General features: G+C 40.5%; 87 protein-coding genes, 1 other RNA gene, 3 pseudogenes and 1 riboswitch (1 of these 92 running past the window's edge). Of the genes and pseudogenes, 22 read left to right on the forward strand and 69 right to left on the reverse strand.

What is annotated here, in order from left to right; translation table 11 throughout:
* Window positions 1-894, forward strand: a pseudogene (locus KUA57_RS09690) (adhesive domain-containing protein); the annotation flags it as partial.
* 56 nt (window positions 895-950) lie between these two features.
* Here the strand turns inward: KUA57_RS09690 and KUA57_RS09750 are convergent.
* The 3 genes and pseudogenes from KUA57_RS09750 to KUA57_RS04210 all read right to left on the reverse strand — a co-directional run.
* Window positions 951-1157, reverse strand: a pseudogene (locus KUA57_RS09750) (MiiA motif-containing surface protein); the annotation flags it as partial.
* A gap of 99 nt (window positions 1158-1256) precedes the next feature.
* Complete coding sequence (locus KUA57_RS04205; RefSeq protein WP_218493689.1) at window positions 1257-4931, reverse strand: accessory Sec-dependent serine-rich glycoprotein adhesin; 3675 nt, start codon at window positions 4929-4931, stop codon at window positions 1257-1259.
* A gap of 707 nt (window positions 4932-5638) precedes the next feature.
* The gene (locus KUA57_RS04210; protein ID WP_001025437.1) at window positions 5639-7183 is read right to left on the reverse strand and encodes a peptide chain release factor 3; all 1545 of its coding nucleotides are present in this window, start codon (window positions 7181-7183) and stop codon (window positions 5639-5641) included.
* 212 nt (window positions 7184-7395) lie between these two features.
* Between KUA57_RS04210 and gatC the strand changes: the two genes are divergently transcribed.
* The 8 genes and pseudogenes from gatC (at window position 7396) to nusB (ending at window position 12978) form a co-directional block, all read left to right on the forward strand.
* On the forward strand, window positions 7396-7698 hold the full coding sequence (gatC, locus tag KUA57_RS04215; protein ID WP_000705419.1) for an Asp-tRNA(Asn)/Glu-tRNA(Gln) amidotransferase subunit GatC: 303 nt from the start codon (window positions 7396-7398) through the stop codon (window positions 7696-7698).
* Entirely contained in the window at window positions 7698-9164 is a 1467-nt protein-coding gene (gene gatA, locus KUA57_RS04220) for an Asp-tRNA(Asn)/Glu-tRNA(Gln) amidotransferase subunit GatA (protein ID WP_218493690.1), read from the forward strand. Before gatC ends, gatA begins: the two co-directional genes overlap by 1 nt.
* Entirely contained in the window at window positions 9164-10606 is a 1443-nt protein-coding gene (gene gatB / locus KUA57_RS04225; protein WP_218493691.1) for an Asp-tRNA(Asn)/Glu-tRNA(Gln) amidotransferase subunit GatB, read from the forward strand. The genes gatA and gatB overlap by 1 nt, the downstream gene beginning before the upstream one ends.
* Window positions 10607-10660: 54 nt before the next feature.
* A complete protein-coding gene (locus tag KUA57_RS04230; protein ID WP_218493692.1) occupies window positions 10661-11056 on the forward strand; it encodes a hypothetical protein in 396 nt (131 codons plus the stop codon).
* A gap of 108 nt (window positions 11057-11164) precedes the next feature.
* Window positions 11165-11458: pseudogene (locus KUA57_RS04235) on the forward strand (hypothetical protein); the annotation flags it as partial.
* A gap of 130 nt (window positions 11459-11588) precedes the next feature.
* Complete coding sequence (gene efp / locus KUA57_RS04240; protein ID WP_218493693.1) at window positions 11589-12149, forward strand: elongation factor P; 561 nt, start codon at window positions 11589-11591, stop codon at window positions 12147-12149.
* Window positions 12150-12170: 21 nt separating this feature from the next.
* Window positions 12171-12560 (forward strand): Asp23/Gls24 family envelope stress response protein, encoded by a 390-nt coding sequence (locus KUA57_RS04245; RefSeq protein WP_218493694.1) that lies wholly within the window; start codon window positions 12171-12173, stop codon window positions 12558-12560.
* Window positions 12553-12978, forward strand: coding sequence for a transcription antitermination factor NusB (gene nusB / locus KUA57_RS04250; RefSeq protein WP_049546925.1), 426 nt, complete (start codon window positions 12553-12555; stop codon window positions 12976-12978). The genes KUA57_RS04245 and nusB overlap by 8 nt, the downstream gene beginning before the upstream one ends.
* Before the next feature lie 265 nt (window positions 12979-13243).
* Here the strand turns inward: nusB and KUA57_RS04255 are convergent, their stop codons facing one another.
* The 13 genes from KUA57_RS04255 to KUA57_RS04315 all read right to left on the reverse strand — a co-directional run bounded on the left by KUA57_RS04255 (window position 13244) and on the right by KUA57_RS04315 (window position 23804).
* Window positions 13244-14011 carry an acetyl-CoA carboxylase carboxyl transferase subunit alpha gene (locus KUA57_RS04255; protein ID WP_218493695.1) on the reverse strand — a complete coding sequence of 256 codons (768 nt, stop codon included), beginning with the start codon at window positions 14009-14011 and terminating at the stop codon, window positions 13244-13246.
* A complete protein-coding gene (gene accD, locus KUA57_RS04260) occupies window positions 14008-14874 on the reverse strand; it encodes an acetyl-CoA carboxylase, carboxyltransferase subunit beta (protein ID WP_218493696.1) in 867 nt (288 codons plus the stop codon). The genes KUA57_RS04255 and accD overlap by 4 nt, the downstream gene beginning before the upstream one ends.
* A 36-nt stretch (window positions 14875-14910) precedes the next feature.
* A complete protein-coding gene (accC, locus tag KUA57_RS04265; protein ID WP_218493697.1) occupies window positions 14911-16278 on the reverse strand; it encodes an acetyl-CoA carboxylase biotin carboxylase subunit in 1368 nt (455 codons plus the stop codon).
* 11 nt (window positions 16279-16289) lie between these two features.
* Window positions 16290-16712, reverse strand: coding sequence for a 3-hydroxyacyl-ACP dehydratase FabZ (gene fabZ / locus KUA57_RS04270; protein WP_000565515.1), 423 nt, complete (start codon window positions 16710-16712; stop codon window positions 16290-16292).
* Window positions 16709-17194 (reverse strand): acetyl-CoA carboxylase biotin carboxyl carrier protein, encoded by a 486-nt coding sequence (accB, locus tag KUA57_RS04275; protein ID WP_218493698.1) that lies wholly within the window; start codon window positions 17192-17194, stop codon window positions 16709-16711. Before accB ends, fabZ begins: the two co-directional genes overlap by 4 nt.
* Before the next feature lie 2 nt (window positions 17195-17196).
* On the reverse strand, window positions 17197-18432 hold the full coding sequence (gene fabF / locus KUA57_RS04280; protein ID WP_218493699.1) for a beta-ketoacyl-ACP synthase II: 1236 nt from the start codon (window positions 18430-18432) through the stop codon (window positions 17197-17199).
* 21 nt (window positions 18433-18453) lie between these two features.
* A complete protein-coding gene (fabG, locus tag KUA57_RS04285; protein ID WP_049502053.1) occupies window positions 18454-19185 on the reverse strand; it encodes a 3-oxoacyl-[acyl-carrier-protein] reductase in 732 nt (243 codons plus the stop codon).
* A gap of 40 nt (window positions 19186-19225) precedes the next feature.
* The gene (gene fabD / locus KUA57_RS04290; protein WP_218493700.1) at window positions 19226-20149 is read right to left on the reverse strand and encodes an ACP S-malonyltransferase; all 924 of its coding nucleotides are present in this window, start codon (window positions 20147-20149) and stop codon (window positions 19226-19228) included.
* On the reverse strand, window positions 20142-21116 hold the full coding sequence (gene fabK / locus KUA57_RS04295; protein WP_049500269.1) for an enoyl-[acyl-carrier-protein] reductase FabK: 975 nt from the start codon (window positions 21114-21116) through the stop codon (window positions 20142-20144). Before fabK ends, fabD begins: the two co-directional genes overlap by 8 nt.
* A gap of 116 nt (window positions 21117-21232) precedes the next feature.
* A complete protein-coding gene (locus KUA57_RS04300; RefSeq protein WP_000257838.1) occupies window positions 21233-21457 on the reverse strand; it encodes an acyl carrier protein in 225 nt (74 codons plus the stop codon).
* 59 nt (window positions 21458-21516) lie between these two features.
* Entirely contained in the window at window positions 21517-22491 is a 975-nt protein-coding gene (locus KUA57_RS04305; RefSeq protein WP_125446943.1) for a beta-ketoacyl-ACP synthase III, read from the reverse strand.
* Window positions 22491-22925 carry a fatty acid biosynthesis transcriptional regulator FabT gene (gene fabT / locus KUA57_RS04310; protein ID WP_000386355.1) on the reverse strand — a complete coding sequence of 145 codons (435 nt, stop codon included), beginning with the start codon at window positions 22923-22925 and terminating at the stop codon, window positions 22491-22493. Before fabT ends, KUA57_RS04305 begins: the two co-directional genes overlap by 1 nt.
* A gap of 93 nt (window positions 22926-23018) precedes the next feature.
* Complete coding sequence (locus KUA57_RS04315) at window positions 23019-23804, reverse strand: enoyl-CoA hydratase (protein WP_125446941.1); 786 nt, start codon at window positions 23802-23804, stop codon at window positions 23019-23021.
* Between the two features lie 209 nt (window positions 23805-24013).
* On the opposite strand from KUA57_RS04315, the gene KUA57_RS04320 reads away from it, so the two are divergent.
* The 3 genes from KUA57_RS04320 to serS all read left to right on the forward strand — a co-directional run bounded on the left by KUA57_RS04320 (window position 24014) and on the right by serS (window position 27240).
* On the forward strand, window positions 24014-25378 hold the full coding sequence (locus KUA57_RS04320; protein ID WP_061864359.1) for an aspartate kinase: 1365 nt from the start codon (window positions 24014-24016) through the stop codon (window positions 25376-25378).
* Window positions 25379-25380: 2 nt separating this feature from the next.
* Window positions 25381-25752 carry a DUF956 family protein gene (locus tag KUA57_RS04325; protein WP_125430688.1) on the forward strand — a complete coding sequence of 124 codons (372 nt, stop codon included), beginning with the start codon at window positions 25381-25383 and terminating at the stop codon, window positions 25750-25752.
* A gap of 213 nt (window positions 25753-25965) precedes the next feature.
* Complete coding sequence (gene serS, locus KUA57_RS04330) at window positions 25966-27240, forward strand: serine--tRNA ligase (protein ID WP_125430685.1); 1275 nt, start codon at window positions 25966-25968, stop codon at window positions 27238-27240.
* A gap of 24 nt (window positions 27241-27264) precedes the next feature.
* Here serS and KUA57_RS04335 read toward each other — a convergent pair whose 3' ends face one another.
* The 6 genes from KUA57_RS04335 to zapA form a co-directional block, all read right to left on the reverse strand.
* Window positions 27265-28164 carry a TDT family transporter gene (locus KUA57_RS04335; protein WP_125415617.1) on the reverse strand — a complete coding sequence of 300 codons (900 nt, stop codon included), beginning with the start codon at window positions 28162-28164 and terminating at the stop codon, window positions 27265-27267.
* A 110-nt stretch (window positions 28165-28274) separates the two neighbouring features.
* Window positions 28275-28823: a carboxymuconolactone decarboxylase family protein gene (locus KUA57_RS04340; protein WP_000206774.1), complete on the reverse strand. Its 549-nt coding sequence runs from the start codon at window positions 28821-28823 to the stop codon at window positions 28275-28277.
* 131 nt (window positions 28824-28954) lie between these two features.
* On the reverse strand, window positions 28955-30277 hold the full coding sequence (locus KUA57_RS04345) for an alanine/glycine:cation symporter family protein (protein WP_218493701.1): 1323 nt from the start codon (window positions 30275-30277) through the stop codon (window positions 28955-28957).
* 90 nt (window positions 30278-30367) lie between these two features.
* A riboswitch (glycine riboswitch) is annotated at window positions 30368-30456 on the reverse strand.
* Window positions 30457-30620: 164 nt separating this feature from the next.
* Window positions 30621-32957 carry an endonuclease MutS2 gene (locus tag KUA57_RS04350; protein WP_218493702.1) on the reverse strand — a complete coding sequence of 779 codons (2337 nt, stop codon included), beginning with the start codon at window positions 32955-32957 and terminating at the stop codon, window positions 30621-30623.
* Between the two features lie 217 nt (window positions 32958-33174).
* Complete coding sequence (locus KUA57_RS04355; protein WP_125415613.1) at window positions 33175-33723, reverse strand: CvpA family protein; 549 nt, start codon at window positions 33721-33723, stop codon at window positions 33175-33177.
* Window positions 33720-34022, reverse strand: coding sequence for a cell division protein ZapA (gene zapA / locus KUA57_RS04360; protein ID WP_000002019.1), 303 nt, complete (start codon window positions 34020-34022; stop codon window positions 33720-33722). Before zapA ends, KUA57_RS04355 begins: the two co-directional genes overlap by 4 nt.
* Before the next feature lie 86 nt (window positions 34023-34108).
* Between zapA and rnhC the strand changes: the two genes are divergently transcribed.
* The 3 genes from rnhC (at window position 34109) to recD2 (ending at window position 38102) form a co-directional block, all read left to right on the forward strand.
* Window positions 34109-34990 carry a ribonuclease HIII gene (gene rnhC, locus KUA57_RS04365; RefSeq protein WP_125415611.1) on the forward strand — a complete coding sequence of 294 codons (882 nt, stop codon included), beginning with the start codon at window positions 34109-34111 and terminating at the stop codon, window positions 34988-34990.
* A gap of 3 nt (window positions 34991-34993) precedes the next feature.
* Window positions 34994-35608 carry a signal peptidase I gene (gene lepB / locus KUA57_RS04370; protein WP_001083986.1) on the forward strand — a complete coding sequence of 205 codons (615 nt, stop codon included), beginning with the start codon at window positions 34994-34996 and terminating at the stop codon, window positions 35606-35608.
* Window positions 35609-35735: 127 nt separating this feature from the next.
* Window positions 35736-38102 (forward strand): SF1B family DNA helicase RecD2, encoded by a 2367-nt coding sequence (recD2, locus tag KUA57_RS04375; RefSeq protein WP_218493703.1) that lies wholly within the window; start codon window positions 35736-35738, stop codon window positions 38100-38102.
* Window positions 38103-38254: 152 nt separating this feature from the next.
* Here recD2 and tig read toward each other — a convergent pair whose 3' ends face one another.
* From tig to KUA57_RS04460, 17 genes are all read right to left on the reverse strand, one after another.
* The gene (gene tig / locus KUA57_RS04380; RefSeq protein WP_218493704.1) at window positions 38255-39538 is read right to left on the reverse strand and encodes a trigger factor; all 1284 of its coding nucleotides are present in this window, start codon (window positions 39536-39538) and stop codon (window positions 38255-38257) included.
* 92 nt (window positions 39539-39630) lie between these two features.
* The gene (locus KUA57_RS04385; RefSeq protein WP_061864751.1) at window positions 39631-40287 is read right to left on the reverse strand and encodes a DNA alkylation repair protein; all 657 of its coding nucleotides are present in this window, start codon (window positions 40285-40287) and stop codon (window positions 39631-39633) included.
* Window positions 40288-40920 carry a response regulator transcription factor gene (locus KUA57_RS04390; RefSeq protein WP_004263249.1) on the reverse strand — a complete coding sequence of 211 codons (633 nt, stop codon included), beginning with the start codon at window positions 40918-40920 and terminating at the stop codon, window positions 40288-40290.
* Window positions 40921-40944: 24 nt separating this feature from the next.
* Complete coding sequence (locus tag KUA57_RS04395) at window positions 40945-41928, reverse strand: envelope stress sensor histidine kinase LiaS (RefSeq protein WP_061864750.1); 984 nt, start codon at window positions 41926-41928, stop codon at window positions 40945-40947.
* A complete protein-coding gene (gene liaF / locus KUA57_RS04400; protein WP_125446929.1) occupies window positions 41925-42623 on the reverse strand; it encodes a cell wall-active antibiotics response protein LiaF in 699 nt (232 codons plus the stop codon). The genes KUA57_RS04395 and liaF overlap by 4 nt, the downstream gene beginning before the upstream one ends.
* Before the next feature lie 76 nt (window positions 42624-42699).
* Window positions 42700-43710, reverse strand: coding sequence for a type 2 isopentenyl-diphosphate Delta-isomerase (gene fni, locus KUA57_RS04405; protein WP_061864748.1), 1011 nt, complete (start codon window positions 43708-43710; stop codon window positions 42700-42702).
* Window positions 43694-44701: a phosphomevalonate kinase gene (locus tag KUA57_RS04410; protein ID WP_061864747.1), complete on the reverse strand. Its 1008-nt coding sequence runs from the start codon at window positions 44699-44701 to the stop codon at window positions 43694-43696. The genes fni and KUA57_RS04410 overlap by 17 nt, the downstream gene beginning before the upstream one ends.
* Window positions 44688-45641 (reverse strand): diphosphomevalonate decarboxylase, encoded by a 954-nt coding sequence (mvaD, locus tag KUA57_RS04415; protein ID WP_125446927.1) that lies wholly within the window; start codon window positions 45639-45641, stop codon window positions 44688-44690. Before mvaD ends, KUA57_RS04410 begins: the two co-directional genes overlap by 14 nt.
* Window positions 45623-46501 carry a mevalonate kinase gene (gene mvk / locus KUA57_RS04420; RefSeq protein ID WP_061864746.1) on the reverse strand — a complete coding sequence of 293 codons (879 nt, stop codon included), beginning with the start codon at window positions 46499-46501 and terminating at the stop codon, window positions 45623-45625. Before mvk ends, mvaD begins: the two co-directional genes overlap by 19 nt.
* A 122-nt stretch (window positions 46502-46623) precedes the next feature.
* On the reverse strand, window positions 46624-47628 hold the full coding sequence (gene cbpJ, locus KUA57_RS04425) for a choline-binding protein CbpJ (RefSeq protein ID WP_125446925.1): 1005 nt from the start codon (window positions 47626-47628) through the stop codon (window positions 46624-46626).
* Window positions 47629-47728: 100 nt separating this feature from the next.
* The gene (locus KUA57_RS04430; RefSeq protein WP_049488068.1) at window positions 47729-48418 is read right to left on the reverse strand and encodes a response regulator transcription factor; all 690 of its coding nucleotides are present in this window, start codon (window positions 48416-48418) and stop codon (window positions 47729-47731) included.
* 11 nt (window positions 48419-48429) lie between these two features.
* The gene (gndA, locus tag KUA57_RS04435) at window positions 48430-49854 is read right to left on the reverse strand and encodes an NADP-dependent phosphogluconate dehydrogenase (protein WP_070482370.1); all 1425 of its coding nucleotides are present in this window, start codon (window positions 49852-49854) and stop codon (window positions 48430-48432) included.
* 75 nt (window positions 49855-49929) lie between these two features.
* Entirely contained in the window at window positions 49930-51318 is a 1389-nt protein-coding gene (gene mapZ, locus KUA57_RS04440) for a cell division site-positioning protein MapZ (RefSeq protein ID WP_125446923.1), read from the reverse strand.
* A gap of 12 nt (window positions 51319-51330) precedes the next feature.
* Window positions 51331-52488: a THUMP domain-containing class I SAM-dependent RNA methyltransferase gene (locus tag KUA57_RS04445; RefSeq protein WP_218493705.1), complete on the reverse strand. Its 1158-nt coding sequence runs from the start codon at window positions 52486-52488 to the stop codon at window positions 51331-51333.
* Window positions 52489-52572: 84 nt separating this feature from the next.
* Window positions 52573-52954, reverse strand: an RNA gene (gene rnpB, locus KUA57_RS04450) — RNase P RNA component class B.
* Between the two features lie 20 nt (window positions 52955-52974).
* Window positions 52975-53304, reverse strand: coding sequence for a cell division regulator GpsB (gene gpsB / locus KUA57_RS04455; protein WP_064276670.1), 330 nt, complete (start codon window positions 53302-53304; stop codon window positions 52975-52977).
* A gap of 72 nt (window positions 53305-53376) precedes the next feature.
* A complete protein-coding gene (locus tag KUA57_RS04460) occupies window positions 53377-53904 on the reverse strand; it encodes an SLOG family protein (protein ID WP_218493706.1) in 528 nt (175 codons plus the stop codon).
* 66 nt (window positions 53905-53970) lie between these two features.
* Between KUA57_RS04460 and recU the strand changes: the two genes are divergently transcribed.
* Both recU and pbp1a read left to right on the forward strand, forming a co-directional pair.
* Window positions 53971-54567, forward strand: coding sequence for a Holliday junction resolvase RecU (recU, locus tag KUA57_RS04465; RefSeq protein WP_218493707.1), 597 nt, complete (start codon window positions 53971-53973; stop codon window positions 54565-54567).
* Window positions 54564-56747, forward strand: a complete 2184-nt coding sequence (gene pbp1a, locus KUA57_RS04470; RefSeq protein ID WP_218493708.1) for a penicillin-binding protein PBP1A — start codon at window positions 54564-54566, stop codon at window positions 56745-56747. The genes recU and pbp1a overlap by 4 nt, the downstream gene beginning before the upstream one ends.
* Before the next feature lie 166 nt (window positions 56748-56913).
* On the opposite strand, the gene KUA57_RS04475 is transcribed toward pbp1a, so the two are convergent.
* From KUA57_RS04475 to KUA57_RS04570, 20 genes are all read right to left on the reverse strand, one after another.
* Window positions 56914-65250, reverse strand: a complete 8337-nt coding sequence (locus KUA57_RS04475) for an SIALI-17 repeat-containing surface protein (RefSeq protein ID WP_218493709.1) — start codon at window positions 65248-65250, stop codon at window positions 56914-56916.
* Between the two features lie 142 nt (window positions 65251-65392).
* A complete protein-coding gene (locus KUA57_RS04480) occupies window positions 65393-72100 on the reverse strand; it encodes a SpGH101 family endo-alpha-N-acetylgalactosaminidase (protein ID WP_218493710.1) in 6708 nt (2235 codons plus the stop codon).
* Between the two features lie 296 nt (window positions 72101-72396).
* Window positions 72397-74379 (reverse strand): peptide ABC transporter substrate-binding protein, encoded by a 1983-nt coding sequence (locus KUA57_RS04485; RefSeq protein ID WP_218493711.1) that lies wholly within the window; start codon window positions 74377-74379, stop codon window positions 72397-72399.
* 198 nt (window positions 74380-74577) lie between these two features.
* Complete coding sequence (locus KUA57_RS04490; protein ID WP_218493712.1) at window positions 74578-75630, reverse strand: glycosyltransferase; 1053 nt, start codon at window positions 75628-75630, stop codon at window positions 74578-74580.
* Window positions 75631-75654: 24 nt separating this feature from the next.
* Window positions 75655-76752, reverse strand: coding sequence for a UDP-galactopyranose mutase (glf, locus tag KUA57_RS04495; RefSeq protein WP_218493713.1), 1098 nt, complete (start codon window positions 76750-76752; stop codon window positions 75655-75657).
* 13 nt (window positions 76753-76765) lie between these two features.
* Window positions 76766-77764, reverse strand: coding sequence for an acyltransferase (locus KUA57_RS04500; protein WP_049552126.1), 999 nt, complete (start codon window positions 77762-77764; stop codon window positions 76766-76768).
* A 1-nt stretch (window position 77765) separates the two neighbouring features.
* A complete protein-coding gene (locus KUA57_RS04505; protein ID WP_218493714.1) occupies window positions 77766-79181 on the reverse strand; it encodes a flippase in 1416 nt (471 codons plus the stop codon).
* 151 nt (window positions 79182-79332) lie between these two features.
* Window positions 79333-80478 (reverse strand): hypothetical protein, encoded by a 1146-nt coding sequence (locus KUA57_RS04510; protein ID WP_049552124.1) that lies wholly within the window; start codon window positions 80476-80478, stop codon window positions 79333-79335.
* A gap of 23 nt (window positions 80479-80501) precedes the next feature.
* On the reverse strand, window positions 80502-81467 hold the full coding sequence (locus KUA57_RS04515) for a glycosyltransferase family 2 protein (RefSeq protein ID WP_218493715.1): 966 nt from the start codon (window positions 81465-81467) through the stop codon (window positions 80502-80504).
* Complete coding sequence (wecB, locus tag KUA57_RS04520; protein ID WP_218493716.1) at window positions 81467-82561, reverse strand: non-hydrolyzing UDP-N-acetylglucosamine 2-epimerase; 1095 nt, start codon at window positions 82559-82561, stop codon at window positions 81467-81469. Before wecB ends, KUA57_RS04515 begins: the two co-directional genes overlap by 1 nt.
* On the reverse strand, window positions 82558-83643 hold the full coding sequence (locus KUA57_RS04525; RefSeq protein ID WP_218493717.1) for a glycosyltransferase family 4 protein: 1086 nt from the start codon (window positions 83641-83643) through the stop codon (window positions 82558-82560). The genes wecB and KUA57_RS04525 overlap by 4 nt, the downstream gene beginning before the upstream one ends.
* Window positions 83618-84340 carry a WecB/TagA/CpsF family glycosyltransferase gene (locus tag KUA57_RS04530; RefSeq protein WP_029690200.1) on the reverse strand — a complete coding sequence of 241 codons (723 nt, stop codon included), beginning with the start codon at window positions 84338-84340 and terminating at the stop codon, window positions 83618-83620. Before KUA57_RS04530 ends, KUA57_RS04525 begins: the two co-directional genes overlap by 26 nt.
* Window positions 84341-84359: 19 nt before the next feature.
* On the reverse strand, window positions 84360-85145 hold the full coding sequence (locus tag KUA57_RS04535; RefSeq protein WP_218493737.1) for a LicD family protein: 786 nt from the start codon (window positions 85143-85145) through the stop codon (window positions 84360-84362).
* Between the two features lie 4 nt (window positions 85146-85149).
* Window positions 85150-86517 carry a sugar transferase gene (locus KUA57_RS04540; protein WP_094753628.1) on the reverse strand — a complete coding sequence of 456 codons (1368 nt, stop codon included), beginning with the start codon at window positions 86515-86517 and terminating at the stop codon, window positions 85150-85152.
* A gap of 34 nt (window positions 86518-86551) precedes the next feature.
* Window positions 86552-87235: a tyrosine-protein kinase gene (locus KUA57_RS04545; RefSeq protein WP_020901549.1), complete on the reverse strand. Its 684-nt coding sequence runs from the start codon at window positions 87233-87235 to the stop codon at window positions 86552-86554.
* 9 nt (window positions 87236-87244) lie between these two features.
* On the reverse strand, window positions 87245-87937 hold the full coding sequence (cpsC, locus tag KUA57_RS04550) for a capsular polysaccharide biosynthesis protein CpsC (RefSeq protein WP_125411070.1): 693 nt from the start codon (window positions 87935-87937) through the stop codon (window positions 87245-87247).
* A gap of 8 nt (window positions 87938-87945) precedes the next feature.
* Window positions 87946-88677 carry a capsular polysaccharide biosynthesis protein Cps4B gene (cps4B, locus tag KUA57_RS04555; RefSeq protein ID WP_124787555.1) on the reverse strand — a complete coding sequence of 244 codons (732 nt, stop codon included), beginning with the start codon at window positions 88675-88677 and terminating at the stop codon, window positions 87946-87948.
* 1 nt (window position 88678) lies between these two features.
* Window positions 88679-90124, reverse strand: a complete 1446-nt coding sequence (gene cpsA, locus KUA57_RS04560) for an LCP family glycopolymer transferase CpsA (protein ID WP_218493718.1) — start codon at window positions 90122-90124, stop codon at window positions 88679-88681.
* Between the two features lie 239 nt (window positions 90125-90363).
* Window positions 90364-92322 (reverse strand): peptide ABC transporter substrate-binding protein, encoded by a 1959-nt coding sequence (locus KUA57_RS04565; RefSeq protein ID WP_218493719.1) that lies wholly within the window; start codon window positions 92320-92322, stop codon window positions 90364-90366.
* A gap of 195 nt (window positions 92323-92517) precedes the next feature.
* On the reverse strand, window positions 92518-94125 hold the full coding sequence (locus tag KUA57_RS04570; protein ID WP_218493720.1) for a glycoside hydrolase family 13 protein: 1608 nt from the start codon (window positions 94123-94125) through the stop codon (window positions 92518-92520).
* Between the two features lie 152 nt (window positions 94126-94277).
* Between KUA57_RS04570 and KUA57_RS04575 the strand changes: the two genes are divergently transcribed.
* Window positions 94278-95762, forward strand: coding sequence for a DUF1846 domain-containing protein (locus KUA57_RS04575; RefSeq protein ID WP_218493721.1), 1485 nt, complete (start codon window positions 94278-94280; stop codon window positions 95760-95762).
* Window positions 95763-95856: 94 nt separating this feature from the next.
* A complete protein-coding gene (locus KUA57_RS04580) occupies window positions 95857-96339 on the forward strand; it encodes an S-ribosylhomocysteine lyase (RefSeq protein WP_000032547.1) in 483 nt (160 codons plus the stop codon).
* 167 nt (window positions 96340-96506) lie between these two features.
* On the opposite strand, the gene KUA57_RS04585 is transcribed toward KUA57_RS04580, so the two are convergent.
* Entirely contained in the window at window positions 96507-98612 is a 2106-nt protein-coding gene (locus tag KUA57_RS04585; protein ID WP_218493722.1) for an ATP-dependent Clp protease ATP-binding subunit, read from the reverse strand.
* Between the two features lie 356 nt (window positions 98613-98968).
* The gene (pflB, locus tag KUA57_RS04590) at window positions 98969-101293 is read right to left on the reverse strand and encodes a formate C-acetyltransferase (protein WP_000260631.1); all 2325 of its coding nucleotides are present in this window, start codon (window positions 101291-101293) and stop codon (window positions 98969-98971) included.
* A gap of 238 nt (window positions 101294-101531) precedes the next feature.
* Here pflB and dinB point away from each other — a divergent pair, with 238 nt between their 5' ends.
* Window positions 101532-102593 (forward strand): DNA polymerase IV, encoded by a 1062-nt coding sequence (dinB, locus tag KUA57_RS04595; RefSeq protein ID WP_218493723.1) that lies wholly within the window; start codon window positions 101532-101534, stop codon window positions 102591-102593.
* A 32-nt stretch (window positions 102594-102625) separates the two neighbouring features.
* Here the strand turns inward: dinB and KUA57_RS04600 are convergent, their stop codons facing one another.
* Window positions 102626-103471 (reverse strand): undecaprenyl-diphosphate phosphatase, encoded by an 846-nt coding sequence (locus KUA57_RS04600; protein WP_218493724.1) that lies wholly within the window; start codon window positions 103469-103471, stop codon window positions 102626-102628.
* 60 nt (window positions 103472-103531) lie between these two features.
* The gene (locus KUA57_RS04605) at window positions 103532-105421 is read right to left on the reverse strand and encodes a DUF2207 domain-containing protein (RefSeq protein ID WP_218493725.1); all 1890 of its coding nucleotides are present in this window, start codon (window positions 105419-105421) and stop codon (window positions 103532-103534) included.
* Window positions 105422-105559: 138 nt separating this feature from the next.
* Here KUA57_RS04605 and KUA57_RS04610 point away from each other — a divergent pair, with 138 nt between their 5' ends.
* Window positions 105560-107125 (forward strand): ABC transporter substrate-binding protein/permease, encoded by a 1566-nt coding sequence (locus KUA57_RS04610; RefSeq protein ID WP_218493726.1) that lies wholly within the window; start codon window positions 105560-105562, stop codon window positions 107123-107125.
* Window positions 107125-107865 (forward strand): amino acid ABC transporter ATP-binding protein, encoded by a 741-nt coding sequence (locus KUA57_RS04615; protein WP_000189477.1) that lies wholly within the window; start codon window positions 107125-107127, stop codon window positions 107863-107865. Before KUA57_RS04610 ends, KUA57_RS04615 begins: the two co-directional genes overlap by 1 nt.
* Window positions 107866-107955: 90 nt before the next feature.
* Here KUA57_RS04615 and KUA57_RS04620 read toward each other — a convergent pair whose 3' ends face one another.
* The 6 genes from KUA57_RS04620 to fusA all read right to left on the reverse strand — a co-directional run.
* Window positions 107956-108171, reverse strand: a complete 216-nt coding sequence (locus tag KUA57_RS04620; RefSeq protein ID WP_001130035.1) for a capsule biosynthesis transcriptional regulator — start codon at window positions 108169-108171, stop codon at window positions 107956-107958.
* Between the two features lie 844 nt (window positions 108172-109015).
* Window positions 109016-110266: a threonine ammonia-lyase IlvA gene (gene ilvA / locus KUA57_RS04625; protein WP_004256769.1), complete on the reverse strand. Its 1251-nt coding sequence runs from the start codon at window positions 110264-110266 to the stop codon at window positions 109016-109018.
* 116 nt (window positions 110267-110382) lie between these two features.
* Window positions 110383-111405 (reverse strand): ketol-acid reductoisomerase, encoded by a 1023-nt coding sequence (gene ilvC / locus KUA57_RS04630; RefSeq protein ID WP_049487445.1) that lies wholly within the window; start codon window positions 111403-111405, stop codon window positions 110383-110385.
* Window positions 111406-111470: 65 nt separating this feature from the next.
* Window positions 111471-111947, reverse strand: coding sequence for an acetolactate synthase small subunit (gene ilvN, locus KUA57_RS04635; RefSeq protein ID WP_001253803.1), 477 nt, complete (start codon window positions 111945-111947; stop codon window positions 111471-111473).
* Window positions 111940-113640 (reverse strand): acetolactate synthase large subunit, encoded by a 1701-nt coding sequence (locus KUA57_RS04640; protein ID WP_218493727.1) that lies wholly within the window; start codon window positions 113638-113640, stop codon window positions 111940-111942. Before KUA57_RS04640 ends, ilvN begins: the two co-directional genes overlap by 8 nt.
* A 320-nt stretch (window positions 113641-113960) precedes the next feature.
* Window positions 113961-115343, reverse strand: partial view of an elongation factor G gene (fusA, locus tag KUA57_RS04645; protein ID WP_000090348.1) — the 3' portion only. The gene runs 699 nt beyond the window's last position; 1383 of the gene's 2082 nt are visible here — the last part of the coding sequence; its start codon lies beyond the right edge, outside the window; the stop codon is at window positions 113961-113963.

The following is a 115343-nucleotide window of genomic DNA, read 5'->3' on the forward strand; positions in this document are numbered from 1 at the left end:
GATGCTGAGGCGCTTGCTACTGCACTAGTAGATGCTGAAGCTGAAGCCACCGCACTGGTTGATGCTGAGGCTGAAGCCACTGCGCTAGTCGATGCTGAAGCACTTGCTACCGCACTTGTCGATGCTGAGGCGCTTGCTACTGCACTAGTAGATGCTGAAGCTGAAGCCACCGCACTGGTTGATGCTGAGGCTGAAGCTACTGCGCTAGTCGATGCTGAAGCTGATGCGACTGCACTTGTTGACGCTGAGGCTGAGGCTACTGCGCTAGTTGACGCTGAAGCACTTGCCACCGCACTTGTTGACGCTGAAGCACTTGCCACCGCACTTGTTGACGCTGAAGCTGAGGCGACTGCACTTGTTGATGCTGAAGCTGATGCGACTGCACTCGTTGAGGCTGAAGCTGAAGCTACTGCACTTGTTGACGCTGAAGCTGATGCTACTGCGCTAGTTGACGCTGAAGCACTTGCCACCGCACTTGTTGACGCTGAAGCTGAAGCCACCGCGCTGGTTGACGCTGAAGCTGATGCTACTGCACTAGTAGATGCTGAAGCTGAAGCCACCGCACTGGTTGACGCTGAAGCTGAAGCGACTGCGCTTGTTGATGCTGAGGCGCTTGCTACTGCACTTGTTGATGCTGAAGCTGAGGCTACCGCGCTAGTCGATGCTGAGGCTGAAGCTACCGCACTGGTTGACGCTGAGGCGCTTGCTACTGCACTTGTTGATGCTGAAGCACTTGCTACTGCACTTGTTGACGCTGAGGCACTTGCTACCGCACTTGTTGACGCTGAAGCTGAAGCTACTGCGCTCGTTGACGCTGAGGCTGAAGCTACTGCACTAGTTGACGCTGAAGCACTTGCTACTGCGCTCGTTGATGCCGAGGCTGAGGCACTTTGACTTGCACTTGTCGACGCGGACACTGATGCACGGTAATCTGAATCAGATATATCTGGCGTTACCGTATTCACCGTTCCATCTTTATAAGTGATAGTCACCGTTCCGTTTTCTGCAATAGAATAACTTCTAATACGGTTTGCAATCTCTGGATTTGCTGTTTTCACAGCAGCCAAGATTTTATCTTTCTCACGCTGGTTCAGAGCGTTTGGATGTTCAACTTGGAAGACTACTGACGGCTTCTTACCAGGGAATCTTTCATTCAATTTACCTTGCGCAACAACTGCTGCTGGAGTACGTGCTTCATTATTAGACAGGTCTACAGCTTTTACGCCAAGTGTCCATTTATTCCCGTCTGCATATTCCTAATTAGGATTATAAGTCGCTGTATACTCTAAAGTAGCAGGAGCATTCGTTGGTTTATTCTTAAATCCTGGCGCGCTATCATTCGAAGAATAGTTGCCTGAGAATATTCTATCTTTATCAGAAACACCATCATAAAGTTTCAAGTCTCTAAGTTTGCCACTATTATCTGAACCTTTCAAGACAACTTTAACTTCATCTCCTGCAAAAATCTCGTATCCACTCGTACCAGGACGGACATTATTTTTCGGAGAAAGTTTTTCCCACTTACCATTATTCTTGACATAGATTTCAAATTCAGGATTTGGAACTACATTTTCGTTAGTAATTGTCTTAGTAGTTGTGACAGAAGTAAGGGTCTCTGTTCCTCCAGGAGTCGTTACAACTTTCTCTTGTTTAACCGTTACATTTCCTGTAGGTAAGAGTCCATTATTGGCATCCGTAACGCGTTTCAAATCAGACGGTTCAAATGTCAGACTTGTTCCTGTTGCTTGTTTTTTAACTGTTTGACCTGCAATCGTTAAAGTGACTGTTGCTCCTGGTGTTACGTTATTTACCACAATCGAACGATTTGGCAAACCACCTTTTTCATTCACTGAATCAGCTGCAATTTCAGGGGCTTGTGGATTTACTTTCACAGTAACAGGGACATTCTGTTTAACTCTGACCCCTGTTGAATCTGCAGGTAGTTCTACTTCTACTTCCTTAGTAAAGACTCCTACCTCAGTGAGTGACGGCGCACCATCAACCCACTTGTAATTAGTATTTGTCGTGTTAAAATCTGGGCTTCCAGATACTTTTGTAACGGCTTCTTTAGGATTTGCTACAGCTTTTTTATAAGCTGGATCATCTGTCTTATTTTGAGTAAAGATATAAGAACGATTTGATTCAAACTTATAGACATCATGGACAACATCAACTGTATGACTTAATTTATTAGAGTCATTTTCCCCCATACGACCTACAGGATAGGTAAAGGTCACTTGGTAGGTATGTCTCCCTGTCTCATTTGTATTGATAGGCGAGCTAGAAACTACTTGACCATCTTTACTCCAAGCTTGGCTTGCACCACTTGGATATCCGACAGTTCCCTCTCTATCAACATAATTATGCCAAACTGTTCCCTTATGAGGAGCTGTTCCTTGAATATCATTTACTGGATCTTTAGATTTAATTGTCGCCAGAACTTCATAATCTACAGTAACATCTTCGCTTCCACCATTTGGATATTCGATATGGGCAACTGCTTGTTTAGAACCTGTCTCTGATGTATTAATTCCTGCCCCTTGTTTCCAAGTAATTCTTGTTCCAGTAGGAAATTCTTTACCATTAGCACGCTGGATAAAGTTACTTGCATTCGCTAAGTCATCAGCTTGCTCACCTATGTAAGTATAGACTTTAGGGACTTTGGCAATTGGATTGTATTTTTCTAAGGAAGCATTGATAGTACTTGTGCTACCATCACGATAAGTCACTGTGATCGTACCATTTGTTGAAACTTCAATCTTAGCTTTCGTTCCTGGGAAGGTTAAAACGGTACCATTTGCGTCCGAAGTTACGTTTGCTTTTGATGCATCTTTAGTAAGGTCTTGATTAGTTAATAAATCTCGTTTATTGGCTGCATTATTAATAAAGTTATTATAAACTTCTGCAATTTCTTGCGGTGTTAAATGCTCCAAATCCTTAACTAAGACAGTATTCCCACTCTGAACATCATGGCGTTCGTTGAAACCTTTGATGGTGTAGGTAAGAGTTGTCTCAGATGATTTATTTCCCCAATCAGCTGCACCAATACGATAGCTATAGGTTTTTCCTACTACAGCGGACGCCTCTCCGTTACCTACAGTACCAGAAATACCTGTTCCAATATTTTTAATTTCCTCATTTTGATTTAACCATGGGCTTCCAGTACTAGGCACATAAGGATTATATCTCGGATTGGGTCGATTTATTTCTTGACCCATCAATTGTCCGCCATAAGTGACTCCAGGAATGGCATCCTGCTTGATAATTCCGTATTGGCGGATACTAGCTCCATTTTTTAAAATAGGAAGATTATGAACGAAATAATCATCATTATAAACATCGAAATGAGTTCCATTATTATTCTGGATAATTGGACCTGATTTATTTACAGAAGGTGCAGGTGTCGGTTTTGATGCAGTATACCCTGTTGGAACACTTGCCGATTGAACTCTAGAAGCATTCCCTTGAGTATTTTGCCCGATAGGTGCTGAGCTGACCTGCACCTGCATATCTGCAGCCGCAGTCGGCACATTGTTATCGTATTTAACTTTGACTACAATCGTACCACTTAAGTTTCCATGTTGTCCATGTCTGTAATTATAAACAATTTCAGAACCCTGAGTAAAGGTTGGAGTCATCTGATTGTCATTAAATGTTGCACTTTGGACATGACCTCCTTGGCCGACATTTACCCTAACACCTACATTTCTCAAAGGACTATTAGCCTGAACATTCATAGTGTACGTCGCGATACCAGTAGCCTTATCAAAAGTAACGTCAGGACTACTTACCGTCATACGACTGTCAGTCTGAGGAGAAGCCCAACTTGCTCTTAGAGAAGCATCGCGTAACATTGGTTGCCCATTTCGTGCATCGCGCGTACCTGATTGCGCTCTTAAAACAGCATTAACAATAGAATTACGAGCCAAGGTAGCTTTTTGCACCACCGCTGTCCAGTCACTCGTTGGATTTGCCAAAGCTTTTTCAATGGCTGTCACTGCTGCATTTACCTTAGTAATTGCAGAATCAGTGTTTGGTAAACCAGCAGCCTTCGCTAAGTATTCACCCATTTCAGCTGAAAGCTTGGTTAACTTCTTACGATTTTCTTCATTTTTCTTTACAGAAGCTTCTACAGATGACAAGGTTGCAGCTGTCGCACCAACTAAACTTGTTGTATCTGAATTCGTTTTAACAGCATTTGACTCAATAGCAGTAGGCTTCAAAATTGATGAATCAATCTTGTCAACCTTTGATTCATTTTGAGTCGATGCTTTCTTATCATCTTGAATTTCAGATACAGTTTTTTCTGAAGAAGCTCCTACAGATGTTGACACGCTACTTGTTTGGCTAGTAGATTGATTCAAACTAGTTGACATACTTGCAGAATCTGAAGTGCTAGTGCTAGCTGAAGATGATGTGCTAGCTGAGGCACTAACTGACGTACTAGCGGAAGCACTTGCTGAAGTGCTGGCTGAGGTACTAGCTGAGGTGCTAGTAGAAGCTGATTCTGAAATCGAAGCGCTTTCACTTATAGAAGTAGACAAGCTAGCAGAATTTTCCGAGTTACTTAGAGATGTCGTACCCAAAACTACTGTATCATTTGTAACTAAAAGATCTGGATTTTCCAGTGTTTTTTCCACTGCTACTGTTTCATTTGCAAATACTTTTGTTTGAGTAGCAACACTACCACCTAAAACTGCTCCTGTGGCGGCAAGTCCCTTGATAATATCCAGACCTGTAATAGAAGGATTCACTTTATCCTCTACTACTTCTGTCATGACTTGAGTCGTATCTACACCACCCCGCAAGACCTTGAATAAACCAAAAAGAGAGGTTGAAGCTCTCAACCAATGTTTTCCTGATTTGATTAACTTATACCGCGTCACTCGATCGGTTTCTCTATACTCACCTTTTTGACGTCTAAAAAACATGTTTTACCCTTTCCCTACATACCAAAAGTGGACAATCCACCCTATTTTAATCATACCTTTAAAGTATACTTTAAATGCAAACGCTTGTCAAGAAATTTGATATATTTTTATATAATATTACCATTCAAATATTTTGAAATATCGAACCATTTATAAGTTTTCTAACAACATCTAATACCTTTGTATAAAAAGCCTCAAATAACTTTTTAAAATATATATAGCTAAATTTATTTTAGTTGTAAAAAGTATATAACGTTCGGATTTTCAACATATTATATAAACAAAATATAAAAACTTGACTATTCATGTTTCATTGATAAATCCATAATGTAATGCAAAAATACTATCTAGGTAGGTCTTGTGACAATAGATTTTCATAAAAAATCGCTTCGAATCAACTCGATTCTCCTCTGTAACTCCTATCAAAAATGCCCACAATTAGGTTATAATCATGGGCATTCTATTGATGTTTTTTCTAGTTAGCTAGGCCATTATCTCCCCGTCACGACAGAAAAGCCCACGAATCGATACCATTCGTGGATTTTTCCTAGTAAAGCATTTAGGTAAAACGATTGTTACACTACGACACGGAGTTTGGCAAATCGATTTCATTTGCCAAACGTAGTTAGTAAGGCAGTTAGCTAGTTCGCCAAATAGCGACTAGCGTCCAACAATTAGGAACTTTAGTTCCAATTGTTGGTACTGAGTTACATCTTCTCTTCCAACTCTACATCTGGATACTTGTCCGCAAACCAGCGGAGGGCAAAGTCATTTTCAAAGAGGAAGACTGGTTGGTCAAAACGGTCTTTAGCCAAGATATTTCGGCTTGATGACATCCGTTCATCCAAGTCCTCAGGCTTGATCCAACGAACGGTCTTTTTACCCATTGGGCTCATGACTACTTCCGCATTGTACTCGCCTTCCATGCGGTGTTTAAAGACTTCAAACTGGAGTTGACCTACAGCGCCTAGCATATACTCGCCTGTTTGGTAATTCTTATAAAGCTGAATAGCTCCTTCTTGCACCAATTGCTCGATTCCCTTGTGGAAAGATTTTTGCTTCATGACATTCTTGGCAGAAACTTTCATGAAAATTTCAGGAGTGAAGGTTGGCAGTGGTTCAAACTCAAACTTGTTTTTTCCAACTGTCAAGGTATCCCCAACTTGATAAGTACCTGTATCGTAAACCCCGATGATATCTCCTGCCACGGCATTAGTCACATTCTCACGACTTTCCGCCATAAACTGGGTAACATTAGACAGTTTGGCACCCTTACCAGTACGAGGCAAGTTGACACTCATGCCACGCTCAAATTCCCCTGATACGATACGGACAAAGGCAATGCGGTCACGGTGGCGAGGGTCCATGTTGGCTTGGATTTTAAAGACAAATCCTGAGAAATCCTTGTCGTAAGGATCCACAATTTCGCCATCTGTTTTCTTGTGTCCATGTGGTTCTGGAGCAAACTTAAGGAAGGTTTCAAGGAAGGTCTGCACACCAAAATTAGTAAGAGCTGAACCGAAGAAGACAGGCGTCAATTCTCCAGCAAGGATTGCTTCCTCCGAAAACTCATTCCCAGCTTCATTTAAAAGTTCAATGTCGTCTTTGACTTGCTCATAGAAAGGATTGCTACCAAAAAGCTTGTCTCCATCCTCTAGACTGGCAAAACGCTCATCCCCTTTATAGAGCTCCAAGCGTTGGTTATAGAGGTCATACAAACCCTCAAAGGCTTTCCCCATCCCGATTGGCCAGTTCATCGGGTAGCTCGCAATACCCAAGACTTCTTCTAATTCTTGCAAGAGGTCCAGTGGCTCACGACCGTCACGGTCCAGCTTATTCATAAAGGTAAAGACTGGAATGCCACGGTGTTTCACAACCTCAAACAATTTCTTGGTTTGGGCCTCGATACCCTTGGCAGAGTCCACGACCATAACCGCAGCATCCACCGCCATCAAGGTACGATAGGTATCTTCTGAGAAGTCCTCGTGTCCTGGTGTGTCTAGGATATTCACGCGCTTGCCATCGTAGTCAAATTGCATAACAGATGAAGTAACCGAAATCCCACGCTGTTTCTCGATATCCATCCAGTCAGACTTGGCAAAAGTCCCTGTTTTCTTTCCTTTTACCGTACCAGCCTCACGAATCTCACCTCCAAAGTAAAGCAATTGCTCAGTAATGGTTGTTTTCCCCGCGTCTGGGTGAGAGATGATGGCAAAGGTACGACGTTTCTTAATTTCTTCTTGAATATTCATAAGTTCTCTTTCTTTGATTCTCTATTTTTCTTGTTTCGATATCTAAGAATGATTTCTACATTGGATTTTACCATTCCTTTCAACACTCCATTATATCGGATTTTAGCATTTTTTTCAATTTCTATTTCTTTTCACTTCCCCCTCCCTTATTTATAGGAAAATATGGTAAAATAGAACAGACTAAAAATCATCATTTCACGAAAGGATGCAAGATGAAAATTACGCAAGAAGAGGTAACACACGTTGCCAATCTTTCAAAATTAAGATTCTCTGAAGAAGAAACTGCTGCCTTTGCGACTACCTTGTCTAAGATTGTTGACATGGTTGAGTTGCTGGGCGAAGTTGACACAACTGGTGTCGCACCTACTACAACCATGGCTGACCGCAAGACCGTACTCCGCCCTGATGTGGCCGAAGAAGGAACAGACCGTGATCGCTTGTTTAAAAACGTACCTGAAAAAGACAACTACTATATCAAGGTACCAGCTATCCTAGACGATGGAGGAGATGCCTAATGACTTTTAATAACAAAACTATTGAAGACTTGCACAATCTCCTTGTTTCTAAGGAAATTTCTGCAACTGAATTGACCCAAGCAACACTTGAAGATATCCAATCGCGCGAGACAGCTATCAACGCTTTTGTTACCATCGCTGAAGAGCAAGCCCTTGCGCAAGCTAAGGCTATTGATGAAACTGGAATTGACGCTGATAATGTCCTTTCAGGAATTCCGCTTGCTGTTAAGGATAATATCTCTACAGACGGTATCCTCACAACTGCTGCCTCAAAAATGCTCTACAACTACGAGCCAATCTTTGATGCGACAGCTGTTTCCAATGCAAAAGCTAAAGGCATGATTGTCGTAGGGAAAACCAACATGGACGAATTTGCTATGGGTGGTTCAGGGGAAACTTCACACTACGGAGCAACTAAAAATGCTTGGGACCAAAACAAGGTTCCTGGTGGTTCATCAAGTGGTTCTGCCGCAGCTGTAGCTTCTGGTCAAGTCCGCTTGTCACTTGGTTCTGATACTGGTGGTTCTATCCGCCAACCTGCTGCCTTCAACGGAATCGTTGGTCTCAAACCAACCTACGGAACAGTTTCTCGTTTCGGTCTCATTGCCTTCGGTAGCTCATTAGATCAAATCGGACCTTTTGCACCAACTGTTAAGGAAAACGCCCTCTTGCTCAACGCTATTGCTAGCGAAGATGCTAAAGATTCCACTTCTGCTCCTGTCCGCATTGCCGACTTTACCTCAAAAATCGGTCAAGACATCAAGGGCATGAAAATTGCTTTGCCTAAAGAATATCTTGGCGAAGGAATTGACCCAGAGGTTAAAGAAAACATTCTGAATGCGGCTAAGCACTTTGAAAAACTGGGTGCCATCGTCGAAGAAGTCAGCCTTCCTCACTCTAAATACGGTGTTGCTGTATACTACATCATCGCTTCATCAGAAGCTTCATCAAACTTGCAACGCTTTGACGGTATCCGTTACGGCTACCGCGCAGAAGATGCAACCAACCTTGATGAAATCTATGTAAACAGCCGTAGCCAAGGTTTTGGTGAAGAAGTGAAACGTCGTATCATGCTAGGTACTTTCAGCCTTTCATCAGGTTATTACGATGCTTACTACAAGAAAGCTGGTCAGGTCCGTACCCTCATCATTCAAGATTTCGAAAAAGTCTTCGCGGATTACGACTTGATTTTGGGTCCAACTGCTCCAAGTGTTGCCTATGACTTGGATTCTCTCAACCACGACCCAGTTGCCATGTACTTGGCTGACCTTTTGACCATCCCAGTCAACTTGGCTGGTCTCCCAGGAATTTCGATTCCTGCTGGATTCTCTCAAGGTCTACCTGTCGGTCTACAATTGATTGGTCCTAAATACTCTGAGGAAACCATTTACCAAGCTGCTGCTGCTTTTGAAGCAACAACAGACTACCACAAACAACAACCCGTGATTTTTGGAGGTGATAACTAATGAACTTTGAAACAGTCATTGGACTTGAAGTCCACGTAGAGCTCAACACCAATTCAAAAATCTTCTCACCTACTTCTGCCCACTTTGGAAATGACCAAAACGCCAACACTAACGTGATTGACTGGTCTTTCCCAGGAGTTCTGCCAGTTCTCAATAAAGGTGTTGTTGATGCTGGTATCAAGGCTGCTCTTGCCCTCAATATGGACATCCACAAAAAGATGCACTTTGACCGCAAAAACTACTTCTACCCTGATAATCCAAAAGCCTACCAAATTTCTCAGTTTGATGAGCCAATTGGTTACAATGGATGGATTGAAGTTGAGCTAGAAGACGGTATGACCAAGAAAATCGGTATCGAACGCGCTCACTTGGAAGAAGATGCAGGTAAAAATACCCATGGTACAGATGGCTACTCTTATGTTGACCTCAACCGTCAAGGGGTGCCATTGATTGAGATTGTATCCGAAGCAGACATGCGTTCGCCCGAAGAAGCCTACGCTTACCTAACTGCTCTCAAGGAAGTTATCCAGTACGCTGGTATTTCTGACGTTAAGATGGAAGAAGGTTCCATGCGTGTGGATGCCAACATCTCTCTTCGTCCTTATGGTCAAGAGAAATTCGGTACCAAGACTGAGTTGAAGAACTTGAATTCCTTCTCAAATGTCCGCAAGGGGCTTGAATATGAAGTCCAACGTCAAGCTGAAATCCTTCGCTCAGGTGGTCAAATCCGCCAAGAGACACGCCGTTACGATGAAGCCAACAAAGCAACCATTCTCATGCGTGTCAAGGAAGGTGCTGCAGACTACCGCTACTTCCCAGAACCAGACCTACCTCTCTTTGAAATCTCAGACGAGTGGATTGAGGAAATGCGTACAGAGTTGCCAGAGTTTCCAAAAGAACGCCGTGCACGCTATGTGGCCGACCTTGGCTTGTCAGACTATGATGCTAGTCAATTGACTGCAAATAAAGTCACTTCTGATTTCTTTGAAAAAGCTGTTGCCCTCGGTGGCGATGCTAAACAAGTCTCTAACTGGCTCCAAGGAGAAGTTGCTCAATTCTTGAACGCTGAAGGTAAGACACTGGAACAAATCGAATTGACACCAGAAAACTTGGTTGAAATGATTGCCATCATCGAAGACGGTACTATTTCATCTAAGATTGCCAAGAAAGTCTTTGTCCACCTGGCTAAAAATGGCGGTGGCGCGCGTGAATACGTGGAAAAAGCAGGTATGGTTCAAATCTCAGATCCAGCTGTCTTGATTCCAATTATCCACCAAGTCTTTGCCGATAACGAAGCTGCAGTTGCCGACTTCAAGTCAGGCAAACGTAACGCAGACAAGGCCTTCACAGGATTCCTTATGAAAGCAACCAAAGGCCAAGCCAACCCACAAGTCGCTCTTAAGCTGCTTGCCCAGGAATTGGCTAAGTTGAAAGAAGATTAATAGCAGACTTTTTATATACCTTTTTCTACTTTAGTACTTTAGAAAGAAGAAAAAATGAACAAATTTTTACGATTGCTATTTATTTTAGTCATCATCGCTATGTTAGGTGCTTCTATACTACAAATTTTCTTTCCATCATACATGGGAAGTCACTCCGGGTACGGAATCTCTGCTGGTTGGCAACGAGAAATTGGAATATGGAACCTAGCTGTATTAATTCTTATTCTCGGTGTCAATATTAAGTACGATTGGTTTTATCTACGAATCGTGCTTCTCGCTCTCATCTTTGGTGGGATTGGAATAGGAACAAATCACTTAGTCAATTTTATGGAGTACCATTCTCCTGTAAATGCTATCGGTGCTTTTGAAAATTACTTGCTAGCGACGGGGTGGATTGTAGGGTGGCTCATTGAACACCATTCCATAAAGAAGATAACTGCTAGTAAATAACGACAAGTATATCTTAGATGATTTTTAAAGGTTATAATATAGTTTAATAATCATTCAAATTAAGAGATCTACCTTTTCAATAGCCTCAATCCCATATCCTTCTTGAAGAGCTCAGCTACGACCAAGAAAGTCTTTGTCCACCTAGCTAAAAATGGCGGTGGCGCGCGTGAATACGTGGAGAAAGCAGGTATGGTTCAAATCTCAGATCCAGCTGTCTTGATTCCAATTATCCACCAAGTATTTGCGGATAACGAAGCTGCCGTTGCCGACTTCAAGTCAGGCAAACGTAACGCGGACAAGGCCTTTACAGGATTCCTTATGAAAGCAACCAAAGGACAAGCTAACCCACAAGTTGCCCTTAAACTGCTTGCACAGGAATTAGCGAAATTGAAAGAAAATTAATATGTAAAAGAAACCAGCCATGAGGTTGGTTTTTTCTCCCCTACCAAATCTCATTAACTATTTTGGCTTTATTTCCAGAAGATTTTATGGTAAAATGAAGAGTAATAATATTTATTAAAGAGGTAAAAACATGATTGAAGCAAGCAAATTGAAAGCTGGTATGACATTTGAAACTGCAGACGGAAAATTGATCCGCGTTTTGGAAGCTAGCCACCACAAACCAGGTAAAGGGAACACGATCATGCGTATGAAATTGCGTGATGTCCGTACTGGTTCTACTTTTGACACAAGCTACCGTCCAGAAGAAAAATTCGAACAAGCTATTATCGAAACTGTTCCAGCTCAATACTTGTACAAAATGGATGAAACTACCTACTTCATGAACACTGAAACTTACGACCAATACGAAATTCCAGTCGTAAACGTTGAAAATGAATTGCTTTACATCCTTGAAAACTCTGATGTGAAAATCCAATTCTACGGAACTGAAGTAATCGGTGTAACTGTACCAACTACTGTTGAATTGACAGTTGCTGAAACACAACCATCTATCAAAGGTGCTACTGTCACAGGTTCTGGTAAACCAGCAACTATGGAAACTGGACTTGTTGTCAACGTTCCTGACTTCATCGAAGCTGGACAAAAATTGATCATCAACACTGCAGAAGGAACTTACGTTTCTCGTGCCTAATCTCTAGAAAGAGGTCATTCTATGGGAATTGAAGAACAATTTGGCGAAATCGTTATCGCTCCACGTGTACTTGAAAAAATCATTGCCATCGCAACTGCTAAAGTTGATGGTGTCCACTCATTTTCAAATAAATCCGTATCTGATACCCTATCAAAACTCTCTCTTGGTCGTGGCGTCTACTTAAAAGAAAGCAACGAAGAACTAACTGCTGACATCTATCTCTATCTTGAGTACGGTGTGAAGGTACCAAAAGTGGCTCTTGCTATTCAAAAAGCAGTCAAAGATGCTGTCCGTGATATGGCTGATGTGGAACTTGTTGCTGTTAACATCCATGTTGCAGGAATCGTTCCAGACAAAACACCAAAACCTGAGTTGAAAGATCTATTTAACGAGGACTTCCTCAATGACTAGTCCATTATTAGAATCTAGACGTGAACTTCGAAAATGCGCTTTTCAAGCTCTCATGAGCCTTGAATTCGGCACAGATATGGAAACAGCTTGTCACTTTGCCTACACGCATGACCGTGAAGATGCAGATGTGCAAATCCCTGCCTTTCTTCTAAACTTGGTTTCTGGCGTTCAAGCTCAAAAAGACGAATTGGATAAACAAATCAACCAGCACCTCAAGTCAGGCTGGACAGTTGAACGATTGACCTTGATCGAAAAAAACTTACTACGCTTGGGAATCTTTGAAATCACATCATTTGATACACCTCAGCTGGTAGCAGTCAATGAAGCCATTGAACTTGCTAAGAATTTTTCAGATCAAAAATCAGCCCGCTTTATCAACGGACTGCTTAGTCAATTTGTAACTGAAGAAAATGAATAATCAAATAGGTGTTTGGTCTTCCAAGCACCTTTTAACTTTCCCCTCTGCACAGAGTAATACTCTTCGAAAATCTCTTCAAACCGCGTCAACGTCGACTTGCCGTATATGTGTTACTGACTTCGTCAGTTCTATCCACAACCTCAAAACGGTGTTTTGAGCAACCTGCGGCTAGTTTCCTAGTTTGCTCTTTGATTTTCATTGAGTATAAGAAGCACATAAAAACTAGAACTGGCAATCAGTTCTAGTTTTTGCGTATTCTGAAGTATTAGTATTTTCTAAACCGTTGATAGCGCTCTTCCAACAACTCTTCTAATGGTTTTTGTGAAAGCATGGCTAGTTCGGCTTGGAGTTCTTTTTTGACACTCTTAATCAGTTCTTTACTAGAAAGTCCTGCTTCAGAAATCACTTTGTCCACCACGTCCATTTCTAGCAGTTCATGTGAGGTGATTTTCATCAACTCTGCTGCTTCCATGGCACGAGTTCCGTCCTTCCATAAAATGGAAGCAAAGCCTTCTGGGCTGAGAATGGCATAGATAGAATTTTCCAGCATCCAGACACGGTCTGCAACTGCTAGAGCCAGAGCCCCACCTGAACCACCTTCACCGATAATAATAGCAATAATCGGAACTTTCAGGTCACTCATTTCCATGAGATTGCGAGCAATAGCTTCCCCTTGACCGCGTTCTTCCGCGCCGACACCAGGATAGGCACCTGCTGTATTGATAAAGGTCACAACTGGACGGCCAAATTTTTCAGCCTGTTTCATCAAACGTAGGGCCTTGCGGTAGCCTTCTGGATGCGGTTGACCAAAATTCCGCTTGAGGTTATCTTGTAAACTCTTGCCTTTTTGGATACCAACCACTGTTACAGCTTGGTCTCCAAGCCAGCCGATACCACCAACAACTGCACCATCATCACGAAAAGAACGGTCACCGTGTAATTGGATAAAGTCATCAAAAATGCCTGTCGCAAAGTCCAAACTTGTCAAGCGACTCTGCTCACGCGCTTCTCTGACTATTTTTGCAATATTCATCTAGGACTCCCTCCGTGCAATCTGACTAGGCTAGCAATCGTATCTGGCAAGTCTCTTCTTTTGACAATAGCATCCACAAAGCCATGTTCCAATAGGAATTCTGCCTTTTGGAAATCCTCAGGCAAGCTTTCACGAACCGTATTTTCAATGACACGACGCCCAGCAAAACCGACCAAACTCTGTGGTTCAGCCAGAATAATATCGCCTTCCATAGCGAAAGAAGCTGTCACACCACCTGTCGTTGGATCTGTCAAAGTGGTCAGATAAAAGAGACCTGCATTTGAATGGCGTTTAACTGCTGCAGAAATCTTGGCCATCTGCATGAGACTCATGATTCCTTCCTGCATACGGGCTCCACCAGACGCTGTGAAGAGAACAACTGGCAACTGTTCAACAGTCGCATACTCAAACAAGCGAGTGATTTTCTCCCCTACAACCGTCCCCATAGAAGCCATGATAAAATTGGAATCCATAATCCCAAGAGCCACAGTCTGACCTTTAATAAGAGCAGTTCCTGTCACAACGGCTTCGTCCAGACCTGTTTTTTCACGCATGGTTGCTAGTTTCTTTTGATAACCAGGGAAATGCAAGGGATCCTTGCTCTCAATCCCTGTAAACAATTCCTTGAAGGTTCCCATATCAATCGTCAAAGCCAAGCGTTCTTGGGCAGAAATACGAAAGGTATAGCTACAATGTGGACAGATACGTTCACTTCCCAGATCCTTCTGATAGATGGTATGCTTACAGCCTGGACACTGGGAAAATAATTCATCTGGAACCTCTGGCTTGGCTTGAGGTTTTTCCCTAACCGAACGATTGGGATTAATTCGAATATACTTATCTTTTTTACTAAATAGAGCCATTGATTCCCCTTTTCGGTTTAAACTCTTGAAGTCATTTTATTCTTTTTCTTGATACTTGGGTAAGAAGGTTTCCATCAAGAAGGAAGTATCATAATCCCCAGCAATGACATTGCGATCTGAAATGAGGTCAAGCTGGAAATCTGCATTGGTCTGCACCCCTTCAATCTCTAATTCATAGAGGGCACGTTGCATTTTCATCAAGGCATCAAAACGGTTTTCACCGTGTACGATGATTTTGGCAATCATACTATCATAATAAGGCGGAATGGTATAACCTGGATAAACTGCTGAATCCACGCGCAAGCCAACTCCACCACTTGGCAGATGGAGATTAGTAATCTTACCTGGACTTGGAGCAAAGTTGAAGGCTGGATTTTCTGCATTGATACGACACTCGATAGCATGCCCGCGTAGGACAATATCTTCTTGCTTAACAGACAGAGGCTGACCTGCCGCAATGCGAATTTGTTCCTTAACGATATCCACACCTGATACAAACTCTGTTACTGGATGCTCTACCTGAACACGTGTATTCATTTCCATAAAGTAGAAATTGCCACTTGCTTCATCAAGAAGAAATTCAATGGTCCCTGCATTTTCATAACCAACAGACTCTGCTGCTCGAACAGCAGCAGAACCAATTTCATTGCGTAGCGTTTTGCCAATTGCAATCGAAGGACTTTCTTCCAAAACCTTTTGATTATTCCGTTGAAGAGAACAATCCCGTTCCCCCAAGTGAATCACATGTCCATGCTCATCTCCTAGGATTTGAACCTCGATGTGACGAGCTGGATAGATGACCCGTTCTATGTACATGGCACCATTGCCATAATTGGCCTTGGCTTCACTTGAAGCAGTATCAAAGGCGGAAACGAGGTCTTCTGGTTTTTCAACCTTACGAATCCCTTTACCACCTCCACCTGCTGAAGCCTTGAGCATAACAGGGTAGCCAATTTTTTCAGCAACAATCAAGGCTTCCTCAGAGTTATGCACTTCTCCATCCGAACCTGGAATGACAGGCACACCTGCTTTGATCATCTGAGCGCGCGCATTGATCTTATCCCCCATCATATCCATGACATGACCAGATGGACCGATAAACTTGATCCCCACCTCTTCGCACATAGTTGCAAATTTGGAATTTTCACTGAGAAATCCAAAACCGGGGTGAATGGCTTCTGCCTCAGTCAAGACTGCAGCTGATAGAACCGCATTTATATTGAGATAAGACTCTGTAGGCTTACCAGGACCGATACAAACCGCTTCATCTGCCAAAAGCGTATGAAGGGCTTCCTTATCAGCAGTTGAATAAACCGCCACCGTTGCAATCCCCAATTCACGCGCCGCACGGATAATACGAACCGCAATTTCACCACGATTGGCAATTAAAATTTTTCGAAACATGGAGAACCTCCTTAGTTCCCAATTGCAAAGGTAAGAGTACCACTGGCCGCAAGCTTGCCATCCACTTCAGCTTTTGCTTCAACCACAGCAATGGTACCACGGCGTTTTACAAACGTTGCCGTCATAACTAATTGGTCGCCTGGTACAACTTGCTTCTTGAACTTAACCTTGTCCATACCAGCGTAAAAGACTAGTTTACCTTTATTTTCAGGTTTTGATAACTCCAAGACACCAGCTGTTTGCGCCAAGGCTTCCATAATCAGAACACCTGGCATGACAGGGTATTGAGGAAAATGACCGTTGAAGAAGGGCTCATTGATGGTCACATTTTTGATGGCAACAATGGTATCCTCGCTCACTTCCAAGACACGATCCACTAGTAACATAGGATAACGATGGGGAAGGGCTTCTTTGATTCCTTGAATATCGATCATTTGATACGTACCAATCCTTTACCAAACTCAACCATTTCTTCGTTAGAAACGAGAATTTCCGTTACCACACCATCCTTAGGAGCTGGGATTTCATTCATGACTTTCATGGCTTCGATAATTACCAATGTTTGACCTTTTTTAACACTATCACCCACTGTTACAAAGGCAGGTTTATCAGGACCAGCAGCCAAGTAAGCCACCCCAACAAGTGGGCTCTCTACAACATCTCCCTCAGCAGCCACACTTGTTTCAGCTGGAGCTGGAAACTCTTCTGCTACAGTTTCTGTTGAAGCAGATGAAGTAGCTACTGGACTTACTGTTGCTAGAACGGGCCCTGGAGCGACTTGAGCTGCAACTTCAGACACCAGTCTAGCTTCATTCTTGCTAAACTGTAACTCATCCGTCCCATTCTTATAAGAAAATTCTCTCAAACTTGATTGGTCAAATTGGGCCATCAAGTCTTTAATATCGTTTAAATTCATACTTATTTATTCTCCCAACGTTTGAAAGCAAGAACTGCATTATGGCCACCAAAACCAAAAGTATTTGAAATAGCGTATGGAATTTCTTGCTCCAAGCCTTGTCCATAAACGACATTGGCTTCGATATAGTCTGATATTTCACTTGTCCCAGCTGTCATTGGAACAAAGTTATGACGCATGGCTTCGATTGTGACGATAGCTTCTACTGCACCTGCAGCACCCAGCAAATGTCCTGTGAAAGACTTGGTTGATGATACAGGTACTTCCTTACCAAGAACAGCCACGATCGCACCACTTTCTCCTTTTTCATTAGCAGGAGTTGACGTTCCGTGAGCATTGACATAGGCTACTTGCTCTGGAGAAATCTCTGCTTCTTCCAAGGCTAGTTTGATGGCCTTGATAGCTCCTTGCCCCTCTGGATGAGGAGAAGTCATATGGTAGGCATCACAGGTATTTCCGTAACCAACCACCTCAGCAAGAATAGTAGCACCACGTTTTTCGGCGTGCTCAAGGCTTTCAAGAACCAACATCCCTGAACCTTCTCCCATAACAAAACCGTTACGGTCCTTATCAAATGGAATAGAAGCGCGAGCTGGATCCTCTGTAGTAGAGAGAGCTGTCAGGGCTTGGAAACCAGCGATAGCAAAAGGTGTGATAGAGGCTTCTGAACCACCTACCAACATAACGTCTTGGAAACCAAATTTAATTGAGCGGAAGGCATCCCCAATCGCGTCATTTGATGAAGCACAGGCAGTATTGATGGATTTACAAACACCGTTTGCTCCAAAACGCATAGCAACATTTCCTGAAGCCATATTTGGCAAGGCTTTTGGAAGAGTCAATGGTTTCACACGTTTTGGCCCTTTTTCATTTAGGCGAAGCACTTGATCTTCAATTTCCTTGATTCCACCAATACCAGAGGCCACGATAACACCAAAACGATCTTTATCAAGGGCCTCTACATCAAGACCTGCATGATTGACAGCTTCTTGAGCCGCATACAAGGCATATAAAGAATAGTTATCAAAACGATTGGTATCTTTCTTAACAAAGTATTTATCAAAAGGAAAATCTTGGATTTCTGCTGCATTATGCACATCAAAGTCACTATGATCAAATTTTGTAATTGGACCAATTCCGATTTTTCCAGTTGTCAAACTATTCCAAAATTCTTCTGGTGTATTTCCGATTGGAGATGTTACTCCATAACCTGTTACTACTACGCGATTTAGTTTCATCTTTTTTACCTCTAGCTTCTGCTACATACTTAAGCCACCATCAATGGCAACCACTTGACCAGTTAGATAATCTTGGCCTGCTAAAAATACTGTTAAATCTGCAACCTGCTCTGCCTGCCCAAATTCTTTCATAGGAATTTGTGCCAGCATGGCATCTTTTACCTTGTCTGATAGAACAGCTGTCATATCGGACTCAATCATTCCAGGTGCAATAGCATTAACCCTGATATTGCGATTGGCCACTTCACGAGCCACAGACTTGGTAAAACCAATCAAACCAGCCTTAGAAGCTGCATAGTTAGCTTGACCGATATTTCCCATCAAGCCAACAACACTAGACATATTAATGATAGCACCTTCTCTGGCTTTTATCATCGGTTTCAAGACTGATTGTGTCATGTTAAAAGCACCAGTCAAGTTAACCTTGAGCACTTTTTCAAAATCTGCTTCTGTCATCTTGAGCATAAGGGTATCTTGGGTAATCCCTGCATTGTTGATCAAAACATCTACTGAACCCAGCTCTGCAATAGCTTGATCAACCATACGTTTAGCGTCTGTAAAATCTGATACATCTCCTGAAATGGGAACCACCTTGACACCATAGTTTGAAAACTCAGCGAGCAATTCTTCTGAGATTGCCCCACGACTGTTTAAGGCAATGTTGGCTCCTGCCTGAGCAAACTTGTGGGCTATGGCAAGACCAATCCCACGACTCGAACCTGTAATAAAGATATTTTTATTTTTTAGTTGCATTCTTTTCTCCTGTTTCCTCTTGTATTTATGGGAGAAGGGATTACTTGTTTTCTAGCAAAGTTTCCAAACTAGCCCGATCTTCAACATTAGCTAGTTTAGCCGTTTTATCAATTTTTTTGACAAAGCCTGACAAGACTTTCCCTGGTCCAATCTCGATAAAGTTGGTTACTCCTGCTTCTTGCATAACTGCAATACTTTCATAGAAACGAACTGGTTCCTTGACCTGACGCGTCAAGAGTTGAGCAATGTCTTCTTTTTGCATAACTGCAGCTTCTGTATTGCCAACTAGGGGACAAGTAAAATCTGAAAAACTTACCTGAGCCAGAGTTTCAGCTAGTTTCTGGCTAGCAAGCTCAAGGAGAGCAGTATGAAAGGGACCTGACACCTTGAGAGGAATCAAGCGTTTGGCACCTGCTTCCTGCAAGAGTTCGACAGCTCGGTCAACTGCAACCACTTCTCCACCAATCACGATTTGTGCAGGTGTATTATAGTTGGCTGGGGTAACTACTCCAAGTTCAGAAGCTTTTCGACAGACTTCTTCAATGACCTCTACTGGCGTATTGAGAACTGCTACCATCTTGCCAGAACCAGCAGGGGCCGCTTCTTCCATATAGGATCCACGCTTAGCTACCAAGGCAATCGCATCTTCAAAATCCAAGGCACCGCTGGCCACCAAGGCAGAGTATTCTCCAAGAGACAAACCAGAAACCATATCAGGCTGATAGCCCTTTTCTTGCAATAAACGATAAATAGCAACTGAAGTTGCTAAAATAGCTGGTTGCGTATAGCGAGTCTGATTAAGTTTTTCTTCTTCCCTATCAATGAGATAACGCAAATCATAACCGAGTACCTGACTCGCTTGATCAATCGTTTCTTTGACAATAGGGTAGTGATCATAGAGATCACGGCCCATACCTAGATACTGGGCACCTTGACCAGCAAATAAAAAGGCTGTTTTAGTCATTTCTTACAACTCCTGCCCAACGAGAGGCTTCTTCTTGAATTTTCTTAGCTGCCCCGTAATACAAATCTTTTAGGATTTCTTCAACGGTTTCTTCTTTGGAAACAAGGCCTGCAATTTGACCTGCCATGACAGAGCCTCCATCCACATCTCCGTGAACAACCGCTTTGGCTAGAGCACCTGCTCCCATTTGTTCAAAAATTTCCAAATCTGGATTTTCTTGTTTAAAGGCATCTTTTTCAGCTTGTTCAAAATCACGAGTCAACTGATTTTTAATCGCACGAACAGCATGTCCAAAGTGTTGAGCTGAAATCGTAGTATCAATATCTCTAGCTTTTAAAATTTTCGCCTTATAATTTGGATGGGCATTAGACTCTTTTGCAACGACAAAGCGAGTTCCAACCTGAATAGCTTCTGCACCTAGCATAAAACCAGCAGCAGCACCTTCACCATCCGCAATCCCTCCTGCAGCAATAACAGGAATAGATACAGCAGCAGCAACCTGGCGCACCAAGGTCATGGTTGTTAATTTACCGATATGCCCCCCAGCTTCCATTCCTTCTGCAATAACGGCATCCGCACCGATTTTTTCCATGCGTTTCGCTAGGGCAACACTTGGCACAACAGGAATAACCGTAATACCAGCTTCATGGAAACGTTCCATGTATTTGCTTGGATTTCCTGCGCCTGTTGTAACTACCTTAACCCCTTCCTCGATAACGAGGTCTACAATATCTTCCACAAAGGGAGACAAGAGCATGATGTTGACACCAAAGGGTTTATCAGTCAATGATTTGATTTTATCAATATTTGCCTTGACAACTTCTTTAGGGGCATTCCCCCCACCGATAATCCCTAGTCCTCCAGCCTTGGAAACAGCTCCTGCCAAATCTCCATCAGCAACCCAGGCCATTCCTCCTTGGAAAATAGGATAATCAATGTTCAATAATTCTGTAATACGCGTTTTCATAGTGCCTCCATCGTTTCTTGCTTACGTAATAGTTCGATACCGTCATAATTTGAAAATCAAACTATTGCCTAAACAAGAGGGAGCGGGTTTCCCTACTCCTTCTATTTATATTCTGTTTATTTTGTTTGCTCTTCAACGTAGGCAACCAAGTCACCAACTGTTTTCAAGTCATCTTCTGCTTCGATTTGGATATCAAAAGCATCTTCGATTTCTGAGATTACTTGGAACAAGTCCAATGAATCTGCGTCCAAATCATCAAAAGTGGATTCAAGTGTTACTTCTGATGCGTCTTTTCCAAGTTCTTCAACGATAATTTCTTGTACTTTTTCAAATACTGCCATGATAGGACTCCTTTAAAATAAATAGTTTTTTTATAACAATGTGTTCACCACATGATTACCTAAATTGTAAGAATGAGCGTGCCCCATGTCAAGCCTCCACCGAAGCCTGATAGTAGAACAGTCTGGCTACCATCTAAACGGATGAGACCTTGTTCTACACACTCTGAAAGTAAAATCGGGATACTGGCTGCACTGGTATTGCCATATTCCATCATATTGGCTGGAAGTTTATCTCGGTCGACACCAATTTTTTTAGCCATCTTATCCAAAATACGGTCATTAGCCTGATGAAGTAGCAGATAATCCAAGTCTGTCGCCTCTATAGGAGATTCATCAATAGTCTGCTTGATAGACTTGGCTACGTCCCGAATAGCAAAATCAAAGACTGCACGCCCATCCATCTTCAAAAATGAATCTGCACTTTCTTGATCTGAAAACGGAGAATGCAAGCCTGAATGTCCATAAGTTAGACACTCGCTACGACTCCCATCACTATTGAGACTCTCTGCCAAGAAATGCTCTTGCTCGCTAGCTTCTAACAAGACACCACCAGCACCATCTCCAAATAAAACAGCTGTTGATCGGTCTGACCAATCGACTGCTTTTGAGAGGGTCTCACTACCAATCACCAAGCCTTTTTGAAAGCGACCAGAAGCGATAAACTTTTCAGCAGTTGAAAGAGCAAATACAAATCCACTGCAAGCTGCTGTTAGGTCAAAAGCAAAGGCCTTATTAGCACCAATATTAGCTTGAACACGAGCAGCTGTAGAGGGCATCATCGAATCTGGAGTAATGGTAGCTAGGATGATAAAATCCAACTCCCCTCCTGTGATTCCAGCTTTTTCCATCAGTTTCTTGGCAACTTCTGTAGCCAAATCACTAGTAGATTCTGTTCTTGAAATATGCCTTTGTCGTATTCCCGTCCGACTTGAAATCCACTCATCATTGGTATCCATAATCTGAGCCAAATCATGATTTGTAACCACTTGCTCTGGCACATAATGAGCAACCTGGCTTATTTTTGCAAAAGCCATTATCTCAAATCCTCCAAAAATTGATAAAGATTAGTCAAACCTTTGCTCATAACCTCAATTTCTTGCTTACTCATACCATCAATGATTTTTTCAACCATGGCCTTGTGGAAGCGTTTATGTAGCCTATGAACCAAGCGACCTTTCTTTGTCAAATGCAGATGTACCACACGTCGATCATGTTCTGAACGAATGCGTTCAATGTAACCCTTGCGTTCGAGATTATTCAAACTAGTCGTAACTGTCCCAAGAGTCACCATCAACTCTTTTGACACTTGACTTGGTGTCACATCTGGAACTTTTCCAATCACATCAATCGTATGCATTTCTTTGATGGAGATATCCTTGAAACGACTACCCCTCAAGCTAACTTCCTCAATAACGAGGACATTGTTAAATATAGACGTTAAATATTCATTAATTCGTTGGTAGTCCAATCTTTCCTTCCCTCCTTTTCAAAAAAACTTTTAGAATCAAAACATTTGACAAAAGAATTATATCAAAGTTCAAAGAATGGTGCAAGTATTTTTTTATTTTCCTGTAAATTTAGGTCGTCTTCTTTCCGAATGAGCCCGAACTCCCTCTTTGAAATCCTCTGTTTTCGCTAGTGATTCCTGTAGGTTCAGTTCTAAAGTAGCATAATCTTGCCAATCTTTAAATTGGCTTTCCCAAACCAACTTCTTGATGGCAGCATAGGAATTACTTGAGCCACGTCTTAATTTTTTAAGAAGCTGTTCTCTCGTCTTTTCAAGTTTATCAGCTTCAGAAACGCGGTAAACCAGGCCCCACTCTAGAGCTTTTTCTGCGGTCAAAGCCTCACCTGTCATAGCTAATTGAGCAGCACGTGTCACACCAATACTGCGACTCAAGAGATGAATTCCTCCTGCATCTGGAGCCAAGCCAACTCCAACAAAGGCTTGGATAAATTTAGCCTTATCCGTAGCAATGCAGAAATCTGCCGCAACAGCCATATTTGCTGCGGCGCCTGCAACAGCGCCACCAACTTCCATCAAGACAGGTTTAGAAATTTGCTTGATTTTATAAGAAATAGTATTGACCAATTCTGCGATTTTCGTCAATGATGGAATATCATCCTCATCCACTGCCCGCTTCATCTCTACTAAATCTCCCCCAACTGAAAAAACTTTGCCATTCGCATTGATCAAGACAAAATGCACAGCCGGATCCTCTTCTGCCAAAATCAGAGCTTCTAAAATCTCCTCACACATGGGGATATGAAAACCATTCGCGACCTCAGGACGATTCAAGGTAAGGATTGCCAAGTCCTCTTCAAGCTGATAAATAATGTGTTCCATCAGGACTCCTTTTTATTTTATAAGCGATTTAAATTATTTTATTTTCAAAGTATATCTTTTTTAGGAATAGAAAGCAAGAAAAAATCGACTGAAAGTGTCTCAGCCGATTAGAAAGGCTCGCTTTATACCAGAACGCATTTTATTTTCTTCATTGAAAAAAGCCTTTCTTTCTGCTATAATCGTATAAAATACTTACTTTAGGAGTTCTTATGAAGGTTGTTAAATTTGGAGGTAGCTCTCTTGCCTCAGCTAGTCAATTAGAAAAAGTTTTAAACATCGTCAAAAGCGATTCAGAGCGTCGTTTTGTAGTCGTTTCTGCGCCTGGTAAACGCAATGCAGAGGATACTAAGGTTACGGATGCCTTAATTAAATACTATCGCGATTATGTCGCTGGTAACGATATTAGTAAGAGTCAGAATTGGATTATCGACCGCTATGCTGCTATGGTGAGTGAATTAGGACTGAAACCAGCCGTTCTAGAAAAAATTTCTAAAAGTATTCGCGCCTTAGCCACTCTTCCTATTGATGAAAATGAATTTCTCTACGATACTTTCCTAGCAGCAGGTGAAAATAACAATGCTAAATTGATTGCTGCCTACTTTAATCAAAACGGGATCGATGCACGCTATGTGCACCCTAGAGAAGCTGGTATTGTGGTTACAAGTGAACCTGGTCACGCTCGCATCATTCCATCAAGTTATGACAAGATTGAAGAATTGACAAACGCCAATGAAGTCCTTGTCATTCCTGGTTTCTTTGGAGTTACCAAAGAAAATCAAATCTGTACCTTCTCACGTGGAGGATCAGACATTACAGGTTCTATCATTGCTGCCGGTGTTAAGGCAGACCTCTATGAAAACTTTACAGACGTTGATGGTATCTTTGCAGCCCACCCTGGTATTATTCACCAACCACACTCAATCCCTGAGTTGACCTATCGTGAAATGCGTGAGTTAGCCTATGCAGGATTCTCAGTTCTTCATGACGAAGCCCTTCTACCTGCCTACCGTGGAAAAATTCCTCTGGTTATCAAGAATACCAACAATCCTGATCATCCAGGTACTCGTATCGTTCTAAAACACAGTAGTGATGAATTTCCAGTTGTGGGAATTGCTGGTGACTCAGGCTTTGTCAGCATCAACATGTCTAAATACCTCATGAACCGTGAGGTTGGATTTGGACGCAAGGTTCTTCAAATCCTTGAAGATCTTAACATCGGTTGGGAACATATGCCAACAGGTATCGACGATCTTTCAATCATCCTCCGTTCTCGCGAACTAACTCCTATCAAGGAAGAAGAAATCCTTCGTCAGTTGGTTCAAAAGGCTGAAGTAGACCATGCAGAAATCGAGCACGACCTTTCAATCATTATGATTGTTGGAGAAAAGATGAAGAGCCATATCGGTGTCACTGCTACTGCGACACGTGCTCTATCTGAAAATAAGATCAACATCCAGATGATGTCTCAAGGTTCTAGTGAAGTATCTATTATGTTTGTTGTCCATAAGGACCAAGAGAAAGCAGCTATTAAAGCCCTCTACAATGCCTTTTTCGGTGAAAACAAGGAAGATTAATCATGGCCCAATCTCTTAACAAAACAGTGCTTCTCAATACGACAGGAACTTCCTATCTCTCTATAGCTGGGAAAGTTGGGAAATTCCTTGTCGGAGATCAGGCTCTGGAATTTTACCCAGATGTCAATGTTGAACAATTTATCCAGATTCCTTGGAAACATATCAACCAGATTGGAGCTAATGTCTCTGGTCGCAAAATTAGTCGCCACTTCGAAGTCTTTACAGACAGAGGAAAATTCCTCTTTGCTTCAAAAGACTCAGGTGCCATTCTCAAAATTGCTCGTGAAAAACTGGGCAACGAAAAGGTCGTCAAGCTTCCGACTCTGATTCAGACCATTGGTCAAAAATTTAAAAATCTATTTGCAAAAAAGTAGAAACTTTAGTATAATCATAGCAACGGATAAGTAGGTTATCTTCTTCTTTCAGAAAGTCTGCGGATGCTGCGAGCAGATAGGAGGGATAAGTGAAATTCTACCGTTAGTAACAATTACATACACAATCAAGTGCACACCTGTGAAGTTGGATGGAACCGTGGCCCTGCCACTCCAACGCTTTGTCAGGTGTGCTTTTTTCATAAAGGAGTTCTTATGTTAGATATCAAACGCATTCGTATAGACTTTGATGCTGTCGCAGAAAAATTGGCTACACGTGGTGTAGATGCTGCTGTCTTGAACGAGATGAAAGAAATCGATGCTAAACGTCGTGACATCTTGGTCAAGGTTGAAACTTTAAAAGCAGAACGCAACACAGTTTCAGCTGAGATTGCCCAAGCTAAGCGCAACAAGGAAAATGCAGATGACAAGATTGCTGCTATGCAAACCCTATCTGCTGAAGTCAAAGCTTTGGATGCTGAATTGGCAGAAATCGATGCTAAATTAACAGAATTTACCACTACTCTTCCAAACATCCCAGCTGACAGCGTTCCTGTTGGGGCTGACGAAGATGACAATGTGGAAGTTCGCCGTTGGGGTACTCCACGCGAGTTCGATTTCGAGCCAAAAGCTCACTGGGATCTTGGTGAAGACCTTGGTATCCTTGACTGGGAACGCGGTGGTAAGGTAACAGGTGCTCGTTTCCTCTTCTATAAAGGACTCGGTGCTCGTTTGGAACGTGCCATCTACAACTTTATGTTGGATGAACATGGCAAAGAAGGCTATACTGAAGTCATCACGCCTTACATGGTTAACCATGATTCTATGTTTGGAACTGGTCAATATCCAAAATTCAAGGAAGATACTTTTGAACTCAGCGACAGCAATTATGTCCTTATTCCTACAGCAGAAGTTCCTCTGACAAACTACTACCGTGATGAAATCCTTGACGGTAAAGACCTACCAATCTACTTTACTGCTATGAGTCCTTCATTCCGTTCTGAGGCTGGTTCAGCTGGTCGTGATACTCGTGGCTTGATTCGTTTGCACCAATTCCACAAAGTTGAAATGGTTAAATTTGCCAAACCAGAAGAATCTTACGAAGAATTGGAAAAAATGACAGCCAATGCTGAAAATATCCTTCAAAAACTTAACCTTCCATACCGTGTCGTTGCTCTCTCTACAGGAGATATGGGCTTCTCAGCTGCGAAAACTTACGACTTGGAAGTTTGGATTCCAGCCCAAAATACCTACCGTGAAATCTCAAGCTGTTCAAACACAGAAGATTTCCAAGCCCGTCGTGCCCAAATCCGTTACCGTGATGAAGCAGATGGCAAGGTGAAATTGCTCCATACCTTGAACGGTTCTGGACTTGCAGTTGGACGTACAGTGGCTGCTATTCTTGAAAACTACCAAAATGAAGATGGTTCTGTGACCATCCCAGAAGCACTTCGTCCATACATGGGTGGAGCTGAAGTTATCAAACCATAAAAAATAAGGTTTAGCTATTTCTAGCTAGACCTTTTTTCGTAACCAAATTAGATAAGCACCTAATACAAAGAATAAAATAGTTAGGCATATAATAGTTTCAGCCAATACCAAATAATCCAAAAATGGAAGTTTCAAGATTCCCTGAGCCATCTTGAGAGAGGTAGCTGTGATAATGGTTGGGAAGGTGAGAGCTGAGAAGGCTGGTTGAAAGCCTTGTTTTAAAATATTGGGCAGACGAGTCAAAACAAAGAAAAAGAAGGATTGAGAAGCCAAAATCATGACGATTAAGACCCAAGTTGGTAGGCTGGCTCCTCCAACTCGGACTAGAGAAGCCAAGAGTAGAGAGAAGGGAGCACAGTAGATCCCTTCTTGCCCAAGCAAGGCTAGTGGGAGCGGATGTTTCTTTAAATCGCTATAAATAAGCGGGTAGAGATAGAAGGTTAGGAGAAAACCAAAACTCAAGGTCGCATAGGCAATTTCTATGATGCCTACCAGAGGATAAGTCAATGCTGCCACTGCTATCCCCACATAGAGAACCGTCCAGCTTGGAGTCGCATGAACCCTCCGCCCCGGATAGGCAAATTTGATAGTGAAGCCAGCAATCAGAGCCACATCCAAGAGAAATGAAAACCACCAGAGCCCTTGCGCTACCAAAGGAAGATGAGGGAAGACTCTAAAGACATAAGTAGATAAAATCATCCCAGCCATAGGAAAAGTGGCCATCCCTGACAAAAGAGGAGGCTTGGTCAATTCTTGCTTGGTTTCTTTCCAATTAAAGAGATGCAAAAGCAGAAAGTAAATCCACAAAATCAAACCTGTCAGACTAAAAAGATGGGACAGAACCGGCAACGTATCTAAAACGAGATTTCCAGCTCCTGCCAAACCTAGCAAACAACCAGAAAATACCAAAGGGAGTTTTTTCATCCTAACCTCCAATAATCATATTAGTTTCAGTATAGCATAAAAGCGCTTAAATGAGGGAATAAAAAACGAAGTCCGTTAATTTCAGACTTCATTTTTTACTCAGATATGAATTAAGCATAAGGTTGCAATTCTGGGTTAATTGGTGTATTGGCTAGGTTGTTAGCATAGTTACAGAGGCTTGCTAGGCTGACACCAAGAACCACATCCAAGGCATTTTGTTGAGTGTATCCAGCTTCTAAAAACTCAGCTAAGGCTTCATCTCCTACACGACCCTTGGTATTGATAACTGCCAAAGTAAACTTAGCTAGGGTGTCCAATTTAGGATCTGTTTCGATTGGAGTACGATTGCGAAGAGCTTGAAGCAGGTCATCATTCATCTGGATTTGTTTGATGGAAAAGGCTGTGTGACCTGCGACGCAGAAAGCACAACCATTAGTCACGGCTGCCGTGATTTGCACCACTTCGCGCTCAACAGGTGTCAAGCTGTTACGACGGTTGATAGCTCCGACAGTTCGGTATGCTTCAAGGGCGGTAGGCGCATTTGCCAAGAGACCGATTAGGTTGGGAATATAGCCATTGTTATCTTTTTGCACCGTTTCAAGAACTTCTTTCACTTCTGCTGGTGCTGATTCTACTGTATGGATTGTAAATGTTGTCATCATAAAACCTCTTTTCATTTTGTTGAAACCTAGTCTATCACAGATTCTATACCATGTATAATATATATTTTAAATTGCACCGATAAAAATTCTTTATGAATGCAAAAAATCACACGCAATGTGTGATTTCATTATTTATTAAAATACTTTTTAGTCTCAGCAATGACGACTGGTGATAAAACTAAGAGGGCAATCAAGTTTGGCAGAGCCATTAAGGCATTCACGATATCTGCGATAATCCAAACCATATCCAACTCGATAAATCCTCCCAACAAGACCATAAGCACAAAGACCACACGGTAGAGCCAGATAAAACGAACACCAAAGAGAAATTCAAAACAACGTTCTCCGTAGTAGTTCCAGCCTAAAATCGTCGTAAAGGCAAAGAGTACAAGGAAGATGGTCAAGAGGGAAGGCCCAAAATGTGAAAAGACTGTTGAGAAGGCTGACTGAGTCAATGCCACTCCATTCAAATCACCACTCCAAACACCAGTTACCAAGATGGTCAAACCTGTCAAAGTACAGATAATGAGTGTATCAATAAAGGTTCCTGTCATGGAAATCAAACCTTGCTCTACTGGTTCGTTTGTCTTAGCTGCAGCTGCTGCAATTGGAGCAGAACCCAGACCAGATTCGTTTGAGAACACACCACGCGCCACACCATTTTGAATAGCCATCCGAATGCTAGCACCGGCAAATCCACCTACCGCAGCAACAGGACTAAAAGCTGATGTCAAGATTAAAGCGATTGTGGCAGGAATTTTTCCAATATTAAAGAAAATAACTGTAAGAGTTCCCAAAATATAGATGATGGCCATAAAAGGAACAACAGTAGTTGAAACCTTTGAAATAGACTTGAGTCCACCAAAGACTGCAATTGCTACAAAGACAGACAAAACAAGAGCTGTGATGACTGGCGAAATAGTCGTTGTATTCTGGATAGATTCTGTAATCGAGTTGACTTGGGTGAAGGTTCCGATTCCTAACAAAGCTACTAAAACACCTGCGATAGCAAAAAAGATGGCAAGTGGTCTCCACTTTTCTCCCATACCCAAAAGTATATAGTGCATGGGACCTCCTGCAACAGCACCGTTATCGTCTTTAGTCCTGTATTTAATAGCTAATAAACCTTCCGCATACTTGGTAGCCATCCCAAAGAAAGCCGCCATCCACATCCAAAAGAGAGCTCCTGGTCCACCGACCTTGATAGCTGTCGCCACCCCGATAATATTTCCCGTACCAACTGTCGCTGCTAGGGCTGTACACAAGGCCGCAAAGCTGGATACATCTCCATGCCCCTTATCCTTGGTAAAAATAAGCTGGAAGGCCTTGGGCAGACGCAAAACCTGCAAGAAGCCTAGACGGGCAGTTAGGTAAATTCCTGTTCCGACCAATAAAATCAAGAGGGGTGGGCCCCAAGCAAAAGCATCAATTGATTTAAGCAATTCTAACATTTCCTTCTCCTATCTTTTCAACCCCAAAAGAAAGAGCACATGCAAGATACATGTACTCTGGAATGCTTAGATAAATGCCAAAAAGCGGTCTATCCTAGCTCTGTCCTTTTACCTGAGAGTTTGAGCAGTTGCCTGCCTTGCCCCTTCGGTGCCTTTACGGTCTCTCCAGAGTTCCGTCCATTTACAGTCATGGAAAATCAAACGATTCCCCACTTCTATTAAACTTCATTCGGTGTTGGTATTTAATTGATTCTTATTTTACAAAAAATGTTGGCTTTTGTCAATGTGTTTATTAGTAAAACTTAATTCAACAGTTTTTACTTTATGAATTCCGAGATATTCCTTATCCTTTAAAAGTCACAATAGTCGCACCACTGCCTCCAGCATTTTGTGGGGCATAGCCGAAACTCTTGACATGTTTGTTTCTTTGTAGGTATTTGGTGACACCTTCACGGATGACACCTGTTCCGATACCATGGATGATGTCAACTTGAGCCATATTATTAAGCAGGGCTTGGTCGATGAAGGCATCTAACTCATTCATGGCTTCTTCGTAACGTTTGCCTCGAAGGTCCAGTCTAGCTTGTGGGCCACGCCCAGAAGTTCGTTTCACAACATTGACTTGTTTCTTCTTGACTTGCTTTTCTTGCTGGGCTTGAACAAGGTCAAATTCTTTCTCTTCCAGGGTCATCTTAATCAAACCGACTTGGGCTTCCCAGCGATCATCCTTGAGTTGACTGGTCAAGGTACCACGCTGGCCATAACTGAGAACCACGATATCATCTCCTACCTTTGGAGCTCGTTTTTTCTTGGCTTTTTGAAGGACCTTGTTTTTAGACAAATCTACTTTTTCAGGAGCCAATTTTTTCAACTTAGCCTTGGCTTCAATAATTTCATGGGGCTTGAGTTGGGATTTACTGTGGAGATTTTTAAGGATCTGGTCACTTTCACTTAGGGCCATGTCTACAATCTCAGCAGCCTGTTCACGCGCCTTGTTAAGCTCGGTTTCCTTTTCACGATTAAGCTCATTGTAAAGTTTTTTAAGCGCACGGTTCATCTTGAGATTTTCTTGCTCCACCTCACGGATATTGTCCAAGCGTTTGCGGCTTTCCAGCGTCTGCTCTTCCAGTTGCTCAATGATCCGATTGACATCATTGTCCTGATCGACCTGCTGACTGGCATCTCCCACGATGACTTCAGATAGTCCTAAACGTTTAGCAATTTCAAAAGCATTGCTTCGACCAGGCACACCCTGCATAAAGCGATAGGCCGGGCGTAGAGTTGCAGTATCAAACTCCATGCTGGCATTTTGCACAAAGGCTGTCTCAATACCGTAGGCCTTGAGTTCTGGATAGTGGGTAGTCGCCATGGTCTTGACTTGACGTAGACGAAGGTCCTCCAGAATAGCCATGGCAAGAGCTGCTCCCTCTTGGGGGTCTGTACCAGCCCCCAACTCATCCAAGAGCAAAAGCGAATGATGGTTGACCTTGCCAAGAATATCCACAATATTGGTCATATGGCTAGAAAAGGTAGACAAGCTCTGCTCAATAGACTGCTCATCTCCAATATCGGCAAAGATTTCTTCAAAAACACCCACACGACTTCCCTTATCAGCTAAAATCGGCAAACCTGACTGAGCCATAACCTGTGTCAAGCCCAGAGTTTTAAGCATTATAGTCTTCCCACCTGTATTGGGACCTGTAATGACAATCGCTGTTAAATCTTGACCAAAATGGACATCATTTGCGACGGCATTTTTGACCAAAGGATGGCAGACATGGAGCAGTTGAATCTCTTGATTTTCTGACAGCTGAGGTACGACTGCTTGTCTTTCTTGGATAAAGCGGACCTTGGCACGAATCAAGTCTAGATGGCCGATAATCCAAGCATCATTGGCAATCTCAGCCGCATGAGGGCGAACACGCTCAGAAATTTCTTGGAGAATGCGAAGCATTTCATAGCGCTCATCTGCTCGCAAACTGGCAATTCCTTCGCTCAGTTTGACCACCTCACGGGGTTCGATATAGACGGTATTTCCACTAGCAGAAATATCATGAACGACACCAGCAATCTTATTGCGGTAGGTGTTTTTGACAGGTAAAACCTGACGCCCATTTCTGCTGGCAACGATTCCTTCTGTCAACATCTGGGCTTTTTGTTTGAGCAGATCCTGTAAAACATCGCGTACCTGACTCTCGCTATCATGGATTTTTCGACGGATGCGCGCCAATTCTTCACTGGCAAAATTTTCAATGAAACCTGCATCATTAAAGGCTTGGAGATTTCCTTGTAATTGCGGAAAATCGTGTAATTTCTCAAACCATAGGGCTAATTCTTCCAAGCTGACATTTTCCAGATTAGAATAAAAACTTTGCAGTTCTCGGCTAGCAAGAAGCACGCGCTTCAAGAGTAGGAACTCCTCGATATTGAGGTCCGCTCCCATCTCCAACCGCTTGCAAACTCCTGCGATTTCTTTAGTTGCAAGAATGGTAAAATGCGGTTGCTCGACAAAGAGAGCCTGCATTTCCTTCATTTCAGCAAAAGCCTGTTTGATTTTATCCGCTTTGGCAGTTGGAGCAAGCTGTCTCAATTGCTCCAAGCCCTGCTCAGTCAACAAATGGGGTTCAAACAAGGCTTTGACCTTATTGAACTCTAATGTTTCTAATATTTTCTTATTCATCTTTATTTCCTTGTCTTTGAATGTCTAGGTGTGGTATACTCAATGAAAATCAAAGAGCAAACTAGGAAGCTAGCCGCAGGTTGCTCAAAACAGTGTTTTGAGGTTGCAGATGGAAGCTGACGTGGTTTGAAGAGATTTTCGAAGAGTATTAGCTTTTTACATTCTGATAGATTCGAGTCAATCTGTAAACAAAGGGCTAGGAAAACTCCTGCCCTTTTTATCCGATTAAATTTGTCACCCAGATTTGTTTGAGCCAACTGGTTGTTACTGGTATGCTCTGGATGATGTGTTTTGCGACGATACTCTTTTCAAGAGGATTTTGTATAACTGCCATGGGGATGGTCGCCAAGATGGTCAAGGCCATTTGCAAGACAAATAAGGTCACCAACATGGACAAGATCCCTGCTGAAACTTGGAACAACTTACCACCCAGTTTTTTACTAGGAAGTAAGTGCAAAAGGAGACCAAGCAAACGACCGATGCTATAGACAATCCCAAATACAAGCAAGTAGCCGATCCCTGCGTAAAAGACCTTATCCAACTGAAAGAGTTGATCCGATGGGAAAAAGAAAGTTCCCTGACCTTCCTGCGGATTTGCATAAGGGAGCAGCAAATGAAATTTCTCTCCAAGTCCCTTATAAAACTGGCCAGCCACAAAAGCCGATGCCATGGCTGAAATCAGGTAATAAACCTGTAAGAGCAGGCCTCTCCGATAGCCGATATAAAATCCCCAAGCCAAGACCAATAGAAGAAGAAATGAAATCATAAGGAATCCTCAATCTTGCTCTGTTCTTGCTTGCAAGTCACAAGTTTGTGACGGAGTTCTTCTAATTCTTGCTCCTTATCATCAAATTCAATCTCACGGCTGAGTTGAGTTGACAAACAGTTGACTGCCAACAAAAGAGCGATTGTTTCATCATCTGCGCTAGGCATTTGTTCTTTAATTGCTTGGTATTTTTCTGTCGCAACCTTGGCGATTTCCTCCATAAAAAGGTTATCATGTTCGCTCGTCAAGGTTAATGATTTTTTCCCGAATGTAAATTTGAATCGATTTAGATTTGCCATAAAATTCACCTCACGATATTATACCAAAATTCGCTAATTTTGTCAGTTTTTACAAATTTGCCTGCTTTTATGGTACAATAGAAACTATGGCAAGTATAACACTCACACCAAGTGAAAAGGAGATTCAGGCTTTTCTTGAACACTACCAAACCAGTCTGGCTCCCAGTAAAAATCCCTATATTCGCTACTTTTTGAGACTACCTCAAGCAACGGTTTCTATCTATACTTCTGGAAAGGTCTTGCTTCAGGGTGAAGGAGCTGAGAAGTACGCCTGTTTCTTTGGCTATCAAGTTGTAGAGGAAACCAGCGGACAAAATCTCCCTTTGATTGGGACAGATGAGGTAGGGAATGGTTCCTACTTTGGTGGGCTTGCAGTTGTGGCTTCCTTTGTCACACCTGACCAGCATGCCTTCTTGAGAAAACTCGGTGTGGGGGATTCTAAGACTCTGACCGACCAAAAGATCCGTCAGATTGCCCCTATTCTCAAAGAAAAAATTCAGCACCAGGCACTGCTTCTCTCACCAAGTAAGTACAACGAGGTCATCGGAGACCGCTACAATGCTGTTTCTGTTAAGGTAGCCCTCCATAATCAGGCTATCTATCTCCTTCTTCAAAAAGGCATTCAGCCTGAGAAAATTGTGATTGATGCCTTTACCAGTGCTAAAAATTATGACAAGTACTTGGCACAAGAGGCCAATCGTTTCAGCAATCCTATCAGCTTAGAAGAAAAGGCTGAGGGCAAATACTTGGCTGTCGCAGTTTCTTCCATCATTGCGCGTGATCTCTTTCTAGAAAATCTTGAAAATCTAGGACGAGAGCTGGGCTATCAACTTCCAAGTGGAGCTGGAACGGCTTCTGATAAGGTGGCTAGCCAGATTTTGCAAGCCTATGGTATGCAGGGACTCAACTTCTGCGCCAAATTGCACTTTAAAAATACTGAAAAAGCGAAAAAACGCTTAGAAAGGTAAGTTATGAATTCATTTAAAAATTTCTTAAAAGAGTGGGGATTGTTCCTCCTAATTCTGTCATTACTAGCTTTAAGTCGTATCTTTTTTTGGAGCAATGTTCGCGTAGAAGGGCATTCCATGGATCCTACCCTAGCGGATGGCGAAATCCTCTTTGTTGTCAAACACCTCCCTATTGACCGATTTGATATCGTGGTTGCCCATGAGGAAGATGGCAATAAGGACATTGTCAAACGTGTCATCGGAATGCCTGGCGATACCATCCGTTACGAAAATGATAAACTTTACATCAATGACAAAGAGACAGATGAACCTTATCTAGCTGACTATATCAAACGCTTCAAGGATGACAAACTCCAAAGCACCTACTCAGGCAAGGGATTTGAAGGAAATAAAGGAACCTTCTTTAGAAGTATTGCTCAAAAAGCCCAAGCCTTCACAGTTGATGTCAATTACAACACCAACTTTAGCTTTACTGTCCCAGAAGGAGAATACCTTCTCCTCGGAGATGACCGCTTGGTTTCAAGTGACAGTCGTCACGTAGGTACTTTTAAAGCAAAAGATATCACAGGGGAAGCTAAATTCCGCTTCTGGCCAATCACCCGTATCGGAACATTTTAAGAGACCTAAGAGGCCGAGAATAAAGAATCTCAGCCTCTTCTTCTATCGTGAGAAGATGATTCTTTAGTACCAATTCGATTAAAACAGATACAAAGTTAACTCTCACCTATTCATACAAAGGAATTTTATGGAAGTTTATTTTTCAGGAACCATTGAACGGATTATTTTTGAAAATCCCAGCAATTTTTATCGCATCCTTCTCCTAGAAATCGACGATACAGACGCAGAGGATTTTGATGATTTTGAAATCATTGTCACGGGCACCATGGCTGATGTGATTGAGGGAGAAGACTATACTTTTTGGGGACAAATTGTCCAGCACTCCAAGTATGGAGAACAACTGCAAATCAGCCGATATGAACGCGCAAAACCAACTAGCAAGGGATTGGTCAAGTACTTTTCAAGTAGCCATTTCAAGGGGATTGGTCTTAAGACAGCTCAGAAAATCGTGGATACCTATGGCGACAATACCATTGACGAAATTCTGCAACACCCAGAAAAGCTAGAAGGCATTGCAGGACTATCTTCAAAAAATCGCGAGGCTTTCGTCTCCACTCTCCGCCTCAACTACGGAACCGAGATGGTTTTGGCCAAACTTGCCAACTACGGCATTCCCAACAAACTAGCCTTTCAGATTCAAGACTTTTATAAGGAAAAAACCCTTGATGTGGTTGAAAATTATCCCTACCAACTAGTTGAGGATATCAAGGGTTTAGGCTTTACTATTGCTGACCAATTAGCGGAAGAACTAGGCATCGAAAGTCAAGCCCCTGAACGCTTCCGCGCCGGTCTAGTTCATAGTCTTTTTCAGGCCTGTATGGAAACAGGGGACACCTATATTGAAGCACGGGATTTGCTAGAACAAACCCTTACTCTCCTTGAATCTTCTCGTCCCGTGGAACTGGACCCCAGCCAAGTAGCCCAAGAACTCTCCTACCTGATTGAAGAAGACAAGGTTCAGCAGATTGATACAAAAATCTTTGATAACAGTCTCTTTTTCGCTGAGGAAGGCATCCGCAGTCACTTGGTTCGTATCCTTGAAAAAGGAAAACAGAAGAGTCATGATTTAGAAACCATTCAAAAACATATCGCTACTGTCGAAGAAGATCTGGAGATTGAGTATGATAGCATTCAAAAACAAGCTATCTGTGACGCTATCCAGAACAAGGTCTTTATCCTAACAGGTGGACCCGGTACTGGTAAGACGACTGTTATCAATGGGATTATCGCTGTTTATGCCATTTTAGAAGGACTTGACCTCAGGAAAAAAAGCAACTTACCTATTCTTCTTGCCGCTCCAACTGGTCGAGCCGCTCGGCGCATGAATGAATTGACAGGCTTGCCTAGCGCGACCATACACCGTCATTTAGGAATGACAGGTGACGATGACACCAGTCATCTGGAAGATTATCTGGATTCCGACTTTATTATCGTGGATGAATTTTCTATGGTGGATACTTGGCTGGCCAATCAACTCTTTTCCAATATCTCTTCTAACAGTAAGATTCTAATCGTAGGCGACAGCGATCAGCTACCGTCTGTCAGCCCTGGACAGGTTCTAGCGGATCTGCTTCATATTCCCTTGATTCCTCAGACTCGCTTGGAAAAAATTTACCGGCAAAGCGAAGAATCAACCATCGTCACCCTAGCTAGTCAGATTAGACAGGGTATCTTGCCAGCTGATTTCACCCAGAAAAAAGCAGACCGTTCCTACTTTGAAATTGCTAGCGGACATATTCCTGCTACGATTGAGAAAATCTTAGGCGCTGCCCTAAGAAGTGGTATCCCTGCCCGTGATATCCAAGTTCTGGCGCCCATGTACCGAGGAACAGCAGGGATTGATGCCATCAACCAACTCATGCAAGACATCCTTAATCCACCACAAAAAGACCAACTCAGTTTTGAAGCTCCCCAGTGCCACTATCGTAAGGGCGACAAGGTCATTCACTTGGTCAATGATGCTGAAATCAATGTCTTTAATGGAGATTTAGGAACTATCACAGACCTGATTCCTGGTAAATACACCGAGTCGAAACAAGACGAAATTGTCATTGATTTTGATGGCAACGAGGTCTCTTACCCACGTAACGAATGGTACAAAATTCGCTTGGCCTATGCCATGAGTATCCATAAGTCCCAGGGAAGTGAGTTCCCTGTTGTCATCCTACCTATCACTAGTGCTAGTAGGCGTATGCTGGAGCGCAATCTCATCTATACAGCCATTACACGCGCCAAAAGCAAGCTTATCTTACTAGGCGAATTACAAGCCTTCGACTATGCTACCCAACACATCGGAACTGCCCGAAAAACCTATCTGATCGAACGCTTCAGTGATTTAATTGAAAATATTGAGGAAAATAAACAATCTATCTCTGAAACTGCCACATCAAGTACCTCTGAACCATCCTACATCCTAACCGAAGAAAACTGGGACAGCATCCCAGCCATGATTGGGATTACAGACGCAGACCTCAAAGAGATTTTTGGAAAATAGTGCATAAGAAAACCCACCAATTCAGGTGGGATTTTTGTTTATTAATACTCAATGAAAATCAAAGAGCAAACTAGGAAGCTAGCCACAAGCTGTACTTGAGTACGGTAAGGCGACGCTGACGTGGTTTGAAGAGATTTTCGAAGAGTATAAGATTATTTAACTGTTGCTGTGCTTGTAATCAATTCAACAGCTTTTTTAATTGTGATGTCGTGTTTCAACATATCAGCTGAAAGCAAGCTTTGTACTTGTGCAACTTCCATGTTGTAATCTGCAGCCAATTGCTCGATTTCTTTTTGGATTTCTTCTTCTGAAGCATCAAATCCTTCAGCTTTGGCAACTGCTTCGATAACAAGGTTAGTCTTAGTACGTGACTCAGCTTCTCCCTCGTATTGTTTGTGAAGATCTTCTTGAGTAGTTCCAGTGATTTGGAAATACATGTCAGGGTTGATACCTTGACGTTGCAAGTTTCCAAGGAATTCGTTTACTGAACGGTGAACTTCTTCATGGATCATTTCTTCTGGAAGTTCTACGATTTCAGCGTTTTCTACAGCTTTATCAATTGCTACACCTTCAACTGCATCCTTGTATGCTTCTTCTTTAGCTGCAGCCAATTCCTTGCGGTATTTTTCTTTCAATTCAGCAAGTGTTTCAACTTCTTCGTCGATGTCTTTTGCAAGCTCGTCGTCAAGAGCTGGAACTTCTTTAGCTTTTACTTCGTGGATAGTTGTTACGAATTTAGCTTCTTTACCTGCAAGGTCTTCTGCTTGGTAGTCCTCTGGGAATGTTACGATAACATCAACAGTTTCACCAGCTGAGTGACCTACCAATTGGTCTTCGAAACCAGGGATGAATTGACCTGAACCAAGTCCAAGTGAGAAGTTTTCCCCTTTTCCGCCATCAAATTCAACACCATCGATAGAACCAACGAAGTCGATGACAACAGTGTCGCCGTTTTCAGCAGCAGCTTCTTTGATAACCAATTCAGCCAAGTTGTTGCGTTCGCGTTCGATACGCTCTTCAACGTCAGCATCAGTTACTTCTTTTTCTAGATCAACTGATACTTCAAGGTTTTTGTAGTCACCCAATTTTACTTCAGGTTTTGTAACCACTTCAGCAGTGATAACCCAGTCTTGACCTTTTTCCATTGAAATTACGTCAATTTTTGGTTGAGCAACGACTTCAAGACCAGCTTCTTTTACAGCTGCTTCATAAGCGTTTGGCAAAAGAGCGTTCATAACGTCTTGGTAAAGTGACTCTTCACCAAATTTTTTGTCGAAGATAGGGCGTGGAAGGTGACCTTTACGGAAACCTGGAACATTAAGAGATTTCTTCACTGAGTTGAAGACACGATCCAATTCTGGTTTGATTTGGTCTTGAGAGATAGTGAAAGTCAAGACTCCGCGGTTTGTTTCTTTGTTTTCAAATGATACAGACATTCTGTCATTTCTCCTTAAAATTTTTTAAATACAGTCTATTATAACATAAACGAGCGATTTTTTTCAAGTAATGAATGCGCTTTTCAATGACGCTAGAGGTACTTGCTTGCTTCTTTGATACTAAGGTCAGCCATTCTTTCCTTGTTTTTCTCAATAAAGCCTGCTACCCAAATTGGATTGGTTTTGGAGTAGTCTCTTAGAGCCCAGCCAATGGCTTTATTGATAAAGAATTCTGTTTGATTCAAATTATGAAGCAGAATCTTTTCCAGTAATTGAACATTGGTCTTCTCTTTTCTTAACAACTGGTGGTCAATAGCAACGCGTCTCAACCAGATATTGTCTGACAGGCTCCATTGGAGGATTATTTTTTCCAGTTCCTGCTTCTCATACACCAAACTCCCTACTACTCGATCTAGGATATCCACCGTATCCCACCAAGACTTGGTGACAACCAACTGCTCTAGCTTAAGCAAATCGCTGTCCTTTAGATAAGACTGCATGGCTTTCAAATAATTGGCGGCCACATACTGGTATTCTCTAGACTCTTTTTCCCAGCAAGTATCTACAAAATCCCAATCGATAATCTTTGTTTTTTTCGCTTCTGGAAAGTATTTTTTATAGAGTTTATTTCTTTCTGGCGCCGCAACGCCTAGAAAGGAAAATTGATGGCGCATATAGGCCTCCATAGGCCCTGCTTTTTTAGGATTTTTTGCTGCTTCTAGCTCCTCAAGTAAATCTGTTAGACTCATCTAAAACTCCTCATGCCCCACCAAGTGGTGCTGAAAGGCATAGACTGCAGCCTGGGTACGATCGCTAACCTCAAGTTTGGCAAGAATGTTAGACACGTGCGTCTTGACCGTCTTGAGAGAGATAAACAGTTCGTCTGCGATACGCTGATTTTCGTAGCCCTTGGCGATGAGTTGGAGAACATCTCGCTCACGCGCAGTCAAGTCCTCATGTAGTTCTATGTGATTGCGGTGGTACTCGACCTTCTTGCTGACCTCTTGCTCAATAGCCAACTCGCCAGCAGCTACCTTACGGACAGCATGGAGCAATTCGTCTGCACTAGAAGTCTTGAGCATATAGCCCCGAGCACCGGCATTTAAGACAGGCATGATTTTTTCATTGTCCAAATAAGAGCTCACAATCAAAATCTTGGCTTCAGGCCATTCTTTGAGGATGGCCAAGGTCGCATCAATCCCATTCATCTCAGGCATGACGATATCCATGACAATAACATCCGGACGCAATTCCAATGCCAACTCAATGCCTTGAGATCCGTTTGCCGCCTCGCCCACTACTTCTACATCATCTTGGAGGTCAAAGTAACTTTTCAAGCCCAATCGGACCATTTCGTGGTCATCTACTAGTAAAATTTTCATCTTTACTCCTTTATCATTCCTTACCTAACAGGGGATACGGATATCAACTGCCAGCCCTTGCTTGGGAGCTGTTAATAACTGAACCGTCCCTGCCATATCTTCAACCCGCTCCTTGATATTGCGGAGTCCATAACTCAGGTCATCTAAACTCCCCAACTGGAAACCAATCCCATTATCCACCACCTTCAGTTGCAATTCAACATCTGTCTGATAGAGATAGACATCCAGACAAGAGGCCTGGGCATGGCGGAGGGTATTGCTGATTAACTCTTGCAGGATACGGAAAATATGCTCCTCGATTTTCTTAGGCAATTTCGTCACGTTTTGCTTGAAACTAACCTTGAGATCACTCTTCTCCTCAAGCTCTTTTAAGAGGATTTGAATTCCCTCAACCAGACTCTTCTGCTCCAGTTCAACTGGTCGCAAATGCAAGAGCAAGACCCGTAAATCCTTCTGGGCTGTTTCTAAAATAGCTGTGACGCTCTGCAACTGGGTCTGCATCTTTTCTCTATCCAATTTCAAAGACTGCTGGCTGATACCTGACAAAATCATGTGGGCCGCAAACAACTCCTGACTGACTGTATCGTGCAAATCCCGAGCAATCCGCTTCCGTTCTTTCTCGATGATTTCCTCTTCCTGAGCAAGACTCTGATTTTCTGCTTTTTGAAGAGCTTCTGTCAAAAGGTTAAGTTTACCTGACAAGGACTTGAAACTGGCATCCAAATCTGGATCTGCAATCTGAACCACTTCTTGCCCTGCCAACAAACGCTTAAGATTAGTCTGCATTTTTCTTAGAGAAAGCTCTTCAACACCTCTCCAAAACAGGACTAAGAGAAAGGTCATGGACATGCTGAATACCAACAATAAAAAGACAAATTTTTCTGTTTTTTCGACATCATGTAAGAAAATAGACCAGTCAAAATCAAGGATTTCCAGCAAGCTGTGAGAGAAAAATAAGACAAACAGGACGGAGAGGAGAGCAATGATTACATAGGCTTGTTTTTTCATCCTCTGATCACCTCCACATCTCCAATCATAGTGGTCAAGAAAATCTTGACACTCTTATTACTCTTGAGATAGTCTCTTGTTTCTTGATGACAGTGTTCATTGCGGAGGGCTCGCTTGGGCTGGTTGAAAAAAGTCAAATCACCATAGAGACAGTTAACGCTGAGACTGACTTCCACATCTACAGGTACAATGATTTTGGTCGTTCCTACCATCTTTCTGAGGATAATGACATTGTCATGATTGGTTAGAATCACCCTCTCCAGATGAATAGTGTCCTTACCCATGAGGCGAAAGAGATTGATATCATCAAACTGGCAAGTCTGGTAACTTGAAAAATGATGGAGATTTCCAAACCAACGATTTTTCTCCTTCTTAACCGTCACCACTTCTTCAAAAACCAAATTGGTCTGCTCTTTTTCCTGGTTCATCATCGGATAAAGAAGAAAGAGGCTATAGATGACCGCAACAAAAATAGCTAGAATCACAAAAGGGTTGAGCATGACGATGAAAAAGAAGAGAATGGTTGCCACCACTAAAAGAAGATTATTGCCCTCTTTACCAGTGTAATAACGAATCAAAAGCAAAAAGAGGAATAGAATCAGCAGAAAACGCGAAAAATGCTCTGAAACCATCAAAATCAGAGCTCCTGTCAAAAGACAGGCTTCGATAAATAAAAAGATTTTAAATTTTCTCATAGGTTCATCCTCTCCCTTCTATTTTATCACAATTCAAAAAAGTCACCTCAGTCTAAAGATGGAAAAAAGGCGGTGGTTACGCCTTTTTCATCTGATCCTTTGCTTCTTTTAATTTTCCATAAAGAAGATAGTCTACTTTTTGCAGATCTGCTATGGTGGCACAATTAAGGGCACACATAATCAAACGCAGATCGTCTTTCCAGCCTTGGACAATACCAATCACTTCTTCGACTGTGTAGTTTTCAATCAATTCCAGAATTGTTCGAGACAGTCCTACAGCCTTAGCCCCAAAGACCAAGCACTTAATCATATCCAGCGGATTGCGAACACCTCCACTAACCAAGAGTTCAACCTTGTCTTTCCAGTCTTGGGCATTGAGAAGGACTTGCATGGTAGACTGGCCCCATTGATTGAGGTAATCACGTTGACCACTGCGACGGTTTTCGATATAGGCAAAGCTGGTACCACCACGACCTGATAGATCCACTGTACGAACACCCAATTCATAGGCTCTTTCAATGGTCTTCACATCCATTCCAAAGCCCACTTCCTTGAGGACAATGGGAACAGGAATTTGCTTGCTATAGTCTGCTAGATGCGATTGCCAGCATCTGAACTTCCTTTCCCCCTCTGGCATCAGTAATTCCTGCATAACATTGACATGCACTTGCAAGAGAAGAGGATGCATCTCTTCTACAGTCTGAAGTCCCAACTCAATCGGCTTATCCAATCCAATATTGGTTCCAAGAAGGAGATTTGGATGACTAGACTTGACAGAAAAAGAGTCATCTGATGGATCCTTGAGGGCTGCGCTATAAGAACCTGTTACAAATAAAATACCACAGGCTTCCGCCACTTGAGCCAGCTTTTGATTGATTTCTCTCCCCTTATCGCTTCCACCCGTCATGGCATTGATATAAAAAGGAAAATCCCACTTTCGACCAGCAAACTCTGTCGACAGATCGATTTCATCCAGGTCGTAAAGAGGCAAGGAAGAATGAATCAACTCCACCTCATCAAAGCTATTATAGGAACTTTTCTGCTCAAGGGCATAGCGGATGTGCTCATCCTTACGATTTGTCGTCATGTCCTATCCTTTCTTGGTATAAGAGCTCAATCCCCAGATCGGCCCAACGGTTTTTTAGAGTTTCAGTTGATTGCTCATCAAAACTCAAGGCAATACCACAATCACCACCACCAGCACCGCTACTCTTGGCAACAACCTGCAAATCTTGACTAGCTGTCTTCAACTGTCTAAGCGAAGGCGTGTAAATATCTGCGCTCAAGCTTTCTAAGAGCTTGCTGGCTACTTCTACTTGCTCGATAATTTTTTCTGATTCCCCCTGCTCCAAAGCTTCTACCAAAGAAACCACCGTTTCTTTTGAGGAACTTAAAAAATTCTGATTGATATTTTGCTTGATTTGTTGAACCATATCACTCGATACAGCCACTTCCTTGGTCCATCCCACTAGGAAATCACATTCTAGGGCTGGTTTCACTTGTGAAATTGAAAAGCCCCAATCACGCTCTAAAACAGTCGCTAAGTTTTCTTCTTCCAACCAAGCAGCCACCCTCCGGCGATCAAATGACTGGTAAAGAACCAAATCCTCTGCTACAATACAGGCGAGGTCACCCATAGAACCATTGTCTCCTCGCTTGAGCAAAACAGCACTGGCTAGCTTGAATAAGAGAGTCTGATCAACCGAAAGATTATACAGAGCCAGCAAAGTCTTGACAACCAAGACAACGACACTGCCACTAGAGCCTAAACCAAACTTTTTCCCTTCTCGTTCCATTTTTCCACGGATTTCTAGAGAAAAAGGTCGCAAGGTCTGCCCACGATAAACGAGGAAATCTTGCACTAAAGCAATCGTTTCTTGAATCAAGCTGTAGTCAGGATTTGGTGTCAAGTCCACTACGAAATCAAACATATCTGAGTAGATACGGTAACTATCAGAAAAAGCAATCTCGCCCTTCATATAGATGGGAATGGCCTTTATCAAGGCCAACTGCCCTGGCTCTAAAATAGCATATTCACCTGCCCAATAGAGCTTTCCGCAAGTTTTAACAGCAATCATCTTGACTCAAATCCTTTGTTTTTGACACAATCAAGCGATAATGTTGACCAAAAATTTCTGATAAATGCTCCAAGTCTTTCTCCTGACAGAGGACCTTGACATTGGGACCGGCATCCATAGTAAAGTAGCAGGCTTCTCCTTGCTCACGGAGCTGGCGGACAAAGTCCATGGCTTCATAAGATGCATCGTTCAGATAAGAGAAAGCTGGTGATGCTGTTTTGGTTGTAGCGTGCATAGCAAGGGCATTTTCCTCTGTTAACTCCCCAACCTTGGCAAAATCATTCTCTTTGAGATAAACCAGCATATTCTGATAATCCTTCTCAGACTGACGAACCCAGTCGTCAAAGGTCGTCGAGGTTTCCACACAAAGTTTCATCCCATCACGGCTAGAAATTGGTTTTTTCTTGTCCTCCAGCACCAACATAATCATAGCTAGTTTCAAGTCTGTTTCTACAGGGTAAATTTCTCCGCTATCCTTATCCCAAGCACCTAGTGGTCCATAAAAACTCCGAGAAGAAGAACCTGATGCAAACTTAGCCTCCTGCGCCAACTGACTTCTATCCAAACCAAGCTTGAAATAAGCATTACAAGCCTTGACTAAGGCGGACAAACCGCTAGAACTTGAGGATAAGCCCGCTGCCGTAGGCATATTGTTTTGAGTGTCAATACGAACAAAGCCTTCCCCAGCTGGACGGTAGCGGTCAATAATCTTACTCATCTTAGCATGCTCAGCCTCATTTTGTAGCTGACCATTGATATAAAATGCATCAGCAGTCGCGTCCATCGGTAGCGGCGACAAAGTCGTCTCTGTATACATATTTTCCAAAGTCAGAGAAATACTGCTAGTAGCAGGCACCATCTCTTTTTCTTTTTTCTTTCCCCAATATTTGATAATAGCAATATTTGCGTAGGAACGTACTGTTACAGGCTCTCTATCCATGTCTGAACAGCTCCTTTCTCTTCTAATTTTTCTGCTAATTCTTGAGCTTGTGTCAAATTGTCTGCCAAGGCTATGATACAGCCTCCAAGCCCACCACCACTCATCTTGGCACCCAGAGCACCATGGTTAAGAGCCGTTTCTACCAGATGATCTGCCTCAGGGCTACTAACACCAATTTCTTTTAAATGTAAATGCGCTTGACTAAGGATTTGTCCCAGCCCTTCAGCATCTTTTTGTGAAATCGCTTCTTCTGCCTGCTGGGTCAATTCTCCCAAGGCATGTAAAAACGGTAGGGCATCCTTGCCCTTACTTTGAACCACTTGGATGGCTTCACGAGTATGGCCATAAACACCCGTATCGGCAATCACCAAATAGGCAGATAAATCCATCTCAAGCTCTGTAAATCCTACATTCTTAATAAATCGAATAGGCTGGTCACTGAGACAGGTCTTAGCATCTAAACCACTTGGATTCATATGGGCAATCATCTCCGCCCGATTGACCAAGATTTCTAGTACATCATGAGGCAGGTCGGCTTGATAGTAGTCAAATACCGCACGAATAGCCGCTATGCTGATAGCAGCTGACGAACCCATTCCCCGTTTTTCAGGGATAGCCGAGTCAATCTCGCAGCGAATGCAGGCTTCTTTGATATCCAAATACTCCAACGAAGCATAAACTGCCATGGACAAGGTATCCTCCTCATAAAGACGCCAAGGACTCGCTGCAGGAACTACCTTACAAGTCACCTCCACCTCCAAAAGAGGCAGGGAAATGGCAGGATAACCGTAAACGACTGCATGCTCCCCTATTAAAATTATCTTACTATGTGCCTGACCGACACCAATTTTTTTTATCATTTTTTCCTTTTACTAGACGAAAAAGCCGTCTCATTTTTTCATACAAATATTTATTCTTTCCTATCTATTTTATTATATTTTCACAAAAAAAGCGATTGTTTCCTTCACAATCGCCTCTTTCATTATTGGACCCATTCGCCGTTATAGTTGACGTAGTAGCCATCTACAGTGGTATTCACTGCCAAAGCACCTGAGCTATAAGCATAGTACCATTTGCCATTGACCTGGAACCAACCTGTCTTCATATCTCCATTACTTGCATTTAGGTAGTACCAAGTTGAACCATCTTTCACCCAACCAGTTGCCATAGCTCCTGATGAACGGAGATAGTACCACTTGTTACCAAGATATTGCCAGTCTGTTTTCATATCGCCATTTTCAGCATCTAAATAGTACCAAGTTGAGCCTTCCTGATACCAGCCAGTTGTCATAGCTCCTGATGAACGGAGGTAGTACCATTTATTGCCAAGTTGTTTCCAACCAGTTTGCATGATACCAGTTGTTGGATCTAGATAGTACCAAGCTGAACCATCATTTATCCAACCTGTACGTATTTCACCACCAATATAGTCTTCTCCATTAATTTCTGTTTTAGCTAGATAATACCAGTTAGACTGGTCATAAAGCCAACCTGTCTTTAAAGAATGATCTTGATTAAAGTAATAGTTCGTGTAAAAACTCTTCTCTTCTTTATCTTCCGGATTTGTACGTTTTTCCCCATACTTTCTTCCAACGCTGTCTTTAGTTTTAACCTCTAATGCTTCCCAACCAACAAACTCTTGTAGCACTCCATTTTTGTCAAAGTAGTACCATTCTGGCATTGGGGAACCTTCTAATCTTATACCATTAGGATAAGGACCAATTGTACTACCTTTAGATGGAAACGGAATATATTGCCAGCCGACCACCATCTCTCCAGATAAAGGATCAAAATAATAGTACTTCCCATCAATCACTCGCCAGTAGGTTTCTTTTAGGTCCCCCTTCTTGTAGTAGGTTCTACCATTTTCTTGGACAAATTGCCAGCCTTCTGAATCAGCATCATCCGCCAATACTGCACTTGTTGCTAGCAAACCGAAGAAAAAGACTGCTAATGCGATTTGCATCAATTTTTTTATTATTTTCATTAGACCTATCCTCCATAACTGATTATAGCAAAGACCAAACCGCATGTCAATATATAGAGAACTCCCTCAAAAAAAGCAGTTACATAACCGCAACTGCTCTCTATTCTTGCATGGTGTAACCAACACCACGAACGGTTTTAATGTAGCTTTTTTGACCTTTTACATCAAGCTTGCTACGTAGATAACGGATATAGACATCCACGATATTGGTTTCGGTCGCACTTTCATACTTCCAGACACTTTCCAACAACTGCTCACGAGTCAGGACTTTCTTGCTTCCCATAAGAGTAGCCAAAAGGTCATACTCACGACGAGTCAGAGCAATCATTTCCTCGCCACGATAAACTGTGTGATGCTCTACATCCATACGCAGATTGCGATAAGACGTTGGAACCTTCATCTGACTACAATGCTGGTCGATAAAGTCCCGACCTCGGAAAATCGCTGAAATACGAGCCACCAAATTATCAATAATAACCGGCTTATAGATGTAAGAAACGGCAAAGCGTTGGATTATCTCAATCTGATCTTGCAAGTCTTCGCGATGGTCCAAGACCATGATGACTGAGGCTGGCTTAGTCCGACTCAGCTTGTCTGCAAAATCCTGGGCCGTCATATCCCCCAGATGAGCATTCAATAAAATCAAGTCATAGTCTGTCTGAAGAGCAACGGAGAGGGCTTTTTGCCCCTCCTCAACCTGATCAACTCGGTATTGCTCTTTTTGGAGTTCCAAACTTAAAAAATGAGCTAGATTTCGTTCTTTCTCAAGTAATAAAATCCGTTTCCCCATGGCAGACCTACTTATTTTTCGTCATACCAAGAGTAGTGGAAGGTTCCTTCTTTGTCTTTACGTTGGTAAGTGTGGGCACCAAAGTAGTCACGTTGCGCTTGGATCAAGTTAGCTGGAAGGTCAGCTGAACGGTAGCTATCAAAGTAAGTAATAGCTGCTGAGAAAGTTGGCACTGGCACACCAGCTTGAACAGCAAGAGCTACGATATCACGCACTGCTTGTTGATACTTAGTAGTAACATCCAGGAAGTACTCATCCAAAAGAAGGTTAGCAAGGTCTGCATCACGGTTGTAAGCATCTGTAATCTTTTGCAAGAAACGAGAACGGATGATACAGCCATCGCGCCAGATAGATGCGATATCTGCAAATGGCAAGTTCCAGTTGTTTTCTTTAGAAGCTACACGCAATTGCGCAAAACCTTGTGCGTATGAAATGATTTTTGAGAAGTAAAGGGCTTGACGGATTTTTTCAATCAACTCAGCCTTGTCTCCTTCAAATTTGAAGGCAGCTGGTTTTGGAAGAACCTTGCTTGCATGCACACGTTCTTCTTTGTAAGTTGAAATGTAACGTGCAAATACTGACTCAGTGATGAGTGACAATGGCACACCAAGGTCAAGAGATGATTGGCTAGTCCATTTACCAGTTCCCTTATTACCTGCAGCATCAAGGATGTAGTCTACGATTGGTCCATCTTGGCCTTCATCGTCTTTACGACTCAAGATATCAGCTGTGATTTCGATCAAGTAGCTGTCCAATTCACCCTTGTTCCACTCAGTAAAGATTTCAGCCATATCTTCTGCAGAAAGGCCTAGCAAGTGTTGCATCAAGTCATAGCTTTCTGCAATCAATTGCATGTCACCATACTCGATACCGTTGTGGACCATTTTCACATAGTGACCAGCTCCATCAGGACCGATGTAAGTCACACATGGTTTGCCATCTTCTGGTGCTTTAGCTGAGATTTCTTCAAGAACATCCGCAACCAATTCGTAGGCCTCTTTTTGTCCACCAGGCATGATAGAAGGACCTTCAAGGGCACCTTTTTCACCACCAGAAACCCCAGTACCGATAAAGTTGATACCTGAGTTTGCCAGTTCTTCATTACGACGGATTGTATCTTTGTAGAAAGTGTTTCCTCCGTCGATCAAGATATCACCCTTGTCAAGGTGTGGAAGAAGGGCTTGAATTGTAGCATCTGTACCAGGTCCAGCTTGAACCATGAGCATGATACGACGAGGTTTTTCGATTGAGTTTACAAAACTTTCAACGTCATAGCTTGGTACAAAGTTCTTTTCAGGATGGCAAGCAATTACATCTTCAGTTTTTTCTTTACTACGGTTGTAAATAGCAACTGTGTAACCACGAGATTCAATATTAAGGGCAAGGTTACGACCCATTACGGCCATACCTACGACACCAAAGTTAGCTTTTGTCATTTGACACTCCTCTTGTTTAATTTGTTTTATTTTATCATTTTTACTTTTGAAAAGAAAGAATTTTGTAACGACTGCTTAGTAGTCCAAAGCATCCGCATGTCCAGAACCATTTCCAACAAAGTATCCTGTCTTACAGTTAAGGGTAAAGAGATAGGTTCCATCTGGCTTGTAGAGGTTGTAATAACCATTGCCATTAACGATATTAACACGTTCAAGGATATATTGGTTACCAGTGATATAACCACGTGAGCGTGAAGTCGCTAGGATTTTTTCCAAGACACCATCCGCGAAATCCCAGGCAGAATTATTGCTATCATCAACAGCTGATTGATTGAACGGCACACGACTCGAAGCTCTCTGGAGGTCAACTCCAGAACTTGATAAACCGCCATGGCTATCATCACGTGCAGAAACTGAACTATTTGTTGAGGCGTTTGAAGATGGACTAGTGTTGTCTGTAGTGCTCTCTGTTGATGAACTTGAACTTTCTTGACTTGAGCTTGAGCTAGAACTTGAAGGAGCTGTTTGTTGACTCTTACCTAGACTAATAGCCTTATCTAGTAATTTATCAAGCTCCGTATTTCCAGTTTTAATATCTGTAAATTTAGCATCCGATTTAGCTTTAGCGTTAGTGTCCAAAACACCATCAACAATAGCTGGCTTCTCAAACTGAGCATTTACATCTTGAATAGCCTTGATTTGAGTTGCTAGGCTATCATACTTAGATTTTGCAAGCGTATATTCGCGACTACCTTCTAGCTTATCAAGCAAGGTTTTCAGTTGACTCAGTTTATCAAACTGGCTATTCTTCAAAGCCGTTTTGTTGCTATCTGTATAGAAGGCATCATATAAATTATTGAATTCTTCCACATCTGACTGCGTATTTGTAGTTGATTGAGAAGTTTGGATTTCCTTGGTCGAACGATCCACTTGACGATAAACATAATAACCAGTTCCAAGGATAAGAACCACTAAGGCTGCTAGAATACCGTAAAGCACCCATTTCTTCTTACTATTTCCATCTTCACTATCTGTCACTCGATAAAGTGTTGGGATATCTTCAGTCTCAAAGGCTTCAACAAGAGGAGTTTCTGAAACTCGTGTTAATTCTAAATCATCAAACTGACTCAACTCATCTTCTGGAGCTGGAGAAGTTACTCCTGTTTCCTCACGAAGCTCTTGAAGTAAATTATCCAGAGTCTGAGTCTCCTCTATCTCTTCCATCTCTTCTTTTTCAACTAAATCATCCTTGCTAAACTGACGCGTTTCAAACTTATCTGCCTCAATTTCATCTTTATGTTGTTTCACATACTTGTCCAAGATAGAATCTCCAGGCAATACACCTGCTTCCACCTCTTCATTTTTTAGCATGGCTTCTCCAACCGTTAGCTCTTTGGCATCATCAAAATCAAATTGCGCTTCTTGATGTTCTGTTATATGACGATCATGTCTTTTCTTACTCATGAGTTTTCCTTCCTACTTTACTTCCTGACGTTTAACACGCTGACCGAAATATTGATACAAATCAACTTTTAAAGTTCCATTGTACAACTTGCGCTTCTTGTCCGCCTGACTGCCGTACTTGGTCTCAAAGGCTTCATCACTAGTTAGGATAAATTTGCTCCACGTTTTCAGCGGTGCAAATACTTGCCCCATCTCAGCATAGAGTTTGGTAACTCCTGCATCATCTGACAAGCGTTCCCCATAAGGTGGGTTAGAGATAATCACTCCATTGATTTTATCGGAACGCAAATCCTGCACGCGCATCTGCTTAAAGGTAATATCTCCTGCAACACCTGCTACTTGAGCATTGGCCTTAGCAATTTCCACCATACGTGCATCGATATCGCAGCCCATGATATCTAGCTCAAGCTCACGATCTACTTTTTTGGCTGCTTCTGTGCGAACTTCTTGAATCAAGCGATCGCTAATCCAGTTCCATTCCTCAAAGGCAAAGGAGCGACGAAGACCAGGCGCCATCTTTCTAGCAATCATAACTGCCTCGATACAGAAAGTCCCCGAACCACAGGTCGGATCAATCAAGGGCTTGTCTGGATACCAGTTAGAGAGTTGCAAAATAGCTGCTGCCATGTTTTCCTTGATAGGAGCCCCACCTTTTTCAGTACGATAGCCACGTTTAAAGAGGCTAGACCCGGTCGTATCAATCATGACAGTTGCGACATCTTTCAGAATAGAAACCTCAATCTTAAACTCAGGACCAGTTTCCATCAAGGGGACACCTTCTGGACGGACATAGTGTCTCTGCAACTTCTTAACAACGGCCTTCTTTGAAATAGCCTGTACACTGGGTTCATTGTGTAGCTTAGATTTCACACATTTGGCTTTTGAAATCGGGAATCGAGCTCCAAGTGGTATATAATTTTCCCAATCTAGAGCGAAAACTCCTTGAAAGAGCTCCTCAAAAGTCTTAGCTGGGAACGTTCCTACGATAATCTTGATACGATCTGCTGCCCGAAGCCAGAGGTTGGTTTCGATAATGGCTCTCACGTCTCCTTGAAAACGAACACGTCCATTTTCAACCTGACAATCGTAGCCCAACTCTCGCAATTCACGTCCCACAACAGCCTCAAGACCCGCTGCAGCAGTCGCGATTAAATTAAATTCTTTTTTCATTTTCAGTCTTATAAGACCTTTCTATATGTCCACTTTAAAAAATGAGGTTGAGAAAATTTTCTCAGCCCCAACCTATATGCAATTTTCTATAAGCCATGTTTTGTTCCAGAAGTGACTAGGACCACTTCCTTCGATAATCATCTGTCTACCACTAACAGCTTACAGCTGATAGCAGTCAGAGTACTACGTTCGTTTCCGTGTACTCCATGCCCCGACCGAAATTTGGGTTGCTAGCTTGAGGGGTTTACCGCGTTCCACTCTCTCTGTTTCCAGAAAGACTCCGTCACTGTGGCACTTTCAAGCCTACTCTGGCTTATCCAAGGACTTAGCCATTTCAACTGCCGTAACGATTTCTCGTCCCTAGGCTTATGGTTTCGCCTAGCACAAACACTACAGGCATCACAGCCTGTGCTAGCATGGACTTTCCTCATGAAAAGAAATTCTCCTCACGCGATTATCCAAAAATTGCACTTTTCAAATAAGCTCTTATAAATCAGAGTTATCCAAAATTTGTTTACCAAATACTTCTTTCTCAAGACGATTTAGTCGTTTCAAAATATCAAAATTCGTCATAGAAGTTGTTGCTGTCATTTCAAGCGGTTCTGCTTGAACAGATGCAGATTCAGGCTTGCGAGACAATTCTTCCTTCAACTCTGCAATTTCTTGACGGAGAGACTTGACTAAGGCAGCATAAGTTTCATAGTCCTTGATGACATCGTCCAAAAATTCATCAACTTCAACCTTACTATATCCACGGACTTCACGTCCAAACTCTTGCTCAAAAATATCTTTTGCTGAAAAAATAATACTTGCCATCTCTCTCTCCATTCTCGGTTTCTAATAGTATTATTATATAAAAAAAGGCAAACAAAAATCAAGGTCAAAGGCTTACTTTTCAGAAAAATTTTCTGCTAGCTCATTTAAGTCTTCAAACGTTAGCCTTTTTATGCGATAACCTTCCTGATTTTTCATCAAGGTATCCATAAATTTTAATTTGGTCTCATTTTCTGGATCATAGAAAAAATAAGCTAAATCAGTATTTTCCAGTAAAAATCGTTGGTAGTCTCGTAGTTGCCCCATATGTTCATATTTAGGATAGGCATATTTGACAAAATCTACCTGTTTAAATTGATTAAGTTTAAGCTGATTCGCTTCATTCCAATTTTCCCCGTGTGTTTCAAAATCAAAAATGGTCGCTAGGTTGAAATCATATTCTTCTTTCATTTCATTTGCAACATCAAGCACCCATGATTCAAATCCCAAGTTCCCTGTAAAGACCAGCCAATTAATCCCTTCTTCAGCCAAACTTTCTAAATCACGGCGAATGGCTTTCTTTATAATTTTTAACCTGATATCTTTTTCGTTAAAGACACCCAAGTCAAAATTAGAATATCCCATAATTAAAGCTGTAGTCATTTTTACACCTTTCTTTCTATTTTTATGGTATAATAGAGTGATGTTATTGTACCAATAAGGAGAAATATGGTCAACTATCCTCATAAAATTTCATCAAAAAAAAACCAAACATCCATTTCTCAACCCAAAAATTTCGCAAATCGAGGAATGACTTTTGAAAAGATGATCAACGCTACAAACGACTACTATCTGATGCATGGTATGGCAGTTATCCATAAAAAACCCACGCCTGTTCAAATTGTCCGAGTAGACTATCCTCAACGTAGTAGAGCCAAAATTGTAGAAGCCTATTTTAGACAAGCTTCTACAACCGATTACTCTGGCGTGTATAGAGGACATTACATTGACTTTGAAGCCAAGGAAACGCGACAAAAGAATGCTATTCCAATGAAGAACTTCCATCTTCACCAGATTCAACATATGGAACAAGTTCTAGAACAGCAGGGTATTTGCTTCGTACTGCTTCATTTTTCTTCTCAACAGGAAACTTATTTGTTGCCGGCATTTGATTTGATTCGCTTTTATCATCAAGATAAGGGGCAAAAATCTATGCCACTTGGATATATTCAAGAATACGGATATTTAGTAAAGCAAGGGGTTTTCCCTCAAATTCCCTATCTCGACATTATCAAAGAACATTTACTAGGTGGTAAAACAAGATGAACAAACAAACTATTCTGCGATTCTTAAAGTATATCGGAATTACGTTCCTTACCTTATTTATCGCACTATTTCTATTAGGTGGAGGTGTTTTCCTCTACTTTGTTAGCAAGGCTCCAGCCTTATCTGAAAGTAAATTAGTTGCGACAACCTCTAGCAAGATTTATGACAACAAAAACGAACTGATTGCTGACCTTGGATCTGAACGTCGCGTAAATGCTCAAGCAAATGAAATTCCTACTGACTTAGTCAAGGCCATCGTGTCTATCGAAGACCACCGTTTCTTTGATCATAGAGGTGTGGATACCATTCGTATCATGGGTGCGGCATTGAGAAACCTCCAAGGCGGAGGAGGCCTCCAGGGAGCCTCAACCTTGACTCAACAATTGATCAAATTAACTTATTTTTCTACTTCAACTGCCGATCAAACTTTGTCACGTAAAGCTCAAGAAGCTTGGCTAGCCGTTCAACTAGAGCAAAAAGCAACCAAGCAAGAAATCCTGACCTACTACATCAACAAAGTCTACATGTCTAACGGTAACTATGGAATGCAAACTGCAGCCCAAAATTACTATGGAAAAGACTTGAAGGATTTAAGCTTACCACAGTTAGCACTCCTAGCCGGAATGCCTCAAGCACCAAATCAATATGATCCTTATTCTCATCCAGAAGCTGCTCTAGAGCGTCGAAACTTGGTACTTTCAGAAATGAAGGGGCAGAAATACATCAGCGCAGAAGAGTATGAAAAAGCTATTAATACCCCTGTTACCGATGGTCTACAAAGCCTGAAATCCGGTAACAGTTATCCTGCATACATGGACAACTACCTTAAAGAAGTAATCGACCAAGTTGAACAAGAAACTGGTTACAACCTTCTTACTACAGGTATGGATGTCTATACAAATGTGGACAAAGATATCCAACAACGACTCTGGGATGTTTATAACACCGACCAATATGTCACTTATCCTGATGATGACATGCAAGTAGCTTCGACTATTGTAGATGTATCTAATGGTAACGTTATTGCACAACTTGGTGCTCGTCATCAAGCAAGTAATGTTTCATTCGGCACCAACCAGGCTGTGGAGACCAATCGTGACTGGGGATCAACAATGAAACCCATCACTGATTATGCTCCTGCTTTGGAATTTGATATCTATGACTCAACTGCTACCATTGTACGCGATATCCCGTATAATTATCCTGGAACAAATACCCCTGTCTACAACTGGGATAGAGGATACTTCGGTAATATCACCCTGCAATATGCACTACAGCAATCTCGCAATGTTCCTGCTGTAGAAACACTCAACAAAGTTGGATTAAACCGTGCAAAAACCTTCTTAAATGGTTTAGGAATTGACTATCCAGATATGCATTATTCTAACGCCATATCAAGTAACACAACTGAATCTAATAAGCAATACGGCGCAAGTAGCGAAAAAATGGCTGTTGCTTATGCTGCATTTGCCAATGGTGGTATCTATCACAAACCGATGTACATTAATAAAGTTGTCTTTAGTGATGGTAGCGAAAAAGAATTTTCTGACCCTGGTACCCGAGCTATGAAAGAGACCACTGCTTACATGATGACAGAAATGATGAAAACAGTCTTGACCTCTGGAAGTGGTTTTAATGCCTATATTTCATGGCTCCCTCAAGCCGGTAAGACAGGTACCTCTAACTATTCAGATGAAGAAATCGAAAATCATATTAAGACCAGTCAACTTGTTGCTCCAGATGAAATGTTTGCTGGGTATACTCGCAAATATTCTATGGCTGTTTGGACAGGCTACTCAAACCGTCTTACTCCAGTCATCGGCAATGGGTTCACAGTTGCTTCTGCGGTCTATCGTTCAATGATGACTTACCTATCAGAAGATGACCACCCAGGAGATTGGACTATGCCTGAGGGCTTATATAGGAGTGGAGAATATGTCTTTAAGAATGGAGCTCGTCCTACATGGACTGCTCCTGCTACTCAACAAAGTTCTACACCTGCTCCTGCAAGCCAGACTCCAGAGACTTCAACCTCTCAGTCAAGTGTAACGACACCAAACACAAATCCAAATTCAAATACAGTTACTCCCAATGCTGGAACCAATGAGAATACGGCGACACAACAACCAAGTACCAATCAAGGGCAGCCTAACCAAAATCCTCAACCAGCGCAACAATAAATTACTAACCACCCAAAAATTGGGTGGTTTTTCAATCTGTTCTTTGTTCAATCAATAATTAGATAATAAAAACCTGAGAAGGTCAATTGTACTTCTCAGGTTTTTTGTTCTATACACTCTACTGATTTAGAATACTATTAAGAAAGAGTTTAATTGTCATATACAACTAATCTTTTTTACTTTTTGCTACAAAGATAGCAGATAAGGCTAGTCCAACGCTTGCCAAGAAAATAGCTGTTTCTGACTGTTTTTCACCAGTCTCTGGCAATCTCTTGTCTTCCTTGGCAACTTGAACTGGTGCTTCTGGAGTCTGAGATTTTTCTAACGAACTTAGCTTAAATTCTGGTTTTTCTACTGTCGGTGCTGGTTGGTCACCTACGGTTGACAATGGACCTGTGTAGGCTGGTAGTTCATGTTTCAAGGCCATAACTGAGTTGACTCCACCTTGGAACTCTGGTTTCTCTACTGTTGGAGCGGCTTGGTCGCCTACGGTTGATACCGGACCTGTGTACTCTGGAAGATCATGTTTCAAGGCCATAACTGAGTTGACTCCACCCTTGAACTCTGGTTTCTCTACTGTTGGAGCGGCTTGGTCACCTACGGTTGACAATGGGCCTGTATAAGCTGGTAGCTCATGTACCAAAGCTTCAACTGCATTCACACCACCCTGAAACTCTGGTTTCTCTACTGTCGGTGCAGCTTGGTCACCTACGGTTGATACTGGTCCTGTGTAGGCTGGTAGCTCATGTACCAAAGCTTCAACTGCATTGACACCACCTGTAAATTCAGGTACCTCAAGCACTGGTGCTGGTTCTTCACCCTTGCTTGATTGAACAGGTTCTTCTGTCAATTCTTGATAGAAGCTCGCCAATTCATAAAACTCAGCCTTGCCACCTTCCCAGACCAGTTTAACATCTAGAAGAGAACCACCATTTCGGATAGCAAAGGTTTGGAAACTAGATGTAATGGCACCAAGATCTGTCCAACTTTCTTGTCCATCCTTAAGTGTTCTCGCTTGAACTCGTGCTTTCGCTCCTTCAGGAAGGCTTGAAACGAGACGAAGATGGTTGGCATTGGTTGGTTCAGACAAGTGGTAAACCAATTCACCCTTATCTTGTTCCGCCTTGTAGCTAGTCAACACTTTTCCGTCTACGAGATTAGTATAGAAGTTCCCTCGGCTTTCGCCACCGTTTCCTTCTACAGTTGGATCATTAATTGGTTTGACAAATTCGCCATCATTGATCACCAATTCTGTAAATCCTACAAAACGAGCATCATAGTCAGCTGTATAGAGGACACGAATATAGTTGGCTTTGACTGGTGTCGTCAATTCACCCTCGATGTAACGATTTCCTGGCATCTTAGAATCATGTGTCCAACCATCTGTCAATGAATCATCGTGTGTACTATTGGCTACACCATCTCCCACTGTCACAACATCTGTCCAAGTTTTACCGTCTTTGCTGACTTGGATTTTACCATCACGAAGATAGTTTTGAGTTCCGTCTTGGATGTAGGCTCTGATCTTCTTGATAGTGCGTTCGCTACCAAGTTTCAAGGTTACATGGCCATCTTTATGGGCATAGTCTGAAAACTCAACGAAGTTGTTGTACACACCATCAAACAATTGATCGAGGTTATTAATCTTACGAACATCATTACTTCCGTATGTTGGATGAATACCCATAGTTGTAGATTCTAGTTTGATTGGTTGCACTTCTTTAGTCGTTACAAGGAGAGAAGTTGATGGAACAGCCTGTTCTTGGTCTGTTTTATTAACAAGACGAACATAACGTACCAAGTGGGTTGCGACAGTTCTATCTGTTAACTGGCTAGCTGGTGTCCATTCTTGAGCATTTGCAGAATACTCTAGACTGAGTGCTGGATTTGTTTGACCTTGGAGCTGGATGCTTTTGACTTGATGGATACGGTCAAGTTTCATTCCTAGATAGCTATTTGCAGGAAGTTTAGTTCCAGCTGGAATTTGAAGTTCATAACGACCAAGGCTATCAAATACTGGCGTTTCTTTCAAAGCATCCACGTTGGTGTCTGTTAAGTCGCTATTTCCAGAGCGTGTCTCAACAGAGAAGTCTTGGATACGCCACCAAAGGTCACTTGCCTTGGTATTGCGTACTCGGATGTAACGAGCATTGATAGCTCTAGTCACTTCCTTAGTTTGTTCTCCTGATAGGCGATCTAACTCTTGCCATGCAGATCCATCTGTAGAGTACTCAAGTACACCTGCGGCAAGTTTATCGCCAGTTCCTTGACGAAGACGAACTTTAGTGACTGACTTGACTTCACCTAGGTCAAGTTGTGCCCAGGCATCTACTGGAGTCGTATTGCTGCCATCAGCATTTGCCATCATAGCTTCTGTATTATCTTTACCATCAGTAATTTGACTTGCTGATGTTCTCAATTTATAAACTAGATTTGAGCTGAGGCTAATTGTAGCAGTTTGTTGTTTACGAGCGTTCTCTACTGGACGATTTACTGCAATCTCGCGAACTGCAAACCAGGTGTCATCACGATCTTCTGTAGCAATCATACGTACTGCTTTAGCTTTGATGTTAAGATTTTCAAACTGAACAAGTGACTCATTACCAACATAAGTTGGTTCTTTCAAACTTACCCAGTTATCTTTTTCATCTTGATACTGCACTTCAGCCTTACTAAAGGTATCACGTGGATTTGCCTGAGTTCCCATAGCAAAGGTCAATGTTTGGATATCTACCGGTTTGTTAAATTTCATACCGATATAATCACCTGTCTTGATACTATTTGGTGATTTAATCAAAGCATGAGTTGCCAAGTCACCATCCGTTACTTCTGCCAAACCACCTTCTACACCTGTTCGATTGGTAATAAAGGTGCTGATGATTTGATCTGGATGCAAGACTTTTTGAACTTCAGACGCTAGAACTTCTTTCAAAGCTAGGATAAATGGACGGATATGTTGAACACCCAATTCAGCCTTTTCAAGATGGTCTACATAATGGAAGGTATGAGTTTGAGACTGATCGTACAATTTCAAACCTTTATAGTAGCTATCCCAAAGTTTGGCTGCATCATTTGTAGCCATAGCCTCTGTTCCTGTTAGGAAGGCATCAAGGGCATTCATTTGGTCGATTGCATTATCCAACCAATAGTGGATCTGTGCAACCATTTTTTTATCACCTGATGCTTTATAAAGTTCAGCCGCTTCTTTAATCTTGGCAAATTCTGCACGCAAAGTTGCACGTTCTGCAGTTACATCCTGACCCGCTTTGAGCTTAGTCATGAAGTCTGTTAATTTTGGAGCCAATTCAACTGATTCTTCTAGTTTAACGACACGACCATCCATGTTTTGGTTGATCATATGCTTACCGAGTTCGCGGAAGGCTGCTGACACCTTGCTATCTTCAAAATGACCATTTTCAACAAAGTTGAAGGCAATGTCATTGAGTTTCTTAGCTTCTTCTTCTGATTTCCACTGTTTCCATGTATACTGAGCTCCAGCGAAGAGGGCAATCTTAGATGGTTCAGACTGTTGCATTGGGTTCAACATGATACCGGATAGCAAGCTTGGATCTACATTCGGATGAAGGAATTTCTCACCACCACCTAGAATCAAGTGTTGTTTAGAGTTATCTGTAACTGGCCAGTTCACCCAAAGTGATACTGGACGATAAGTTTTACCACCTGCAGTTAGATTGTTCTTGAGAGTTGATAAGAAACCTTCAGAAACTTCACCCCAAATCTTACCACCCGTCAAGGTCATAGATGTTGAACTTGGGAGATTTTCATTTAGAGATTTCAACTCTGCTTCACGCCCATTACCCCAATACTGACCTGGAACAAAGATCATTTCTTTTCGAAGACCGCTATAAGTTCCTTGCATTTCTGTCAACCAGTTGGTCATATCCTGCATCAAGCGGTTGTAGCTATTGTAGCCTCCAACTGGGCTTGGTGCATCATCGGCTAGAATACCAAATTCACGGACACCCACTTTCATCAACTGGGTAAATTTAGCCTTGATGGTTGCCAAGTCTTCTTGGTAATGCGCTTCATTACCAAATCGGATACGGTTGTTCATGAATGGATGGATGGTCCAAACATAGCGAGTTTTACTTTGATTTCCGACGCGAGCAAGTTCACGAATTTCAGCTAGTTTTTCTTCTGGGTAAAGTTCACGCCATTTCTTGTTGTGGTATGGATCATCTTTCGGTGCGAAGAAGTATTGGGTCAATTTCAAATCGCCACCAAAACGCATGAGTTCAGCACGATCTGCATTAGACCATGGATTTCCATAGTAACCTTCGATGAAACCACGGTTCTTGATTTCAGCGTAATCTTCCACTGTCACATTGCGAAGAACTGGAACTTGACTTTCCTTGAGCATATGTTTCAAGGTTGTCAAACCATAGAAGACTGCATCTGTGTCTTTTCCGACGATGGAAATTGAATTGTCCTTGATGGTCAAAGCATAGGCATCAATCTTATCAAAGAGACCTGCTGAAACGTTAGATAAGTTTTGTTCTGCTTGTGTTCCTCGTCCATGTACTCCAAGATAGATATTAGTTGCGCCAGCAACTGCTGATTGACTAGTAGTGTAGGATACTTGATTGTCCTGTAAGACACTCTTCAAGCGATTACGAGTATAGACATCGAGTTGATCTCCCATTACCAGATTGACTTGCTTACGAAGAGCTGTTACTCCTTCTCCATAAGTCACTTTTTGTGGAGTTGGGAAAACCTTGTACTCTTTCTTGAGATAATCTGCGCTCTTGCTGGCAGCTGCAATACTATCTTCGCTAGCTGGTTTGCTTGCTGTGAATTGATCCGCCAGTTCAACTGTTCCATCACCTGTTTGCTCGACTTTTGGAGTTTCAGGTGTAGATGGTTGTTCTGGTTCTGGTGTTTCTTGTCCCTCTTTGATAGGTTTCAATAGATGAACTTCAGCTGCACTTGCAAAGCCCCCAACACCTGATAGAACTTTCAACTCAATCTTGTTGGTATGAACCGCTGCAAAGTTAACTGTTTTTTCTTGAGCGTTGTTGTCCCAGCTTCCTTCTGAAACCTTGACCATTTGGCCATCTTTTTGTGCGTAGATTTCGTAGCGAGTCACGACCCCATTTCCACCACCTGGCCGAGGAAGATAAGTCAAACCATTGACTTTTTCTGCTTCTTTCAAGGTCATAGAAAGAGTGTACGGAGCAGTATCACCAGTCCATTTAGTATGCCAAAAGGTATTTGGATCATTGTCAAAGGCTTTTTCAACAACTCCTTCAGTCGCTGTTCCTGGTGTTTCTTGACTAGTTGCAGAAACTGTGAAATGATCTGTTGGAATCAAACGAGGATTTACAAATGGTTTATCTGACAACTCTGCACTATGTAAAATCCCTTTGAACCCACCGATGCTTTCAAGCGGTAGAACCAAGCTATTGTGAGCAAAGCGAGGGTGAGCTGGATTTGCGATACGTTCAATCTTCTCACCATCCACATAGAATTCCGTTGATTGTGGTTTGGTCACGATAGAGATTTGATAACGTTTATTCTTTTCAAGTTTTTTCTTGAACTGGATATGGAACTGTTCAAATTGATAAGCAAGATAGCCGTCTTTATCAGCTAGATAGATACGGTTGTCTCCACTTGTTGAGAAGGTTTGTTCACCGTCTCCAGTGACAGTTACATCAAACTTCAAGACATGACTTGGACCGACATCACCTGCCAGGCCTTCAATACTGCTATCTTTCTCAAAAGCCAATCCTTGCTCGCTTGTCTTCACCTTCTTGCTTGCATAGTTCTTCACTGTTTCAGGATTGATGGTAAACAAATCACTTTGATCAATCGCTCTATCAGGATTTGACTGTGGTGCATAAGGGCTCGTTGGTAGGGTACGTTCTGCAAAGGTCGCAGCCGCACGGTCAGATCCCCAAGTGCGTTCTGCAGTTGTTTGCATGCTCTTAAAGAAGCGTTTAAAGATATCATAAGATGTCAAACCTGTCTCATGAAGATCAATATTGTCATTCCAAACTGCGTGGCCACCACCAATTACATTTGGATTGGATGCTTCTAGAAGTGGACCATGACCTGTTCGGAAATCATTTGGTGTCCACCTATTATATTGTGTTTCATAGTTAGCATAGTCACCATAAGCTGTTTGACGATTATCACCATTTGGTACACTATAGGTTGGAATATCTGTTATGTTGATAATCTTAGCTCCCTGAGCAATAGCTTCTTTTGGTTGCTGCCAGCCAATACTCCAGATATCAACTTCTACATCTTTCCAATCAACCGCTGTTTTACCTCGTTTCGCACTGAGCGATCCCCAAATACGAGGTGTATAGCCTTTCCCTTTAATGTATTTAATAAGGTCATTGACATAACGACGATAGCTTTCTCTACTTCCGTAGTATTCATCCGTTCCGATATGAACAGTAGATACTCCATGAAGTGGTGCATCTGGACCATCAAGAAGTTTATCATAAACTGATTTGACAAAAGCCAGTGTTTCATCGTATTTATTATCTAGGTCGAGCATGGCTACGCGTTCTACGTTATGTTTACCTCTGTAATCGCTCAGGCTACCTTGATACATGAGGTCTGGACGAACTTTGACAAATGACAGAGCATGACCTGGCGTGTCAATTTCTGGAACTAGATTGATATGCAAGGCCTTAGCAAGTTTAATCAGATTTTGCATCTCTTCTTTAGTATAGTGCTCGTCTGATGTTAATTTTTGACCATTCTTACCGACAATATCTGTCTCTACACGGAAACCTGTCTTAGCATGTTCTAGAACATACTTAAGCTCTTCTTCTTGTGTTAGATTCTTACCTGCCAAGTGTTCCTTTAGGAAGATATAGTTATCATTAAGGTGCAACTGCAAGTCGTTCATCTTGTAGTAAGCCATGTTAAGCATGATGTCTACAAGGGTGTCATAAGGAATAAATTTACGACCTGTATCTAGCATAAAGCCACGGTGACTGAAGCTTGGGAAATCACGAATTTCTCCATTTTGGAGATTGCTTTCCCCCATTTGAAGAAGAGTACGAGTAGCATAGAAGGCTCCTGTGTTCGTTGCAGCTTCGATGGTAATGACACCATCTTGAATCATGATGCCATAGCCTTCCTTACCATACCCCTTATTTTCAACTTTTTTAAATTCAATTCGTTTTTGAGCCTGCTTGTCACCTGTCGCAAGTTCCAATCCACGGCTAGCAAGGTCTGACTGGTAGAAGGTTGCTGCTTGTTCAAAGCCGGAATCCCCCGTCGCAAGAACTGTATATGAAGTGATAGAAGATTGACCTTCTTTTCCATACCATTGTTGAACAGCTGGTGCTACTTTTGGTTTGACACCCACACCTTCGTCCTGATGTAGGCCCTTGATGACTACTTCAAATTCTTTAGTAAAGGTATGTGAATCTTTAATTTGCTCTACCATAACCTTAACGCGTTGATCAGTCAAAGGTTTATAAATATGATTTTGAAGGTCAATCACACCTTGTTTGTTGCTACCGATAAGACTGACTTTTCCTGGTAGAGTTGGCAAGACAAGAGACTGTCCGTCTTTAGATATAGTCAATTCTGTAACCTGACGGATATCCGTTACCTTACTTGTATCAGGAATATTTGAATAAGCTCGAATTTCTTGAATACCAACGTTTCTCCAGCCCATTGTGCCCGCTTGATAGTCATTGATTTCTAACTTGAGATATTTAGCTTGAATACTATTGGCTAAGTCAACTTTCTCATCTAAAACAGGTTCTCCAGTCTTGGTATGAGCTAGTTTCCATTGTTTTTCTCCACTAGCATTTACATCATCTTGACCTGCATAGTAGAGACTCCAAGATTTGATATTTGGATCATTTTGACCATTGCGAACGCGACGATCCCAATCAATTTCCACATGTCTAATAAGTGTAGTCTTGGGAAGAGTTAATTCGAAAGTTGGTTTGTCAATATTTTGATTTGTTGCCCAACGAGTATCAGGATTACCGTCCACTGCCTTGTCAGCAGTATAAGGAGTACCAGTTTCTGAATCGTTTACTTGAACAGTGACACCTTCTAAGTGATTACGATATTCTCTATCTTCAATTTGCTTTTCAACTGGTTTGATTGTAGGTGTAGCTGGTTCTACAGGTTTAGAATCTGCTTTTGGTGTTTCAACCGGCTTCAGAGTCTCAGCTGGTTTGGGAGCTGCTGGAGTTGTTGCTGGGCTTGTTTCTTCACTTGCTGCAGGACTTGTTCCTGCAGTATTTTCATGATTTTCTTCATGACCTGCATCTGCCTTTGCCTCTGATTCAGCTTTCTTTAAAACAGCTGCTAAATCGTCCGGCAACTTATCTAGTGGCTGAGCTTGTGTGATTGTTCCTTCTTTCTCAGGTGTTCCAACTGTCTCTGCAGCTTGCACTACATTTGCACCAAAGATACTAGCACCTATCATTACAGAGGCTGCACCAATTGCAAATTTTCGAATACTATAGTGACAACGTCTTTCAAAAAAATGTCTATCCATCTTTCTCCTATTCCTTTCTCCCACTTATTACAGTAAGCGGTCTCATTTTTGATTTGAAAATGGAGAGAACTTAGAGGTTCTCTCCAACTAAGTTATTTCTGTCTGAATTCTAGTTCCTGTAAGTTCTAAAATTCAGTCTTCTTTAATTTTCTTTTCGTTTTGTCGCAAGGACAGCAGCAGATAAGGCGAGACTGATGCTAGCTAGGAAGATAGCTGTATCAGATTGGCTTTCTCCCGTTTCTGGCAATCTCTTCTTATCTTCTGTTGAAACTGAAGTTTTAGATTCTGCAAGTTTACCTTGGCCCAATTGACTAATCTGATACTCAGGTTTTTCAATAGTTGGTGCTGCTTGATCGCCTGCTGTAGCCAATAGTCCTGTGTAGGCTGGCTTTTCGTTTACCAAAGCTTCTACCGCATTCGCACCACCTTTGTATTCTGGCAATTCATGTACCAAAGCTTCTACTGCATTAGCTCCGCCTTTATATTCTGGAACTTCATTGACAGCTGCTTCTACTGCATTAGCGCCACCTTTATATTCTGGTAATTCATGAACTAAAGCTTCTACCGCATTGGCGCCACCTTTATATTCTGGTAATTCATGAACTAAGGCTTCTACCGCATTGGCTCCACCTTTGTATTCCGGAACTTCATTGACAGCTGCTTCTGCCGCATTAACACCACCTGTAAATTCAGGAATTTCAACTACTGGTGGTTCTTGATCTCCCTTACTTGTTAGTACTTCAGGCTCTGGAGTTGGTGTTGGCTCTGGAGTTGGAACTGGTTCTGGAGTTGGAGTTGGGGTTGGCTCTGGAGTTGGTGTTGGAGCTGGGGTTGGCTCTGGGTTTGGAGCTGGTTCTGGTGTTGGTGTTGGAGCTGGAGTTGGAGTTGGAGCTGGAGTTGGAGTTGGAGCTGGAGCTGGAGTTGGAGCTGGCTCTGGGTTTGGAGCTGGCTCTTCAGTTTCTTTAATTTCTTTCAAGCCTTCTACCAATTTATCAAGTCCGTTTGGAGTTAATATGTTATGTTCTGCAAGACCATTCTTGTACGCTTCAACAGCTGCCAAGTATTCTTTCGCACCTTGACGATCAATCTTACGAACACGTTCTACTTCAGCATTGTATGCAGCTTCATCTAATGGTTTATCATCTTCAATTGGAAGGACGAAGCGTAATTCCGCTGCTGAAATATGTCCAGGATCACCGTATGTTTCGTTACCAGTAAAGATTGCTTTCTTCACTTTGATTGGAGCATCGAAGTTAATCACTTTTGTTTTCGCATTATTTTCCCATCCAGTAAAGCTAAAGTTATGTTCTTGTCCTTTTTCATCAATCACTGTAAGGCTACCGCTCATCACACGTCCGTTTGGACCTGAAGGACGAGGAACATATTCAAAGCGAGTTGATTCCATCGGATTATTGAACTCTACTGTTAACGGTTTCCCTAAGCTATTCACTCCATAAGGTGTATGCCATAAAGTATTTGTATTGCCATCAAATGCATACCATACATTATCTGCTTCTTCATAAGGAGCATCAAGATCATGGATATCGTCCCAATCTGGAGCGCTACGTTTCACAGCAAGTTTTTCTTTAGCCTCGTTAACGCGTTCTATAAGAGCTTTAGCATCATCCACACTAATATTATCGTCTGCTTCTAATAAAGCTGCTACAGCGTCTTTATAAGCATTTAATGAATCTTGTTTGTAGTTGCCATTTACGACTGGAGTATTCTTTTCGTATGCTTCATCGATGAGCATCTTACCTGTTAACTTGATTTCTTCAATTTCAAGGTTATCTAACATGAAGTCTTTATAACCTTTGAAGTTGATTTCGTTATTGTTTGAATCTCCTTTAGTATCTGCACCACGCGCATTTGAATAAATACCAATCCAAGTATTTCCACCCTTTTCACCTGTTACATAGAAACTTACTTTCTTAGGAGTTGATGAATTTTCCCAAGTGTTTTCTAAATCGTATTTCGTTAATTTACTACGACGAGTATTTTCGCCATTACCGATTACGAATGAGTATGCTCCATGTGAACCTGCTTCATAATCGAAGGTTACTTTATAAGTCTTACCTTCTTCGAAGCGGAAGTTTTGTGGAATTGTTTGGTAAACGAGTTTGTCATTTCCTGTTAAACCGTTCGTCTTCAATGACCAATTTCCTTCGATAACATCGTTGACTTTCTTACCATTCCATCCACGTTGAGTATATGGTTCGTGTTTTTCAGATAAGTGAGTACGGTTATCTTGTACACCTTCAACATCGCCGACTACGAATGGGAAGATACCTTGAGGCACTTCTTCAAAGTCTTGTTTGAATTTACCATTTCCTGTATCGTGTTTTTCGTTATACATTACAGATTGGTTTTCAAATACACGAATTTCATCGAAGTAAGTTGCTGCTGCATCTGCATCACGTCCAAGTTCTAATGTCACATTAGAAACATCTTCGCCTGTTGTGAAGTATACATACATATTTTGGAAGTAACTTGTATTATCCACAGTTGCGTTCTTCTTAAGTGTGTTATGCGCATGTGCTTGTACATAGTTCTTCGCAATTGATTTGTTTGTGTAGTTAGAAATTACTTTGTCGCCTACACGGATTGTGATATCTGCACGTGCATCGCTTCGATTATCCACGCCTACATAAACAGCATATCTTGTATTTGGTTTTAAATCTGTTAAGCGTTGTTTCAATGTCACACGTTCAGTGTTTCCTTGAATACGTAACATTTCGTTAGCTCCTTGAGATTTCACGATTTCAGCATGAGCGCTGTCACCAGTTTTTTCCCAATGATCTAATGTTCCGCTGTTGAAACCTTGGTCATAGATGTGTAGACCTTCACTCCATACCATTGTCTTCTTGCCTTGAGGAGCTTTGTAAAGTACATATGGTTGGTTCGCTTCTCCCGTAATTTGAATCTTACGGTCTGCGCCAACTGTTAATTCTACAACATCTTTCTTACCTTGGTCTGTTAAACGATAAAGGTATACTTTATCTCCAGTCCAATCTTCTGGAAGAGTCCATTCAGTTGTTCCACCTTCAGTTGTGTAGAAGTACATCTTTTCTTTGTCGCCTGTTAAAGCTTTCCCATTTTCATCCCAGTTCCATGGTACTAAGTAGCTTCCACCATTTTCGATCACACGACCGTTTAATGTTGTTACACGTTTGCGGTAGTCTGGGCTGTTAGGGTCGTTTGATTGACGAACAATCTTCACTTCATCCCCATTGTCATTTGTTAAATGTACTTCCATCTCTGGAGTCCACTTGTAGTTTTGACCGTTGTCGCTCATTGCAACTGGGTTACCGTTTACCCATTTAGATACTTTGTAGTGTTGGAAGTACTTCGTCATAATGTTATTTTCGAAGAGGTTACGAATATATCCTTCGTAGTCGCTTCGACCTTGCCATCCTTCAAAGTCTTTCATGTTATATCCACCTAGTAATGGATAGTTAGCGGCACCACCGTAGCTTGGATAGTCACCTACCCATGAGTCTTTTTGGTGGTTACGGATGAATCGAGTGATATTTGAGTTAATACCTTTCAATGTATATCCACCGTAAGTTAAGTCAGCTGCCCAGTGTTGGAATGTTGAGTCATATTCCGCACCGAAGCCCCACTCAATAGCCATACGCCATCCTTGAGAGTTTAATTCTTTAGCAAGTACGTGAGTTGGCCAAGCAGTGTTATCTCCTGATTGTCCGTTACCCCAAACGTCCACATAGATGAAGTCTAAGTCAGCACCTAGTTTTTCTCTTAATTCTTTCCAACGATCCAAACGTCCATGAGCTAAATCATATTCTGCATCGATGTTGATACCTTGGTCTAACCAGTTCCAACCGTACATATATGTTCCGTCAGAGTTTCTACGTAAAATAGCTTCGCTGAAATATTTAGATTCAGGATATGTTTCAGAAGCATTAACGTGAATACCGATTTTAGCTCCATATTCTTTTGCTCTTGCTAATAATTTCTTGAAGTCTTCAACGCCACCGATTCTCTTACCGATATCCGCATAGTTTAAGTGACCTGAGTCGTGACCTTCACTACCATACCCTTTAAGTAGGATTGATTGGCCTAAACCATCTGTGTGTAAGTTAATCTTCTTAATACCATCTAATGTCATTAAGAATGGGTTTTGCGCTTGAGATGCGAAGTTCATCGCAATACGATACGCTACTAAATCTGGAACAGATTCTGCCCCTTTAGGATTGTTCATGATATTACGATATGCAATCGCACCATCTTGCCAGTCCACCACATTATCTTTGTTTAAGTCTTTTGTAATGACTACTTTAGAACTTGGTAATTCTAATGTGTATTCTGGGAATACTAAGTTCTTATAAGCACGTTGGTACCAGTAAGGTGAGCTTTGAATACCTAAGTAGTTTACGCCTTCAACACGTTCTAACGCTGTTGTTAAACGTGCAAAGTCATTTCCTCTATAAGTAAATTGAGAGTTACTCCAAACAGATGCTGCTAATTCATTAGAAGAAACAAATCCATACATGAAGCCGTAAGTATATTCATTCATCTTGCCTTCTTTCAAGTCTAAATGATAGTCTCCACGGTTATGTGTGTTTGTAGACATTTGAGCTCCGTCGAATTTTGCACCTTGTTTGTTAGAACCAACAGAAACAAGTGTGTTTCCTGGGAATTCAATAGTTTGGATTAATTTGCGAACATTGTCGACTGGTTTACCCATTTCGACATTGTTTTTGTTCACTACTTTTGTCACATCGAAGTGCATTTCGTTGCCGACTAATTGTAATTTTACAGTGATTTCAGCGTTGATGAATTCATCATCGTTTCTTACTTTCATTACATATTCTGCAGTAGTGTCATCAATCTTACGGTATTGAACTTCTGGAGTGACTAATACACCGTTGATTGACATTTTATCTAATTTTTGAACTTGACCTGTTAACGTTTTTCCATCTAATTCATATTCTTTAACACGTGGAAACGCTGTGTCGATAATCGCTTTTAATTGTTCTGACTGTAAAGTTTCATAGTGAACATCTTGGTCATTGCGACGCAACCCATCATCCACAGCTGGAGTTTCTTCTTCAGGTTTGATGTTATCTTGGTTATCCGCTTTGATCGATACAGAAGATAATTCTGTACCGTAAGTACCAGCTTTGAGGTAAACTTTATTCACATCAGCTAAAGCGTTCTTGACAACTTCTGGAACGACTTCTGTGCTAAATAAATTTTGTCCATTATTTGTAGCATTTAATTGACCGTCTTTTTTGTAAACGATAGATAGGTGGTTTTCTTCACCTACATTTGGTGCTTCTACACGAGTCTTACTATACCAAGTGTTTACATTTGGTCCTTTGTATTGCCAGAACCATCCGCCCTTGTCATACCCAACAAAGATGTTGTTGTCATTATCTTTATATTTTAGATATACCCCAAAGCGTGTTTCAGCTGGAGGGGTGTTTGCCTTGAACGTTAAGTCAACGCTTACATTTCCTTCCGCATCCGCCTGTAATCCAGCTTTTTCAAATAAAGCTTCGTTTGCTCCATTGTCGTTAGCTGTTGTTGAAGTTAATTTGTTGTAGCGTACTCCGCCTTCTTCAACGACTTCAACATTCCCTTTCACACGGCTTACTGAGTCCCACTCTTTTTTCACTTCGGCAGTAGCGCCGCTAGTTTCTCCCGTTGCTGCTTCAGCTGGTTTATTCTCAGCTGGTTTGTTTTCAACTGGTTTTTCTTCTTTCGGCTTATCTTCTTTTGGCTTTTCTTCAACTGGTTTTTCAGTTTCCTCTAAATCAGCAGGTTTTGCACTAGAAATCCCCTTAATATGATCTTGAATCCATTTTAATTGAGCTGGAGAGAAAAGGATGCCTCCGCTACGGACTCCAACCACACCATTTTGATGAACCCCAATCAATTTACCATCCGTGTCAAAGATACCGCCACCGCTAGCACCTGGTTGTCCACCTTGATAACCAACTCCTTGAACACCTTCACCATAAGATTCAGCAAAATCCACAGCAGTGTTAATAACTGGCGCCAACTTACCAGCAGGATAGCCAAACATATTGACTTTATCCCCAACTTTCTTAACAACTGGCTTTTCAGTAACTTCAACAGGAGCATTTTCAAGAACTGTACGCAATCTCACAAGAGCCAAATCGTTCTTATAGCCCTTTAGATAACCATCTCTATCCCAGTGAATCACATCTTTTTTACTAAATTTTACATCATCTAAACCAGGGTAGGATATACTAAAAATATCGCCATCTCCTTTATCATTATCCACAACTTTACGGATATTTCCATCTTGTTGATCCTTGATAAAGTTGTGAGAAACAGTCAAAACAAGATCCTTACCAATGACAATACCACTACCTTCTCCTGATGGAGTCTTAATCTTAACAGTAGCGCCATAGTTCAATTCTCCATTTTTTGTTTTGGCAACATCTTCAGGAACTAGACTACCAGTATCTTGGGCTAATTGATCTTTATTTACCTCTTTACCATTATCAGTAGCTTTTTCAACTTTACCTTCTAATTCTTTCGGCAACTTGTCAGTAGTTTCTTTGTTTTCCTTTTCAAGAGCTAGTAACTCTTCTTCAGTTTTTGGTCCATCCGTTGTTTCAGCAGAACCTGGATTTGCTGCTGCAGCTTCTTTATCGAACTCCCGTCCATTATCGCTCGCTTTTTTATCCAAATCAGCCAGCTCACTTGGCAAGTTATCTGTTGAGCCAACTGTTGGTGTGTTAGCCAATACTGGAGCAGTAGCAAAAAAACTAGCCCCAATCATAACTGAAGCAGCACCTAGTGCAAATTTACGAATGCTGTATGTACATCGTTTTTCAAAAAATCGTTTATCCATTAACTCCTGATTCCTTTCACTAATCTTCGTAAGCGTTTACATTTCTTGTTCGAAAAATACTCCTTTCTATCTGAAAAGTGCAATGCTTAACGTTTATAAAAAAATAATTGCACTTTTAATATAACAAATATTGGCAGATAAAGCAATAGGAAAGCTAGGAAAATTGCTAATTTTTTCTTAATTTTGGCAAAACTATAGTCTGCCATTTAGAGGGAGTTATCATAAAATAAAAAGGATTTAGCATTCCTATCGAATGCCAAATCCTCTATCACTCTGTTTCTATAGATGTTTAAAATCTACTTCACATGTTTTGCGAGTTCTTCTTGAGCTTTTTTATTAGACTCTTCTTTTTCTTTCATCCATTTTTCTTGGGCTTTTTGGTATTCTTCTGTTGTTACTGGTTTATCTTGTACATCAAGGTATTTATACAAGTGAGCTTCACTTGTTCCTTTGTTTCCAGAATAAGCAAATGGAAGTGTGAATGGTACCATCTTAGACAACATTGGACGACCAGTTTTAGAAGTTGTTGGGATTAGCAAGGCACTGTCGGTCAACCAAGCTTGGGCAGCAGCATATTTTTCATAACGTTTTGAAATGTCATTCACTTCTTCACCAGCTTCCACAACCATTTTTTCGTAGTCTTCCAAACCAACTTGCTTAGCCGCAGCGTTGTTTGTTCCAGAGTCAAATCCTAGGTAAGTCTTTGTACTTTCCCCTACAGATGGTTTGAGAATATCAAGGTAGGTAGATGGGTCAATGTAGTCTGGTCCCCATCCAACGTTATCTGAGACATCCCAATCTTGTCCAGCAGCCGTTTCAGCAAAGTAGGTAACATTGAGAACTTCATCTTTTTGAAGTTGTTGGATATCAATGACGACATTGTCAGTTCCTAATGTTTCTTCAAGTGATTGTTTAAAAGATTGGACACGTTGAACTTTTGTTGTATTGGTTTGGTCAACTGGCATATCCAAGTGGATTGGGAATTGAACGCCTTCTACTTGGAGAGCTGTCTTAGCTTTAGCAAACTCTGCTATCGCTTTTTCAGGATTGTAGAGTCCATCCTGAGCATCATCCAAGTTCACGTTGCTCCATTCGTCACCATAAGTCACCAATTTGTCTTTGACCATTTCGCCAAAGTTCTTTCCATCTGCCTGTACAAATGTAGGAGGAACAAACAAGTTACGAAGCAGTTTAGTTGCCCCATTCGCACCATTCACTTGAGAAGCATAGGCTTTTCTATCAAAACCAAAGGCAAGAGCTTGACGGAAATCTTTGTTTAGAAGAGCTTTCTTGGTTGAAGTCTTTTGTTCATCTGTAGTCTTAGAAGTGTACTTATAAGACTGGCGATCAATATTAGTACCTACTAAATAAGTAGTAGAATCTTGTGGTGTATAAACGATGTTGTCTTTAAACTCTTTTTCAAGTTCAGGATAACTTGCGCTTGTCGGGAAGAGACGAGCCATTGTAAAGCTTCCATCTTTGAAGTTTTCTGCAAGTTTTCCTGTATCTTGACCATCCCAGAATGAAAGTTTTACCTTATCAATGTGAACATTGTCCTTATCCCAGTAGTTTGGATTCTTTTGAAATTCTACTGAAGATTTAGCGACCAATGATTTCAACAAGAAAGGTCCGTTATAAAGGATACTGCTTGGATCTGTTGCTTTCCCAAAATCATCCCCCTTAGAGTTTAAAAACTCTTCATTAACTGGTGCTAAGACACCCATTGTTGTTTTAGAATTCCAAAAACTTTCAGGTTTGTTCAAAGTGTATTGAACTGTTTGATCGTCAATCGCTTTAATCCCAACTTGAGAGAAATCTTTAGTTTCCCCTTTAGCGTATGCATCCAAACCTTTAATTGAATCCTGTACCAAGTAAAGGGCTTCTGATTTCTTATCTGTCGCATACTTAAGTCCTGTTACAAAGTCTTGAGCTTTCACAGACGCATACTCTTCTCCTTCAGATGTGTACCACTTGGCATCTTTACGGATTGTATAAGTGTAAGTCAAGCCGTCCTTAGATACAGACCAATCCTCAGCCATAGATGGCACAAAGTTACCATAGCGGTCATTTTCAAGCAATCCATCAATCACATTACTAGTAATGTCAGTAGTTGCTGCCTTACCAGTTGTCAAGTAGTTCAGGTTATCTGGATCTGTTTCGTAAACATAAGAAAAAGTTTTCTCACCTTTTGCACTAGACCCTGAGCCAGAACAAGCAGCTAAGACACCTGCTGCTAATAAAGTTACTCCCGCAAGAGCCAATACTTTCCTTGTTTTCATAGTATTCTCCTTTGTTTTTCTATCCATTATAGACCCTTTGCAATCTATTGTCAATATATTTTTCTGAATTTTCATTTTTAGTTGTTATTTTCTGACAACTATCGAATCTTATTTCATTTTTTAATCTCTTTTTAACTATAAGAAAAGAGGGAATCCAGTAACTCCCTCATCCATCTATTTAAATCATTTTTAGATTCATTAATTGAAAGCTTGCAATGCGGAAAGAAGATAAGAACCCTCACGAATTTTTTGACCTACGGCCTTAGCATTTTTGACCAAACCCTGATACTCTTCTTGAGACAAATGTTCCAATACTTCTTCCAAGTCAAGTAAACTCTCAATACTAATTCCACACTCTTTTTCTAAGACGAAATTAGCCAAAGCAGATTGCCCCCAGACAATAATAGGGAAACCAGAAGCCAAATAAAGGGAGGCCTTGTGGGAATTATTGTATCTCAAATACTCACCAAACACTCCGCTACAAGTTTTAGAACTGTCACCATCCCAAACCAAACCAAAGCTTCCTTCTAATGCTGATGGTAGTTCATCTGGAAGAAATGAACCAAAATAGGTTTCATTGGATAGCTTTCTAGCCTCATCAAAACCAACACCATAAAGGTTATATGCCGGTCTTGCAGGTAACTCATATAAGTAACCTGCTTTTTCTTTGGCTAAATTTCCAGCTACAATAATAGCTCCTTCCTTAGATAAATCTTCTTTATCCTGATAATTCGGGATCAGATAGTCAAAAATGCCTAAACTAACTATTTTTTTCTCAGAAATTCCCTTGTCAACAAGCACTGATTTCATAACCGGATTATGAGCAATAAGACCATCAGCTTGTTTCAAAAGACTAGACTCCTGCAGATGAACACGAATTTTATGCTTCAAGGGTACTGTATCCAAATTCGCGTAGCGCAAAACTTCTAAATCATGGATAATAAAGTGAACCTTCACTCCTTTACGTTGGATTCTCTTTACCAAATGAGTAGTAAAGAAACTATGATGAAGCATAGGAAATTGAATCAGTAGCTGATCCCCGTCCTTCAACTTAGAAATAGCTTTGGATAGCGCTTTAGCCTTGTGTCGTTGGGCTCTGATAGTCCCCATTTGATACCAATCATCTACCATCAATAACAAAGGACTATAGCCCTCACGAACCACTATTTCTTCGACGTCATTTCGAGCCTTATTCCCCGCATTTCGTGCACCAGAATCCTTCAGAAATTCTTCTTTTAGATAATATTTCATCGATCAACTTTATCCTTCGTTATCTCATTTAAACTCTTCCTCTACAACATTTAGGGCACGTTCAATGACCACATGCATGTCATAGTATTTATAATCAGCCAAACGACCACAGAAAATCACCTTATCATTCTGCGCTGCTTCTTCTTGATATTTAGCAAACATGGCATTGTTTCTCTCATCATTGATTGGATAATAAGGTTCATCTCCACGTTTCCAATCAGCTGGGTATTCACGAGTAATAACCGTTTTGTCCTGAGTACCATACTCGAAGTGCTTATGCTCAATGATACGAGTGTAAGGAATTTCACGTTCTGTATAGTTTACAACTGCATTTCCTTGATAATTTTCTTCATCTAAAACTTCGTGCTCAAAACGAAGACTACGGTATTCTAACTCGCCATGTTTATAATCAAAGTATTGGTCAATCATCCCTGTAAAGACAACTTTTTCAGCAGAAGCTTCTAATTCCTGACGATTAGCAAAAAAGTCAACACCAAGTTCTACTTCTACATCCTTCAACATATTCTCGATGATAACGTTGTAACCCCCAATTGGAATACCTTGGTAACGGTCATTGAAGTAGTTATTATCAAAAGTCAAACGAACTGGTAAACGTTTGATGATAAACGGTGGAAGGTCAGTCGCAGAACGTCCCCATTGCTTTTCAGTGTATCCTTTAATCAACTTTTCATAAATATCTGGACCGATCAACTTGACAGCCTGTTCTTCCAAGTTTTTAGGTTCAACGTCCTTCATGTGAGCCGTTTGCTCAGCAATCTTATCTTTGACCTCTTGAGGAGTTTTTGTCCCCCACATAGCATAGAAAGTATTCATATTGAAAGGTAGATTATAAAGGCTACCCTTGTAATTAGCCACAGGCGAGTTGATGTAGTTGTTAAATTCAGCAAATTGATTAACATAATCCCAGACTTTCTTATTAGAAGTATGGAAGATATGAGCACCATATTTATGAACATTAACACCTTCTACATTCTCACAATAGATATTCCCACCAATGTGGTCACGTTTATCAATAACTTTTACTTTTTTTCCACGCTTGGTTGCTTCATAAGCAAAAATTGCTCCAGACAACCCAGCACCAACGATTAGATAATCGTACATCTTGTTCTCCTTTTTATAATTTGACGATTCGATTGAGATATGGGATTCTCATTAATATTCCAATGACAATAAAACTAATACTCAAAGTAAATATAGCAAACCACAAATATGCACCTGTAAAACTGAAAGCAATTAATTTTTCCCATATCTTCATAACATAGGTGTGTATTACAAAAACACCCATTGTTTGATTAGATAGAGAAACAATCCATTTGCTCCCATTTTCATTCAAAGATAGTGTTAATACCATCAGGAAAATTCCTAAGCTTGTAAATTTCACGAATAGAATATCATAAAAATATTCAGCAAAAAGATTATGGTAAGTATTCTTTGCTAAGAAAAACAATATAATTGGTGATATCAATACTAAAAGCATGCTAACTATTTTCATCCAATTTTTAAATCTATATTTGAGATTATCTACATTGAATTGTGCTATATAACCACCTAAAATATAATAGAAAAACCATGTCCATAATCTAAAAGTTTGCATAACATGAGTTTGTAGAGGCCTCTGAAAGAAAATATTTGCCAATTCAACTATAAAACCAATAACAATCAATAAAGCTAAAATGTATAAATATCTTCTTTTTGAATTTAAAAATTTACTCAAAATAGGCAAGCATAAATAAATCAGTATCAATGCGCCAAAAAACCAAAACTGAAAGAAATACCCTTTTTGTATCAGAGAGCCTACAATTTTTTTAATTGGATTAACTGTAAAATCTCTTTTAAAGAGCCAAACGATAATGTTCCATGATGATACTGTTATTAGGATCCATTTGACTTTCTGAAGTATGTAATGGGAAGTTATTTCCCTCTTGCCTAACAATAAATAACCATTGACCATAAAAAACAAGGGAATAGAGTAGGTACCCAAATAATATAAATACGTCAAAAGATTCCATGAACCAGTATCTTTAAATCCACCCATTGTTGTATGAAGTAAAACAACTCCAACACAGGCAAGCACTTTTAGTAAATCTAGGTTGATATTTCGAACTTTTCTCATTCTAGTTTTTCCTAATAATTTGTTTTAATTCTTTCACATCTACCACTTTTAGAGATAGAATTGCAAAAAGATAAATGATTCCACCAAACATTGCAAATACTAGAACATTTGATGTTGGTGAAAAATGTATAACTGTTTTTGAACATAACAAAAGGCCATACATAATGGCAGATGCTAGTACAATTTTTGCCATTGATCCGATTATAGGAACTTCTCTTAGATAAGAACGAGTAAAGAATAACTGTATAGCCCAAACCAGCGACTCTGTTAAGACAGATACAATTGCTGCACCTATATAGCCCAGTTTTGGAAGCAAGAGAAGATTTAATCCGACACTAACAATAGCAGGAATTGTTGTTGAAAGCATGAACTCTCTATTTTTATTATGGGGAATCAAAATTTGAATCCCCATGATATTTGTCCATCCAATAAAGAACATTCTTAGAATCATAATAGCTATTGCATAGCGTGCATCTTGAAAATCTTTTCCCAGAAAAAAGTTAACAAAATCATCGTTTATAATTAACATACCTGCCATAATGGGGAAAATAACCAAATTATAAATCAGAAATGACATCTCATGCATTTTATTAACTGCTTTATGATTTCCTGATGATAAAAGATTTGAAACTCGTGGTAACATGACACTTCCCAATGAAGTCACTAGAGTCAATAAAATATTAACAAGTTTCAATGCTTGATCATATATTCCTACATCTTTTGTTGAAGCTAAAGCTCCCAGCATTGTACGATCCAAAGTAACATAGAGCGATATGGCAATCTGAGGTAAAAACAATAAGATAACTGGCTTCAAATGCTGCTTAGCATATTCCCAATCAAAGTGCGGTTTCCCAATAAACTCTCTTGCCGGCAACCACATACTTAATTGTCCCAACAATTCAAAAATGGTAAGCAAGAACACATATAAATATAGGTCGCTAGCTGATTTTATAAATAGAAAAATAGCAATGACGCCAACTAGTTTCACTGTAATATTTCTGACTGTAATTTTTCGAAAATCCTCTAAACCTTGGAATAGCCAAGAAATATCTAAACCTTTAGAAAGTAAACTTAACCCTAAAATATAAGCTACCGGGTTTTGCATTAACGAAAAAGTGAGACAAAGCAAAATATAGAGAGTCAGTGATAAGATGGTTGCTCCAAGTTGTAAAGTATAAATTCCCCAGAAATTTTTACTAATTGTTTTTCGATTACCAGAAATTTCCTTTGTACCATAATTGGCTACCCCCAAGGTAGCCAACAGGATAAAGTAGGTAACAATAGAATTATAATAACCATAAGTTCCTAAATCATCAGAACTAAATACTCTGGTAACATATGGAGTCGTAATAATCGGTAAAATAATTACTAATAATTGATATGAAAGATTGTATGCATAATTTTTAAGAACCTTCATAGGGGGGCATATTCCTCACTTAACTACTATTATAAACGGCGAAAATTAGTCTGTCCAAAAATGATGATGTGAAATAGATTAAACTTTTTTGGCACAAAAATCACTTAACTAGCCTCAATTTAGAACCAAGGATACATATAACGCAAAAACTTTAAACATCCTGATAATTATACCTATACTTACTCCAAGAAATACCCATTAATAATAATAATGGATTGTACATTAATTCAAAAAATTGTGGATCAAACATTGAGTGAAGTATCAATACAATAAAAACAAGCATCTCAACTGTATTAAAGTGTCCTCTTTTATTTAGTTGATAGAAACTATACCAAATAACAACTAGTAGAATCACTCCATAATGCAACAAAATATTTACAAAAGATGAATCAACGTATAAATAATTATCAAAAACAGACGTAGCCCTTTGTTGCAATTCCCAATCAATTCTTTGACCAAACATATGTACGCCATATAAAGATAATGTCTTATGTCCTAAACTTAGTCTTCCTGTCAAAGATACGTTTAAAATTTGAAAGAATTTACTGTTTGCGTTATAAAAATAAGTCAAAATGATAGGAATAAGAATCCCTGCAGTCAACGTAATTTTACCAATAGCATTCAGGATTTTTTGACTAACTACTTTATTTTTGAATATGTACACCAATACTAATGCTAGAATTGAAAGAAGGAAAGCTGATTTCGTATCAGTATTCACGTAAAAATAATAATTCAGTATTCCAAGCATTAGAATTTCTGACAATCTGATTTTACTTTTTCTCAAATATAGATAGACTAGAGTCAGATGAAATAAAAAATTAGCTCCGAAACTAGCATATTGGTATCCTTGGCTAAAACGGAATCGCCCTCCTAATTGAACCCTCAGCGTATTTTCAATAATGCCAAACTTTAATAGACCATATATAGAAATCATTAAGAGAACAATCGAAACTGTCCAGAGAATCAAAACTTTTCTAAAATTCACATTGTTTATAGAAATAATAAATAGGATTGTTGAAATTATTGTTAGAGCATCAAAAAGCTTATGTGTTGAAATTCCAATAATGATAGCCAAGCAGAAAGCTGAGAAGAAGAATATCAGAAACTTACTCGAGTGTCTCTCTAATAGTAGTTTAAACAGAAGTATGACAATAGACACTATCATAGCAACTATTCGAAAACGATAAATTTCAGGATATTTATAGACTAAATTTGTTTGAGCTATAAAATTAAAAAGCAACCAAATAAAGAAAGCTGAAAAATATAATAACTCTGATAATTTTATTTTTATTTTCATATTTTTACCTAAGTTTGTTTAAATTAGCCAATCTTATTTCGAATAGTGTTATACAATTTTGCAGATACGAGAAACAATATATATTTCAATTTATTTTTCCTTGTAACATTTGAATTCGGAATAATATCTTTGAAATATTGAATGTATTCTTTTCTAATTTTATTAACTTCAGCATACATATCTGAACTAAGCATAGCATGTACAATATGCAGACCATTAAAAACATAGCGAACATTCAAGGCTCTTCTCATATCCCTATCACCTGAATAGTCTCGTTCAATATAACTTCTATTCCATTCCATTGCCTTGTAAAAATCTAAAAGACGATCACTATACTTAGAATTTACAATACTTCCTGGTCTTCGATAGTATTTATAAAGATTTAGATCACTAACAGCAATATTTTCACAGGAAGCAATATGCTCATAAGCAAGAGCTAAATCTTCATACAACATCCCACTAGGATATGGAAACCTTAATAAGATTTCTTTCTTATATAGTTTACCACCTGAATGTGTCCCAACATAATTTCCATAAAACATTTGTTCTAAAGCTGTTCGACGATCTAATTTTCCAGAATATTTCTCTCTGAAATCTCCTAGGAAATCGCTATTTTCATAGTTTCTAACTTCAATCACTGGAGTTGCTACAAGATCAACTCTATACTTATCTCTAAGTTCTACTAAATATTCAATGGCTCTATGGTCATAATAATCGTCTGAATCAATGAAAACAATCCAATCTGTTGAAGATTCTTTTACCCCAGTATTGCGGGCATTGGATAATCCCCCATTTTCAATATGCAGAACTTTTATTCTGTCATCTTCTCGAGCATATTGGTCACAAATTTCTCCAGAACTATCCGTCGAACCATCATCTACTAGGATTATTTCAATATTTTTATATGTTTGTTGTCTTAGACTTTCTACACAATAACTCAAACAGTTCTCAACATTGTACACTGGTACAACAATAGAAATCTGATCCATTATGATAATCCTTCCAAAATGATATCAACAATACGCTCACAAGCTTTTCCATCTCCATATGGATTACTTGCTTTACTCATCTTGCTGTACTCTCTTTCATCTTCTAGAAGCAGTTTGAAATTAGTATAAATATTTTCTTCTTCTGTTCCTACCAATTTCAAGGTTCCTGCAGCAATTCCCTCTGGACGTTCTGTTGTATCACGCATTACCAATACTGGTTTACCTAAAGAAGGTGCTTCTTCTTGTACACCACCAGAATCTGTTAAAATCATGTAGCTTTGATTCATAAAATTATGGAAATCAATGACTTCTAGAGGTTCAATGATTTTCATACGTTCATTGTCGCCAAACACCTTACTTGCTAACTCACGAACCTTAGGATTCTTGTGAATAGGATATACGACTTTAACATCTTCAAATTCATTCAGGATACGATTAACTGCGTTAAACATATTTTCCATGGGTTGACCAAGGTTTTCACGTCTATGGGCTGTCAACATGATTAGTTTACTGTCCTTAGCCCACTCTAAAATAGGATGGTCATAATGCTCTTGAACGGTTGTCTTCAAGGCGTCGATGACAGTATTTCCGGTAACATAGATATTCTCTCTTCCCTCTTTTAGAAGATTCTCTTTAGCCACTTCTGTCGGAGCAAAATTGAAATCCGAAATAATTGAAGTAGTCTGACGATTGAACTCTTCAGGAAATGGACTTTGAAGATTATAAGTTCTCAATCCTGCCTCTACATGTCCAACTTTAATTCCCATGTAAAATGCAGCTAAAGCTGTCGCAAAAGTGGTTGTAGTATCCCCATGAACAAGAACAATATCTGGTTTTTCCTGCTCTAAAACGGCTTGAATTTTATCTAAAATACTTGTCGTGATTGTAAATAGTGTTTGATTTGCCTTCATGATTCCTAAATCATAATCAGGAACAACTTTAAAGACATCTAAAACTTGCTCTAACATTTCTTTATGTTGACCCGTTACACACACAAGTGTTTTGATTGAATCATTTTTCTTCAGTTCATTCACTAAGGGACACATTTTTATTGCTTCTGGACGCGTCCCAAAAACTAACATTACTTTTTTCATTTTGAATCTCCCATTAGTTTTTGATAAAATTTACGATAATTCTCTAAAAATAAAGGATAACTAAACTTCTCTTCATAATCTTTTTTAGCTTGATGAGCTAACCTAGTTCTAAGAGTTGAGTCAGTCGCCAGACTCTCAATAGCAGAAGCCAAGGCCCTAGCATCTTTAGCAGGAACCAAAATCCCATTTTCTTTTGTAACAACTTCATTAATGCCAGGAATATCTGTCGCAACCATGGTTTTTCCATTCATAAATGCTTCGATAACATTTAGAGCCAAGCCCTCAAATAATGACGAAGATACTAGGAAATCAAAACTATTAATACACTCGACTATATCCTGTCTATAGCCTAAAAAAGTTATCTTATCTTCTAAATCGAGTTCTTTAACCTTATTTTCTAATTCGTCTCTTAGCTCTCCATCCCCAACGATAAATAAACGAAGATTTTCATCTGAAATCAAAGAAATAGCATCAATCAAATAGGTCAAACCTTTTTGTTCAGATAATCTTGCAATACAGCCTAGCTTGATTCCATCAAACTTCATAATCTCATCAACTTGTCTATTTGACTGTTTCAAGATCACTCCGTTATAGATAACAGTGCTGTCTGCAACTCCCACATCATCTTTCAAATTTTGATTAACTGCTTGACCTACTGCAATACTATAGGCATTTTTCAGTGAAAATCTATATAAAGACAACTTATCTTTAAAGACATTATGAGCAGTGTAAACGTGGACTAGCTTGGGATTAATCAGTTTTAATAAACGAATATAAAAAGCTGCCATTCGATGATGCGTATGAACCAGAGTAATATCATTTGTCTTAATAATTTGATAAATAGTAAGAAGCAGCTTCAACACAGTAAGGGGATTTTTGCTGTCTATATCGTGAATTTTATGATGGATAATTCCTTGGGCCTCTAATTTTGGTTCCCAAAGGCCTCCTGTAGAAGCTACATGTACACTATCAAACTCATCTTTCAAATCAGAACTCAACTGGTACACGATTCTCTCAGCACCACCAATATCCATCGTTCGTGAAATATGTAAAATATTATTTTTTCGTTTTTCGTTTCTCATCTAAAACTCGCTTAATAAAGGTAACATTCCCTACAAAGTATCGTTTAAAGAGACGCTTTGGCTCATTAGCAACTCGGAACAACCACTCCAAGTTTGATTTCTGCATCCAAAGTGGGGCACGCTGAATGTGACCAGACAATACATCAAAACTACCACCTACACCCATAAAAATAGAATTCACTCCATTATCCATAAATTTTTGGATGATGTATTCTTTTTTAGGTGAAGTAATTCCAACAAATACAAAGTCGGGATTCTTTTCACGAATATCTTCCTGAATATCTTGCTCATCTTCCTCAGAAAAATAACCATTACGATGTCCAACAACTCGTAGATTTGGATACTCTTCTTTAAAATTTTGTAACATATCTTGCAAAACTTCTTCTTTAGCACCAAAAAAATACACTGAATAAGATTTTTCATCGGCTAATTTTAATAATCTTTGCATTAAATCAATTCCAGCAACTCGTTCTGGAACTTGGTAGCCCAAAAATCGAGAAGCTAGAACTACTGATGCACCATCTGCATTGATGATCTCAGACTCGTTAACTATCTTCTTAATAGCTTCATCTGATTGACATTGGTTAATCTTATCAGCGTTTACGCCCATTAAATGAAGAGGACGTTGTTCAATTACAAATTTCTCAACCTCTTGTACTGTTTCATCCATTGTTAAAGGGTCAATTCTGACCCCCATTAAATTAAAACTATTCAAATTAATCTCCCCATGTAGACTCAAAATGACCCTTACGCTCGGCTTCTTTTGGTAACTTCATGTAATCACCATATATTTTTGTTAAATATTCATCTGGGTTTGCATGGCAACTTATTTCTAAGTTCTCAAACTCTAGTAATTGTGGTTCACCGAATACTTCTTTTCTAGCAAGCTCACGTTCTCTGTAAGAGCCTAATACATTACCTACTATTGAACTAGTTTCAAAATCATATTGTTTAATTAGATTTTGTAATTTGTTGTTAATAGTGGCTGTTTTTAGAAGTTTATTTAATTTCAAAACTTTTGATATACTCACAATTGCATTTTCAAAACTTCCCCGATCTCTGTCATGTAGACGATCGATTACCGAAATTTTAGAAAGTGCACGATAGAATTTGATTTTGTTTGTATGAATAAAATAATGAAAACGATCATCTGGATAACCATCCAAAGGAAAAATATCTATGAATGGACTACATAGTTCATCTCCAAATGGAATTTGTAAGGATGTATCCATAATAGAGGTATTACCTAAATTGTCATCATGAAGTCTCAAAATAACATGTTCTGGAAGTTCTTTTTTACAAATAGATAAAAATTTTTCATAATCTTTTCGAGGCATCCCTAAATCCATATCATCATCCCAAGGAATAAATCCTTTATGACGAATGGCTCCTAGCAATGTTCCTCCCAAAGCATAATATCTTAAGTTATATTTACTACAAATAGCAATAAAGTTTTTCAATAAAGATAATTCTCCTAGTTGAATTTCCCTCACTTTATTCATAAAATCACTTCGCTCCATCTCTCATAAGTACAACTTTAATAGTTTTTAGTAAAATTTCAATGTCTTTCCAAATTGTCCAATCGTCTATATAAGCTACATCTAATTTAACAACTTCATCAAAATTCTTAATCTCACTTCTACCACTAACTTGCCAAAGTCCAGTGATACCCGGTTTAAAACTCAATCGACGTTTTTGTTCAGGTGTGTATGTCTCATATTCATCAACTGTTGGCGGTCTTGTTCCCACTAGGCTCATATCTCCTTTCAGAACATTCCAAAACTGGGGAAGTTCATCCAAGCTAGTTTTACGGATAAAGCGACCAATTTTTGTAATGCGAGGATCATTGTCCATCTTAAACATACCACCCTGCATGGTATTTTTCTCCAACAATTCTCTCTTTTTATCCTCAGCATCAATACACATTGATCTAAATTTATAAAAAGTAAAATGTCGGCCGTTTTTTCCTATGCGAGTCTGGGCAAAAATAGCAGGTCCACCATCTTTTCGAATAGCTGGAACTAGAACTATACTAACTAGACCACAAATCATTAAACCAAAAATAGAACCAATAATATCTATGACACGCTTAGCAATTACATGACTATTCTTATAAAATTTCGTCGAAAAAGTAATGACATTTAGACCAGCCATCCCACGGATTTTTTTGTCACGCCCTAGATTATGGTCAAAAGCATTTAGATTAACCGTTACATCAATTCCCATCGTTTCAAAACGAGAAATAAATTCACCAATATCATATTCTTCACTAGGAAGATTGATAAACACTTCGTCCACAACTTCGTGAGTTGCAAAATTTAAAATATTTTCGACTGGTACGACTGTAATAGTATCATGTTGGAAATTAGGTTTATCTAATACACTAACTGCCACCAGTTCTCCAAAGAAATCACCCGCATCAAGTAATTTATCCATCACTTTCTCAACTCTAGATGTTGCTGTAATCAAGAATAGTTTTTTACTCCATTTCAAATTAGGAAATACCCGTTTCGAATAATACTTGATACAAATATTGACTAGATACATTAGAATCGAGTGTAAGGTTAAGAAATACACCATGCCTCGTCTAGAGATACTAAAGCGTTCTTCTAAAAAGAAATTAGAAAGACTAATTGCCAACGCAAAGAAAATGATATATTTTGTCAAGCGAACAAGTTCAATCAAACTCCCTCGTCTAAAAAAATCTTGACCGTAATCGCTAAAATAAAATACGATGTAGTGGAGAATATATAGGACAATCATTGTTGTTGAAAGAATATCTGTCTCTTTAACAAAACTAAGAGAATACCCCAGTAACACTACTATAAAACTCTGGATTACTGCCAGAGATATTTTTATCCCTTTCTCTTCCATAACTACTTCCTTAGTCTATCCCTTATTCTATCCCCTATTTTTTACCGTAAGAACCATACTCACCGTAAGAACCATATTTCTCAGCTGAAGTATTGAATTTATTTAATACAACTCCTAAAAATGGTTTATTCGTTTGTTCCAATTGACCTTTAGCCTTCTGAACATCTTTTCTGTTAGCTTCTCCTGCCGCAGTAACTAAAACAGATGCATCACATTTCTGTGTAATAATAGCTGCGTCGATTACGATACCAATAGGCGCTGTATCAACAATAATATAATCAAAATACTTGCGAAGTGTGTCAATCATAGTGCTAAAATTTTCACTTTGCAATAAAGCAGTTGGGTTGGGTGAGATAGACCCAGCTTGAACCACAAATAGATTCTCAACATTGGTATCACATAAACCATGAGATAGGTCTGTTGTTCCAGATAAAAATTCTGTCAATCCAGTAATTTTTTCACGTGACTTGAAGACACCTGACATGACAGAATTACGAATATCAGCATCTACTAACAGGGTCTTGTAACCTGCACGCGCGAATGCCCAAGCAATATTTGTAGAAGTCGTTGACTTTCCTTCACCTGGTTTTACAGAGGTGATAGAAATCACTTGTAAATTATTTCCACTCAATTGTATATTCGTACGCAAGGCATTATAGTATTCTTCCGCTTTTTTGGCCAGATCTAATTTTTTCTGTGCTATTTCTAATGTCGGCATATCTCTCTCCTATTTCAATTTATCCAAATTTGGAACAACTCCCAATAATGCGATTTGCATAACATCTTCAATATCCTCTGGACGTTTCACTCGTGTATCAACCAGTTCAACGATAAGAACAGCGATAACCGTAAAGACTGTTCCTCCAAGTAGACCTATAATTGTATTTCTACGAATATTTGGAGAAGATGGTGCTATAGCGGGACGAGCTTCTTCAAGTGTTGTGACATCAGAAACGCGTGTGATACTGATAATCTTTTCAGCAGCTACTTCTCTCAAGGAGTTAGCGATACGACTAGCTTCCTCAGGGACTCTATCATTAACTGAAATAGAAACGATACGGGTATCGACTGGTACAGTTACCTTGACTTTACTAGCCAAAGATTTTGGTGACAGATCTAATTTCAAATCAGATGTAACTTTTTCTAAAACATCTTGAGACAAAATAATTTCACGATAGTCTTTAACCAAGTATGATCCAGCTTGCAAGTCTTGATTTGTCAAACCAGGCTTATCTCCCTGATTACGGTTGACTACATAAATCCGTGTAGTACTAGTGAACTCCGGTTTAACGATAAAAGCACTATAAGCAAAAGCTAAAGCTCCAGCTACAATTGCTACCAATGCAACTAGAATTTTTCGTTTCCAAAGAATTTTAAATAGGTGAAATACATCGATTTCCATAGTATTTTGTTCTTTCATATTTTCTCCTAAATTATTTGATCCATTATAATTTTCCTAGGGTTCTCTACAAATAGCTCTTCCGCCTTGGCTCTACCATACTTTTTAGAAATAATCTGATAAGCCTCCTCCATATAGGGGGGTCTACTATCTAAGTTATGCATATCACTTGCAATGACATGAACCAAGTCTTTCTCCAAAAAATATTGGGCTCTCTTTTTCATAAATTTATAGGTTTCACCGAAGAGCTTAGGTTTTAGAACATGAGAACTATTTACTTGCGTATAGCAGCCCATATCAATCAGTTCCCTAACACGCTTTTCATTGTTTTCCAACGCATCATAACGTTCAATATGAGCAATCACCGGGGTAATCCCTAACATCAAAATATTGCTTAACCCTCTATGAATATCGCGATAGGGTGTATTCATACTAAATTCAATCAAAGCATAACGACTATCATTAAGGGTAGGAATACGCTTGTTTTCAAGTTTTTCTAGAACATCTGGAGTATAGTATATCTCCGCTCCATAAGCAATGACCAAATCATCTGCCACTTCTTTAGCAATCTCACGAACCTTTAAAAAATTCGTCGCTATTTTTTCTTCTGGAGTCTCAAACATCCCTTTTCGACGATGGGAAGTCGAAACAATCATCCTAACCCCTTGATTATATGCTTCTCTTAAAAGGGCTTTACTATCTTCTATAGACTTCGGGCCATCATCTACATCAAAGACAATGTGAGAGTGGATATCAATCATATCATCTTCCCTCCATCACATCTTGTATCGCACTTTTAGCAGCTGCTAGACTACTATCATCGATTTCCATCATATAGAGATTACTATCTGGCATAGCATAAGAAGGAAGTCCCATTTGACCTGTACCTTTGAGGTCTTGAGAGTTGACTTTATAACTACCACCACTCTCCAATTGAGCATTAACCAAATCCATCATCGTTTCGATCGGCATATTTGTTTGGAGGGAATCTTGCAAGCCTTGAATAATGTCACTATAATTTTTTAAGGCTTCAGTAGAAGTTAATTTCTGAATGATTGCGACGATGACCTTTTGTTGATTACGACCACGGTCACGATCCCCATCAGCTAAAGAGTAACGTTCACGAACAAACCCAAGAGCTTGTTCAGAATCTAAATGGACATTTCCTACTGGGAAGTGGAACTTCCCGTGACGAGATGTAAACTCCTGATCATTGTATACATCTACACCACCTAAAAGGTCAATCAATTTCAAGAACGAAGTGAAGTTTAGACGAACATAGTAATTAATATCAACTCCATAAAGATTTTCCAAAGTATGAATAGAGGAGTCAACTCCATAAATACCTGCATGAGTCAACTTATCTTTTTGATTATTCCCGCCGTCAGCAATCGGAACATAAGAATCTCGAGGGGTTGTTGTCAATAGAATTTTTTTTGAATCTTGATTAACAGTCATCAAAATGTTGACATCTGAACGAGAAACTGAACTAATTGGTCCGTAAGTGTCAATACCACTCACATAGACATTGAAGGATTTGTTCTTAGAAACTTTAGGAGCAGCTACTTCTTTGGTGATATTTTTAGTGTAGATTTTCCTAATTTTTGATGCGTAATCAGGGTATTCAGATTCTATAATATTTTCAAAGACGCTATTTAAGACAATCGCTTTTGCTTCACCTGATACCAAGCTCTTATAAGCTGCAAGGTATGAGGTGCTTTGTTCAACCGTCAATTCTTTGCTCTGACTAGTTTTGATATCAGCTATCAATTTTTGAATATTATCATTATCAGTATCCGTAGGTCCTGTAACACTATCTAATTGCGTGACATTATGAACGTCACTATCTTTCAGAACAACAACACTCATTGAGTATTCTGAGTAATTTGACGTAGAATTGATATGACTAGTAAAGCCGACAAATTGTTGCAGTGCAAAAAAAGAAACTGAACTCATTAAAATAGCTAGTGTTAAAAAGAAAATTGTAAACTTTTCTGCTTTTCTATAAATGATCAAAAGCAGACTCGCTAAAGCGACCAAAATCACTACAGCTGCCGTTATGACATTCAGATATCTAAACGCTAATATATTATGTCTAAAAATCAAGAACAGCAAAAAACCACCCAATAATACATAAATGGTTAATAAGGCTATATTAATACTCCGCTTAACTTTACCCGAACGGGCTCTTTTTGAACGTTTATTCATAGTTTTCCCCTATATGTTGATTATCAGAATTATTATATCACAATCATGAAATAATTTCCATTTATTCCTTTTTTTATCAGCGTTTTCAATACATCTTCTAAATGCACTCCGAAGGAATAATTGTTTTTTTATAACCTGTATAGTATCTATCGCTTCCTATTTTGACATTCTCGTTTCATAGACAGAGGAATACGAATCAAAAATATAACAAACAAGGTCCCTTACGGAACCTCGTTCATCTATTTAACATGATTTTCTGCTTCTTTTTGAGCTTTTTCGATTGCTTTTTTGCTTTCTTGCTCCCATTTAGTCTTAGCTTCTTCAAACTGTTTGGTTGTCACAGTATCTTTTTGCAGTTTCATGTACTTGTAGTTATTGCCGTCACCCTTGATGCCGACCAATGAATAACCTCTTGTGAATGGCGTTACTTTGGTGACAGATGCTGTTCCACCACTTGACATGGCTGACATAATCAGAGAATTGTCAATCATCCAAGCCTGTGCTTCAGCATATTTTTCATAGCGTTTGGCGACATCTTTATTTTCGCTATCTGCATCTTTGAGCATCTTGGTGTAAGTATCAAGACCCAGACTAGCAATTTTCGTTTTATCTTCCTGAGCATCTAGACCAAAGATCTTGAGGTAGAATCCATCCTCTGCATTGAAAGGATTGAGATAAGTTGACGGATCTTGGTAATCACCTACCCAACCATCAAAGTTCAAATCGTAGTCTCGATCAGCAGGCGTTGGTGCCAAGAAGGCTACGTTATTAAAATCATCTGTTGACAGTTGCTGAACATCAATGACAATGTTATCAGCGCCTAAAACTGACTCAAGGGTCTGCTTAACAGAGTTCATACCTGTCACGGCATTTTTACTTGTTTGATCAACTGCAACATCCAAGTGAATAGGGAAAGTCACACCTTGACTTGCCAATTCTTTTTTAGCTTCCGCAAATTTTGCTTGGGCTTTTTCTTTGTTAAAGTAGGAATCCTGAGCATCTGCCAAGTTAATACCTGACCATTCTGTGCCATAGTTGACCAATTTAGAAGCAACTACTTCTCCAAAGGTCTTGTCTCCCACTTGGACAAATGTTGGAGGCACTAGAGTGTTACGAAGGGTCTTGCTAGCTGCTTCTTCCCCATTTGACTGGGCAGAATAGGCTGTGCGATCCAATGCAAAGTTCACCGCTTGACGGAATTTTTTGTTCAAGACAGCTGTTTCAGTTGACTTCTTCTGCTCATCTGTCGTTTTAGATGTGTGGTTGTAGGCCTTACGATTGACGTTAAAATTGAAATACCAAGAAGTCTTGTCCTGCAAGCTATAAACGATATTATCCTTATATTTTTCCTTGGTCTTGGCAAAGTTAGAACTATTTGGATAAACCCCAGCGATTGAATAGGCTCCACTTTCAAAGTTACGGATGGTCAATTCTTGGTCTGAACCATCAAAGTAAGCCAATTTCACATGTTCAATTGATACTTTATCATGATCGTAGTAATGCGGATTTTTCACATACTCGATTGATGATTTTGATGTGAAATCTTTTAACAAATAAGGTCCGCTGTAAAGAATACTATCTGGAGATAGGGTACCAAAATCTTTCCCTTTTGAGTTTAAAAACTCTTCATTCACCGGGAAAAGAATACTGTTAGTTGTTTTTGAATTCCAGTAAGGTTCTGGGCGTGCCAAAGTATACTCAACAGTCTGGTCGTCAATCGCCTTCACCCCAACCTTAGAAAAGTCAGTATCCGCTCCTGTAATATAATCATTCAAGCCCTTGATGGAGTTTTGAATCAAGTCAATGGCCTGTGATTTATTGTCCACTGCATACTTGATACCTGTCACAAAATCTTGTGCCTTGACTGGGGCGTACTCTTCACCGTCAGCCGTGAACCATTTGGCATCTTTTCTTAATTTATAGGTATAAGTCAGACCGTCGCTTGAAACAGACCAGTCTTCTGCCAAAGATGGAACTAGGTTCCCGTGGTTGTCATTTTCAAGCAAACCATCAACTAGGTTAGTAATGATGGCTGTATTATCAGCGTAGTAGTCTAATAAATAGTTAAATGTAGTTGGATTTCCACTAAAGGTTGATGAGTAAGTTTTTGTATCTGAACCTGATTGTCCGCAAGCAGCTAAAAGCAAAGCAGCCGCAAGGGTCAGGCCTGCGCTAAGGACACGCTTTTTTGTATTCATCTTCTTTCTCCTTTATGTTAGTTTTTATAACATAGATTTATTTTACCAAAATAGAGGAAATTTGTAAAGTTAATTGAATTTTGAGAATGAAAGTTTATAAACTTTGCTCATAAAAAAACAAAGGATTTCTGTCTTTCATACAGTCCTCCCTTGTTTTTATGCGATTTTATTTTTAAATTTTTCTGTAAAAAATATTTATAGTAATTCCACACAGAAAGCATCCCATGGCGCCAAGATTTGTTTTTCAAAAACTTCCTGAGCCGTGGTGTTTTCAATCAAGACCGATTTGACTTTTCCTTCTACGGTCAAGTCTTGCTCTTCATTGGACAAGTTGGCCACAACTAAGAAACGGCGGTCACCATCTTTACGGATGTAAGCAAAGACCTTATCAGCAGTTTCAAGCAATTCAAATTCAGCTCGAATCAGCCAGCTATTCTCTTTGCGGATTTGAACCAGTTTCTGATAAGTATAGAAAATAGAATCTGGATTTGCCAGTGTTTCTTGAACGTTGATTGCTTGATAGTTTGGATTGACTGCCAACCAAGGTTGACCTGTTGAGAAGCCAGCATTTTGGCCTTCATCCCATTGCATCGGAGTACGAGCATTGTCGCGACCAATGACACGGATACTATCCATAATTTCTTCCATCGGAACACCTTTTTCAAGAGCTTGACGCGCATAGTTGAGAGATTCAATATCTTCTACTTGATCAAGTGTCTCAAACGGATAATTGGTCATCCCAATCTCCTCACCTTGGTAGATATAAGGTGTTCCTCTCATGAGATGAAGTAAGATTGCAAAGGCTTTGGCAGATTTTTCACGGTATTCTTGGTCATTTCCCCAGATAGAGACAATACGAGGAAGGTCATGGTTGTTCCAGAAGAGGGAATTCCAGCCGTCTTCAACTCCTAACTCAGTCTGCCATTTGTTGAAAATCTCTTTTAACTTAGCGATGTTTAGCTCTTTTTGATAGTGCCATTTAGGTTGCCCTTCCTGATACTGAAGACAGATGTGTTCAAACTGGAAGACCATAGACAATTCTTGCCCCTTTGGATCAGAGTAAAGTTTAGCGATTTCTGGCGTCGCTCCCCAGGTCTCTCCCACCGTCAAGAGTTCTTTGTCGCCAAAGGTCGCCTGATTCATCTCCTTGAGATAGGGATGGAGCATAGGACCATTATTGACTACTTTCTCATCAGGAATTTTCCCAATCATATCAATGACATCCATACGAAAACCGCCAATGCCTTTATCAATCCAGAAGTTCATCATCTCGTAAATTTTCTGGCGCAGTTTTTCATTCTCCCAGTTGAGATCCGGCTGTTTCTTGCTGAAAAAGTGGAGATAGTATTGACCTGACTTTTCATCGTATTCCCAGGCAGATCCGCTAAAGATAGAATCAAGATCATTTGGTTCATCCCGCCAGATATAGTAGTCGCGCTCAGGACTGTCAGGATTTTCACAGGCTTCGACAAACCAAGCATGTTCATCTGAAGTATGATTGACCACCAAGTCCATGATGATACGAATATCACGCTTCTTAGCCTCCGCAATCAGTTGGTCCATGTCCTCCATGGTTCCGAAAATAGCTGCAATCGCTTGATAATCAGCAATATCGTAGCCATTATCGTCCATAGGACTGTCATAAACAGGAGAAAGCCAAATCGCTGTGATTCCTAACTTGGCTAGATAATCCAACTTACTGGTAATACCTGGCAAATCGCCAATTCCATCTCCGTTGCTATCCATAAAGCTCTTAGGATAAACTTGATAGACTACGGCATTGTGCCACCACTTTTCTTGCATCTTCTTACCTCATTATTTTAATAATCTATAGTCTATGATAGCGCTTTTCAGAGTTTTATGCAAGCGTTTGCCTAATCTTTTTGATTCCTTTTTTAACTCCATAGTTTCCTAACTTCCAATTTTTTATTATAATAGAGGTCAGAGGTAAAAAAATGAAAAAACAAGCTTTTAGTTCTGAACAATATTTGAATCTACAGCGCGACCACATTTTGGAGCGCATTAACCAATTTGACGGCAAGCTCTACTTGGAGTTTGGTGGCAAAATGTTAGAAGATTTCCACGCTGCTCGTGTTCTTCCTGGTTATGAGCCTGACAACAAAATCAAGCTCTTGCAAGAATTAAAAGAGCAAGTCGAGGTTGTGATTGCCATTAACGCTAGCAACATCGAACATTCCAAAGCACGTGGTGACTTGGGCATTTCTTATGACCAAGAAGTTCTTCGTTTGATTGATAAATTCAATGAATTAGGGATTTTTGTTGGCTCGGTAGTCATCACACAGTACGCTGGTCAACCAGCTGCAGATGCCTTCCGCAACCAACTTGAGAAAAACGGAATTGATTCTTATCTTCACTATCCAATCAAAGGATATCCGACGGATATGGATCACATCATTTCTCCAGAAGGCATGGGAAAAAATGACTACATCAAAACTAGTCGCAACTTGATCGTCGTAACCGCTCCTGGACCTGGTTCTGGAAAATTGGCAACTTGTATGTCAAACATGTACCACGACCAAATCAATGGTATCAAGTCTGGTTACGCTAAATTTGAAACCTTCCCAGTTTGGAATCTTCCCCTTCATCATCCAGTCAACTTGGCTTACGAGGCTGCCACAGCTGACCTTGATGATGTCAACATGATTGACCCCTTCCATCTCCAAACCTACGGAGAAACCACTGTCAACTACAACCGTGACATCGAAATCTTCCCAGTGCTCAAGCGCATGTTGGAACGTATCCTAGGTGAATCTCCTTACGCTTCACCTACAGATATGGGTGTCAACATGGTTGGTTTCGCTATTACAGATGACGAGGCTGCTGTCGAAGCTTCTAAACAAGAAATCATCCGCCGTTACTATCAAACTGTTCTTGACTTCAAGGCTGAAAAAGTTGGCGAAGCTGCTGTTAAGAAAATCGAGTTGCTCATGAACGACCTCGGCATCACACCTGCAGACCGCAAGGTTGCTGTCGCTGCTCGTCAAAAAGCAGAAGAAACTGGCGGACCAGCCCTAGCCCTTGAATTGCCTAACGGGGAAATCGTCACAGGTAAGAACTCTGAGCTCTTTGGCCCTACAGCCGCTGCCTTGATCAACGCCATCAAGAAATCAGCTGACATTGCTAAAGAAGTAAAACTCATCGAACCGGAACTTGTCAAGCCAATCCAAGGTCTTAAAATTGATCATCTCGGTAGCCGCAATCCACGCCTTCATTCAAATGAAATCCTGATTGCACTTGCCATCACGGCTACAGAAAATCCTGATGCTGCTCGTGCTATGGAAGAGCTCGGCAACCTCAAAGGAAGCGAAGCCCACTCAACCATCATCTTGACAGATGAAGACAAGAACGTCCTTCGTAAATTGGGTATCAATGTAACCTTTGACCCTTACTACCAATACGACCGCTTGTATCGCAAGTAAAGATTTGAACCTCTCCACTCTCGGAGAGGTTTTCTCTCTGTCTCAGGAGCCGGCTTTATGTTATAATGAAAAGAGAAAATTGAAAGGATTTACCATGTCAAAAGAAGTTATTGTTGAAAGCTTTGAACTTGATCACACCATTGTAAAAGCGCCTTATGTCCGCTTGATTGGGGAAGAAACAGGCCCAAAAGGAGACATCATCTCCAATTATGATATTCGCTTGGTGCAACCAAACGAAGACTCTATCCCTACTGCCGGCCTTCACACCATCGAGCACCTCTTGGCAAAGCTCATCCGTACTCGCATTGACGGTATGATTGACTGTTCACCATTTGGTTGCCGTACAGGCTTCCATATGATTATGTGGGGACGTCATACCAGCGCTGAAATTGCAGCAGTTATCAAGGATTCGCTCAAAGAAATCGCTGAAACTACTACTTGGGAAGATGTCCCAGGAACAACCATCGAATCTTGCGGAAACTACAAGGACCACAGCCTCTTCTCTGCTAAAGAATGGGCGAAACTCATCTTGGAACAAGGAATCTCAGATGATGCCTTTGAGCGTCATGTGATTTAAACACAAAAAAGGAACCAGTTTTTTCAGCTGGTTCCTTCTTTTTTATTCTCAAAATTTTGTCTTATACTCAATGAAAATCAAAGAGCAAACTAGGAAACTAGCCGCAGGCTGTACTTGAGTACGGCAAGGCGACGTTGACGTGGTTTGAATTTGATTTTCAAAGAGTATTAGGCTTTTTCACGAATGACCAAAACACCGTCTTCCATATCTGCTTCCAAATGTTTGGCATCTAGATGATCCAAGTGGAAGTCTGTTACCTTATCACGAATTTGTTGTTCAACCACTCGGCGAAGCGGACGAACACCCATGACTTCGTCATAGCCTTCTTCTGTAATATAGTCTTTAGCCGCTTGACTGACTACCAAGTCAATGTCTTTCTTAGCCAAGGTTTGGTTGACTTCAGCCAGCATCAAGTCCACAATCTTAGAAAGGTCTTCCTTCGTCAAGTGTGAGAACTCGATAACTGCGTTAAAGCGGTTAAGGAACTCTGGACGGAAGAAGGGTTTCAAACGATCCATCAACTCTGGTTTATCCGCATCTTCTGTCAAGTTGGCTTCATAGCCAAATCCAGCATTTGACGTTGCAATAATGACAGTGTTCTTAAAGTTCACCGTATTTCCTTGACCATCTGTCAAACGACCATCATCCAAAACTTGAAGGAGAAGAGTAATCACTTGAGGATCAGCCTTTTCAATCTCATCCAAAAGAATAATAGAGTAAGGATTGCGACGAACACGTTCTGTCAAGGTATTACTATTGTCATCATAACCCACATAACCAGCTGTTGTACCGATTAGCTTAGAAACAGCTGTGCGGTCACTGTATTCAGACATATCCAAACGGATGATTGCCTCCTTGGTTCCAAACATATCCAGCGCCAATTGCTTAGCTAACTCAGTCTTACCAACCCCAGTAGGCCCTACAAAGAGGAAGCTACCGATTGGGCGATTGCCTTCATCAAAACCAGCACGGTTACGACGGATAGCACGAGACACTGCTTCAACTGCCTTGTCTTGGCCGATCACCTTATCTTGCAAGCGATGAGCCATATCTTTCAATCGTTCGATGTCTGACGCTCCCATTTGTGAAACTGGAATACCCGTCATACGTTCTACAGATTCAGCCACATCGTTGACACTTGCAGTCACTTTCATATCTTCTGTGTGGTTTTCGATTTTCTTTTCTAATTCTGCGATACGTGTTTTATAGTTTAGAGCTGCTTCAAAATCTTCTGCCTCAACCGCTTTTTCTTGCTTGTCTTTTTCTGCCTCGATTTCACGTTCAACAGCATGTACATCTGTTACTGGATGCTGAGCTGCCAAGTGAGCCGCCGTTACATCGACAAGGTCAATAGCCTTATCTGGCAAGCTACGTTGAGGAATGTATTGAACAGAATAATCCACTGCTGCTTTCAAGACTTCATCTGGCAAGATGACATTGTGGTGTTGTTGATAGAGGTCACGAATTCCTTGAAGGATTTTAAAGGTATCCTCTGCTGAAGGAGCATTGACCTTGACTTCGTTAAAACGACGAGCAAGAGCAGCATTCTTCAAGATGGTGTTACGGTATTCGTCTTGAGTTGTCGCTCCAATCACTGTCAATTCACCACGAGAGAGGGCTGGCTTGAGAATATCCGCAAGCCCTTTAGAACCACTATCTCCACCAGTGCTACCAGCACCGAGAATTTGGTGAATTTCATCAAAGAAGAGAATAATATTTCCTGCTTCTTTCACTTCATTGACTAGATTTTGGACATTTTCTTCAAAGCTACCACGGTATTGAGTACCAGCCTCAAGACCTGAGATGTCAATGGAAAGGATTTCCTTGTTCTTAATAGCAGCTGGGACATCTCCGTTCACAATGGCTTGCGCTAGGCCTTCTACAACCGCTGTCTTACCAACACCTGCATCTCCGACCAAAACAGGATTATTCTTGGTACGGCGTGATAGAATTTCAGATGTTTCTTGAATTTCCTTGTTTCGTCCGATAACAGGATCCAACTTACCCTCACGAGCTTCCGCTGTCAAGTTACGACCTAGTTTGGCAAGGACACCGTCTTGTTTCATACCTGAAGCCTGTTGTTGCATTTGCGCATCAGATTCTGCATTTCCTGGCAATTGACCAGTTGCACGATAGTGAGCAAATTCCTCAGGTGTGACTTCACGTCCATTAATCAAGTAACGGCGATTTTCAGAACTATATCCTCGCATACCACCCATCAATTGGTTAAATAAATCATCCATGTTGTTAAAATTATTAAAGTTGTTGTTCATATTCTTTACCTCTTTTTGTTTACTTAGTTACGATCACTGATATTGACTATCTTTGACCTTTGTTTTAAAAAATTTAGACTAGCTAAATCGCTACTCTACGTACTATTTCTGGTTTTTCTTTTTCAAGCAGGAGTAGACTATCTTTACTTCTAAAGATTTCTAGATTAAACATAGACCCCACCTCTTTCTATTTTACTTTAAATAAGTGTTCTAGTAAGGTTTTCATTTACCTTACGTTCATAATATACTACATTAGTCAGAAAAGGTCAAGTAATTTGACTTTAATTGACCAATAAATTTTACAAAAAGAAGAACTAGCTTTTAACTAGTCCTTCTTTGTATTATTTTATATAATCTTAACTCAACGCATCCAAGGCATCATCCATTGAAAGAACTTCGTGGAAGACACGTTGTGTCAATTCAGTTTTTTGTTCTGGAGTGAGGTATTTAGTGTTTACACAGTATCCAGAGATACGTACGATAACGTCTTCGCCTGACATAATCTTTTCGTAAACATCGTTCAAGTCCATAACGTTCAAGTTAACGTGTTGTCCACCGTTTTCGAAGTAACCATCAAGGATTGTTACCAAGTTATCAACTTGTTCGTCACGAGTCTTACCAAGAGCGCGAGGTGATACTTGTGTAGTCAATGAGATACCATCAGCTGCATAACTAAAGTCAAGGCTAGAAAGTGAGTTCAAGTTTTGCAACCATCCACCTTTAGCTTTATTAGATGGGTTAGCACCTGGTGAGAAGAATTCAAGTTTAGACAAGTTCACAGAACCATCTTCGTTGAGGTATACACCTTTGTGGACTGGTGAGTTACCAGTTTGTTTAGAGTAAGCAACGTTAGATGTGATTGTCAAAAGTGATACTGTAGCTTCAGCGTCTTTGTAAAGTTTGTGGCTACGTAGACGAGTTGTGTAAGCTTCGATCAACCATTCTGCCAATTCGTTTGAACGTGGGTCATCTTCACCCCAACGTGGGTATTCACCGATTGTTTCGTAATCATAGATGTAGCCATTTTCATCACGGATTGGTTTAACTGTAGCGTATTTGATAGCTGACAATGTATCAACAGTGTTGGCAAATCCACAGATACCGAATCCCATGTTGGCACGTTGTTTAGTTGGCAAGAATGCCATTTGAACAGCTTCATAGTTGTACTTATCAGTCATGTAGTGAATGATGTTCAAAGCATCTACGTAAGTATCAGTCAACCAGTCAAGAGATTTTTCAAAGTTAGCTTTAACTGATTCGAATTCAAGAACTTCGTCACGGATTGGTTCGATGTCAAATACTTTGTAGTCTTTGTGAACATCGTCGTAACCACCGTTCAAACCAGTAAGAAGGGCTTTCAATACGTTTACACGAGCACCGAAGTACTGGATGTTGTGGCGTTGTTCTTCATTTTCTGGGTCAAGCGGAGACACACAGCATGAGATACAGCTCATTTCACCATATCCGTCTTTAGCCATTGTTGTTACACCTTCGTATTGGATAGAAGAGTGTTTGTGGCTCATGTGCATACAGTAGCGACGGAAGTTGTATGGCAATTTATCAGTCCAAAGAACTGTCAAGTTTGGTTCTGGAGAGTTACCGATGTTGTCAAGAGTGTTCAAGAAACGGTAGTCCATCTTAGTAACACGGTGACGACCGTCGTTACCCATACCAGCCATAGAAGTTGTGATGAAAGTTGGGTCACCTGAGTACAATTGGTCATAAGCTTTTGTACGAGCAAATTTAACTGTACGAAGTTTCATAACAAAATCATCAACGAATTCTTGGATTTCTGATTCAGTAAATGTACCACGAGCAAGGTCACGTTCTGCAAAGATGTCCAATACGATTGGCACACGACCTAGAGATGTAGCAGCACCGTTGATAACACGGCAGACAGACATGAAGGCGATGTTAACCCATTGGATAGCTTCTTTAACGTTCATCGCTGGTTTGCGAACGTCAACTCCGTAAAGGTCACCCAAGCGAACAACTTGTTGCAATGCTTGGTATTGAAGATTGATTTCTTCACGAAGACGGATTGTTTCTTCATCGATTTCTTCGATTGCATTCCAGTCGTTTACTTTTTCTTGCATCAAGTAGTCTGCACCGTAAAGAGCAAGACGTGCGTAAACACCGATGATACGTCCGCGTGAGTATGCATCTGGAAGACCAGTTACAGTGTGAGCGTGACGAGCGCGACGAATGTTTGAAGTGTAAGCACGGAAAATACCGTCGTTAACTGTTGTTACGTATTTAGTGAAGATTTCGTGAACAGCTGGGTCTGGTTCGTATCCATTTTCCTTCAAAGTAGTTTCAGCCATACGGATACCACCTTTTGGCATGAAGTTCAATTTGAAGAGTTCGTCATTTTGGATACCGAAGATAACTTCGTTTTCTTTATCGATAAATCCTGCTGGGATATCAGCGATAGATGTTGGACGAGTGTCCATTGGGAAACGAGTTTCTTCGTAGTGAGCCTTAGTTTCTTCTACAATTTTTTTGATGTGAAGTGAACGTTCTGTTGGTCCTGCAAGGAAGCTTTCGTCTCCATCGTAAGGTGTGTAGTTAGCTTGTACGAAGCGTGATACACTTGCTTTTTCTTTCCAATCTACGCCTTTGAAGCCTTCCCAAGCTTTGTCAAAAATATCTTGTGCTTCAACAACTGTCTTAACAACCATGTTAATGTCCTCTTTTTTCTTTCTAGTAACAGTCATCTGTTACATTCATGAGACAAGTATACCATACAGTAACCGATTTCAACAAGCGAAAAATCCCTGTTTTTACACTTTCTTTTCTAAAACAGTCTATATTTTTCCTCAAACTGTATTATATTTTTGAAAAAACGAAGTCCTTTTTTCTTTTTTTCAGAAAAAAGGGTATAATAAAAGAAAATAAGCTGTAAAAAAGGTGCTAGGCATGTTGATTTTTCCTTTGTTAAATGATTTATCAAGAAAGATCATCCATATTGACATGGATGCCTTTTTTGCTGCGGTGGAAATCAGAGATAATCCTAAACTCAGAGGAAAACCTGTCATTATCGGCAGTGACCCTCGGCAAACAGGTGGGCGTGGTGTCGTGTCCACTTGTAGCTATGAGGCGCGCGCTTTTGGTGTCCATTCAGCCATGAGTTCCAAGGAAGCCTATGAGCGTTGCCCCCAGGCCGTCTTTATCTCAGGGAATTATGAAAAATACAAGTCTGTGGGATTCCAGATTCGAACTATCTTTAAGCGCTATACAGATTTGATTGAACCTATGAGTATTGACGAAGCCTATTTGGATGTAACAGAAAATAAACTCGGTATCAAGTCAGCGGTCAAAATTGCTCGCCTCATTCAAGAGGATATCTGGCAGGAACTTCATCTAACTGCTTCTGCCGGTGTTTCCTACAATAAATTCTTAGCTAAAATGGCCAGTGATTATCAAAAACCACATGGTTTGACAGTGATTCTACCTGACCAAGCTGAGGATTTTCTCAAACAAATGGATATTTCCAAGTTTCATGGAGTAGGAAAAAAGACGGTGGAACGACTTCATCAAATGGGTATTTTTACTGGAGCTGATTTACTTGACGTCCCTGAAGTGACCCTAATAGACCGCTTTGGCAGACTGGGCTATGACCTGTATCGAAAGGCTCGTGGCATTCACAACTCTCCAGTCAAATCCAATCGCATCCGTAAATCAATCGGGAAGGAGAAAACCTACGGGAAGATTCTCCGTGCCGAGGAAGACATCAAAAAAGAGCTGACTCTCCTATCAGAAAGAGTCGCTCTCAATCTCAGTCAACAAGAAAAAGCTGGAAAAATTGTCATTATGAAAATCCGCTACGAAGACTTTTCAACTCTTACCAAACGAAAAAGTCTGGCTCAAAAAACACAGGATGCTAGTCAAATAAGCCAAATAGCCCTGCAACTCTATGAAGAATTAAGCGAGAAAGAAAGAGGTGTCCGCCTGCTGGGGATTACCGTGACTGGATTTTAAAACCTTGAAGAGTTGACCCTTCAAGGTTTTTCTTATACAAATAAACGGACAAAGCTATACAGTAGCAAGACGCTACCGAGTACAATACGGTATTTACCGAAAAGGGTAAAGTCGTGTTTTTTCACATAGCTAGTCAAAAAGCGAATAGCCACCATGCTGACTGCAAAAGCTACTCCCATCGCAACCAAGAGCAAGAACAATTGCCCAAAGTCCAAGAGTTGTCCTGCTTTCACAAATTTGAAAATCTTTAAGGCACTGGCTCCAAACATAACAGGAATCCCTAAATAGAAGGTAAATTCTGTCACAACAGAACGACTCGTTCCATTCAACAAACCACCGACAATCGTTGCCCCAGAACGACTGGTTCCCGGTAAAAGGGCAAGAACTTGGAAGAGGCCGATATAGAAGGCTGTCGTATAAGGAAGCTTATCCAACTCTGTTACACTTGGCTCGATAGCACGAGCTTTATTTCGCTTTTCCAAATAGATAAAGGCAATCCCATAAATAATCAACATGAGAGCAACTGAAACCATATTATGGAAGTGAGTATCAAACCAATCATCAAATTTAAAGACGGCAAGCAAAGGTAAAGTGGCAACCAAGACCTTCAACCACAGTCTCCAAGTCTTACGAACTTCCTGCTTATCCTTAGTCGGTTTGAAAGGATTGAGCTTGTTAAAGTAAATCACCATAACCGCTAAAATCGCACCAAGCTGAATCACGACATTAAACATGGACATAAAAGATTCATTCTGATTTTGGTATTGGATAAACTCCTCTGCTAAAATCAAGTGACCTGTACTGGAAATCGGCAACCATTCCGTAATTCCTTCAACAATACCGAAGAAGATAGATTTTAAAATTTCAATAAGATACATAGATTACTCCTTTTTCTATCTTCCATTATAGCATATTTTTTCAGCCAGTGATAGCTCTCTTTAAAAGGCGCCGATACTGCCGCCACCTCCGCCTCCAGAGAAACCACCGCCAGAACTTCCACTTCCAGAAGATACAGAGTAGGTACTTGCTGTATTTGCGACATTTGCATAATGGCTCATTTGCGCGCTTGAATGATAAAACATACTGTGCCAGCCATAAGCTACATAGAGGTTGATATCTGGATTTTCCACTTGAATATGATGAACCTTCATCAAATGACTGACCTTGTCTGCATAGCCAAATAAGGTCGCATAGACCAAGAGGCGATTCCAGACCACAATACTTTCCAATTCAGCCTGATCCAATCGTGCAATCTCACGCAACATATTTTCAAAACTGGTCCAGAGATAGTAGACTTCTGCTCCTGCTTCATTTAGGACACCATCACGATTATCTAGCCGAAGCTTCCAATAATAGAAAACAGCCAAAACCAAACCTAGAAAACCAAGTATAGGCAAGGGGAGGAAAAGATAGCCATAAACATCCAAACTGTACAAGAACAAACCAAATCCGATAAATAGGGGTAGGATAGTAGAGAGTCCCATCCCCACTTGCAAGGCCTTTTCTCCACCATTCAAGGGACGATAATAATCCGGAAGCCCCCAGAAAGAAACTCGATTTCTCACTCCTTCTTGCATCTGGTTCAATACTTCTTCAAAAGAAGATTTGAGTTGAAGCCCTCTTGCTTGAATCCGTTTTTCATCAGAGGCTTTTGCTCTACGATAAAGACTATCAGATACCTTGTAATCCGCAAACAAATTGGAAAGAATCTCTTCTTTTTTGCCTGAAAAAGCCAGATTTAGACAGTCTTTCTCAAAGCTTGACAAACCATCTTCTTTTACTAGCCTCAAACCAACTGCATCTCCTTCTGAAATGATAGAGACATTCCCACGGTCTATCACATCTAGCAAGGTAGCTTGAATAAGTTGATCAAAGGTAAATTTTCCAGCTCCCTTGACCAAGGGACTCACTTCCTCCAAGGAGGTCGAGTAGACTGCTTCTGATAAAACCATAGGCTCTAATTCCATTGGTGGTTCATAGATACGATGATTTTTGCCATATTTGACCGAAGGAGCGGTCTTTCTTCTATAAATAAAATAGAAACAGACACTTAATAACAAGGAGATAGAAAGTATCAAAGGGAAGACCCAGGTAACGAGTTGTTTACTTTGCTCTTTTTCTTTAAAAATCGAGTCTTCTATCTTATTAAATTCTTCTAAACGATTCCCTTTCAAGCCCTGATCCCTAGCGCTAGCAAAATCAGTTCGAGGCCAATAGGCATGCAATTCAACTCCACGCTTAGCCGGAAGATTGTCTAAACGGATAGTATAATCAAGGTTACTCTTTTCAACTGTTCCCTCTCTAAAAAGTTTCCCTGTATGGAAAAAGAGTTTTTCAGCCCCCTTGTCTCCCCTTACATGAAATTCAAACTTTCCAATAGCCCCTGAACTATCTGTCAGAGGTTGCCAATTTACTTCAGCAATATCATCATATAGGAAAAGCAAATTCTTTAAGTTCCAGACGAGGTCAACTTCAACTGTGTCGCCTTCTTGACCTGGATTATAAACTTTAACAGTATAACCATCTGCTCCTTCTATCACTTCGCTAGTAACATCTGTCAGTTCAGCACCGTTTTTCGCGGCCTGAACCTTTGGATGAGGATCAATGTCAAATCCGCTAGGCATCTTGCCAGCACGTCCAAGTCCCACAATTTGACCCTTAAAGTCCTCCTCAAACTGGTAAACTATCTTCTGTCTAAATTCTGCCGTATTGTCTGCATGAATATACAAATCCCCTTGGTAAGAGTTTATCTTGAAATCAATGGCAAAAACAGAGAGTGGAAGAAGGCAAAACAAGCCTAACACCAGTAAGAAAAAAGTTTTTTTCATCAACTAAGCCCCCTTTTTATCTTTGCTATTATTATATCATTTTTTCTCAAGTAAGGGCTTACCTATATTGAAAAATAGAGTTTTTTTCGATAAAATAGGAGACAGTTATTTTTTAATAGATTAGAAATAGGAGAAATCATGAGAAAAATATACTTATCTATTTTCACAAGTCTCTTGCTGATGCTGGGACTTGTCAATGTTGCTCAGGCTGATGAATATTTACGCATCGGGATGGAAGCGGCATATGCCCCCTTTAACTGGACCCAGGACGATGATAGCAATGGAGCTGTCAAAATCGATGGAACCAATCAGTATGCCAATGGATACGATGTTCAAATCGCCAAGAAAATCGCTAAGGACTTAGGTAAAGAACCTTTGGTTGTTAAAACAAAGTGGGAAGGTCTAGTTCCTGCCCTTACTTCTGGTAAGATTGACATGATTATCGCAGGTATGAGTCCAACTGCCGAACGCAAACAAGAAATTGCTTTTTCGAGCAGTTACTACACTAGCGAACCAGTTCTACTAGTCAAAAAAGATTCTGCCTACGCAAATGCAAAATCTTTGGATGACTTTAATGGTGCGAAAATCACTTCTCAACAAGGTGTCTATCTTTATGACTTGATTGCACAAATCCCAGGTGCTAAAAAAGAAACTGCCATGGGAGACTTCGCTCAAATGCGCCAAGCTCTTGAGGCTGGTGTCATTGATGCTTATGTTTCTGAACGCCCAGAAGCACTGACTGCTGAAGCTGCTAACTCTAAGTTCAAGATGGTTCAAGTAGAACCAGGTTTCAAAACGGGGGAAGAAGATACAGCTATTGCCATTGGACTTCGTAAAGATGACAATCGTATTAGCCAAATCAATGCCAGCATTGAAACCATTTCAAAAGACGATCAAGTTGCCTTGATGGATCGTATGATCAAGGAACAACCTGCCGAAGCTACAACATCTGAAGAGACTAGCAGTAGTTTCTTTAGCCAAGTTGCTAAAATTCTTTCTGAAAACTGGCAACAACTCTTGCGTGGTGCTGGTATCACTCTTTTAATCTCTATCGTCGGAACCATCACAGGTCTCATTATTGGACTTGCCATTGGTGTCTTCCGTACTGCTCCTCTCTCTGAAAACAAAGTCATTTACGGCCTACAAAAACTAGTCAGCTGGATCCTCAATGTCTATATCGAAATTTTCCGTGGTACACCAATGATCGTTCAATCAATGGTTATCTACTATGGAACTGCCCAAGCTTTCGGTATCAACCTTGACCGTACACTAGCTGCTATCTTCATCGTTTCGATCAACACCGGTGCCTACATGACTGAAATCGTCCGTGGTGGTATCCTAGCAGTTGACAAGGGACAATTTGAAGCCGCAACTGCACTCGGTATGACTCATAACCAAACCATGCGTAAGATTGTCCTCCCTCAGGTAGTCCGTAACATCCTACCAGCAACGGGTAATGAATTTGTCATCAATATCAAAGATACATCTGTATTGAACGTTATCTCGGTTGTCGAACTTTATTTCTCAGGAAATACCGTGGCAACTCAAACCTATCAATACTTCCAGACATTTACAATCATCGCCGTGATTTACTTTGTCCTCACCTTCACCGTAACACGTATCCTACGCTTCATCGAACGTCGCATGGACATGGATACCTATACTACAGGTGCTAACCAAATGCAAACGGAGGATTTGAAATAATGACACAAGCAATCCTTGAAATTAAACACCTCAAAAAATCCTATGGTCAAAACGAAGTGTTAAAAGACATTTCACTCACTGTCCACAAGGGAGAGGTTATCTCTATCATCGGAAGCTCTGGAAGCGGGAAATCGACTTTCCTACGCTCCATTAACCTACTTGAAACACCAACTGATGGACAAATCCTTTATCATGGACAAAACGTCCTCGAAAAAGGCTATGACCTCACACAATACCGTGAAAAGTTGGGAATGGTTTTCCAATCCTTTAACCTCTTTGAAAATCTCAACGTGCTTGAAAATACAATCGTCGCTCAGACAACTGTCCTTAAACGTGAACGAACAGAAGCTGAAAAGATTGCCAAAGAAAACTTGGAAAAGGTCGGCATGGGAGAACGCTACTGGCAAGCCAAACCAAAACAACTCTCAGGTGGTCAAAAACAACGTGTGGCCATCGCTCGCGCTCTTTCAATGAATCCGGACGCCATTCTCTTTGATGAACCAACATCAGCTCTCGATCCAGAAATGGTTGGAGAAGTCCTCAAAATCATGCAAGATCTGGCTCAGGAAGGCTTGACTATGATTGTCGTAACTCACGAGATGGAATTTGCCCGTGATGTCTCTCACCGTGTTATCTTTATGGATAAAGGTGTGATTGCTGAAGAAGGCAAACCAGAAGACCTCTTCACCAATCCTAAAGAAGACCGTACAAAAGAATTCCTTCAACGCTATCTCAAATAAAAAGAAAAGGCTGCATCAACCGTGCAGTCTTTTTACTAGCCAAAAAATGAAAAGGCAGACCCTATTCAAGAATCCGCCATTATCCAAAGATTAATCTTCAAATTTTTCATGATTTTTATCATAGAAATCAATTAAACCTAGAGCTGTTTCAAACGAAATATTTTTTACTTTTGCACGCCCCTGCGCTAGAGCAATGATAGACATTTCACGCGCATTCGTTTCTTTAGAGATACGGTAGCCTGTGATCTTCTTATCACGAACCCAGCCAACAACTGATTCTACTTTTTCAAAGTTTGACTTAGCCATGTCCTTCTCCTATTTTCTTCTTTACGATATTTAATTGTATACGTTTTTATGCCTTTTGTCAATAAAAAAACATATATTCAATAAAATTAATGATTTATTTTTCTGTTACTATCTTATTAAAGCCGGTAATATATAGGTTTTTAATTACTATAAACCATTAGTAAACACCTTTAAAATAATTGTATTATTAACTCTTTTATTTGTAAAAATATTCATACTTTACAAATACCAATTCTTGATAGATTAGACAGGTTTTATCTTCAACTTTATTCTATTTACCTAACTTTAAAATGATATTTCTAATAGCAGAAGACTTTCTCTCCACACTATTACTAACTATTATTTCTCTTCTCCTTCTTTGATATTCTTCCTGCCTTTATAAGCACTTTTCACTTGCTCAACTGGTACTATTTATTTACTTTATCAATATTCCTTTTTATTTCTTCAAACCTATAAAAAGATGAGTAGTTAGGAAACCATAGTATCTTATCTTCCAACATCTTCCACTGTTTTTATCTTCTTAGTATCTTATCACTCTTCTCAGTTAACTCAGTATAAAGCTTCTCATTAGTATTGATTATTTTTTCTAATTCCTATTATATTTAACCAAATTTCAGATTAGACATATATAAAATAGTGGATTCTAAAAATACTCCATATATATAACAAGTAATTTTACTCCCTTACTATAAACTGAATCAAAAAATAATAGGTACTATAATGACTTGTGATAGAAATAGCCTAATCGATTTCCTAAGTCCATAGGAATCGCCCCCTTTCTTCACCTTCATTATAGCACCTATACATCAGTTGTGCAAATAATATGATATTTTTTTATTAGTCCTCAGACAAGCATATTATAGAGCGTTTCATTACCATTTAAGTTAATATAAGATGGATCAAAACCTTCCATTCGACGAATCAAGCCTGCATAATCATGCTTATCTGCCAAGGCAATCCCAATCAATACTGGGCCTGTCCCCTTGCTAGCTCGTTTGATATACTCAAAACGTGTGATATCATCATTTGGCCCCAAGATATCATTTACAAACTCACGCAAAGCCCCCGGACGCTGTGGAAAATTAACCACAAAGTAATGCTTGATCCCATCATAAATCAAGGCACGCTCTTCCATTTCCGGCATACGGTTGATATCATTATTTCCTCCAGAAATGATACAACAAATGGTTTTCCCCTTGATATATTCAGCTAAAACCTCTAAAGAGGCGATACTAGCCGCTCCAGCAGGTTCTGCGACAATCCCTTGCTTAGAGTAAAGGTCAATCAAGGTTTCAGAAATCAATCCCTCATCGACACCTACTAAGGTTTGAACATATTGACGAGTTGCTTCATAGGTCAATTGACCTACCTTTTGTACAGCAATCCCATCTGCAAATTTGTCAATTTCTTTGAGTTTGACTGGTCCACCAGCTTCAAAGGCAGCCTTCATGGAACGAGCTCCATTAGCCTCTACCCCAATGACTTCAATCTCTGGACTTGTTTCCTTGATATAAGTCGAAACTCCAGCAATGAGACCTCCGCCTCCAACAGGGACTAAAACAGCATCGAAATCAATTGATTCTTTTCGAGCTTCTTCTAAAATCTCATAAGCAACTGTCCCTTGACCAGCTTGAACATGGGCATCATCAAAGGGATCAATAAAGGTACGGTTTTCAGAGACTGTAAATTCTTGAGCTGCTTTAGCTGAGGCATCAAAGGTATCTCCAACTAGTTTAATGGTTACGAAATCCCCACCAAAAAAGCGAACTTGTCCAATTTTTTGTTGCGGAGTAGTAATTGGCATAAAAATAGTAGCAGGAATCTTCATTTCATTGCAAGTATAGGCAACTCCCTGCGCATGATTCCCCGCAGAAGCGCAGACTACCCCACGCTCACGTTCTTCCTTGCTGAGCTGGGAAATGGCATAATAGGCACCACGAATTTTAAAAGAGCGAACACGTTGGGCATTTTCTTTTTTCAAATAAATCTTAGCACCATACTTCTCCGATAAATAATGGTCGTAATCCAGCGGTGTATTCACAACCACACCATTCAAGACCTTATGAGCCTTGATGATATCTTTTGAACTTAACATCTTTTTCTCCTAGACTATTTCATACTTATCTCAATCCATCTTCTTAAAAGAAAGCTGAATTGATTATAAAAGCGAGTTAGGTCCCCCCAACTCGCCTTCACCTTAATTTCTATCAATTAGTTGTAGATTTTGAATGCATCATCGTCGTTTTTACCAACGAATGGCATTGCTTTACGCAATTCTGCACCAACTTTTTCAATTTCAAGGTTAGCTGCTTGTTCACGGTAAGCAGTCAATTTTGGACGTCCAGCTTTATAATCATTCACAAAGTCATTCGCAAATTTACCATTTTGGATGTCCGCCAAGACAGCTTTCATGTTTTCTTTAACTTGCTCAGTGATTACACGTGAACCTGATACATAGTCACCGTACTCAGCAGTGTTTGAAATTGATTGACGCATTTTCTTGAAGCCACCTTCGTAAATCAAGTCAACAATCAATTTCATTTCGTGAAGAACTTCAAAGTAAGCCAATTCTGGAGCGTAACCTGCTTCTGTCAAGACTTCGAAACCTGCTTCGATAAGGGCAGTCAAACCACCACAAAGTACAGCTTGTTCACCAAACAAATCTTCTTCAGTTTCTTCTTTATAAGTTGTTTCAAGAAGACCTACACGAGCTGCCCCAACACCTTTACACCAGTCCATAGCAATGTTTTTAGCATTTCCTGTTGCATCTTGATAAACTGCGTAAAGAGCTGGCACACCAAATCCTTCTTCATAAGTACGGCGTACCAAGTGTCCTGGTCCTTTAGGAGCACACATGAAGACATCTACATCTGCAGGAACTTTGATAAATTCAAAGTGAATGTTGAAACCATGGGCAAATCCAACTGCATTTCCAGCTTCCAAGTTTGGAGCGATTTCTGCTTCGTACAATTCTTGTTGGATTTCGTCTGGTGCCAAAATCATGATAACATCAGCCAATTTAGTTGCTTCTGCTACTGTGTAAGTGTCAAATCCATCTTCTTTTGCTTTGTCAAAAGATTTACCTGGACGTACACCGATGATGACATCGCGACCAGAATCACGCAAGTTTTGAGCATGCGCATGTCCTTGCGAACCATAACCAATAACGGCGATTTTTTTACCGTCAAGTGCTGCTACTTTAACATCTTTTTCATATTCCATTTGAACTGCCATAGTTTTTCTCTCTTTTCTATTATTTATTGCCTTTTAGGCTGGTTTAACAAATTTAAGTTAGATTTTTAATCGCGGGTAAATCCAGTTGCACCAGTTCGAGCAATATTGCGAATACCGTATGGTCGAATGACTCGCAATAAAGCTTCACTCTTTTCAGCATTTCCTGTCATCTGAATGGTAATCGAGCTTGGTGCTACGTCTACCACTGTTGCGCGGAAAGGTTGAATAATCGCTAGAATCTCAGCACGCTTCTCTGCTGGTGCTGACATCTTAACCAAAATTACCTCGCGCTCCAAATGAGGCTTGTCTGTAATATCTCGAATGCGAATCACATCAATCTGACGATTGAGCTGCTTGATGATTTGCTCCACCTCATCGTGAGAAGCAACATCAATAATAATGGTGATACGCGATACATTCGGATCTTCTGTTGCTCCAACAGAGATACTTTCGATATTAACCTGACGACGAGACAGGACACCGGTAAAGCGATTGAGGACTCCTGAACGATTTTGTAGTTTTGCTGTTAACATTCTACGCATGGAACTTCACCCCCAACATCTCATGATTACTCTTACCAGCTGGTACCATTGGTAGCACCTGTTCCTTACGAGAAATATCCACCTCGATTAGCATAGGAACATCCTCAGTGATGACTTCAAGGTCTTGAGCCAAGGTCTCAGGATTGTCAAACTTATAGTTTTTAATACCATAAGCCTGTGCCATCAATTGGAAATCAGGAAGGGTATCAAAGACCGACTCAGACGTTCTACCTTCATAGAAGGATTCCTGCCACTGGCGAACCATTCCAAGTGAGTGGTTATTCAGCATAACCACCTTGATTGGCACCTTGTAAATGTTCAAAATAGCCAATTCTTGGTTGGTCATTTGGAAACCACCATCCCCAACGAACAAGACTACTTCCTTATCTGGGTTAGCAATTTTAGCACCGATTGCTGCTGGAATTCCGAATCCCATGGTTCCCAAACCACCTGAAGTCACTAACTGACGTTCATTTTGGTAAGGATAATACTGAGCTGTCCACATTTGGTGTTGACCAACGTCTGTTACCACAATGGCATCACCATTCGTCAACTCACCGATGCGTTCAATAACAGCTTGCGGCTGAACCACACGCTCTTTCTTGTCATAAGAACGAACACGGTTCTTGTCTTTAGTGACTTTTTCAATCCATTTTTCAGTATTGTTATGAACTATCGGTTCTGCCAGCAACATTTGCAAAGCTTTCTTAGCATCTCCAACTACAGGAATATCTGCACTGATAATCTTACCAATCTCAGCTGGATCAATATCAATGTGAGCAACCTTGGCATTCTTAGCGAAAGTCTTAGGATTCCCCGTCAAGCGGTCATCAAAACGGCAACCAATACTAATCATAAAATCAGCTTCTGTCATGGCAATATTAGCTGCAAATGATCCGTGCATCCCCCCCATTCCAAGGAAGAGTGGATGACTCGTTGCAATCGTTCCTTGTCCCAAAAGGCTGGTTACCACTGGAATTTGATAGCGTTCTGCAAATTCATTTAATTCTGCAGCTGCTTCAGCATAGCTAATCCCACCACCAGCTAGTAAGACTGGTTTTTTAGCCTTGGATAATTGCTTCAAGATTTTCTTGATTTGCATATCATTTGGTTCAAGAGTCGGCTGATAGCTTGGTAGGTTCACTTCTGGTGAATAAATGAAGTCTGTTTCTAATGCAGATACGTCTTTAGGTAGGTCAATTACGACTGGCCCTGGGCGACCTGTAGTTGCGATATGGACAGCTTCCGTAATGATACGAGGAATATCAGCTGTCTCACGAACTTGGTAATTGTACTTAGTGATTGGCATGGTAATTCCCACAATGTCTGCCTCTTGAAAAGCATCCTTCCCAATCCCTGCTCGCGCAACCTGACCTGTAAAGACCAAAAGGGGAACACTATCGCTCATGGCATCCGCAATCCCTGTAATGGCATTTGTTGCTCCTGGTCCGCTAGTGACGACGGCAACACCCAACTTTCCAGTTGATTTGGCATAACCTTCAGCTTCATGCAGACAACCTTGCTCATGGCGTCCTAGAATGTGGCGAATGCCTTTAAAATTATATATCGCATCATAAAAAGGCAAGACTGCACCACCAGGATAACCAAAGATGGTATCAATTCCTAAATCACGAAGTGTTTCCAAAACTAGGTCCGACCCCGTCTTAGGAGATTCTAAACTGATTTTCTCCATTGTTCCCCTTTCTCTTCTCTTAAAAATAACTTGTTACTATCATACCATTTTTTCAAAATTTTTCAAGAGAAAAGAAGAAATTTTCTGAATTTTCTATTTTAACGTTTATTTATGAATATTATTATTGTTTTTATAAGTTTTAAAAGGTAATTTATATTCTTTTTCAACTTATTTCTATTTATATATTTCTTCCGCAAATTTCTTTAACTCATTTTTATATGTAAATTTTTATGAGTTCATATTTTCAGAATCTATAAAATTTATCGGAACTATACAAAAAAGGAAGCCACTAAGTGACTTCCTTCTATAGCGAGGACTGATTAGTCTTCACCTTTGTTTTTCTTAATGATTTCTTCTTGTACTGACTTAGGTACATCTTCGTAGTGGTCAAATACCATCATGAATGTACCACGTCCTTGAGATGCAGAACGAAGAACTGTTGCGTAACCGAACATTTCAGCAAGTGGAACGTAAGCACGAACGATTTGGCTGTTACCGTGTGCTTCCATACCATCTACACGTCCACGACGAGCAGTTACGTGACCCATAACATCACCAAGGTTTTCTTCTGGAACAGTGATTGTTACAAGCATCATTGGCTCAAGGATAGCTGGTTGTGCTGATTTAGCAGCTTCTTTAAGAGCAAGTGAAGCCGCGATCTTGAAGGCAGTTTCAGATGAGTCGACATCGTGGTATGAACCATCGTAAAGCTTAGCTTTAACGTCAACCATTGGGTAACCTGCAAGAACACCGTTAGCCATAGATTCTACCAAACCTTTTTCAACCGCTGGGATAAATTCGCGAGGAACCACACCACCGACGATTGCGTTTTCGAATTCAAATCCTTTACCTTCTTCATTTGGAGTAAATTCAATCCATACATCACCGAATTGACCTTTACCACCAGACTGACGTTTGAAGAATCCACGTGCTTGAGTAGAAGCGCGGAATGTTTCACGGTAAGATACTTGAGGAGCACCTACGTTTGCTTCAACTTTGAACTCACGACGCATACGGTCAACAAGGACATCAAGGTGAAGCTCACCCATACCTGAGATAACTGTTTCACCAGTTTCAACGTTTGTTTCAACGCGGAATGTTGGATCTTCTTCAGCCAATTTTTGAAGGGCGATACCCATCTTGTCTTGGTCAGCTTTAGATTTTGGCTCAACCATCAATTGGATAACTGGTTCTGGAACGTTGATTGACTCAAGGATGATTTTAGCTTTTTCATCTGTCAATGAGTCACCAGTTGTAGTATCTTTCAAACCAACGGCAGCAGCGATATCACCTGAGTAAACAGTGTCAATTTCTTGACGGCTGTTAGCGTGCATTTGAAGGATACGTCCGATACGTTCACGTTTACCTTTAGAAGTGTTCAATACGTATGAACCTGATTGAAGAACACCTGAGTAAACACGGAAGAATGTCAAACGACCTACGAATGGGTCAGTCATGATCTTGAAGGCAAGAGCTGCAAATGGCTCTTCGTCAGATGCTGGACGAGTTTCTTCTTCGTCTGTATCTGGGTTGATACCTTTGATTGCTGGGATGTCAAGTGGGCTTGGAAGGTAGTCAATAACAGCATCAAGCATCAATTGAACACCTTTGTTCTTGAAGGCAGAACCACACAATACTGGGAAGAATTCAACGTTGATAGTCGCTTTACGGATACCAGCTTTCAATTCTTCGTTAGTAATTTC

This window comes from Streptococcus vulneris, from assembly GCF_019218685.1.
Classification (GTDB): domain Bacteria; phylum Bacillota; class Bacilli; order Lactobacillales; family Streptococcaceae; genus Streptococcus; species Streptococcus vulneris.

Bases quoted from the DNA above. Each gene is read 5' to 3' on its own strand.
- KUA57_RS04205 (WP_218493689.1), bottom strand. From the start codon at position 4,931: ATGTTTTTTAGACGTCAAAAAGGTGAGTATAGAGAAACCGATCGAGTG.
- KUA57_RS04210 (WP_001025437.1), bottom strand. From the start codon at position 7,183: ATGAATATTCAAGAAGAAATTAAGAAACGTCGTACCTTTGCCATCATC.
- gatC (WP_000705419.1), top strand. From the start codon at position 7,396: ATGAAAATTACGCAAGAAGAGGTAACACACGTTGCCAATCTTTCAAAA.
- gatA (WP_218493690.1), top strand. From the start codon at position 7,698: ATGACTTTTAATAACAAAACTATTGAAGACTTGCACAATCTCCTTGTT.
- gatB (WP_218493691.1), top strand. From the start codon at position 9,164: ATGAACTTTGAAACAGTCATTGGACTTGAAGTCCACGTAGAGCTCAAC.
- KUA57_RS04230 (WP_218493692.1), top strand. From the start codon at position 10,661: ATGAACAAATTTTTACGATTGCTATTTATTTTAGTCATCATCGCTATG.
- efp (WP_218493693.1), top strand. From the start codon at position 11,589: ATGATTGAAGCAAGCAAATTGAAAGCTGGTATGACATTTGAAACTGCA.
- KUA57_RS04245 (WP_218493694.1), top strand. From the start codon at position 12,171: ATGGGAATTGAAGAACAATTTGGCGAAATCGTTATCGCTCCACGTGTA.
- nusB (WP_049546925.1), top strand. From the start codon at position 12,553: ATGACTAGTCCATTATTAGAATCTAGACGTGAACTTCGAAAATGCGCT.
- KUA57_RS04255 (WP_218493695.1), bottom strand. From the start codon at position 14,011: ATGAATATTGCAAAAATAGTCAGAGAAGCGCGTGAGCAGAGTCGCTTG.
- accD (WP_218493696.1), bottom strand. From the start codon at position 14,874: ATGGCTCTATTTAGTAAAAAAGATAAGTATATTCGAATTAATCCCAAT.
- accC (WP_218493697.1), bottom strand. From the start codon at position 16,278: ATGTTTCGAAAAATTTTAATTGCCAATCGTGGTGAAATTGCGGTTCGT.
- fabZ (WP_000565515.1), bottom strand. From the start codon at position 16,712: ATGATCGATATTCAAGGAATCAAAGAAGCCCTTCCCCATCGTTATCCT.
- accB (WP_218493698.1), bottom strand. From the start codon at position 17,194: ATGAATTTAAACGATATTAAAGACTTGATGGCCCAATTTGACCAATCA.
- fabF (WP_218493699.1), bottom strand. From the start codon at position 18,432: ATGAAACTAAATCGCGTAGTAGTAACAGGTTATGGAGTAACATCTCCA.
- fabG (WP_049502053.1), bottom strand. From the start codon at position 19,185: ATGCAACTAAAAAATAAAAATATCTTTATTACAGGTTCGAGTCGTGGG.
- fabD (WP_218493700.1), bottom strand. From the start codon at position 20,149: ATGACTAAAACAGCCTTTTTATTTGCTGGTCAAGGTGCCCAGTATCTA.
- fabK (WP_049500269.1), bottom strand. From the start codon at position 21,116: ATGAAAACGCGTATTACAGAATTATTGAACATTGATTATCCTATTTTC.
- KUA57_RS04300 (WP_000257838.1), bottom strand. From the start codon at position 21,457: ATGGCAGTATTTGAAAAAGTACAAGAAATTATCGTTGAAGAACTTGGA.
- KUA57_RS04305 (WP_125446943.1), bottom strand. From the start codon at position 22,491: ATGGCTTTTGCAAAAATAAGCCAGGTTGCTCATTATGTGCCAGAGCAA.
- KUA57_RS04315 (WP_125446941.1), bottom strand. From the start codon at position 23,804: ATGGAACACATTATTTATCAGCTTGAAGAGGACTTGGCAATCCTTACC.
- KUA57_RS04320 (WP_061864359.1), top strand. From the start codon at position 24,014: ATGAAGGTTGTTAAATTTGGAGGTAGCTCTCTTGCCTCAGCTAGTCAA.
- KUA57_RS04325 (WP_125430688.1), top strand. From the start codon at position 25,381: ATGGCCCAATCTCTTAACAAAACAGTGCTTCTCAATACGACAGGAACT.
- serS (WP_125430685.1), top strand. From the start codon at position 25,966: ATGTTAGATATCAAACGCATTCGTATAGACTTTGATGCTGTCGCAGAA.
- KUA57_RS04335 (WP_125415617.1), bottom strand. From the start codon at position 28,164: ATGAAAAAACTCCCTTTGGTATTTTCTGGTTGTTTGCTAGGTTTGGCA.
- KUA57_RS04340 (WP_000206774.1), bottom strand. From the start codon at position 28,823: ATGACAACATTTACAATCCATACAGTAGAATCAGCACCAGCAGAAGTG.
- KUA57_RS04345 (WP_218493701.1), bottom strand. From the start codon at position 30,277: ATGTTAGAATTGCTTAAATCAATTGATGCTTTTGCTTGGGGCCCACCC.
- KUA57_RS04350 (WP_218493702.1), bottom strand. From the start codon at position 32,957: ATGAATAAGAAAATATTAGAAACATTAGAGTTCAATAAGGTCAAAGCC.
- KUA57_RS04355 (WP_125415613.1), bottom strand. From the start codon at position 33,723: ATGATTTCATTTCTTCTTCTATTGGTCTTGGCTTGGGGATTTTATATC.
- zapA (WP_000002019.1), bottom strand. From the start codon at position 34,022: ATGGCAAATCTAAATCGATTCAAATTTACATTCGGGAAAAAATCATTA.
- rnhC (WP_125415611.1), top strand. From the start codon at position 34,109: ATGGCAAGTATAACACTCACACCAAGTGAAAAGGAGATTCAGGCTTTT.
- lepB (WP_001083986.1), top strand. From the start codon at position 34,994: ATGAATTCATTTAAAAATTTCTTAAAAGAGTGGGGATTGTTCCTCCTA.
- recD2 (WP_218493703.1), top strand. From the start codon at position 35,736: ATGGAAGTTTATTTTTCAGGAACCATTGAACGGATTATTTTTGAAAAT.
- tig (WP_218493704.1), bottom strand. From the start codon at position 39,538: ATGTCTGTATCATTTGAAAACAAAGAAACAAACCGCGGAGTCTTGACT.
- KUA57_RS04385 (WP_061864751.1), bottom strand. From the start codon at position 40,287: ATGAGTCTAACAGATTTACTTGAGGAGCTAGAAGCAGCAAAAAATCCT.
- KUA57_RS04390 (WP_004263249.1), bottom strand. From the start codon at position 40,920: ATGAAAATTTTACTAGTAGATGACCACGAAATGGTCCGATTGGGCTTG.
- KUA57_RS04395 (WP_061864750.1), bottom strand. From the start codon at position 41,928: ATGAAAAAACAAGCCTATGTAATCATTGCTCTCCTCTCCGTCCTGTTT.
- liaF (WP_125446929.1), bottom strand. From the start codon at position 42,623: ATGAGAAAATTTAAAATCTTTTTATTTATCGAAGCCTGTCTTTTGACA.
- fni (WP_061864748.1), bottom strand. From the start codon at position 43,710: ATGACGACAAATCGTAAGGATGAGCACATCCGCTATGCCCTTGAGCAG.
- KUA57_RS04410 (WP_061864747.1), bottom strand. From the start codon at position 44,701: ATGATTGCTGTTAAAACTTGCGGAAAGCTCTATTGGGCAGGTGAATAT.
- mvaD (WP_125446927.1), bottom strand. From the start codon at position 45,641: ATGGATAGAGAGCCTGTAACAGTACGTTCCTACGCAAATATTGCTATT.
- mvk (WP_061864746.1), bottom strand. From the start codon at position 46,501: ATGATAAAAAAAATTGGTGTCGGTCAGGCACATAGTAAGATAATTTTA.
- cbpJ (WP_125446925.1), bottom strand. From the start codon at position 47,628: ATGAAAATAATAAAAAAATTGATGCAAATCGCATTAGCAGTCTTTTTC.
- KUA57_RS04430 (WP_049488068.1), bottom strand. From the start codon at position 48,418: ATGGGGAAACGGATTTTATTACTTGAGAAAGAACGAAATCTAGCTCAT.
- gndA (WP_070482370.1), bottom strand. From the start codon at position 49,854: ATGACAAAAGCTAACTTTGGTGTCGTAGGTATGGCCGTAATGGGTCGT.
- mapZ (WP_125446923.1), bottom strand. From the start codon at position 51,318: ATGAGTAAGAAAAGACATGATCGTCATATAACAGAACATCAAGAAGCG.
- KUA57_RS04445 (WP_218493705.1), bottom strand. From the start codon at position 52,488: ATGAAAAAAGAATTTAATTTAATCGCGACTGCTGCAGCGGGTCTTGAG.
- gpsB (WP_064276670.1), bottom strand. From the start codon at position 53,304: ATGGCAAGTATTATTTTTTCAGCAAAAGATATTTTTGAGCAAGAGTTT.
- KUA57_RS04460 (WP_218493706.1), bottom strand. From the start codon at position 53,904: ATGACTACAGCTTTAATTATGGGATATTCTAATTTTGACTTGGGTGTC.
- recU (WP_218493707.1), top strand. From the start codon at position 53,971: ATGGTCAACTATCCTCATAAAATTTCATCAAAAAAAAACCAAACATCC.
- pbp1a (WP_218493708.1), top strand. From the start codon at position 54,564: ATGAACAAACAAACTATTCTGCGATTCTTAAAGTATATCGGAATTACG.
- KUA57_RS04475 (WP_218493709.1), bottom strand. From the start codon at position 65,250: ATGGATAGACATTTTTTTGAAAGACGTTGTCACTATAGTATTCGAAAA.
- KUA57_RS04480 (WP_218493710.1), bottom strand. From the start codon at position 72,100: ATGGATAAACGATTTTTTGAAAAACGATGTACATACAGCATTCGTAAA.
- KUA57_RS04485 (WP_218493711.1), bottom strand. From the start codon at position 74,379: ATGAAAACAAGGAAAGTATTGGCTCTTGCGGGAGTAACTTTATTAGCA.
- KUA57_RS04490 (WP_218493712.1), bottom strand. From the start codon at position 75,630: ATGAAATATTATCTAAAAGAAGAATTTCTGAAGGATTCTGGTGCACGA.
- glf (WP_218493713.1), bottom strand. From the start codon at position 76,752: ATGTACGATTATCTAATCGTTGGTGCTGGGTTGTCTGGAGCAATTTTT.
- KUA57_RS04500 (WP_049552126.1), bottom strand. From the start codon at position 77,764: ATGAGAAAAGTTCGAAATATCAACCTAGATTTACTAAAAGTGCTTGCC.
- KUA57_RS04505 (WP_218493714.1), bottom strand. From the start codon at position 79,181: ATGAAGGTTCTTAAAAATTATGCATACAATCTTTCATATCAATTATTA.
- KUA57_RS04510 (WP_049552124.1), bottom strand. From the start codon at position 80,478: ATGAAAATAAAAATAAAATTATCAGAGTTATTATATTTTTCAGCTTTC.
- KUA57_RS04515 (WP_218493715.1), bottom strand. From the start codon at position 81,467: ATGGATCAGATTTCTATTGTTGTACCAGTGTACAATGTTGAGAACTGT.
- wecB (WP_218493716.1), bottom strand. From the start codon at position 82,561: ATGAAAAAAGTAATGTTAGTTTTTGGGACGCGTCCAGAAGCAATAAAA.
- KUA57_RS04525 (WP_218493717.1), bottom strand. From the start codon at position 83,643: ATGAGAAACGAAAAACGAAAAAATAATATTTTACATATTTCACGAACG.
- KUA57_RS04530 (WP_029690200.1), bottom strand. From the start codon at position 84,340: ATGGGGGTCAGAATTGACCCTTTAACAATGGATGAAACAGTACAAGAG.
- KUA57_RS04535 (WP_218493737.1), bottom strand. From the start codon at position 85,145: ATGAATAAAGTGAGGGAAATTCAACTAGGAGAATTATCTTTATTGAAA.
- KUA57_RS04540 (WP_094753628.1), bottom strand. From the start codon at position 86,517: ATGGAAGAGAAAGGGATAAAAATATCTCTGGCAGTAATCCAGAGTTTT.
- KUA57_RS04545 (WP_020901549.1), bottom strand. From the start codon at position 87,235: ATGCCGACATTAGAAATAGCACAGAAAAAATTAGATCTGGCCAAAAAA.
- cpsC (WP_125411070.1), bottom strand. From the start codon at position 87,937: ATGAAAGAACAAAATACTATGGAAATCGATGTATTTCACCTATTTAAA.
- cps4B (WP_124787555.1), bottom strand. From the start codon at position 88,677: ATGATTGATATCCACTCTCACATTGTCTTTGATGTAGATGATGGCCCG.
- cpsA (WP_218493718.1), bottom strand. From the start codon at position 90,124: ATGAATAAACGTTCAAAAAGAGCCCGTTCGGGTAAAGTTAAGCGGAGT.
- KUA57_RS04565 (WP_218493719.1), bottom strand. From the start codon at position 92,322: ATGAATACAAAAAAGCGTGTCCTTAGCGCAGGCCTGACCCTTGCGGCT.
- KUA57_RS04570 (WP_218493720.1), bottom strand. From the start codon at position 94,125: ATGCAAGAAAAGTGGTGGCACAATGCCGTAGTCTATCAAGTTTATCCT.
- KUA57_RS04575 (WP_218493721.1), top strand. From the start codon at position 94,278: ATGAAAAAACAAGCTTTTAGTTCTGAACAATATTTGAATCTACAGCGC.
- KUA57_RS04580 (WP_000032547.1), top strand. From the start codon at position 95,857: ATGTCAAAAGAAGTTATTGTTGAAAGCTTTGAACTTGATCACACCATT.
- KUA57_RS04585 (WP_218493722.1), bottom strand. From the start codon at position 98,612: ATGAACAACAACTTTAATAATTTTAACAACATGGATGATTTATTTAAC.
- pflB (WP_000260631.1), bottom strand. From the start codon at position 101,293: ATGGTTGTTAAGACAGTTGTTGAAGCACAAGATATTTTTGACAAAGCT.
- dinB (WP_218493723.1), top strand. From the start codon at position 101,532: ATGTTGATTTTTCCTTTGTTAAATGATTTATCAAGAAAGATCATCCAT.
- KUA57_RS04600 (WP_218493724.1), bottom strand. From the start codon at position 103,471: ATGTATCTTATTGAAATTTTAAAATCTATCTTCTTCGGTATTGTTGAA.
- KUA57_RS04605 (WP_218493725.1), bottom strand. From the start codon at position 105,421: ATGAAAAAAACTTTTTTCTTACTGGTGTTAGGCTTGTTTTGCCTTCTT.
- KUA57_RS04610 (WP_218493726.1), top strand. From the start codon at position 105,560: ATGAGAAAAATATACTTATCTATTTTCACAAGTCTCTTGCTGATGCTG.
- KUA57_RS04615 (WP_000189477.1), top strand. From the start codon at position 107,125: ATGACACAAGCAATCCTTGAAATTAAACACCTCAAAAAATCCTATGGT.
- KUA57_RS04620 (WP_001130035.1), bottom strand. From the start codon at position 108,171: ATGGCTAAGTCAAACTTTGAAAAAGTAGAATCAGTTGTTGGCTGGGTT.
- ilvA (WP_004256769.1), bottom strand. From the start codon at position 110,266: ATGTTAAGTTCAAAAGATATCATCAAGGCTCATAAGGTCTTGAATGGT.
- ilvC (WP_049487445.1), bottom strand. From the start codon at position 111,405: ATGGCAGTTCAAATGGAATATGAAAAAGATGTTAAAGTAGCAGCACTT.
- ilvN (WP_001253803.1), bottom strand. From the start codon at position 111,947: ATGCGTAGAATGTTAACAGCAAAACTACAAAATCGTTCAGGAGTCCTC.
- KUA57_RS04640 (WP_218493727.1), bottom strand. From the start codon at position 113,640: ATGGAGAAAATCAGTTTAGAATCTCCTAAGACGGGGTCGGACCTAGTT.